This is a genomic window from Caballeronia sp. A2-2, assembly GCF_057612605.2.
This window is the reverse complement of record NZ_CM172588.1, coordinates 57,672-173,014: the sequence shown is the minus strand read 5'-3', so window position 1 is coordinate 173,014 and position 115,343 is coordinate 57,672. Positions and strand designations below refer to the sequence as shown.

Sequence of the window (115,343 nt, the reverse complement as noted above, 5' to 3'; positions counted from 1 at the left end):
GGCGGGCGAGTGGGTGCCGAATATGTATGGCGGGCGTGAGAATCTGGAGTCGATTGCGTTTCTCAAGCGCCTGAATCATGAGGTCAGGCATATTCCCGGTGCGATCACGATTGCCGAGGAATCCACGGCTTGGCCGGGGGTGACGGCGCCGGTCGATCAGGGCGGATTGGGCTTCGACTTCAAGTGGAACATGGGGTGGATGCACGACACGCTGCACTACATGGAAGAAGATCCGGTTTATCGGCAGTATCACCATCATCTCTATACGTTTGGGATGGTGTATGCCTATTCGGAGTGCTTCGTTCTTCCGTTGTCGCATGATGAAGTCGTGCACGGCAAGGGGTCTTTGATCGGCAAGATGCCGGGGGATCGGTGGCAGAAGTTTGCTAATTTGCGCGCTTATCTTGGGTTCATGTGGACGCATCCTGGCAAGAAGCTGCTCTTCATGGGCGGGGAATTCGGGCAGGTCGCCGAGTTCAATCACGATGAATCGCCGCATTGGCATCTGCTCGATGATGCGTTTCATGGCGGGTTGCAGAAGCTCGTGCGCGATCTTAATTTGCTTTATGTGGGTGAGCCGGCGTTGCATAAGCTCGATTCCGATCCTCGCGGCTTCGAGTGGATTGTGGGCGATGACAATGGGAATAGCGTTTATGCCTATCGGAGAACGGACGCCGAAGGGCGTGAGCTTGTTGTCGTGTGCAACATGACGCCGGTGCCTCGGTCGGGGTATCGGATTGGATTGCCCCGAGGCGGTCGCTGGAGCGAAGTCCTCAATTCTGATGCTGCCATTTATGGGGGGTCGAATATGGGGAACGGCGGTGTTATCTATGCTGAGGAGCATGGGAGTCATGGGAAGGGGTTTTCTGCTGCGCTTACTTTGCCTCCGTTGGCTACTATCGTTTTGAGAGGGGATTGAGTTTTTTGCGGGGAAGGGGCTGCTGGTTTTTGTTTGGCTTATTCAGTAGCCGCCTCCCCGGCGGGGGGGTAACTTTCTTTGCTGCTGCAAAGAAAGTCACCAAAGAAAGCAGCTTTTACCCCCATGCCCGCTGGCTGGAGAGGGTGGTCTGGTTTAACGATACAGTGGCCGCAATAGAACTTCACTCGTCTAGCAGAGCGCATAGGCAACCTAACGATTTCGCGCTCGAATCCTTTGGCCTTAGTGGACCGCATTCATTCTTTCGGCCATGCGCTTCGCGCGCCGAGAAAGTAATAACGGAATCCCGCAGCGTATTAGCGCCCAGCCTCATCAAGCCACATCGCACCCGCCCCATTGGGCCCTACCTCGGCAAGTGCTTCTACAAGCGTGCAAAGCGATGGCTCTAGGCTTTTTGTCGAAGTGCTTATCAACGTTGGGCCGAATAGCAATCTTGCGACGAGGCTTGAGGTGGCTGGGCACTGATACGCTGCGGGGTTCCGTTCTAAGGCTCTCGGCGCGCGCAGCGCATGGCCGAATGAATGAGCGCGGTCCACGAAGACCAAAGGATTCGAGCGTGCAATCGCTAGGTTGCCTAAACGACTCGGTAAGCGTGGCAAGTCCTATTGCGGCCACTGTATCGGTTAATCCAGACCAACCCTCTCCAGCCAGCGTGCATGGGGTAAAAAGCTGCTTTCTTTGGTGACTTTCTTTGCAGCAGCAAAGAAAGTTACCCCCCCGCCGGGGAGGCGGCTACTGCAATAAAAGCCCAACAAACAGCAGCCCCTTCCACGAAACAACACGACACACCACACACACCTCAAAAATCCAAACCGAATAAACTAAAAAAACCCCGCCCGTTTCCGGGCAGCAAAAAAACCCAAAACCAAAAGGCAAAGGGCAAATGGCAAACGCACTTCCAGAAAAGTTGCTCCCCGGCGCCCCCTACCCGCTCGGAGCCAACTGGGACGGTCTAGGCGTCAACTTCGCAGTCTTCTCATCGAATGCTCACCGCATCGAGGTATGCCTATTCGACAGCACCGGCAGAAAAGAACTCATGCGTTTCGACCTGCCCGAATGCACCGATGAAATATGGCACGGCTACCTGCCAGGCGCGCATCCCGGAACGGTCTACGGCTTCAGAGCCCACGGCCCCTACCAGCCGCAACAAGGCCACCGCTTCAACCCGCACAAACTCCTTCTCGACCCCTACGCCAAAAAACTGGTAGGCCCCTGGCGATGGTCCGACGCCCTGTTCGGCTACCGAGTCCACTCGAACAGACTCGATATGTCGATGGACCGCCGCGACTCCGCCCCCGCGATGCCCAAATGCATCGTCACGGACGACGCCTTCGACTGGTCGCGCGACGTGCGCCCGAACGTGCCGTGGGGCGAAACCATCGTCTACGAAACGCACGTGCGCGGTGCATCGATGATGCGCAACGACATCCGCCAGCACGAACGCGGCACGTTCGCCGCGCTGTCGTCGCCATGGTTCATCGAGCATCTCCAGAAACTCGGCATCACCGCCGTCGAATTCCTGCCGGTCCACGCGTTCCTCAACGACCGCTTTCTCGTCGAACGCGGACTGCGCAACTACTGGGGCTACAACACCGCCGCGTTCTTCGCACCGGAACCCACGTACCTCTCCACGCATCGCCTGAACGAAATGCGCATCGCCGTGAGGCAACTGCATGCCGCGGGCATCGAAGTGATTCTGGACGTGGTGTACAACCACACCTGCGAAGGTAACGAACTCGGGCCGACAGTTTCATGGCGCGGTCTGGACAACGCGAGTTACTACCGCCTCATTCCGGGCGACGAACGCCACTACATCAACGATACCGGTTGCGGCAACACGGTGAACCTCTCGCATCCGCGCGTCTTGCAGATGGTGATGGATTCCCTGCGCTACTGGTGCACGGCCTTCAATATCGATGGCTTCCGTTTCGATCTGGGCGTCACGCTCGGCCGCGAAGGCCACGGTTACGATCCCGGTTCCGGTTTCTTCGATGCCATTCGCCAGGACCCGATCCTCTCCACGCGCAAACTCATTTCCGAGCCGTGGGATATCGGCCCGGACGGTTATCAGGTCGGCAATCATCCGCCGGGCTTCGCGGAGTGGAACGACAAGTACCGCGATGGCGTGCGCCGCTTCTGGCGCGGCGATTCGGGCATGCGGCCGGACCTCGCCGCGCGTCTCACGGGATCGGCGGAACTGTTCAACCGGCGCTTCAGGAAACCGTGGGCATCGGTGAACTTCGTGGCATCGCACGATGGCTTCACGCTCGCGGATGTCACCGCCTACACGCACAAGCACAACGAGTTGAATCAGGAAGGGAATAATGACGGCCATAATGAAAATTGCAGCGCGAACTGGGGCGTGGAAGGCCCAAGCGACGACGCCGCGATCCTGAACCTGCGCACGCGTCTCGCACGCTCGATGATGGCAACCACGCTCCTTTCGCTCGGCACGCCCATGATGCTCGGCGGCGACGAATTCGGGCGCACGCAACGCGGCAACAACAACGCGTACTGTCAGGACAACGAGACCTCGTGGGTAGATTGGAACGACGCGCACACGCCCGCCGGCATCGAGATGACGCAGTTCGTTTCGCGCGTCATCGCACTGCGCAAAAAATTCCCTGTCCTGCGCGAAACGCGCTTCCTTTACGGTGATCGTGAAGTGCTGCCCGGCCTCTACGATGTGAGCTGGTTCGACGAACGCGGCAACGCCCTTGCCATCGAGGCATGGCAGGATCCCGAGGGACGCGCGCTGACGCTGCGGCGCGCGGGGCCGGGCATCGACGGCAAGATCGATGTGATCCTCCTCATGTTCAACGCTTCCGCGCAAAACCTCACTTTTGCGCCACCCGCGCCGCACTTGGAATGGAACGTGCTCTTGGATAGCGCGCAGCCGGATAGCGCAGAACGGCCGCTGGCCGGAGGCGAACTGGCGGTCGCCGCGCATAGCATCGTGGTGTTGCTCGCGCAGCCCACGGGCGATGCGGACTGGCAAGCGGTATGGATGGCGGGCGCGCATCACGGTCCTCGCCTTCTGACCGCGCTGCCGCCCGACCCCGGGACGATGACCTCGCAGCGCCCGCCCGGCATCGACCCGACGCAATGAAACTTCCGGGACGCTTTGGACGCGCTTCGAACCCGCATTGAAGACCAGCGACGCATCGCTCGAAACGCACGGAATCACGCTGCTCGCGCAGCCCATCAGGCAACCCATCATGTCAGAACGTCCGATCGACCCGCATCAGCATCATCACGCGTATTGCCTGCCGTTCGGGGCGACGCTCACCGGCGCCACCGGCGAAAGTCCGCGCACGCGTTACCGTTTTTGGGCGCCATCGCGCAAGAGCGTGCAGCTTGAAGTGCAGCGCGCGGGCGATGAATCGCCGCAGCGCGTGGACATGCAACCGGCCGGCGACGGCTGGTTCGAAGCCGAAGCGGATGGCGGCGCTGGCACGCTGTATCGCTATCGGCTGGATGAAACGCTTGCCGTGCCCGACCCCGCCTCGCGCTTTCAGCCGCAGGACGTGAATGGTCCAAGCGAAGTGATCGATCCGCGCGCGTATCGCTGGACCAACACGAACTGGCATGGCCGCCCGTGGGAAGAAACCGTGCTGTACGAACTGCACGTCGGCGCGATGGGCGGTTATGCGGGCGTCACCGCGCGCCTCGCCGAACTCGCGGAACTGGGCGTGACGGCCATCGAACTCATGCCGCTCAACGATTTTTCCGGCAAGCGCAACTGGGGTTATGACGGCGTGTTGCCCTACGCGCCGGATTCGTCGAATGGTCATCCCGACGAACTCAAGCATTTGATCGACACGGCGCACGGCCTCGGCCTGATGGTGTTCCTCGATGTCGTCTATAACCACTTCGGCCCGGACGGCAATTATTTGAGCGCGTATGCCAAGACGTTTTTCCGCGAAGGCGTGGAGACACCGTGGGGTCCGGCGATCGATTTCGAGCGGCCGCAAGTGCGCGATTTCTTCTTCGATAACGCCATCTACTGGCTCAACGAATATCGCTTCGACGGGCTGCGTCTGGACGCCGTGCATGCCATCGACGATGACGAATGGCTGCGCGAATTCGCGCATCGCGTGCGTGATTCGGTGGAAGCGGGACGTCATGTGCATCTGGTGCTGGAGAACGAAAACAACACGGCGAACCTGCTCGAAAGGCATTTCGACGCGCAATGGAGCGACGACTCACACAACACGCTGCACGTGCTGCTGACGGGCGAAAGCGAAAGCTACTACGGCGCATACAGCGACGAACCCATTCAAAAGCTCGCGCGCATTCTGGCCGAAGGCTTCGCGTATCAGGGCGATCCCTCGCCGATCCACGATGGCAAGCCGCGCGGCGAGCCGAGCGCGCATCTGCCGCCCACGCGCTTCGTCATGTTCCTGCAGAACCACGATCAGGTCGGCAACCGCGCGATGGGCGACCGCTTGCGTTCTCTGACCAACGGCGAAGCCTTGCGCGCCGCCACCGGCCTTTTGCTTCTCTCGCCGCAGATTCCCATGCTGTTCATGGAAGAACAATACGGCTCGAAACAGCCGTTCCTGTTCTTCACCGACTATCACGACGAACTCGCGGATGCCGTGCGCGAAGGCCGTCGCCGCGAATTTGCGAAATTCTCGGCGTTCACGGATGAAAAGCGCCGCGCGCAGATTCCCGATCCGAACGATCCGAGGACTTTCGAGCTGTCCTCGCCGCGCGCGGGTAACGAAACGAACGAAGCAGACCGTCTCGACTGGCTGCGTTTTTATCGCAAGGCGCTGGCGGTGCGCGCGAAGCTCGTCACGCCGCGTCTGCATGGCGCGAAGGCGCTGGGCGCGCGCGTGATCGGCGACAAGGCGGTGATCGCACGCTGGAAGCTCGGCGATGGCGAAACGCTGACCATCGCCCTCAATCTCGCGGATGCGCCGGTTCAACTTCCCGAGCCGCCTCTAGGCAAGCTCATATTCGAAACGCCCGACCGCGCGCAGGATCGCGCAGCCGAGGGCGAATTGCGCGCCCACGCGCTCCTTGCGTGGATCACCGGCGACGTGACGGAATACGCGCAAACGCATGACGCGCGCCGTATCGAAGAGGAACAACGTCCGTGAGCGCGTCCACTACTCCAACTCAAACCACTCCTATCGAAACGCTCGCGGAACGCGCGGGCTTCGAGATCGAATGGAAAGATGCGCACAAGCAAATGCGTCGCGTGCCCGAAACCACGCTGCGCGTCCTGCTGGAAAAGCTCGGCCTGCCGTGCGGCAACGCCACGCAGATCAAGCAAAGCATGGCCGCCATCGATGCGGAAACATCGGGACGCAAGCTGCCACCGCTGCTGACCGCCGAAGTGGATCGTGCGATCGCGTTGCCGGTGTCAGCGGCGAAGTCGGGCGCGCGCTATCGCATCGAAATGGAAAGCGGCGAAGTGATCGACGGGCGCTTCACGTCGCCCAAGGGCGAGGCGGCGTTGTTGTCGCCGATCTCGGAGCCGGGTTATCACACGCTCGTCATCAACGATCACCGCACGACGCTGGCCGTCGCGCCCGCGCGTTGCTACACCATCGACGATGCCTGGCGCGCGTTGCATGACGACGAAGCCGCGCAGACCGCGCCGCCGTTGTGGGGCGTGGCCGCGCAAGTCTACGGACTGCGCCGCGCGGACGATGGCGGCATCGGCGATTTCACGGCGCTCGCGACACTCGCCACCGAAACGGCGAAGCGCGGCGGCCATGCGCTCGCCATCAGCCCGATGCACGCCATGTTCAGCGCGGAGCCGAACAAGTTCAGTCCGTATTCGCCATCGTCGCGGCTGTTTCTGAATGTTGCGCATGTCGATCCGGCTGCCGTGCTCGGTGCCGCCGCCGCGCGCGCCGCCATCGAAAAAGCGGGCGTGGCCGACGAACTGAAAGCGCTGGAAGCACTGGATCTGATCGACTGGCCGCGTGTGATGAAAGCGCGGCTCGCGATTCTGCGCGTGATGTTCGAAACGTTTTCGCAGGACCGCGCATCGCCGGCTTACAACGACTTTGCGGCGTTCGTCGAGGAAGGCGGGCGCGCGTTGGAAGATCACGCGCGCTTCGAGGCTTTGCAGACCGAACAAATCGCGACGAACGGCGAAGGCCACTGGCGCAAGTGGCCGGACGAATTGCGCGATCCGCGCAGCGAAGCGGTGGCCGCGTTTGCGCAGGCGCACCGGGAGGAAGTGAATTTCTACCTCTTCACGCAATGGCTCGCCGCCAAGGGGCTGATGCACGCGCAGCACGCCGCGCGCGATGCCGGCATGGCCATCGGGCTGGTCGCCGATCTCGCCGTGGGCTGCGACAGCGCGGGCAGTCATGCGTGGTCGTATCGCGATGAAATGCTGACCGGCGTGTCGGTCGGTGCGCCGCCCGACCTGTTCAATCAGGCCGGTCAATCGTGGGGATTGACCACGTTCTCGCCGCGCGCGATGCGCACGCAGGGCTTCTCGGCGTTCATCGACATGCTGCGCAGCGCGTTTGCGCGGGCGGGCGGCATTCGCATCGATCATATTTTGGGTTTGCGGCGGCTGTGGCTCGTGCCGGAGGGCATGCCCGCAAAGGACGGCGCGTATCTGCGTTATCCGCTCGACGATCTGCTGCGGCTGATCGCGCTGGAATCGTGGCGGCATCGGGCGATCGTGGTCGGCGAAGATCTTGGTACAGTTCCGCCGGGCTTCACGGAACGCTTGCAGGAGCACGGCTTGCTAGGTATTCGCGTGTTGTGGTTCGAGGGCGCGCTGGACGGCGACGGCTTCAAGGCGCCGCAGGACTGGGACACCGGCGTGACGGCCACGACCACGACGCACGACCTGCCGACCGTCACCGGATGGTGGCGCGGCGAGGATATCGTGTGGCGCTCGAAGATAGGTCAGACGATGGCGCGCGAAGATGGCCGCGACGCGGTTGAAGTGGCGCAGGAAGAACGCGGCGAGGATCGCGCACTGTTGTGGCGCGCGTTTCAGGATGCCGGCATTGCGCCGGGCGACGTCGATGCTCCCGGCATCGACCAGGCGCCGGTGGATGAAGCGCTGGCGTTCGTCGCCGCGACGCCTGCGCCGCTCGTCACCTATCCGCTGGAAGATTTGCTGGCGCTCGCCGAACAGCCGAATTTGCCCGGCTCCATCGACGAACACCCGAACTGGCGCCGCCGTCTCGCCGAACCCGTCGAAGCGCTGTTTTTCGACGATGCATTTTGCGACCGCCTGCTGGCCGTGGACACGGCCCGCAAGCGATCCGATCAACCGAACATATCCGACTCCACGAAACGAGCCGACTCACCATGACAGTACCGCGCTCCACGCTCAGGCTCCAGCTTCACAAGGACTTCACGCTCGACGATGCCGCCGCTCAGGTGGACTACCTCGCATCGCTCGGCGTGAGTCACGCTTATGTGTCGCCGATCACGACCGCCACCGCAGGCTCTACGCACGGCTACGATGTAGTCGATTACGCGCAGATCAATCCGGAGCTGGGCGGGGAAGACGCGCTCAGGCGTTTCGTCGAAAAACTGCGCGCGCATGAGATGGGGCTGATCGTGGATATCGTGCCGAACCACATGGGCGTGGGCGGCTCGGAAAACGCGTGGTGGCAGGATATTCTCGAATGGGGCCGCCACGCGGCGCACGCGCGCTTTTTTGACGTGGACTGGCATTCGCCGGACCCGGCGTTGCGCGGCAAGGTGCTCGCGCCGTTTCTGGGCGCGGCTTATGGCGAGGAGATGAACGCGGGCAAGATCCGGCTCGTCTATCGCGCGGACACGGGCAGCTTCGTGATCGAGTATTACTCGAACACGTTTCCGGTATGTCCGGTCGATTACCCGTCGGTGTTGCAGGAAGCGCCGGAACTGGCGCAGCGTTTCACCGGCCTGACGACTCAGCCCGCTGATCAGCCGCGCGCCGCCGATGCGCGCACCGCGCTTGTCACCATCGCGCAGACGGAGGGCGGGAAAGCGGCCATCGAAGCCATTCTTGCCGCGCATTCGCCGGATACGCCTGCGGGGCGCGAGCGTTTGCATCGCTTGCTCGAACGTCAGCATTACCGGCTCGCATGGTGGCGCACGGCTGCGGACGAAGTGAACTGGCGGCGTTTCTTCGACGTGAGCTCGCTGGGCGGCGTGCGCGTCGAGCGGCCGGAAGTGTTCGAGGCATCGCATGCGCTGATTTTCCGGCTCTTCACCGAAGGCCTGATCGATGGCGTGCGCGTGGATCACGTCGATGGCCTCGCGGAACCGCGCGAGTATTGCCAGCGTTTGCGCGCGCGGCTCGAAGAGCTTTCGGTGCAGCGGCCGGAAGCGCTGCGGCATGGCAACGGGCGCACGTATTTCGTCGTCGAGAAGATTCTGGCGCGCGGCGAACCGCTACGGCGCGACTGGCAAGTGGACGGCACCACCGGCTACGACTTCATGAACGACGTGGGCGCGCTGCTGCACGACCCGGCGGGCGCGGAACCGCTTGCCGCCCTCTGGGCCGATCTCACGGGACGCAGCGCCAGTTTCGCGGATGAAGCGCTGATCGCGCGCCGCAAGATTCTCGCGGAGAATCTCGCCGCTGAACTGGACCGCGTGACGCGCGCGCTGCATCGTCTTGCACGCGATGCACAGACCACGCGCGATCTCACCTTCACGTCGATTCGACGCGTGGTGGCCGAACTCGTCGTGCAGTATCCGGTTTATCGAATCTATCCGGTCGGCGGCGTGCGCAGCGCGGAAGACGAACATTACTTCTCGCAAGCGCTGGAAGCCGCGCGCGCGACGTTGTCCCACGCCGATCATGTCGTGCTCGAACAGGTGGCGCAATGGCTCGGCGGCAAGCTGCCGGACGAAGCGCAGCCCGCCGCGCCCGAGCGTGGGCGAGAACGTGCGGCGGAACGGCATCGCGAACGGGATCGGGACCGGAATCAGGCACAGGCGGCTGGCAATCCGAATCAGCAGCCGTCGAGCGGATCGCAGCGGCGCGCGGCGCAGACTTTGTTCTCGCAACTCACTTCGCCGGTCGCGGCGAAAGCGGTCGAGGATACGGCGTGTTATCGCTACGGACGCCTTATTTCGCGTAACGAAGTCGGCGCGGACCCCGGCGAGTTTTCGCTCTCCGTCGAAGAATTTCACAAGGGCAACAGCGAACGTCTTGCCGCGTTTCCTCATGCGATGCTGTGTACCGCGACGCACGATCACAAGCGCGGCGAGGACATTCGCGCGCGGATCGCTTCCCTGAGCGAGATTCCCGACGAATGGGCGACCACGCTCAAACAATGGTCCACGCTCAACACGCCGCTGCGTCGCGGCGCGGCGGGCGATGACTGGGCGCCCGGTGCCGCCGCCGAAGCCATGCTGTATCAAACGCTCGTGGGCTGCTGGCCGCTCACGCTCGATGCCGACGACGAAGCCGGCGTGCATGAACTCGCCGAACGCGTGTGGCAATGGCAGTTGAAATCGCTTCGCGAAGCCAAGCTGCGCACGAGTTGGTTCGCGCCGGACGAAGCGTATGAGAACGCGTGCAAAGAATTCTTGTTCGATATCGTCGCGCCGCAGCGGCGCAACGGATTTCTGCGTGAGTTGTCGGCGTTTGTGGAGCGCATCGGGCCGCTCGGTGTGATCGACAGTTTGCAGCAGACGTTATTGCGCCTGACCGCGCCCGGCGTGCCCGATCTTTATCAGGGCACCGAACTATGGGATTTCAGTCTCGTCGATCCCGACAACCGGCGTCCGGTGGATTACGCTCTGCGCCGCAAGTGGCTCGAAGAAATCGATGCGAAAGGACCGCCTTCCGAACAGTTGGAAAACTGGCGCGATGGGCGGGTTAAGTTGGCGCTTGTGCATCGGGCGCTTGAATTGCGCAAGCATTGCGAGTCGTTGTTTGCGCAGGGTGAATATTTGCCGCTGGAAGTGCAAGGCGAACAGGCGAAGCATGTGATCGCGTATGCGCGGCATGCGGGTAGCGCGTTCGCTGTTGTGATCGCGACACGTCTTGCTGCACCGCTTCTCGATGCGGATGCCGATGTGCCGTTGGTGGCCCCTGAGCGTTGGGGCGATACGGCGATCGTGTTGCCTGAAGCGCTGCATTCGCGTGCGTTGTTCGACTGGTTTAGTCCGAATGCGCCGAAGGCTGATGGCGAGCGTGTTTTTGTGCGTGATGCGCTTGCGGTTTTGCCGGTGGCGTTGCTGGTGGAGGAAGGGGTGCCGAAGGTTTGAGGTGCTGGCAGCAGCACTCGACCTGACAGAATGTCTTTGTATTTGGTTTTGTTGTTCTTTCGTGCAAAGGGCTGCTGTTGCTTGGGCATTTATTGCAGTAGCCGCCTCCCCGGCGGGGGGGTAACTTTCTTTGCTGCTGCAAAGAAAGTCACCAAAGAAAGCAGCTTTTTACCCCATGCTCGATGGCTGGAAAGTGTGGCCTGAATTAACTATACAGTGGCCGCAATAGGACGTCCTTCGATTGGTTAAGCGTGTGGGCAACCTCGCGATTCCGCGCTCGAATCCTTGAAACTTAGTGGACCGCATTCATTTTTTCGGCCATGCGCTGCGCGCGCCGAGAACCTAAGAACGGAATCCCGCAGCGTATTAGCGCCCAGCCACATCACACCGTATCGCTATGTCGTCATTCGGCCCTACCTTGGTAAGTACTTCTGGGCAAAGCGCGCCCCCAACGCAAGTCATCTTTAGTCGGAGCACTAATCAAGGTTGGGCCGAATAGCAATCTTGCGGGGACGTTTGATGTGGCTGGGCGCTGATACGCTGCGGGATTCCGTTCTTACTTTCTCGGCGCGCGAAGCGCATGGCCGAAAGAATGAATGCGGTCCACTAAGACCGAAGTATTCGAGCGCGTAATCGCTAGGTTGCCCACACGCTTAACGAAACGAGGGACATCCTATTGCGGCCACTGCATCCATTAATCCAGACCAACCCTTTCCAGCCATCGTGCATGGTGTAAAAAGCTGCTTTCTTTGGTGACTTTCTTTGCAGCAGCAAAGAAAGTTACCCCCCCGCCGGGGAGGCGGCTACTGCATAAGCCAAACAACCAACAGCAGCCCCTTGCACGAAAAAAATCCAAGCATCAGCTAACAACTCAATCCGCTTCCTCAAGCGCCTCCTCCCGCGGATAAACCCGCACGAGAACGATACGCGGCCCGTTCATCTTCTTAACCACGATATCGAAGCGGTCAAAGGACACGCGCTGTCCCTCGCTCGGCAGATCACCAAGAGCATTGATGACAAGCCCGCCCACCGACTCCGCCCGCCCCTCATCAATATCAATCCCCAACGCACGTTCAAGCGACACCACCGGCAAACTGCCCTTACCCATCAACGTACCATCATCCATGCGCGACCAGTCCGCATCGCCCTGACGATATTCATCGTGAATCTGCCCGACAAGCGCGCCGAGCAAATTATCAAGCGTGATAAAGCCGATCGGCTTCGCACCCTTCCTGCCGACAATAGCGAAATGCGGCGCACCCTTGCGAAAGCGTCGGAACAATTCCAGCGCAGAAAGATTCGGCGCGACGTATTGCACCGCACGCGTATGACGCGAGAGCTTGTCGATCTTATCGGCATCCTTCGAAAGACTGAAGTTGAAGCCGCGTCCATGACCTTCGTTGGCAAGCAACAAATCCTTGAGATGGATCATGCCGATCACCCGTTCGCCCGATGCATCCGCATACAACGGATAACGCGAAAAGCGATGACGCGAGATGACTGCGAGGTTGTCGCGCATCGGCAAGTCATTGCGCAGGCCGACAAGTTCACGCGCGGGCCGCATCAGATCGGAAACCGTCATGCGGCTGAAGTCGAGCGAATGCGCGATGGTCTTCCACTCATCCTCGTTATACGACGATGCGCCGCCCAGATGACGTCCGCGCAGAATGAGCTTCAGTTCATCGGTCGAATAATGCGTGTCGTGGCCGTGCTCGCCCGACATGCCGAACAGCCGCAGCACGAAGTTCGCGCTGGTGTTCAGCACCCAGATGAACGGGTACATCGCCCAATAAAAACCGTAGAGCGGCATGGCGAGCCACAGGCCCACTTGTTCCGAACGGCGAATGGCCCATGACTTGGGCGCGAGTTCGCCCACCACGATATGCAGGAACGAGATGACCGTGAACGCGAAGAACAGCGAGATGGTTTCGATGAGCTTCTCAGAATGCACACCGAGCAATTCGAAAAGCGGATGAAGCAGCGTGGCGAACGCGGGCTCGCCAATCCAGCCGAGCCCGAGCGATGCCAGCGTGATGCCAAGCTGGCAAGCGGAGAGGTAAGCATCCAGTTGCCCGTGAACCTTCGCGAGCAAACGGCCCGGCAAGCCGTTCTTGCGCGCGATGGCCTGCACGCGCGTCGCCCTCAATTTGACGAGCCCAAACTCCGCCGCGACGAAGAAACCGTTGAGGGCCACGAGCAACAATGCGCCGACGAGCGCGACAACCTGAGCCAAAGCAACTCTCTCTGAAAATGGAAAGCGTCAGTATATGGGCGACAGGCAATCGAAAGTGAATTTACATCGCGCTACATGCCTGCGACGGGAACGCGCACCGACATCGTGACCTCGGCGCCATCGGCGATATCGGCTTGTTCGAACACGCCGCCATGCGCTTCCGCCACGCGCTTGCACAGCGCAAGACCCCACGCGATACGTCCGCCCTCGCGCGGCTCCAACGCCTGACGGCGTGCGAACGCTTCCAGTACATGCGGCGCGGCCGGGTCGCCGAGTGCTTGCGCGGAAGCGGTAAAACGCACTTCCGTGCGCCACATGCTCCCTTCGATATTCGACGATACCCGCACTTGCGCGCCGCTGGCGCTGGCTTCGCTTGCGAAAGCCTGCATGAGCCAGAGCGCTTGCAGCAGGCGTTCGGCATCGCCTTCGAACTGTTCTTCCGCAAGCGGCGAATCCACCGTGATGGTGACGCCGCGCTTGCTCGCGATGGCCGCACGCGCCAGCGCCGCGCTGCGCTCGACCAGCGGACGAATGGCGACGGGCGCCAACGCCAGCGCCACGGCTTTGGTTTCGGCGCGCGTGGTATCGACCGATTGTTCGATCAGCTTCACCTGCTGCTCGACGCCCGAACGAATGCCCGCCAAGGCGCGCTGCGCGGCGGGATCGTTCGCGTCGACCTTGCGTTCGAGCACATAGCCCCAGCTATGAATGGCGTTGAGCGGGCCGCGCAGATCGTGCGAGACGATGGACAGCACGTGATCGCGCATGAATAGCGCCGCTTCGGCGCGCAAATGAGCGATGCGTCCCGCGCTTTCGTCTTCTGCCGTGCCGGGCCTGCCGGGCGAGACGATCAGCGAGACGCAATCCGCGCCGGGCAGCGCAAGGATAGAGAACGAATGTGCGCTGCCGCCTTCGTCGAAGCTAACTTGCGCGCGGCGCGTGCCGTTACCGGCGAGCGCGGCGTCCGCAGCTTCGCCAAGCGCGGCGGCCAGTGGTGCGGGCAATGCAGTTTCGGCGAGGGTGCGGCCAGTGAGACGGGCCGGATCGAGGTCGAACAAATGGGCGAAGACGGCGTCGGCCGAGAGGCAGCGTTGCGCGGCATCCAGCACCAGCACGCCGTCGCTGGCCGCGATCGACGCATCACCTGAGTGAGCGTTCGCGGGTTCGACCGTACCGGAAAATGACGTTGTCACGGTTGAGTGTCCTTGCTTGTATCGTTGATGCGATGGGTATCGCCGAACTGAAAATCGATACGGCGGGCAGCGATGAAACGAGAAGCAATGGGCGCGGCTAAGGCTTGTGCAGACCATTATATGTGACGCTTCGAAGCACAAGCGGTAAGCGAAGATCCGCATGCCCGGCAAGCCGTGTGCAATCGCTATGCCATGCTTGGCGCGTAATTCATTATTGTTCTAAAGAATATACGCCAGCTTTCAATCATCTATTAAGCCGACGCCTAAGAATAGCAAGCAAATTTTTTAGAACTTCCGAAGAATGCATCGGTCTGCTAAAACACTATTCGGACGAATGAGCCAAAGACTTTGCGCGCTGTCATGAATTCATTAGAAAAGTCATGAAGAATACGGCGCAAGTCATTCAATTTGTAGTGCGCGCGACGGAGCATTCCGCGCTTGAGGGTCACCTCTGACTTTTCAGTCAGCGTCGCCCAGGTCCCACGCGGCCGCCGTTCCAGACACCAATACGACATGAGCTTAATGACACGCGACCCCAGCGACACACCCCGCACTTTGCTTTCCGTGATCATTCCGGCGTACAACGTCGAACATTACATCGCAGCCTCGCTTGAATCCGCGTTGTCCCAGCCGCGCTCGGACGAGATCGAACTGATCGTCATCGACGATGGTTCGACCGATCGCACGCTCGAGCGCATCCGTGACGTGCAGCGCACGGCGCGCGGCGCGAACATTCAGGTCATCCAGCAGGAAAATCGCGGCGTGTCCGCGGCACGCAACCGGGCGATTGCGCACGCGCGTTCGCCTTACATCGGCTTTCTCGATGCCGACGATGTGTGGTCCGCGGACTTCACGGCGAAAGTCATGCCGCTGCTCGACCGCCACGCGGCGGATATCGTCGAATTCAATGTCGGCGTCATCAATCTCGATGGCCGCGTGATCGATCGCGTGCAGCTCATCGAAAGCAATACCGTCGGGCCGCGTACTTGCGATCTGCCGGCGCTGCTCGATTTCGCCCATGTCTATCAAGTCTTCCCTGCTGCTCGCGTGTACAAGCGTGAGCTATGGGATGGCATCGAGTTTCCGGCGGGACGTGTCTATGAAGATGCATCCGCCATTCCGCTTGTTTATGCACGGGCGCGCACGCTGCACCGGTTGGCGGATGAACTTTATTTCTATCGGCGCCGCGCGGGCAGCATCACGACCAAGGCCACGCCTTTCACGGTACGAAGCCTGACCACGTGCGCGGAAGAAACGCTCGCGCGCTGCAATGGCGGCGCACACGATCCGTTCTGGCTCGCCATGTTCCATAAGGTCTTCTCGTACGCGTGCTTTCAGGCCGCGCGGGTGGAAACACGGGCCTACGCGGAATCGGTGCGGGCGGTTGAACTGACCGCCGACCGATACCGCGCCTTCGCGGAACACCGCGACGATACGCCAAGAGAATTGCGCTTCCACAAGCGCTTGATCGCGGATCGCCGCTGGTATCAGGCGAAGCAGCTCGTCAAGCGCGCGTTGGGTCGCGAGCTCCGCGCGCCCGCAGCGGGCACACAGGTGGCCAATGCGGGTAACATGGGGCAACGATGACGGTGTAATTGTCCAGAGAAAAAAATCGAACGCGGGCTCGCCGGTTATTTTTTTATCGCGCGTCAAGCGACTTTAAAAAAATTTCCGTGCGCGTTCCAACCGATGAATTCAATTTTTTCCGCTTAAATAGCTGTTGCAAACTGTCGGTGCGCCACGCGTTGCGAACGTTCATTCGTTCGCGGCAGTCACGCTTGGTTTTAACTAAGGTTCCATCCAATATCCGCGTGCGCCAGGCCAGGCCAAGGCCGAACGCACCGACTTCTTGAAGCCCCACGCCGCGACGACAGCGGACCTCGCCCAGCGAACCTAGTGCCTGAGTCGCGGTCATTCAAATGCCCGCCAAACCGGCGACACGCGAGGGCGCCACGCGCGGGGCCGCACTTTGCGTCATCCAGATCGGGCAGCGCTCAAGCCGGGGAAAAAACTGTTCAATGGCATCATTTAAAAAGAACTTCACGATTCTGATGACACTGCAGGTGTCGACGTATCTGGCACCGCTGCTCACGCTGCCATGGCTCGCGCGCGTGCTTGGCCCGAGCGAATACGGACGCCTGTCTTTCGCGCTCGCCTTCGCGCAGTATTTCGTCACACTGACAAACTTCAGCTTCGGACTCACGGCCACACCCAAAGTCTCGATCAATCGCGACGACCGGGCCAAGCGCTCGCAAGTGTTCTGGGAAACCATCCTCACTCAGTCGGTGATCTCGGCCGGCGGCTTTATCGTGTTGCTGGCGCTCACATTCATCGTGCCTTATCTCGGCGAGAACCGCGCGCTGTTGCTGGTGGGCTTCGGCATGGCGATCGGCTCGATGCTGATTCCCACGTGGTACTTTCAGGGCATCGAAGATCTCGCGCCGATCAGCGGTCTGGTCTTCGTGGGCCGCGCGCTCAGCATTCCCGCGATGTACCTCTTCGTGCGTCATCACGACGACGTGCTCATCGCGATGATGGTCAACACGCTCGTGCCGCTGTGCTCGGGCATCGCCATTTGCGCTTACCTTTACTTCAAGCGCGAGCTGGACTTCGTGCCCGTCTCGTTCAGGACGATCATCGAGCGCACGAAAGAAGGCTGGAGCGTGTTCATGGCGACATCGCTCGTCGATATCTTTGCGTCCAGCAATATCGTGCTGCTCACATTCATTTCCGGGAATGTGGCCGCAGGCTACTTCTCCGCCGGTGACAAACTCATTCGCGCCGCGCTCAACATGCTTCAGCCGCTCAAGACGGCCGCTTATCCGCGTGTCAGCTTTCTCATGCACAACGCACGCGAAGACGCTTTCGCCTTCCTGCGCAAAATGTTTTTTCTTCAGGGCACGATTGTCTCGCTCATCTCGCTGTGCATCTTTTTCGGCGCGCCGCTTGCCGTGAAGTTGCTCTATGGGCCGCAATTCCAGCCCACTGTCGATGTCTTGCGCTGGATGGCGTTCGTGCCGCTCATGTCGGGCCTGGCCGATCTCTTTGGCGTTCAGACCATGTTGCCGCTCGGCATGAAGTCCCACTTCACTCGCGTGCTGGTTGGATCGGTTGTGCTTAATTTCACGCTGCTGGCCATTCTTGCCAAGCTGTTCGGCGAACAAGGCGCCGCGGCAACCGTGCTCATCACGCAAACGACCATTGCTGTCGCCATGGCCAGCACCTTGTATTTGCAGGGGGTGCCGTTGCTCAAGCGCCCGATCACGAGCACCGAAGGCGTAGGTTCCTGAGCGGCGCGATGAGCGGGCGCGATTCGTGCAACTACCGATGAACAAGGGTTCTGCATTCTCACTCTCCCGCTAGCGAGCTATTTTTCACGGATCCCGTGAACTAAAGGTCGCTTTGGCCTATCTTTTCATTACGCATTGCCAAGGGCGCTGGACGTGCGGCTTAAACTTCCTGCAATGCTTTAAGCACAGGTGGCCGTGAATTTTTTAATGCGCTACGCTAAAGGCTAAGGCTCGTATGTTGGCTGACGCACGGACGGCGGCGTTTTGAGCAGATATCGTCTCGGTGGGAACCCTATCTAACCAAAGAGCCGCAGCATGAAATCAGATGTAAGGTCGATCGAGCGTGTTCAGAAGCTAGTGGACAGCGCCGAGCGCCTCAGGATGCAATCGGTCGCGGTTCCACTCAAGGAGCTTCAGGTGCTGCTCACGCTTTGCGAAGAAGCGAGCGAGCGCCTCAACGCCCCTTCTCACCAATCGGATGCTGCAGAGCGCTTGCTTCAACAGCCGCTGTAAAGCCGGTATCGTCGCCTTTCGCATGACCAATCGGCTTGCTTACGTCAGTCTTGATTTTTAGATTCGTGAGCCTGAATAAATTGGTTAATCAACTGGATTTACGTCCCGCAACAAGTTTTATTTTTAATCGGCAAGGCTGAAAGTGTGAGCATCCTTCGCGGGAATTAATTCTTTTATCTGCGAATCGGAATGCAAGGCGCTTGCGGCGAACGCCGATGCCGCCCGGAGCAATCAGTGCCGCTATTCGCGTTGTCGCGGTCTGTGCGCAGGGCTGAAGTATTTATCAGATGTACTTACAGGTGTCACACCTTTTACAAATAGACAATAGGCCTTTTTCCTTCTCATTGTGTTTGCCGCGGGGCACACGGTCATTCGCCAATCGAAGAGTTCAATATGAAAGAGATCGTCCATATCACCGAAGCTTTTGGCGGAGGTGTGCTATCGATGCTGACACAGCTCGCCAACCGCGCGGCGGCTGCGGGCGTCAGTGTCACGATCCTTCATTCCATCCGGCAAGAAACGCCCAATAATTTTTCTAAACTTTTCCATCCAGCGGTAAAACTGACATATGTGAACATGGTTCGCGAGGTCAGCGTGAAGGAAGATCTGACCGGCCTCTGGAATCTCGTGCGCAAGCTCAGAGAATGCAATCCGGCAGTCGTGCATCTTCATTCGTCGAAGGCGGGCGTGCTGGGTCGTGCGGCCGTCAGGATCGCGGCGCCGCGCGCGCGGGTGTTTTATTCGCCGCACGGACTCGCCTTTCTGCGCCGCGACGTCTCCGCCGCCAAGCAGTTCGCTTATCTGAGTTTCGAGCGCATTGCCGCGCGCATGGGCGGCACCATCGTCGCATGCTCGCCGGGCGAACTGAATGAGATTGCCACGAAAATGCGTGCGCGCAAGACCTCGATGATCGAGAACGGCGTGAACATCATGGAGATACCGCCGCGTGTCGAGAAGCCGTCCGGTCAAGTGCTGATCGGCATGAGCGGGCGCGCTTCCTTTCAGAAGAATCATGAGGGTTTCGTCGAGATCGCAGCGAAACTTCATGATGCGGCCACGCGCTTCGTCTGGATCGGCGGCAATGACGAAGAAGTGCCGCAAGGCACGCCTTCGGGATCGCTGACCTGCAGCGGCTGGGTCACGCGTCAACGCGCGCTCGAACTCACGTCGGAGCTGGATATCTATGTTCAGACCTCGCGCTGGGAAGGCATGCCGATCGCGCTCATCGAAGCGCAGGTCGCGGGCATTCCCGCCGTGGTCACGGATGTCGTCGGCAATCGCGATGTCGTGCAGCATGGCGTGACAGGCTTTGTCGCATCGAATGCGCAAGACATGATGCGCTATGTCACGCAACTGCGGGACGATCCTCAATTACGCGCTCGCATGGGCACGGCCGCGCGCAAATCGGCCAGCGCCCGCTTCTCGATGGATGCCATCTTTCAGCAATGGCTTTCGGTGTATGAGCTTGGTTCGGACCGCTATTCGCACGAATCACCGAACGAAAACGAACTCGCGTCTTACGAGACCACATCCGAATCTCAATACTGAACCGATACATGGATACTTCGATCGCACCGGGCAAGCTCGTTTATAACGGCCGCTTCACCAGTCAGAAAACCACTGGCGTGCAACGCGTCGCGCGCGAACTGGTCGCCGCGCTCGTCAAGCTGCCGCAAGGCTCGCATGTGAGGCTTGCCGTGCCGCCGCAGGACGGGCTCGATCCGGTCGCGGGCGTCGATACGGTCAGGCTCGGTTTCGGGCGCGGCGTGCTGTGGGAGCAAGTCGTGTTGCCGCTGTTCGCGGGTCGTTCACGCATCGTCAATCTGAGCAATTCAGGCTCGATTTTTCGCGCGAATCAAATCATCTACATGCACGATGCGGCGGTGTTCGATACCCCGGCGCATTTCTCGTGGAAGTTCCGCATGTGGTATCGCGTGATGTTCTGGATTCTCGCGCGCACATCGAGCTGCGTGCTGACGAATTCGGTCTTCTCGCGCGACCGGCTGGCGCATCACGTCGGCGTGAATCCGGAACGGATCGGCGTGGTGCCGCTCGCCGCGGATCATCTCGACATCGTGGTGCCGGATACGTCGGTGATCGAAGAGCTTTCCCTCACACCGCGCCGCTATGTGCTCGCCGTGAGCAGCATGAATCCGACAAAGAACTTTCAGCGTCTCGTTGAAGCATTCAAAAGACTTAACGATCCTTCCATCGACCTTGTGATCGTCGGCATGAAGAACGCGACGATATTTGGGCATGCAGAAGATTTGTCAGACGCACCGAATATCAAGCAAGCGGGTTACGTCAGCGACGAAAAACTCAAGGCTTTATATCAACACGCCGCTTGCTTCCTTTATCCTTCCATTTACGAAGGTTTCGGCATTCCTCCGCTGGAAGCAATGCGCAACGGGTGCCCCACGCTCGTTGGCCGCGCGGCGGCCTTGCCCGAAACCTGCGGCGATGCATCGATATATTGCGATCCTTTTTCAGTAGACGATATCGCATTGAGATTGCGAGAACTGCTTGCCTCGACCGAACTGAGCGAAGACCTTAGACGTCGTGGCCTGCTCCATGCTGAGAAGTATCGCTGGACGGAAAGCGCGCGCATGCTCATGCAGTTCATCGACAGGGCGTGACCGAACAAGCAAGGTCACGCCGACAAGGGGAAGGCTGGTGAGGTTGGGAATTTACTGCGACTCGGCGATCAACGGCGGGCATGAGGAAATGCTCAAGCGCTTCATGCGCGCGCTGGTCACGAGCGCTGGAATCGATACATTGCACATTCTCGTGCCGGTCGCGAATGAAGCCCTTCACGAGTACGTGACCGATCTCGCCCGCACGTTTCCGAAGGTGCAGGTCATTGGTCTCGAATACACGGCTGAGTCGATCGGCAACGACGTACTGGCGCTCACACGCGCCGCGCGCTCGACGACCGACACGCTGCGCTCGCTCAGGCTCGCCCGTTTGCTGATTGCTCAGGGCACCATTGCATCGGGGCTGGCCGGCCTGATCGCCGCGCGCCTGGCGGGCGTGACCGCCGTGAGCTACTTGCCGCTGGTCGACGATGGTCCTTCCCGGCCGGGCAGCGTCGCCGCGCTCAAGTGGATCGTCAAGCGCGTGCTGTATCGCATACCGCAGGAATACATCACGCTCAATGACCACTTGAGCGGCAAGCTCAAGAAGCTCGCACCCGGCGCCCGAAGAATGGTGCTCGACAATTACGTCGATGACCGCTTCAGCCGTTCGACCCTGAGCCGCGATGCCGCGCGCGGCACGCTCGGCTTGCCCGATGACGGCCGCACCATCGTCTCGCATATTGGCCGGCTCAACTGCAAGCAGAAGCGTCAGGATTTCCTGCTCGATGCGATCGAACGTCATGCGGCGAAGTTTGAAAAAACACTCGTGCTGATCGTGGGCGAAGGACCGGATTACGCACGCCTCAAGGCGCGTATCGACGCCAGCCCGCTTCTGAACGCGTGCGTGAGAATGGAAGGCCCGCAGGCGGACGTGCTGCCTTATATCATCGCAAGCGACGTGCTGGTGCTGCCTTCCGCTTACGAAGGCGTGCCGCTGGTGATGATCGAGGCGGTGCTGGCGGAGCGGCCCATCGTGGTGTCGCGCGTATCGGGTCTGGATGCCTATCTGCCGGATTCGCTGCTGTTTCCCGCGCACGATGCAGATGCTTTCGTGGAACGCGTGTTCGCCGCGCGCGATGTCCCGATGGCGGGCCTGAGCCGCGAGTTCCGCCGGCGTTTCTCGCGCGAGGCGTTCGATGCGCAGGCGCAAGCCACCGCGACCTGCATGGCAACGGAACGCGACGGGCAGAACCATGCCGCGCATGAACCGTCTGACGTTCTGGCCAAATAAAAAAGCTTTTACGAGGACCCCATCTTGAAGCGAAACCTGCTCGTTGCCGTCTCTGTCGCCGGGGCCGCGTTGGCTGCCTCGGTGCTTTTGTTCGCCTGCACGAGCAATGCGGGTTATAAGACCGGCAACGGTGGCGGCGGTGGCATGAACGGGAATCCGGTGGCATCGAACCAACCCACCATTCCTTGCGGCAATGGGACAAAGAGTGTGTTTTATGGCGTGGTTGGCCATCTCGAACATCGCGGCATCTATCGCATGATCGACTTCAACCAGCAGATCGCGCAGATGCGTGACCTCGGCATCACGATCAACGCGCAGGACGTGTCGAGCCCGGATTCCGCCGCACGCGTGGCGGATTTCGCGCGCATGGCGGCGAAGTCGTGCATCGGCGTGCTGGCGCTGGTCACGCCGTTCGAGCCGCAAAAACGCCTAAACGAGCAGGACGCGTTCGATCGGGGCTACGCACTCGGCAAGGTCGCGGGCAGCACGCTCAAGGGGCTGGTCAAGTATTACCAGGTGGGCAACGAATACGACAACTGGACCATTCTTCCCAATCGCAGCGGCGAGTCGCCGAAGGATTACGACAACGCCATGTACATGAAGGGCCGCGGGTCCATTCTCGGTCTCATCAAAGGCATTCGCGAGACCAACCCGGATGCCAAAATCCTGCTCACGTCATTTAGCTGGCTGCACTACGGCTATACCGACATGCTGTTCTCCGGCACACAGCCGGACGGCACGACGGGTCATCCCATCCCGCAATGGGACATCACCGCATGGCACTGGTATTCGAACATGGGATCGATTCTTGCTGCAGGTGACAAGAAAGTGAACGTGCTGGCGCGCCTCAAGAGCAGCTATGGCAAGCCTATCTGGATCACCGAATACGGCGTGAGGCCCAATTATTCCGACCCGGACGGCTATCTGGTGGGGCCGAATGCGCTTCGGGGGTTCGTGTCGATCGCGAAAACGTATGACGTGCAAAACGTCACGCTCTATGAACTTTATGACGACCAGAAGTACGGCGGAGATGGGAACTACGGACTGATTCAGGATGACGGCTCGACGCGCAAGCAACGTTTCGATGTCGTGCGCGACTTCATCAAGACCAATCCGATGCATTGAGTCCGAACGGTCAAGCGCGGGCGCAACCCGCGATTATCGCCTGAAATTTAATCGTCGAAAGTGGTACGCCCGGCGTTTCGAGCGTGTTTACGTTCGGTAGTCAACAGACGCATGCAACTTACGGCAGGAAGATACTCGGACGCTATTTTTTTTGGTTTTCTTAACCGTTAGCATTGAGCGGATGCCATGAGGTTCTGGACGCATGCGCCCGGCCTCCGGTGAATTTTTTGCTTTGATAAAAATTTCGGGCTCACGAGGAGTCGAACCTGCTGAAGACGCGCTCGACCAAAGCCGCTCTTTGCATTCGATTCAAAGCTCGCACAATCGACATAAAAGTCTGTTGAATTAGTCTAGCCGCTCGGACGAATCAAAGCATTCGGACCGACGAATCTCAGGCGTCTACGTCTTTTAAGCCTTGCCGGCCACAAACCGGAACACAACACCCTGACGCGCCGCGGAAGCACTGCGCGGTCGTTTTGTTTTTTCTGACGCTGACGCAACGCTATAACCATTGAACTGAGGATGCCGCCTTTGAACACGCTCTATGTCAACTCCGGATCTTCGCGCTCGGTCAAGGACGACGATGAATTCACCGCGAGCGACATGCTGAGGTTGCTCCGCGATCACATCGGCATGTTGCTGCTGTTCATCGCCGTGGCGGCCGGCCTTGCCTGTGCCTATGCTTTCCTTGCGACGCCGATCTACTCCGCGGATGTCGTCGTTCGCGTGGACCCGCCCGATCCCAACGCACTGGGCATCTCCTCGGCTCAGCAGGCTCAGGCGCCGCAGCAATTGCCGACCGTGCCGCAGCTCGCCCCGGCCGAAATCGACATCATGAAAAGCCGGTCAGTGCTCGAACCGGTGGTTCGCCGCTTTGGCTTCGATGTCGAAACGAAGCCGCGCGCCCTGCCCGTGATCGGCTCGATCGCCGAAGCCCTGAACAAGAAGGGGCACCTCTCCCCTGCATGGCTCGGCATGGATTCGTATGCATGGGGCGGCGAGGAACTGCAGCTTGGCCGTCTGGATGTCCCGGCCGATCTGGAGAACGAGAAGCTCGATCTCAAGCTCGTCGAAAACAACCAGTACGAGTTGAGCTATGACGGCGATGTGCTCGTGCGCGGCACGGTGGGAACGCCTGCTTCCGCGAACGGCGTGTCCATTCTCGTGAACGATATCGTGGGCCATCCCGGCGTGCATTTCGCTGTGAAGAAGCTGAACATGATCGATGCCATCGGCAAGATGCTCAAGTCGATCAAGGTGGCTGAATCCACCAAGGACACGGGCGTCGTGCAGATCAACTACATGTCCGACGATGCGCAGGAAACGGCGGACGTGGCCAACGCGCTCGGCGCGGCTTACCTTACCGCGTCGGTGCAAAGCCGTCAGGCCAACGACACCAAGACGCTCGAATTCATTCGTGGCGAATTGCCGCGACTCGAAGCCGATCTCAAGCAGGCCGAAGGTAATCTGAGTTCGTTCCGTTCGAAGTCGCAATCGGTGCAGCCGGTGCCCGAAGCGCAGGCTTATTTGCAAGGCAGCATCACGGCGATGCAACAGCTCGCCATGCTCAAGCTGCAACGCACGCAGGCCATGAAGCTGTTCCAGCCGAGCAGCATTCAGGTCACGAATCTGGATCAGCAGATCGCCGAACTCGAAGCGTCGAACAAGCAGATTCAGCAGCGCTTCGACAACATGCCGGCGGCGGATCGTCAGAACGCGGAGCTCACGCGTGATGCGCGCGTGGCCGAAACCATCTACATGGGCATGGTGAACAAGGCCGAGGAATTGTCGGTGCGTCGTGCGAGCACGAGCGGCGGTGCGCATATCGTCGATGCGGCACTGCGTCCGAAAGATCCGACCAAGCCGTACAAGCTCCTGGTGATCGCGGCGGGTACGGGCCTCGGCTTCTTCGTCGGCACGTTCTTCATCTTCCTGCGTCGCCATGCAATGATCGGCGTGACCGATCCGAGCTTCGTCGAACGTCGTCTGTCGGTGCCGGTGCTGGGCGAAGTGTTGTTCAGCCGCTCGCAGCAGATGCTCGATCACGAGATCGCCATGTCGCCGGTCGAGCGCGCGCCGCTGGGTTATTCGGGCAAGCAGCCGCACCAGCGTATCGAGCCGAAGGCTTTGGCCTACGCCCGGCCCCAGGAAAGCGACACGTACGCCATGCCGCAAGTCCCCGCCGATGCGCGCGTGCTGGCTTCGCGCTTCCCGCATGATCCGGCTGTCGAAGCACTGCGCGCCGTTCGCACGGAGCTGTATCGCGATCTGGTGAATGCGCCGAACAACATCGTCATGCTGACGGGTCCGATTCCTTCGGCTGGCAAGAGCTTCGTCGCGGCGAATCTCTCGGTGCTGCTCGCGGAAATCGGCCTGCGTGTGTTGTTGATCGACGGCGACATGCGCCGTGGTCATATCGCCTCGTTCTTCAAGCAGTCGAACCCCGGCGGTCTGGCGGAAGTGCTCAAGGGCGAAATTGAACTGGGCGACGCGATCCGCTATGTCGGCGTTCCGGGCCTGTCGTTCCTGTCGTGCGGTGCTTATCCGGAGAATCCTTCCGAACTCCTGATGATGCCGCGCTTCCGCGATCTGCTGGCGCGCATGAGCGATCAGTTCGATTTGGTGATGATCGACACGCCGCCGTTCCTCGTCGTGACCGACGCAGCGATCGTCACGAGCGATGCAGGCTCCACGGTCATGGTGCTGCGTTCGGGCATTCAGAGCGAAGAGGAAATCGAGGAAACCGTGAAGAAGGTGCAGCGTTCCGGTGGCCGTCTGGTGGGTTCGGTCTTCAATGCGATTCCGCGCCGGGCCAGCAACCGCAAGAATTATGGTTACGCGGCGGCTTACACCAGCACTTTCAAATCGGTGAACTGAAGAAAATTAATGCAATGCACGAGCGCCGCGTGAGTCTCACGCGGCGCTTTGTTTTTTGTTCATATCCTTACACATTAAGACGAGCTAATATCAATCGTGAAGATACCGACGCGCATCGTGCCGTCAAACGAACCGTGGATGAACCTTCATGAACGGACATCTCTTCGCTGGTCATCGGCTCGTGGTATGCAGACGCTGCGGCAGGTCCGTGGCGGCGGGGGCGCATGTATGCCCGCACTGCGATCATCGTCGCCTGTCGCGCTCGGCGCGCGCACGGCATGCAGGCACAACCTCGTTGCGTCATGCGCTCATCAGCATGCCGTTGCGCATATTGGTCGGCTGCGTGTTGCTGACCATGACGGCCAGCGTGTATCCGTAAATCGATACGGTGAACTGACCGAACGTCCGCGCTTCGGTCTGAGCATTGACAGTTGCGGCACGAAACCTGCTTGCCCAGCACGAGACGGCGAGGACGAGCGTCAGCGCACAGACTGCGCTGCGTCTTCGCGCGAGCATGGAACGTGGAAACGTGTTTTCCCCCACACGCCGCCCGAAAATTCCATTCGACGGAACTCACTCCATCCGCTTCCCATCGGCAAGCCCGTATTCGACGGGCGCCATGCAGGCCTTAGACGATGAAAGAAAAAGCGACGCTGCTCGACTACTACTTCCGCATCTGGGCGTTTGCGATGCCCATTACGTCGTTCCTTTTGATTCCATCGATTCAAGGTACGACGATTGGTTACGGCATGTGTTTCATGTCCGTACCCGTCGTGCTCATGTTCGGCGGCAATGGCCGCAAGAAGTGGTCGCACTTTCTGCTTGCCGCCATCATCGTGTGGCTGATGATGTTCTGCGCAACCCAGTTCGCCGATGTCGTCGCCCCGTTCGACGCCGACTTCAGCAAAGTCACCATGGTCGATGACACGGATCTCGTCACCTTCCTGCTGCGCAAGAGCATGTTCACGCAATCGATCTATGTATCGGCTGTCGTGTTGTGGGGCGCTTACGTCTATCACTTTTATAAGCCGTCGTGGGATCAATGGCTGCTTGCCGCCGTGACGCTGTTCGCGATCTACGGCATTTACGAAGTGGTGTTCTTCATTCTCACCGGCGGCCCCGGCGATTTCATTTCCAATCGCGCATTCGGCAATCAGTTCGGGCGCGGCATCGTGCGTTCGGACGGCACCGTGAACGGCAGTTCGTTTCAGACCATCAGCATAGGTGGACTGAATATTCAGCGTCTCAAGGCGCTGACCGGCGAACCGTCCATGTACGCCATGTCGATCTTCCCGTTCTGGATTTACTTCAACGCGACGTCGCGTCTGCGCTGGCCGGTGTGGATCATCGGTGCGTCGCTGTTGATGAGCACGTCGTCCACGGTGCTGATCGGCTACGCCGCGTATGCGGTCATCCGCATGCGCAAGATCGGTATCAATCCGCTCAAGGCGCTGGTCGTGCTCGCGGTGCTGTGCGTGATCGCGTTCGCCGCGCAAAGCTATCTCGGCGACCTGTTCCAGCAGATGGTGCTGGACAAGCTCGAAGGGAATAACGAATCCGGCTCGGATCGTCTCGCGACGTTCCTGGCATCGCTTGAGTTGTGGGCGCATGGCTCGCCGTTGAATCAACTCTTCGGCATCGGCTTCGGATACATACGATCGACCGACTTGTTCTCCACGCTGCTCGTCAACACCGGGCTGGTCGGCTTCCTGTTCATCAGCGGCCTGATGCTCTATCCCGCGTTCAAGCTCGACTGGGATGCGCGCGGCATGGCGTTGCGGCAATGCTGCGCGGCAACGTGGGCGATGATGATGATCTCCGTGCCCGAGTTCGCCTATCTCGCGCCGTGGACGTTCATCGCGGTGGCTTATGTGCGCGTGCGTGCGCTAAAGCAAGCGAAGAAGGAAGTGCACGTTCAGGCCGCGGCCGCCGTCATGGACGACATGAATATCGGCACCGACTTCGGCACGAACGGGAACACGCCTGCGAGCGGCCACGCGCATATCGGCACGGCATTCGGCAACCGCATTCAGCCGCCGCGCGGGCGTCATCTCTGATTCGTGCTGATTCGTTCTGCTGCACGAACGAAGCAGCCTCCCTGCCATCCCCTGGCGTTCTACAATGATGGTTTCGACCACCGGCGCTGTTTGCGGCGCCGGGCAACCAGGGAGCAACCATGGCGATTGTCACGACCGATTCCGGCCTCAAATACGAAGATGTCACCGTCGGTGACGGCGCAGAAGCCGTCGCGGGCAACACGGTCAGCGTGCATTACACGGGCTGGCTGACCGACGGCCAGAAGTTCGATTCCAGCAAGGACCGCAACGACCCGTTCGCCTTCGTGCTGGGCGGCGGCATGGTCATCAAGGGCTGGGACGAAGGCGTGCAGGGCATGAAAGTGGGCGGCGTGCGCCGTCTCACGATTCCGGCCGATCTCGGCTACGGCGCGCGCGGCGCGGGCGGCGTGATTCCGCCGAACGCCACGCTCGTGTTCGAAGTGGAATTGCTCGACGTTTAAGCTCCGTACGATGAGCACGCCCGTCCATCGTCCATTGGTGTCGCTGCGCCGTTATCAGGCGGTGCAGGCCACGCATCGTCACGACTTCCATCAGATCGTGCTTGGCTTCGACGGCGCGATGGGCATGGCCGTGGACGGGCGCGAGTGGTGCATCGACAGTCGTCGCGCGTGGATCATTCCGGCGAACGCGAGCCACGATTATTGGGCCGATGGCGAAAATACCCAACTCGTGCTGGATCTGCCGGCGGCGTCGGTCGCGGTGCCGCAGCGCTTCTTCGAAACCGCGCGCACCGTCGAACTCGATGACGGCATGACGCAACTCGTCGCGAATATTGCCCTGCGCGCGAACGATGAAGCCATCGCGCAGCCGGGCCGTTTTTCATGGCAAGCGGCCACGCATCTGTGCAGCGTCCTCATGGCCGATGCCGATCACGATCATGCGCTGGACCTCATGCGCGGGCTCGATTTCGCGCGCATCGACCGGTGGCTTCGGCGGCATTTGTCGGAGCCGCTGCGGATCGCCGATCTCGCCACGCATTGCGGCTTCGGCATGCGGCGCTTCCATCAGTTGTTCAATGAGGCATTCGGGGAAACGCCGCATCGGTATCTGCATCGGTTGAGGCTGGATGTGTCGCTCGGACTGCTTGCCGAACCGCGTGCGGCGCTGTCCGACATCGCGCTCGATGTCGGATTCGCGGATCAGAGCGCGTTCACGCATGCGTTTTCGAAGCGCTTCGGCGTGTCGCCGGGGCAATGGCGTAGTGGTGGACCGAAAGCGTCCGACGGCCATTAGGCATCGTCATCCGACTTCAATATCCGCGATTCGCGTATTCCTACTCCGCAACCTTGGGCGACGCAGCAGGCGAACTCGGCTCGGCGCTGGCGACCGGACTTTCCGCGTGCGCCGTATCATCGTGCCGAGCGGCGACAATGATGCCCGCCGGGTAATCGAAACCCGCGCCGGTCCCGATATCGACGCCGATACCGATCACACCGCCGAACAGAAGATTGCCGAAGAACCAGCCGCGTACCGTCGATTTTGCGATCATCGTGCCGAGTTCTGCACCGGACTTCGAGCAGGAAACATCCAGATCGCCGAACGAGCGGTGGATGGTCACGGAGCCGGGCGTCGTCGTGTACCACGTGCCCTTCGAATTATGGAGCTTGCAATCTGCGCCCGCGATTGCCTGGCCATCTGCCGACCGCGTTTCCACGGACAAGGGTTGATTAGTTCCCCCGACGATGGCGGCGCATCCCGAGGTGAGCAAAAGCACCGAGGAAAGTGCGCACAACATACCCAGTCTTGCCTTCTGTTTCATGGTCTTTTTTCTCGTTTAAGTTTCGACTTTTAGTCTTTTACGTCGCATGACATTCGCTCCGGCCGCTTCGAGACTGAAGCGCGCGACGCAATGCATTGACGGCGTGTTTTTTGGGTCGCTACTTTAACGGAAATCCTTAACCGACCTTGCAATCAGCCTGCTGATTTCTGTCAATATTGGTGCAAAAGAAAAAACCCGCTGGCCTTTCGGCACAGCGGGTTTTCTTTAACGCGATTAAGACGTCGGCTTATTCCACCGACAACTGCAAATGCAACTGCGAACGCGCGACACCGCCTTCCTGCGCTTCACTCGCGTCATCCCGATCCGATTGCGATTGCGGCGCAAGACGCGCCGTCTCGATGCGGTCGAGATAATCGGTCGTCACATCGCCCGTCACGTAATTGCCATCGAAGCACGACGCCTCGAATTCCTTGAGATTCGGGTTGATGTCACGAATCGCGTTCTTCAGATCTTCGACGTCCTGATAAACCAGATAATCCGCGCCGATCATGCGCGCGACTTCGTCGTCGCTGCGGCCATGCGCCACGAGTTCGCCACGCGTGGGCATGTCGATGCCATACACGTTCGGATACTTCACCGGCGGCGCGGCGGACGCAAAGATCACCTTGTTCGCGCCGGCATCGCGCGCCATCTGCACGATCTCGTGCGAAGTCGTGCCGCGCACGATCGAATCGTCCACAATCAGCACGTTCTTGCCCTTGAACTCGATGGCCATGGCGTTGAGCTTCTGGCGCACCGACTTCTTGCGCACCGCCTGCCCCGGCATGATGAAGGTGCGGCCTACGTAACGATTCTTGAAGAAGCCTTCGCGATATTCCACGCCGAGCTTCGCGGCGACCTGCATCGCGGCGGGGCGGGACGAATCGGGAATCGGCATGACCACGTCGATCGGCACATCGGGCAACACGCGCTTGATCTTCTCGGCGAGATAGTCGCCCATGCGCAGACGTGCGTTGTACACCGGCACGCCGTCCAGGCACGAATCCGGACGCGCGAGATAGACGAGTTCGAAGATGCACGGATTGAGCGTCGGCTTGTCCGCGCATTGATGACTGTGGAGATTGCCGTCGCTGTCGATGAAGATGGCCTCGCCCGGCTCGACATCGCGCACGAATTCGAAGCCCACGCCTTCCACCGCGACGGATTCCGATGCCACCATCCACTCGACGCCGGTTGCCGTTTCCTGCTTGCCGAGCACCAGCGGGCGAATGCCGAACGGGTCGCGGAACGCAACCAGCCCGTAGCCCGCGATCAGTGAAACGATCGCATACGAACCCTTCACCCGGCGATGCACGCCCGCCACGGCCTTGAAGAGCGCGGTGGCATCGAGCTGAAGTCCGGAGCTTGCCAGTTGCAGTTCGTGCGCGAAGACGTTCAGGAGCACTTCGGTATCGGACGCGGTGTTGATATGCCGCCGGTCGATGCGAAACATCTCGTCCTTGAGCTGCGTCCAGTTCGTCAGATTCCCGTTATGCGCGAGAATGATGCCGAACGGCGCGTTCACGTAGAACGGCTGCGCTTCTTCCTCGCTCGATGCGGAACCCGCCGTCGGATAGCGCACTTGCCCGATGCCCACGTTGCCCGGCAGGCTGCGCATGTTGCGCGTGCGGAACACGTCGCGCACCATGCCATTGGCCTTGTGCATGTGGAAGACATTGCCGTTGACCGTGGCGATGCCAGCCGCATCCTGACCGCGATGCTGCAACAGGAGCAGGCTGTCATAGATCAGCTGGTTCACGGGATTTTGCGAAACTACACCTACGATGCCGCACATGGCAGGTCCTTCAAAGAGTCGAAACGGGTAGACAGGACGGTGCAGACCCGGTGCCGCCTTTCTCGAAATTAGTTCGCAAGAACCAATTCGGAGCGGATGGCCGGACATCGCATGTTCCTCGCGTTGCCAGCCGTTCGCTATTGTGCGGCGTTTCGCGCCGCGCCGCCCGAATCTTCGGGGGCGACATGCACATACTTGGCGAGCGTCTCGGGGAGCAGCGGTCTCAATTGGCGAACGCCCTGCTCGGCCATGGGCCTGAGCAACGCATTGCGCCAGAAATCCATTTTCGGCAATTCAGTCAGGCCAGCCAGCGAGACCAGAATCACCACCAGCAACGCGCCTCGGACCAGACCGAATAGCAGTCCGAGCGAACGGTCCACGCCGCGCAGGCCGGTGACTTCGGTGACGCGCGTCAAAAGCGCCGACAGGACGCTCGACAGCAGCAGCACCGCACCCACCACCAGCACGAAAGCCACCAGCCATTGCGTAAGCTGACCGCCCGGCCACGTCGACGGAATATACGGCGCGACCACGCCGACAAACCGCCCGCCGATGACCAGCGCCACGCCCCAGCCGATCAGCCCGAACGCCTCGGCGACCAGACCGCGCCACATGCCGCGCAGCGCGGACAGGCCGATCACCGCCATCACGGCATAGTCGAAACTCGTGAACATCAGGCGCACGCCGGCTTCAGTTCGCGCGCCGTGGACCACCGCCCAGACCGGCCTGACGCACCTTCACGAGTGCCGCTTGCGCCGACGTGCGATCCGGGAACGGTCCTGCCTGCAACAGCGAGCGCGTGGAGCCGTCCGACTGCTTGCGATGTTCGAGATATGCGGGCACACCCGCCGCTTTCAACTTGCTCACCCAGTTCTGCGCGATGGTTTCATCGTCGAACTGGCCGATTTGCAGCACGAAGCGGCTGCCTGCGGACGATGCGGGCGTGGCTGGGGCTGCGGTTGTTTGTTCTTCGGCGGGTGGTGCTTTTGCGGCCGGTGCTTTTGCTTCCGGTGCTTTAGCAACAGGCGCGGGAGCGGATGCCGCAGGCTTGGCCGGCGCGGCTTGCGGCGTCGCGATACCCGCACTCACACCACCGGATGCAGCCGCCGGGCTATCCGGGGCGACGCCAGCTTGCGTGTCGGCATCGCGGGCTTCGCGTGACTGCTTCACGGCGGGCGCGGGGCGGCTCGGGATATCGATGGAGATGTCGTCGCTGACGGGCTTGGGACGCGAGTCCAGCACCATTGGCAAGATAATGACCGCCGCAAGCACCAGTGCGATGGCGCCGACCAGACGTCTGCGCGCGCGCTGCTTCTCGGGCAAGGTGGGGTCGAGCATCATTGCGTCGGCGTCGGTGCGCTCGGTGCGGCGCGTGCGACGTTCCGTGCGCACGGTGTGACGCATGCCGCGCGACGAATCGGAGTCGGAGTAGCCGTCACGACCGGAGTCGTCTTTTTTGCCGAACGAGAAAATTCCCATGTATCGCCTGGTGCGTGATGCGCTGACGGCCTGCCGTCCCTGCGATCTTGCTCAACTCAGTTGTGCTGCGATCTCCGGTAGGCCATGACGCCTGCTACCGTGTAGAAACTGCCGAAAACCAAAATTCTATCATTTTCAGACGCCCGGCTTAACGCATCTCGAAATGCTTCGGCGGGTGTCTCAAATTTAGCAACGCTGCTGTCGGGGCCGTCGTTGACACCGGCTTCACGCAAGGCGGCTTCGAGTTGGTCAGGCGTAGCACCGCGCGGCGTGGGTAGCGCGGTCACGTTCCAGTGATCGACTTCGCTCGTCAACTGGCGTACCACGCCGGCGATGTCCTTATCGCGCATGGCACCGAACACCGCGTAAGTGTAGGGAGAATAGCCCATATTGCCGAGATTTTGCCCCAACACCGCCGCCGCATGCGGGTTGTGCGCCACGTCGAGGATGATTTGCGGCTTGCCCGGCAACACCTGAAAACGCCCCGGAAGCTCGACATTGGCGAGTCCGAGCCGAATATCCTGCGCGGAAACCGGCACGCGATCCCGCAGCGATTCGAGCGCGGCCAGCGCCGCCGCCGTGTTGATGAGCTGATTCGCGCCGCGCAGCGCCGGATAAGCCAACGCGGGCCGACGCTGCTCGCGTCCCAGATAACTCCACTGCTGACGCTCGTTGCCCGGCTGCGCTTCGTAACGGAAATCGCGTCCGACCAGCCACAAATCCGCGCCGATCGCTTCCGCGTGATCGATCAAACTTTGCGGCGGCGAAGGATCCCCGCAAATCGCGGGCTTGCCCGAGCGGAAAATGCCCGCTTTCTCGAAACCGATCTTCTCGCGCGTGTCGCCCAGATATTCCGTGTGATCGATGTCGATGCTCGTCACCACCGCGCAATCCGTATCTACGATGTTCACCGCATCGAGCCGCCCGCCGAGACCGACTTCGAGAATTACCGCATCGAGCCCACGCGAGGCGAACAGGCGCAGGATCGCCAGCGTCGTGAATTCGAAGTACGTCAGCGAAACGGGTTCGGCAAGACTGACGCGCGCCTGCTCCACTGCTTCGAAATGTTCGAGCAGATCGGCATCGCTCGCCTCGTTGCCGTCGATGCGCGCGCGCTCGTTGAATTGCATCAGATGCGGCGACGTATGGCAGCCGACGCGATAACCCGCGCGCAGCAGAATGGTTTCGAGGATCGCGCAGGTCGAGCCCTTGCCGTTCGTGCCGCCGACGGTAATCACCGGACAGTCGAACTTCAGCCCTAGCGCGTCCTTCACCTTGCCGATGCGCGTCAGGCCCATGTCGATGCCGACCGGATGCGCCGCTTCCAGATGAGCAAGCCACGCGTCGAGAGTGGGAAATGTGGTCATTTTCGAGATAGTAAAAACAACAACGCCGCGCGGAACCTTAAGCGGGCTCTCGCGCGGCGCGGGCGCTGCGTCCGACGAATCAGGCGACGGCGTCGGCGGGTTGACGCGTCATCAGCGCCATCAACTGAGCGATTTCCTCGCGCATCTTGCGGCGATCCACGATCATATCGACCGCGCCCTTCTGCATCAGGAATTCCGCGCGTTGGAAGCCTTCCGGCAACTTCTCACGCACCGTTTGTTCGATCACGCGCGGCCCGGCGAAACCGATCAGCGCTTTCGGTTCGGCGATCACGACATCGCCCAAAAAGGCAAAGCTCGCGGAAACGCCGCCCATGGTCGGGTCGGTCAGCACGGAAATGAACGGCAATTTTGCATCGGACAGGCGCGTGAGCAAGGCAGTGGTTTTCGCCATCTGCATGAGCGAAAGCAGGCTTTCCTGCATGCGCGCGCCACCGGAAGCGGTAAAGCAGATGAACGGCACGTTCTGCTCCAGCGCATTGCGCGCGCCACGCACGAAGCGCTCGCCGACCACGGAGCCCATCGAGCCGCCCATGAAGGAGAACTCGAAGCACGCAACCACGCACGGAATGGTGTGGATCGCGCCGCCCATGACGACCATGGCGTCGGTTTCGCCGGTGTCGTCCATGGCTTCCTTGATACGGTCCGGATACTTGCGGCTGTCCTTGAACTTCAGCGCATCGACCGGCACCACTTCCTGACCGATTTCATAGCGGCCTTCCGGATCGAGCAGGCGGTCGAGCCGTTCGCGCGCGCCAATCCGCATGTGATGGCTGCACTTCGGGCAAACGTGCAGATTCGCCTCCACGTCGTTGCGATACAGCACGGCCTCGCACGACGGACACTTCACCCACAGCCCCTCGGGGATGCCCTTGCGGCTTTTGGGATCGGTTTGTTTGATCTTGGGCGGCAACAATTTGTCGAGCCAGCTCATCGTAATTCCTTCACTGATTCAGGGTGTCGGGGCGCGCTATCCTGGAGTGACGGCGCGCCCGCGGCGACGAATTTTACTCGGCGTGATCCAGCGCCTGTCGAATCTCGGCGATGAAGCTCGTCAGCGACGCGGCCGCCGTCGCGGGCGGTGCGTCTTCCAGCAATTGCACGAGCCGGCTGCCGATCACCACGGCATCCGCCACTTTCGATACGGCGCGCGCCGTTTGAGCATCGCGAATGCCGAAACCGACGCCGACCGGCAGCGGCACATGCGACTTGATGGCCGGGATTTTACTCGCGATGCTGGAAACGTCCAGATTCGCCGCGCCCGTCACGCCTTTCAGCGAGACGTAATAGACGTAGCCACTCGCGATTTTGCCGACTGCCGCGATGCGATCGTCCGTCGAGGTCGGCGCGAGCAGGAAGATCGGATCGATGCCCGCCGCGCGCATGGTCTGACCGAACGCTTCGGCTTCCTCGGGCGGGTAGTCGACCACCAGCACGCCATCCACACCGGCTTCTTTTGCTGCCTTCACGAAGGCATCGTTGCCCATGCGTTCGATCGGGTTCGCATAGCCCATCAGGACGACGGGCGTTTTGTCGTCGGTTTCCCGGAAGCGCGCGACGTCCGCCAGCACGCGCTTGAGCGTGACGCCACGCGCCAATGCGCGCTCGGACGAACGTTGAATGACGGGACCATCCGCCATCGGGTCGGAAAACGGCACGCCGAGCTCGATCACATCCGCGCCGCCCTTGGCGAGCGCGTGCATGAATTCGACGGTCTGTTCCGGGTTCGGATCGCCTGCGGTGATAAAGGGAATAAGGCCTTTCTTGCCCTGCGCGGCCAACGCCGCGAAAGTCTTTTCGATACGGGACATGAGATTTTCTCGAAGTCGTATTCATTGGCGTCGATGCTGCATGCATCTGACGCGATCAGCGACGAATTATTCGGCAGATTCCACGATGGCGGGAGCAGTTTGCGCGGGCAGGACGAGCCGCGTTTCGCGCGCTTCATCGATACGCCGCCGCGCAATCTCGCAGTAGTCGGCGTTGATCTCATAGCCGGTAAATAACCGTCCATGACGCGCACAGGCAACGGCAGTCGTGCCGCTTCCCATGAACGGATCGAGCACGCGACCACCGGGCGGACAACTTGCCAGCACCATCCGCTCGACGATTTCCAACGGCTTTTGCGTCGGATGATCCACCCGCTCCGCATGCTGGCGATGCAACCGCGAGATCGACCAGACATCCTTCGGGTTGTAGCCCATCTCCAGCCACTTGCTGCCTTCGAAAATCTTGCGCGAACGCGCTTTCTTCGTCACTGGATCGTAGGGGATGCGCACCGGATCGAGATCGAAGAAGTAATCCTTCGATACCGCGAAATAGCCGATGTTGTCATGCACTGAGGTAAATTTCCGCGTCGTGCCGCCCATGCTCGGAACGCGCCGGTCCCAGACGATCTCATTGATCATCAGCAGGTGACGCTTCAGAAACACAAACAACTCGGGCGAATATTGCCAGGTGCAGAAGATATACAGCGAACCACTGCGCTTGAGCTTCGGAATCGCCAGTTCCAACCAGCGAAAGGTCCACTCAAGAAACGCCTCGCCGGAAAGCATGTCGGAGTCGTTCCCGTAGTCCTTGCCCAATCCATAGGGCGGGTCCGCGACGATCAGATCGATCGACGCATCGGGAATGCTCGCGGCATCGGCGAGAAAATCGCAGTGGCGAATGTCGATATCGACGCCCCGCAGGGCGCCGACCGACAGCGGGTCTTCGATGACAGTGCGCATCGTCTCTTGGTTTTAGAACTGGATGCCCGAACGCTCGGCAACGGTGTGCATATCCTTGTCGCCACGGCCCGACAAGTTGACGAGCAGCACCTTGTCACGCGACAGCGTCCGCGCGAGCTTCGCGCCATACGCCAGCGCGTGACTCGATTCGAGCGCCGGAATGATGCCTTCGATGCGGCAGCAATCGTGGAAGGCCTGGAGCGCTTCGTCGTCCGTAATGCCGACGTACTCCGCGCGGCCGATATCCTTCAGCCACGCGTGCTCAGGCCCAACGCCGGGATAATCCAGCCCCGCCGACACCGAATGCGTCTCGATGATCTGACCGTTGTCGTCCTGAAGCAGATAAGTACGGTTGCCATGAAGCACGCCCGGACTGCCGACGATCAACGAAGCCGCATGGCGCCCCGTTTCGATGCCATCGCCCGCGGCCTCGACGCCGATCAGCCGAACATCTTTTTCTTCGATATACGGATAAAAGATGCCCATCGCATTCGAACCGCCGCCAACGCACGCGATCACGGCATCGGGCTGGCGACCGGTCATTTCGGGCATCTGCACGAGGCATTCGTCACCGATCACGCGTTGAAAGTCGCGGACCATCATCGGATAAGGATGCGGGCCGGCCACCGTGCCGATGATGTAGAACGTGTTTTCAACGTTGGTGACCCAGTCGCGCATGGCTTCGTTGAGCGCGTCTTTCAGCGTTTTCGAACCGGATTCGACCGGAACCACGGTCGCGCCCAGCAGCTTCATGCGATAGACATTGGCCGCCTGACGTTTCACGTCCTCCGAACCCATATACACGACGCATTCCATGCCGAAACGCGCGGCAATGGTTGCCGTCGCCACACCATGCTGACCTGCGCCCGTTTCCGCGATCACACGTGGCTTGCCCATCTTCCGCGCGAGCAACGCCTGTCCGATCACGTTGTTGACCTTGTGCGCGCCCGTGTGATTCAAATCTTCACGCTTCAGATAAAGCTGCGCACCGCCAAGCATTTCGCTCCAACGCTTGGCGTGATAAATAGGCGACGGACGGCCTACGTAGTGCTTGAGCTCGTAGTCGTACTCTTTTTGAAACTCGGGATCCTGGCGCGCGGTGTCATAGGCGACACGCAATTCGTCCAGTGCATGAATGAGCGTTTCCGACACGAAAACGCCGCCATATTGGCCGAAGTGGCCTCTTTCGTCAGGCAAGTTGTACATTGCATCACTCTCTTTCGACGACGCCCGCAAGACGGACGCCGCTAGATTCGTTCAGCGTCCGCCGCGCGCACCGCGCGAACGAACGCCGCCATTCGGGCGTGATCCTTCACGCCCCGTGCGCCGGCCGCTTCGATGCCGCTGGAGACATCGACCCCGTACGGGCGCACTCGCCGGATGGCATCACTGACGTTTTGCGCGTTCAACCCACCACTCAAAACGGCCAGATGCCCGAGATCTGTTGGGATAAGTGACCAATCGAATACCTTTCCGCCGCCGCCGAAGCCCTCGACCAGAGCATCCAGCAATATGCCGTTTGCGGCTGCATAGTTAAGTGACGATTCTAGCAAATCACTTGCGACTGCATCAGGCCCAACACGCATGGCACGCCAATAGGGCAAACCCGCAATGCCGGCGAGTTCGGCGCATTGTTCGGGTGTTTCGTCACCGTGAAACTGCAGGAGCGAGAGCGGCACGGCGGAGGTGACTTCCCGTATCCATTCGGGCGTCGCGTTGACGAACAATCCCACCGACGACACCAGCGAAGGCACGCGCCGCGCAAGGTCTGCCGCTTTTTCCACACCGACGTAGCGCGGGCTCGGCGGATAAAACACAAAGCCCACGGCATCCGCGCCGAGCGCGACGGCATGGTCCACGTCTTCCGGTTTCGACAAGCCGCACAGCTTGATTCTCGTGCGATGCAAATCGCGATCTTTCTCTTCGATCATTCCGTATCCGTCCAGATGGCGCTCCAAGGCGATGCCGCGACGCGCGCAGCAGGCACCTCGAAACGTTCAGGATAACCGACCTCGGCCAGATACAGCCCGTCCGGCATGAAGGTGGGCGCGGCGGCCCGGCGATCGCGTGCGGCCAGAACTTCGGCCATCCATGACGACGGATGACGGCCCCGCCCGATCGCGACGAAGCATCCCATCAGATTGCGCACCATGTGATGCAGGAACGCATTCGCGCGAAACCGAAAATGGACGAAATCTCCCTGCTCGCGCACATCGATCTGATAGAGATGTTTGATGGGCGTCTTGGATTGGCAATCGGCGGCGCGGAACGAGGAAAAATCGTGTTCGCCGATGAGATGCCGCACCGCTTCCCGCATCGCCTCGACATCGAGCGGCGTGTGCACCCAGCCCGCGCGTTTCGCGAGCATGGGCGAACGCACCGGATTCACGTACAACACGTAGTAATACGTGCGCTCGAAGGCCGCGAAACGCGCGTGGAAGTCGTCGGGCATCGGCTTCGCCCATTGCACGGCGACGGTTTCGGGAAGAAACGCATTCGTGCCGCGCACCCACGAAAACTCGGTGCGCGCGATGTCCGTATCGATATGAACGACCTGTCCGAGGCCGTGAACGCCCGTGTCCGTGCGCCCTGCGACCACGGTTTGCAGCGGCATCTGCGCGAACTCGGTGAGCGCGCGCTCCAGCGTGTCCTGCACTGTCTTACCGTGCGGCTGAGACTGCCAGCCGCAAAACGCCGACCCGTCGTACTGAACGCCCAAAGCAATGCGCATTTCAGGCGTGCGGGGCAAGCGTCGACAACAACGAAGCCGCGCGTTGACGTGTTGCCGGATCGTTCGCGGCAATCACTTCCTGAAGCAGCGTGCGCGCGCCCGGCAAATCGCCCAGTTCGATGTATTCGCCCGCGAGTTCGAGCTTGTTTCGCGCGATGGCTGCCAGTTGCGCGTTGGTCATCGCGGGCAACGGTTCGGTCTGGCTCTTGGGCAGGCCGGCGTTGAAGTCCATGCTCAACGGCGGAAACTGCGTCGCGCCCAGTCCGGCAACGGACGCGGCGCCCGCCGTCCCCGCTTCGATCTCCGATTCGACCGAAGGCGCGTGCAAAACCGCGCTCTCGCCCGCATGTTCGGCAACGGGTTGCGGCGTGAATGGCGCGGGATCGATGGGTGCGCGCTCGGGTTCGGGCGGTTGCATGCCGTGCGACGTCACCGTGCCGCTCGGCAAATTCAGCGTTAATTCCATGCGCGGCGGCAAGCCGAGTTCGAGCGAACCGAGCGCCTGAACAGCTTCCTGCGCGAATTTCGGCATCGGGAAACGCGGTGCGGGCGACCGCTCGTCGTCGCGATATTCGTCGTCCTCGGCGCTCTCGTCACGGTGTTCGGCCGCTTCGGCCTGAGCCGCGCGCAGTTCCGCACCGTGCGCGTTGATCTCGCGCGCTGCCGCATCGCGCGCCAGTTGCGCATGCACTTCTTCCTGCGATGCCTGACGGGCTTCGGCATCGCGCAACTGCATTTCGCGGGCGTGCAGATCGCGCGCCAGGGCTTCGCGGGCGGCGGTTTCGTCTGCGTGGACGGGCGGCGCTTCGGGCTTCGGCGCATCGACAGGCTGTGCGTGAGGAAGCGGCGGCACGAAAGCAGGATGATGCGCGGCAGGCGCGACCGGCTGGAACGCGTCGTCCTGCGGTGGAGCGGAAGGCACGGGGTCGGGCCTGGCGGGCGCGGGCGCCTCGGCGACCTTTGCCTGCGGTGCGGCCTTGTTGACACGCTCGAGCGCTGTTTCGTTGGCCCGCGCTTCGCGCTCGCGTTGCTCCTGAAGTGCGCGATTGCGCGCATCGGCATCGGCTTGTGCTTCTTCCAGCGTCGCGAATGTGCGCGGGGCAGCGGGGTCCATGGCAGCCGCACGGCTGGCCGCGACCTTGCGCGCCTGCTTTTCACTTCGCCACTTGAAGAAGATGGCCAGCGCGACCAACAAGGTTGCGGCTGCGCCGTAGATCGTCGGGTCCGGGCCCGTGTGTGCCGGTGTGGTTGCCGAAGCTGATTCGGGCGCACTTGCCACCGCTACCGGTGCAGGCTGAGACGCCGGTCCAGGCTGCGCCGACACGCTCGACGCCTCCTGCACAGCCGGTGCCGAAGCCACCGGCGCACTCTCCGATGCCGCCGCGCCTGGCGCAGGCGTCGATGCCGCCTCGGTCTGAGCAGGCGCCGACGCAACTTGCGGCACAGCAGGCGCCGAGGCAACGACCTCGGAGGCAGCCACGACCGGTTCCGCGCCCGGCACATTGAGCACCGCCCCGAGCTTCAGCTTGTTGATGTCGTGTCCCGCGAACGAGTTCGGATTGGCCTCGAAAAGCTGACGCGCCATTTTCTGACGCACATCGCGATCCTTCGAACCGGTGATATCGCCCGCGACGTCGTTGAGCGACTGCCCCGGTTTCACTGCATACGTCTGCCCGGAAGGTACGGCGGCCGCTGCTGCATCGCTTGCCTGGGCGAAGGCATCGGCGGGAGGCAGCCAGCATGCCGCGCTGACCGCGAAAATCGCTACGGCAAACACCGCATGCGCGGATGAGACGAGGGACCGGAGAGGTCGTTGAATCATTGAAGCTCCAGGGCGCGACGAAGAATGAACGATGAAAACTTCCAGCACGTGGCCGCACAAACAAAAAGCGCCGCGGGGAAGCGCGGCGCTCTCTGACATGCCCAGCGCTTCCGAAGCGCGTAGTTTACTTTACTTGTCCAACAGAATGCGAAGCATCCGGCGCAGCGGTTCGGCCGCGCCCCACAGCAACTGGTCGCCGACCGTGAACGCGGACAGGTATTCGCCGCCCATCGCGAGCTTGCGCAGACGGCCGACCGGCACCGTCAGCGTGCCCGTGACGACCGCGGGCGAGAGATCGCGCATGGAGGCATCGCGCTCGTTCGGCACGACCTTCACCCAATCGTTGGCCGATGCGAGGATGCCGTTCACTTCGTCCAGCGGCACATCCTTTTTCAGCTTGATGGTCAGCGCCTGCGAGTGGCAGCGCATCGCGCCGATGCGTACGCACAGACCATCGACGGGAATGGAACCCGGCTGGCCCATCGCCGGCTTGCCGAGAATCTTGTTGGTTTCCGCGCCGCCCTTCCATTCTTCCTTCGACATGCCGTTGCCGAGATCCTTGTCGATCCACGGAATCAGCGAGCCAGCGAGCGGCACGCCGAAGTTGTCGACAGGCATGCGTTCGCCGTTCATGGCAGCGAGCACGCGACGGTCGATGTCGAGAATCGCCGACGAAGGATCGGCCAGATCTTCCTTCGCCGCGCCGTAGAGCACGCCCATTTGCTGCAGCAGTTCACGCATGTTTTGCGCGCCCGCGCCGGATGCGGCCTGATAGGTCATCGCCGTCATCCAGTCGACGAGGTTCTCGCGGAACAGGCCGCCGAGCGCCATCAGCATGAGGCTGACCGTGCAATTGCCGCCGACGAAATCGCGGCCGCCCTTGACCAGCGAATCCTTGATGACGTCGAGGTTCACCGGATCGAGGATGATGACCGCATCGTCCTTCATGCGCAGCGCCGAGGCCGCGTCGATCCAGTAGCCCTTCCAGCCCGCCGCGCGCAGCTTCGGATACACCTCGTTGGTGTAATCGCCGCCCTGACACGTGATGATGGCATCGCACTTTTTCAGGTCGTCGATGCTTGTCGCATCTTTGAGCTTCGTCTCGTTTTTCGCGAACGACGGCGCGTTGCCGCCCGCATTGCTGGTGCTGAAGAACACCGGTTCGATCAGATCGAAGTCGCCTTCCTGCTGCATGCGTTGCATCAGGACGCTGCCGACCATGCCGCGCCAACCAACGAGACCTACGTTCATGACTCACTACCCTTGAAGTGGACGCTTCCCCGCACCTTTACCCGGCGTGGCCGCGCGGGGAAGACGCTCGGACACGAGGGACGATCAGCGAATCGTGATCGTTTTGATGGAGACTTTCGTAATGCGCGTTTGAGCGATGCCGCGAAGGGCACCGGTGCGCGTGCTGACGGCGAGTTTCGTCGAGACGGGTTTTGCGCCGCGTCCGATGGAAACCACAGAGAATTGAGAGTTCTTCGCCATAGCAAAGCAATATACACGATAACCGTGCGTTTTCATCGATGGAAGCCGATGAAGGCGCAAAAAACGCGCAGATCGTGCGAAAACACCGGTAAAACGAAACGATCGGCCGTTATTTCGCGCGGATTCGGCCGATCGTTATCGTGGCTTTTAGAGCGCCTTCAGCACTGCATCGCCCATTTCCTTCGTGCCGACGATCTTGCCGTCCGGCGTGGCGATATCGCCCGTGCGGTAGCCCTGCTCCAGCACCTTCTTCACCGCGCTTTCGATGCGGTCCGCCTGCTCCGTCAAAGCGAGCGAGTAACGCAGCATCATCGCGGCGGACAGGATGGTCGCGAGCGGATTGGCCACGCCCTTGCCCGCGATATCCGGCGCGGAACCGTGCGACGGCTCGTAAAGTCCCTTGTTCGCCTTATCGAGCGACGCCGATGGCAGCATGCCGATGGAACCTGTCAGCATCGCTGCTTCGTCGGAGAGAATGTCGCCGAACATATTGCCGGTCACCACGACGTCGAACGCCTTGGGCGCTTTGACCAGTTGCATCGCGGCGTTGTCCACGTACATATGCGACAGTTCGACGTCCGGATATTCCTTCGAAACATCGATCATCACATCGCGCCAGAACTGCGACGTTTCCAGCACGTTCGCCTTGTCGACGCTCGTGAGCTTCTTCTGGCGCTTCTGCGCCGCCTGAAACGCCACATGCGCGATACGCCGCACTTCAGGCTCGGAATAGCGCATGGTGTCGAAACCTTCCTGCGCGCCTTCGAACAAACCGTCCGGCGAAGGCCGCACGCCGCGCGGCTGGCCGAAATAGATATCGCCGTTGAGTTCGCGCACGATCAGGATATCGAGCCCTGACACGATCTCGGCCTTCAGCGACGACGCACCCGTCAACTGCGGATAGCAAATTGCCGGACGGAAGTTCGCGAACAGTTGCAGATGCTTGCGCAGACCGAGAATTGCCTGCTCGGGACGCAGCGCGCGTTCGAGCTTGTCGTACTTCCAGTCGCCGACCGCGCCGAACAGGATTGCATCGGATTCCTTTGCAAGCTTGAGCGTGGATTCCGGCAGCGGATGACCCTGCGCCTCGTAGCCCGCGCCACCGACCGGCGCTTCTTCCAGTTCGAACTTCTCGCCGAGCGCATTGAGCACCTTGACGGCTTCGGCAGTGATTTCCGGACCGATGCCGTCGCCGGGGAGGACTGCGATTTTCATGTGTCGATTCCTTGTCGTATTAGCCGTCTTTTCAACCAACGAGCCGGTTATTCAACCACGGCTGCTTCGTCAACCTTTCCGCTTCGTACTGACGAATCTTGTCCGCGTGACGCAGCGTGAGGCCGATATCGTCGAAGCCGTTCAGCAGGCAATACTTGCGAAAGCCCGGCACTTCGAACGCGTATTCGGTGCCATCGCCGGTGCGCACGACTTGCGCTTCCAGATCGATCGTCAATTCGAAGCCCACGAACGCATACGTTTCGTTGAACAGCTTATCGACCTGTTGCTCCGTCAGCACGACCGGCAGCAAGCCGTTCTTGAAGCAGTTGTTATAGAAAATATCCGCGAAACTCGGCGCGATGATTGCCCGAAAGCCGTATTGATCCAACGCCCACGGCGCATGCTCGCGCGAACTGCCGCAGCCGAAATTCTTGCGCGTGAGCAGAATCGACGCACCTTTATAACGCGGCTGATTCAGGACGAAATCCGGGTTCAGCGGACGTTGGCTGTTGTCCTGACCGGGCTGGCCGACATCGAGATAACGCCATTCGTCGAACGCGTTCGGGCCGAAACCCGTGCGCTTGATCGACTTGAGAAACTGTTTCGGGATGATCGCGTCCGTATCGACGTTTTCGCGATCCAGCGGCGCGACCAGCCCGCTATGCACAGTGAATTTTTCCATGATCTTCGGACCTTGAGCGATTAGTAAGGCGCGTTAGGCGAGCTTGCGCACATCGACGAAGTGGCCTTCGATCGCGGCGGCGGCGGCCATCGCGGGGCTCACGAGGTGCGTGCGTCCGCCCGCGCCCTGACGACCTTCGAAGTTGCGGTTCGACGTGGATGCACAGCGTTCGCCCGGATCGAGCCGGTCGGCGTTCATCGCGAGGCACATGGAGCAGCCCGGTTCGCGCCATTCGAAGCCCGCGTTCGTGAAAATCTTGTCGAGTCCTTCGCGTTCGGCCTGCGCCTTCACCAGACCGGAGCCCGGCACGACCATCGCCAGCCGAATATTCGATGCCACGCGCTTGCCCAGCGACTTCACGACATACGCGGCCGCGCGCAAATCTTCGATACGCGCATTCGTGCACGAGCCGATGAAAATCTTGTCCGGCTTGATGGATTCGATCGGCGTGTTCGGTTGCAGCGCCATGTAGGTCAGCGCGCGCTCGATGGCGTCGCGCTTGACCGGATCTTTTTCGCGCTCGGGATCGGGCACGCGGCCATCGATCGACGTGACCATTTCCGGCGACGTGCCCCACGTGACTTGCGGCACGATCTCGGCGGCATTCAGTTCCACCACGCGGTCGAACTTCGCGTCCGGGTCCGACTTGAACTGACGCCAGTATTCGACCGCCTGATTCCACTCGACGCCCTGCGGCGAATACGGCCGGTCCTTCAGATAGCTGATGGTCGTGTCGTCCACGGCGACCATGCCGGCGCGCGCGCCTGCTTCGATCGCCATGTTGCAGACGGTCATGCGGCCTTCCATGGTGAGCGCGCGCATGGTCGAGCCGCCGAATTCGATGGCGTAGCCCGTGCCGCCCGCAGTCCCGATCTTGCCGATGATCGCCAGCACGATGTCCTTCGCGGTACAGCCGCGCGGCAACTGGCCTTCGACCTTCACGAGCATGTTCTTGCTCTTCTTCTGCAAGAGCGTTTGCGTGGCCAGCACATGTTCCACTTCCGACGTGCCGATGCCATGCGCCAGCGCGCCGAACGCGCCGTGCGTGGACGTATGCGAATCCCCGCACACGATGGTCATGCCCGGCAACGTCGCGCCCTGTTCCGGCCCGATGATATGCACGATGCCCTGACGCAGATCGTTCATCTTGAACTGCGTGATGCCGTAGGCGTCGCAGTTGTCATCGAGCGTGTCGACTTGCAGCTTCGAGATCGGGTCCGCGATGCCGTGCGTGCGGTCGGTGGTCGGCACGTTGTGGTCGGACACCGCCAGATTCGCGCTGATGCGCCACACCGGACGCTTTTCCAGCTTCAGCCCTTCGAACGCCTGCGGGCTCGTCACTTCATGCAGCAGGTGACGGTCGATATAGAGGATCGAGGTTCCGTCCTCTTCCGTGTGGATCACATGCGTGTTCCACAATTTGTCGTAGAGAGTCTGTGCCATGGTGAGCGCTTTTTTGGATGACTGCGGGGAATGTTCGACGATTATGCCACTTCCGAGCGTGCGACGGGTACTAGGATGAGGGTAAAAACCTAATAAAAACAGGTAGTTATGGTAGTGGTTGCAGTACCCGGATGAGGAATACCCGGGTGAGCGTCCTTTTAGCCTAGTCCATTTGGACGAGTTTTCTTGCGATGCGGCCTTCGCTTACTCTTTGACTTAGCGGCTCAGGCAGCGCGCGATTGACGGATGACCGTCGAAATTATAACCTCGTAATAACATTGGTCACCGCTATGGAACTCATGAGAACCACTATCAGAAGGATCGGCAACTCGCAGGGCGTGCTTATTCCCAAGGTCTTCCTCGTTCAGCTTGGACTGGAGAACGAGGTCGAAATGGATGTCGAAAACGATTCGATCGTGCTGCGCCGGCCGCGTGACAACCCGCGACAAGGTTGGGCGGAGGCAAGCCGCGCGGTGGCCGAAAGCGGCGACGATGCGTTGGTCTTGGGCGAGTTCGGCAACGATGACGACGCGGAGCTCGAATGGTAGCGCGCGGCGATATCTGGCTGGTCGCGCTCGATCCGACGCGCGGAAGCGAAGTGCAGAAAACGCGCCCATGCGTGGTGGTGTCGCCGGATGAACTGCATGCTCATTTGCGTACGGTGATGATCGCGCCGATGACGTCGCAAGGTAGGCCCGCGCCGTTCCGTGTTCCGGTGACGTTCAAACGCAAGCACGGGCTGATTTTGCTGGATCAGATTCGAACGGTGGATAAGGTGCGGCTGGTCAGGAAGGAAGGTGTTGTTCGTGAGGAGACGCTTGCGGATACGTTGCGGGTGTTAAGGGAAGTGTTTGCGGATTGAAAAAAACCCCGGCAATCACTTACCGGGGTTTCTCTCAAACCAAACCTACCAAACCACTCACCGCTTATCAATCGCCTTCGCATCGCGCGGCGTCTGCCCAACAAACAACTGACGCGGACGCCCAATCTTCTGCTCCGGATCAGCAATCATCTCGTTCCATTGCGCGATCCAGCCCACCGTGCGCGCCATCGCGAAGATACACGTGAACATGGACGTCGGAATGCCGAGCGCGCGCTGCACGATGCCCGAATAGAAATCGACGTTCGGATACAGCTTGCGCGACACGAAGTATTCGTCCTCGAGCGCGATCTTTTCCAGTTCCATCGCGAGCTTGAAGAGCGGGTCGTCGTGCAGGCCCAGTTCTTCCAGCACTTCGTGGCACGTCTCGCGCATGAGCTTGGCGCGCGGGTCGTAGTTCTTGTAGACGCGGTGGCCGAAGCCCATCAGCTTCACGCCCGAATTCTTGTCCTTCACCTGCTTGATGAACTCGGGAATGTTATCGACCGAGCCGATTTCTTCCAGCATGTTCAGCGCAGCTTCGTTCGCGCCGCCGTGCGCCGGGCCCCACAGACAAGCGATACCGGCCGCGATACACGCAAACGGATTTGCACCCGACGAACCCGCCAGACGCACCGTGGAAGTCGACGCGTTCTGCTCGTGATCCGCGTGCAGGATCAGGATACGGTCGAGCGCGCGCACCAGCACGTCGTTGACCTTGTACTCCTCGCACGGGTTCGAGAACATCATGTACATGAAGTTCGCGCTGTACGACAGATCGTTCTTCGGATAAACGAACGGCTGGCCGATGCTGAACTTGTAAGCCATGGCCACCAGCGTCGGCAGCTTGGCGATCATGCGGATGGCCGACACTTCGCGATGACGCGGATCGTTGATGTTCAGCGAGTCGTGATAGAACGCCGACAGCGCGCCCACGGCGGCGACCAGCACCGCCATCGGATGCGCATCGCGGCGGAAGCCGCGGAAGAAGAAGTGCATCTGCTCATGCACCATCGTGTGGTGCGTGACCGTGTCCACGAATTCCTTGTTCTGCGCGGCGGTGGGCAGTTCGCCCTTCAGCAGCAGATAGCAGGTTTCGAGGAAGTCGGCGTTCACCGCCAGTTCTTCGATCGGGTAACCGCGATAGAGCAGTTCGCCCTTGTCGCCATCGATATACGTGATCGCGGAATTACACGCGGCCGTCGACATGAAGCCCGGGTCATACGTGAACTTGCCGGTCTGACCATACAGCTTGCGGATGTCGATCACGTCCGGGCCCATGGTGCCCTTGTAAATCGGCATTTCGACGCTCGGCGAATTGTCGCTGAACGATAGCGTGGCTTTAACATCTGACGGGGTCATAGCACATCCTCAATCGAAGTGTGGATACAGGTTTTCGATAATTTGCACGACGGAAGCTGCGCGGCACAAACTGTACTGTCAGCCGGTGTGTTCTCGGCTTATTGTTTGACTGATCAAGCTTTGATCGGCCTATTTTGCAGAATTTCGGGAATTCCTGCTGAAATCACACGGTTCGCAGGTGGCCGAGCACACGCACCACGTCCGCCGTCGCCAACGCCCCTTCCGGCTCCGTCCGCGCAAGCAGCAGGTCCATCAGTTCGTTGTCGCTCAACTCCAGCAGTTGCGTGAGCGCGCCGACATCGGCATCGCTCAGATCGTGTTCGTAGCGCGCGAAGAACTGCTCGAAGATCAGATCGTTTTCGAGCAGCCCGCGCCGCGCCCGCCAGCGCAATCGCGCGCGGCGGGCCGGGTCGGACTGGTGTGAAGTTTCAGTTATTTCAGGCGAATCGTTCATCGTCAGACCGCGCGACGCACCATCAATTCCTTGATCTTGCCGATCGCCTTCGTCGGGTTCAGCCCCTTCGGGCAGACATCGACGCAGTTCATGATCGTGTGGCAACGGAACAGACGGTACGGATCTTCCAGATTGTCCAGACGCTCGCCGGTGGCCTCATCCCGGCTATCGGCGATGAACCGATACGCCTGCAACAAGCCCGCCGGACCCACGAACTTGTCCGGGTTCCACCAGAAGCTCGGACACGACGTCGAGCAACTCGCGCACAGAATGCACTCGTAGAGCCCGTCGAGTTCGTCGCGCTCTTCCGGCGTCTGCAGCCGTTCCTTCTCGGGCGGCGGCGTGTCGTTGATCAGATACGGCTTGATCGAATGATACTGATTAAAAAATTGCGTGAAGTCGCAGATCAGGTCCCGCACCACCGGCAGTCCGGGCAGCGGACGCAGCACGATCTTTTGCGGCAAATCGTTCATGTTCTGCAGGCACGCGAGCCCATTCTTGCCGTTGATGTTCATCGCATCCGACCCGCACACGCCTTCACGGCACGAGCGACGGAACGACAAGGTTTCATCGACCGACTTCAGCTTGAGCAATGCATCGAGCAACATGCGTTCGTGCGAATCGATCTCGATCTCGTACGTCTGCATGCGCGGCGCCGCGTCCTTGTCCGGATCGTAGCGATAGATTTCAAAGGTTCTCTTAGCCATTTCGTATTCCTCTCGCGCCTTAGAACGTGCGTGCCTTGGGCGGCACCGAGTCGACCGTCAGCGGTTTCATCTGCACCGGCTTGTAGTCGAGGCGGTCGCCCTCGCTGAACCACAGCGTATGGCGCATCCAGTTCTCGTCATCGCGATGCTCGTAGTCGCTGTGCGCGTGCGCACCACGGCTTTCCTTGCGCGCTTCGGCGGAGATCATCGTCGCGCGCGCGACTTCGATCAGGTTCGCCAACTCCAGCGCTTCGACCTTCGCGGTGTTGAACACCTTCGATTTGTCTTTCAGATGCACGTGCTTCACGCGCTCGCTGAGTTCCTTGACCTTATCGACGCCCTCTTCCAGCAGCTTCGACGTACGGAACACGCCCGCGTGCGCCTGCATGGTCGCGCGGATGTCGCCCGCGATGTGCTGCGTGTATTCGCCTGACGTGGAACGCTCCAGCATCGCGAGGCGTTCGAGCGCGAAGTCGGCGGCATCGGCCGGCAGCGGCTTGTGCTCCTTCAATTCCTTCGCATGCTTGATGATGTGATTGCCCGCCGCGCGCCCGAACACGACCAGATCCAGCAGCGAGTTCGTGCCCAGACGATTCGCGCCATGCACCGAGACGCACGAGCATTCGCCGACCGCGTAGAAGCCGTTGACCGGATCGCTGTAACCGTTCGCCGTACCGACGACTTGACCGTGCATATTCGTCGGTATGCCACCCATCTGATAGTGGATGGTCGGCACCACCGGAATCGGCTCCTTGATGCAATCGACGTTCGCGAACTTCAGCGCGATCTCGCGAATCGACGGCAGGCGCTTCATGATCGTCTCCGCACCGATATGCGACAGATCGAGCAAGACGTGGTCCTTGTTCGGACCGACGCCGCGTCCTTCCTTGATTTCCTGATCCATCGAACGCGAGACGAAATCGCGCGGCGCGAGATCCTTCAGCGTCGGCGCATAGCGTTCCATGAAGCGATCGCCATTCGAATTGCGCAGAATGCCGCCTTCGCCGCGCACGCCTTCGGTAATCAGCACGCCTGCGCCTGCGACACCGGTCGGGTGGAATTGCCAGAACTCCATGTCCTGCAACGCGATGCCCGAACGCGCCGCCATGCCGAGTCCATCGCCCGTATTAATAAACGCATTCGTCGATGCCGCGAAGATGCGGCCCGCGCCGCCCGTGGCGAACAACGTGGTCTTGCCTTCGAGGATATGGACTTCGCCCGTTTCCATTTCGAGCGCGGTTACGCCGAGCACATCGCCTTCGGCGTCGCGGATCAGATCCAGCGCCATCCATTCGACGAAGAAATGCGTCTTAGCGGCGACGTTCTGCTGATACAGCGTATGCAGGAGCGCATGCCCTGTACGGTCAGCAGCCGCACACGCGCGTTGCACCGGCTTCTCACCATAATTCGCCGTATGCCCGCCAAACGGACGCTGATAGATCGTGCCATCGGGATTCCGGTCGAACGGCATGCCCATGTGTTCGAGTTCATACACCGCATTGGGCGCTTCACGACACATGAATTCGATCGCATCCTGGTCGCCGAGCCAGTCGGAGCCCTTGATCGTGTCGTAGAAGTGATAGTGCCAGTTGTCCTCGCTCATGTTGCCAAGCGACGCACCGATGCCGCCTTGCGCGGCCACCGTATGCGAGCGCGTCGGGAACACCTTCGACAAAACCGCGACGGACAGGCCCGCGCGCGCCAGTTGCAGCGAGGCGCGCATGCCCGAGCCGCCCGCACCCACGATCACTACGTCAAAGCGCCGACGCGGCAGGGAAGTCTTGATTGCAGCCATGTTCTTACACTCTCCAGAGAATCTGTGCGGCGTAGCCGGCGCATCCCACGAGCCACAGGATGGTCAGCACTTGCAGGAAGAGGCGCACGCCCATGGGCTTCACGTAATCCATCCAGATATCGCGAATGCCTACCCACGCGTGATAGAACAGGCACAGCAAGGCCACGAACGTGGCGAGCTTCATCCACTGCATCGAGAAGATGCCCGCCCAGCCTTCGTACGAGAAAGCATGCGCGGCGAAGAACCAGAACAGCAGCACGAGCGTGTAGACGGCCATGACCACGGCCGTGATGCGTTGCGCGAGCCAGTCGCGCAAACCATAGTGCGCGCCGACCACCAGGCGCTTGGGGCCGACTCTATTGGGGGATGTCATGTTTTTAAAAGAGTCCAAAGAGTTTGAGGGCCATCGCAAGCGTCAATAGCAGCGACACGACGAGCACGATCAGCGCGGTCTGCTTGCCGCCTTCCTTGTTCACCGCGACATGCGTATCGAGCAAGAGAAAGCGAATGCCCGCGCAGAAGTGGTGCAGATAGGCCCACGACAACACCAGCGTGACGATCTTGATGAGGGGATTGGCCAGAAAGCCCTTGAACGCGTCGAAGCTCAGTTCGGACGTCAGGCTCTGATCGAGCAGATACAGAATGAAGGGCAGCGAGATGAACAACAACAAGCCACTCACCCGATGCAGGATCGAGACCTTGCCCGCGAGCGGCAGGCGGTACTTCGATAATTGACCGATCCCGATGTTCCGGAATTCGGGCCGTGGTTTTTTTACGGCTTCAGCCATGCTAGACCCCAACTCGTTATTACACTAACCCGCAATTTTAGCGCCTTTTGATTCCGCAATGCAGCGAAAGGTCGCACTATTAAACGCATTCTTATTCGTGCATCGCGCGTGCTCACATGCATCTCTCGCCACGCGCCGATGTTTCGTTCAACTCAAGTCGTTCTGATAGTAGTAGCCGGTCGTGACATACCATCCGCGCCTCACCTCGACGGGGCGATCGCCGTACGTATAGGACACGCGCTCGACCGACAGCAGCGGATAACCCGGCGCGACATCGAGAAACTGCGCGACGGTTTCATCGGCGGCGAGTGCGCGAATCTTTTCCGTGGCGCGGATCATGCGCGTGCCGAACTCGGTTTCGAACATCGCGTAGAGCGGGCCTTTGTAATCCGCGAGCCGCTCGGCCGTCAGCCCGCGAAAGATCGCGCCCGGCAGCCAGATTTCATCGAATACGGTCGTCACGCCATCAAACTGCAACAAGCGCTTGATAAGAACGACGGGGTCGGCGGGCTTGAGATCGAGTTGACGCGCGATTTCGGCGGGCGCGCGCAGGCGGCGGCATTCGAGCAGGCGGCTCACGTGGGGATGCGCATCGCCGTCATCGGGGAGAAGACGCAGGAAGCGGAACTGGACGCGGTCTTCGTTGTGCGTGGCGACGAAGGTGCCCTTGCCCTGACGGCGCACGAGCAGATTGTCCGCCGCGAGTTCGTCGATGGCCTTGCGCACCGTGCCCTGACTGACCTTGTAGCGGGCGGCCAGTTCGACCTCGCTCGGGATGATCTCGCCGGGCTTCCATTCGCCCGATTCGAGCCCTTGCGTGATGAGCGCCTTGATTTGCTGATACAACGGGCTGAACGTCGGCGATGGCGTGCCCGCCGGCTCAGCCGCAGGTGCGCCGCCGTTCGGGTTCGTCGTGCTCGCCGGGTTGGAATTCATGCCGCGCATTTCAACACAAAGCCGCGTCGCGCGTCCAGATGTTTCCCGGAGATTCCTATGTCTTATATAAGACATAAGATAGTGTTGACATTGGCTCGGAGCACTCCTACACTCCTTGTCGAGCAAGGGTTTGCGGGTCATTGCACGGCCGGACCCGTTGCCGGTCAGCGCGTTTTCTTGAGCCTTTTTCGTTCGAATCCGCACCGCCGGCACAGGCCGACGAGTCATCCACCGTTCGTCTTCCAGCCGCGCAATTCACCGCCAGGCACGCCCTTTCGCTCGTGCCTCACGCCGATCGTCCCTTCGATTCGCGCGCCGCTGCCTAGCCCTTCGCCTCGCAACGTCCTGCGCCGTCCCGAATGGACGTTTGCCGTCAGACCCGGGCGGAACACGCGCCTTCTCCGGTTTTCCTGTACACCTCTCGCTCGAAGAGAAAATTCTTGGCATGAACGGCCTCGCGCCGTCGGGCGCTCGATCGCGCGCAAGCCCTTTGGCGCTTGGGCTTCGGGCGTTTCGCGCGCGGCACGGCTGGCATGTCTTCATCAACGCTTGGCGTATCGCGCATAAAATGGCGTTTTCCCTAGCGTTCCACGCTTCGTCCAGGAGAGTTATCAATGGCTAAGTCCGCAAAGCGCGTTGCCGTCACCGGCGCCGCAGGTCAAATCGGCTACTCGCTGCTGTTCCGCATCGCCAATGGCGATCTTCTCGGCAAAGACCAGCCCGTGATTCTGCAATTGCTCGATCTGCCGCAAGCGCAAGGCGCCGTCAAGGGCGTCGTGATGGAACTGGAAGATTGCGCGTTCCCGCTGCTCGCGGGCGTCGTGGTCACGGACGATCCCAAGGTCGCGTTCAAGGATGCCGACGTCGCGCTGCTGGTCGGTGCACGTCCGCGCTCGAAGGGCATGGAGCGCAAGGACCTGCTCTCGGCCAACGCGGAAATTTTCACGGTGCAGGGCAAGGCACTGAACGATGTCGCCAGCCGCGACGTCAAGGTGCTGGTGGTCGGCAACCCGGCCAACACGAATGCGTACATCGCCATGAAGTCGGCGCCGGACCTGCCGAAGAAGAACTTCACGGCCATGCTGCGTCTGGACCACAACCGCGCGCTGTCGCAACTGGCGGCCAAGTCGGGCAAGCCGGTCGCATCGATCGAAAAGCTCGCGGTGTGGGGCAATCACTCGCCGACCATGTACCCGGACTTCCGTTTCGCGAAGGCCGAAGGTCAGGATCTGACCAAGCTCATCAACGACGACGAATGGAACCGCAACACGTTCATTCCGACCGTTGGCAAGCGCGGTGCGGCGATCATCGAGGCGCGTGGTTTGTCGTCGGCGGCGTCCGCGGCGAATGCGGCCATCGATCACGTGCGTGACTGGGTGCTCGGCACGAACGGCAAGTGGGTGACCATGGGTATTCCGTCGGATGGCTCGTACGGCATTCCGGAAGACATCATCTACGGCGTGCCCGTGACTTGCGAAAACGGCGAGTACAAGCGCGTCGAAGGGCTCGAAATCGATGCCTTCTCGCGCGAAAAGATGGACGGCACGCTGAACGAACTGCTCGAAGAACGCGACGGCGTTTCGCATCTGCTGGGCAAGTAAAGCGAGGAAAGCTCCCACGCTTTACCCATGCGCGAATGCCTTCAAAAGCGTTCGCGCCTGATCCGATCGCGCTTGAGAAGTTCGCCGAAACTGTCGAGCGCGGCCGAATCAGAAGTTTTGAGCAGGATCGACTCCCCATTTCACAAAATCGGACCCAAAGCCGACGATGCGCGCTCTCACTCCCGCCGACGTGCTGTTTGACGGCGAACCGCAGCCCGCGGTCCCGCCGCCCTGCGATCACTACGCCGGCAGCGAAAAGCTGATGAAGAAATCGCTCGCGTTGCAGGCGCAACTCGGGCCGGTTTTCGATATCACGCTGGATTGCGAGGACGGCGCGCAAGTCGGGCGCGAGGCGGAACACGCGGAACTCGTCGCGTCGTTTGTGGGCGGCGAGGAAGACCGCTTCGGGCGCGTGGGCGTGCGCATCCACGATTTCGATCATCGCGCGTGGCGTGAGGACGTGCGCATCATCCTGCGGCATGCGAAGCACGCGCCCGCCTTCATCATGCTGCCGAAGGTTCGTAGCGCGTCGAATGCCGCCGAGATGGTCGCGTTCATCGACGATACGCGTCGTGAATTCGGCATCGCGCAAAGTATTCCTTGTCATCTGCTGATCGAAACGCATGGCGCGCTGGCGCAGGCGTTCGAACTGGCCGCGTTGCCGGGCGTCGAATCGCTCAGTTTCGGGCTGATGGACTTCGTTTCCGCGCACAACGGCGCGATTCCCGATTCCGCCATGCGCTCGCCCGGCCAGTTCGATCATCCGCTCGTGCGGCGCGCGAAGCTGGAGATCGCGGCGGCGTGTCACGCGCACGGCAAGGTGCCTTCGCACAACGTATCGACGGAAGTGCGCGATATGAGCATCGTCGCGAACGATGCCGCGCGCGCCCGCAACGAGTTCGGCTACACGCGCATGTGGAGCATCCATCCCGAGCAGATTCGGCCGATTATCGAGGCGTTCTCGCCGCTTGAGGACGAGATCGCGCTCGCCGCCGGGATTCTGCTGGCCGCACAGCACGCACAATGGGGACCGACGCGTCATGGCGACACGCTGCATGATCGCGCAAGTTATCGCTATTACTGGTCGGTTTTGCGCCGCGCGCAGGCAACCGGGCATGCGGTGCCGGACGAATGTGCGCCCTGGTTTGTGGAACACGTATAAAGAACGCTTTACATCCGAAGCACGAGAAGTAACGCCGCATCACGAGCGTAGTCAAGGAGACGCGAGAGAATGAGCGATACCGCATCGACCGAAGCACCCGCCGCATCCGGCGGTTTCAAGCCGAAGAAATCCGTCGCGCTGTCGGGCGTGACAGCGGGCAATACCGCGCTGTGCACCGTGGGCCGCACGGGCAACGATCTGCACTATCGCGGCTACGACATTCTCGATATCGCGACGACGAGCGAGTTCGAGGAGATTGCGTATTTGCTGGTGCATGGCAAGTTGCCGAATGTCGCTGAATTGAAGGCGTATAAAGCCAAGCTCAAGGCGTTGCGCGGTCTGCCCGCGAATCTCAAAGCCGCGCTCGAATGGATTCCGGCATCCGCTCATCCGATGGACGTGATGCGCACCGGCGTTTCCGTACTTGGCACCTTGCTGCCCGAGAAGGACGATCACAACATTCCGGGCGCGAAAGACATCGCCGATAAGTTGATGGCTTCGCTCGGCTCGATGCTTCTCTACTGGTATCACTATTCGCACAATGGCAAGCGCATTGAAGTGGAAACCGATGACGATTCCATCGGCGGCCACTTTCTGCATTTGTTACATGGCGTGGAACCGTCGAAGTCCTGGGTCGATGCCATGCACGTCTCGCTCAACCTCTACGCCGAACACGAGTTCAACGCATCGACGTTCACGACGCGCGTGATTGCAGGGACCGGCTCCGATATGTATTCCGCGCTCACGGGCGGCATCGGCGCTTTGCGCGGTCCGAAGCATGGCGGCGCAAACGAAGTCGCGTTCGAAATTCAGTCGCGCTATTTGAACGCGGACGAAGCGGAAACGGATATCAAACGCCGCGTCGAAAACAAGGAAGTGGTGATCGGCTTCGGCCATCCCGTCTATACCATTTCCGATCCGCGCAACAAAGTCATCAAGGACGTCGCGAAAAAGCTCTCCAAGGAAGCAGGCGATACGAAACTTTTCGATATCGCCGAACGTCTTGAAACAGTCATGTGGAATGCGAAGAAAATGTTCCCCAATCTCGACTGGTTCAGCGCGGTGTCGTATCACATGATGGGCGTGCCCACGGCCATGTTCACGCCGCTGTTCGTGATCTCGCGCACGGCGGGCTGGAGCGCGCACATCATCGAGCAGCGAATCGACAACAAGATCATCCGGCCGAGCGCGAATTACACAGGACCGGAAAATTTGAAGTTCACGTCATTAAATAAGCGAAAATAGCGGGCTGTGCGATCGGAGTGTCCGTTGGGGGATATTCCATTCCGCGCAGCAAACGCCATTCAACCCAAAGTTTTCGAAAAGGTTTCATCGATGAACAAACTCTTGATCGCTGCAATCATCGGCACGCTGGCCACCGCCAGCACGTTCGTCAGTGCCGATGCCTTCGCGGCGGCGACAGCAACAGGCGCCAGCGCGGCCAAGGCCAAGCGTCCCGCTCCGGCGCGCCGACTCGTCAAGCGCTCGTCCAAGGCCGAAGCGGCTGCGGCAGCGAAGACCGATCCGATTCCCGAAGGGTCGGTCAAGTGGTCGTGCAAGGACGGCACGGCTTTCTACCTGAAAGGCGACATGAAGCGTGATGCCATCGTCACGGTGAACTGGGCCAAGAAGGACTACAAACTGCCGCGTCAGGACACGACGACCGGCGCGGACCGCTTCCACGATGTGGCGTCCGGCATGGATCTGGTCGTGATCCCGAGCAAGGCGATGCTTTTCTCCGACAAGGACGAATCGCGCCTCGCCGACGAGTGCGTGACGCCCGAGATGGCCGCGGGCGCCACGGCACCCACGCAAGCGGAAGCGCTGAAGCAGAACCCGCTGATCAAGCCCGAGCAATAAGCCCGGGCTGTCATTCCGATCGGCACATATAAAACAGGAATCCTCGATGTCCGCACCGATCTCAAACGTCCGGCCTGACCCGGACCGAGTTCTTATCGACATAGTCGACTATGTTCTCAACTTTTCCGTCGACAGCACCCTTGCGCTCGAAACGGCGCGCAATTGTTTGATCGACACGCTCGGCTGCGGACTCGAAGCCCTCTCCTATCCCGCCTGCACCAAGCTGATGGGACCGATCGTGCCCGGCACGATCGTCCCCAACGGCGCGAAGGTGCCCGGCACCCAGTTTCAGCTCGACCCGGTTCAGGCCGCCTTCAACATCGGCGCGATGATCCGCTGGCTCGATTTCAACGATACGTGGCTGGCTGCGGAATGGGGTCATCCGTCGGATAACCTCGGTGGCATTTTGGCCACTGCGGACTGGCTTTCGCGTAATGCCATCGCGTCCGGCAAGCAGCCGTTGAGCATGAAGGACGTGCTTGTCGCGATGGTCAAGGCGCATGAGATTCAAGGCTGCATCGCGCTGGAGAATTCGTTCAACAAGGTTGGGCTCGATCACGTTTTGCTCGTGAAGCTGGCTTCTACCGCTGTGGTCGGGCAGATGATCGGCTTGACGCGCGACGAACTCATCAACGCGGTGTCGCTTGCGTTCGTGGATGGTCATTCGCTGCGCACGTATCGTCATGCACCGAATACCGGCTCGCGCAAGTCGTGGGCGGCGGGCGATGCCACTTCCCGCGCCGTGCGTCTCGCATTGATCGCGAAGACCGGCGAGATGGGCTATCCGTCTGTGTTGAGCGCCAAAACGTGGGGCTTTTACGATGTCCTTTTCAAGGGCAACGAGTTCAAGTTCCAGCGCCCGTATGGCTCGTATGTGATGGAGAACGTGCTGTTCAAGATTTCGTTCCCCGCTGAGTTTCACTCGCAAACCGCCGTCGAAGCGGCGATGACGATTCACGACAAGCTGAAAGATGCTGGCAAGCGCGTCGAAGACATCAAGAAGATCACGATTCGCACGCACGAAGCGGCGATTCGCATCATCGATAAGAAGGGGCCATTGAATAACCCGGCGGACCGCGATCACTGCATTCAGTACATGATCGCCGTGCCGCTGATTCACGGCCGTCTCACCGCCGCCGATTACGAAGATTCGATTGCGCAAGACCCGCGCATCGATACCTTGCGCGCGAAGATGGAATGCGTGGAAGACACGCAGTACACCCACGATTATCACGACCCGGATAAACGCTCGATTGCCAACGCGCTCACCGTCGAATTCAACGATGGCACCAAGCTCGATGAAATCGCGGTCGAATATCCGATCGGTCACAAGCGCCGCCGTGAAGACGGCATTCCGCTGCTCGTCGAAAAGTTCAAGACGAATTTGGCGCGGCGCTTCCCGCAGAAGCAACAGCAAGCGATCCTCGCGGTATCGCTGGATCAGGCACGGCTCGAAGCCATGCCGGTCAATGAATACGTCGATCTGTACGTGATTTAGTGATTTAGTCATTTCCTCGTCTTAGCCCTAGGAAAATAACCATGGCCCACAATCTCCACAAAACGCTCAAGGAATTCGACAGCGGCTCCGGCAAAGGCAAGTTTTATTCGCTGCCCCAGCTTGGCGACGCCCTGAAGGTCAAGATCGACCGTCTGCCGGTCTCGATTCGGCTGGTGCTCGAATCGGTGCTGCGCAATTACGACGGCAAGAAGATCTCCGAGGAGCATATCGAGCAACTCGCGAACTGGAAGCCCACGGCCGCTCGCGTCGATGAAATCCCGTTCGTCGTCGCGCGCGTCGTGCTGCAGGATTTCACCGGCGTGCCGCTGCTCGCCGATATCGCCGCGATGCGTGGCGTCGCCGAACGCGCAGGCAAGGACCCGAAGGCCATCGAGCCGCTCGTGCCGGTGGACCTCGTGGTCGATCACTCGGTGCAGATCGATCACTTCCGCGAGCCGAACGCGCTCGACCTGAACATGAAGCTGGAATTCCAGCGCAATAACGAGCGCTACCAGTTCATGAAGTGGGGCATGCAGGCGTTCGATACGTTCAAGGTCGTGCCGCCGGGCATCGGTATCGTTCACCAGGTGAATCTGGAATATCTCGCGCGCGGCGTGCACAAGAAGCAGGAAGGCGCGGATACGGTCTATTACCCGGACACGCTGGTCGGCACTGACTCGCACACCACGATGATCAACGGCATCGGCGTGGTGGGCTGGGGCGTGGGCGGCATCGAGGCGGAAGCGGGCATGCTCGGCCAGCCGGTGTACTTCCTCACGCCGGACGTGGTCGGCGTCGAGTTGAAGGGCAAGCTGCGCGAAGGCTGCACGGCCACCGACCTCGTGCTGACCATCACGGAAATGCTGCGTAAAGAGAAGGTCGTCGGCAAGTTCGTCGAGTTCTTCGGCGAAGGCACGGCCTCGATCGGCGTGCCGGACCGCGCGACCATCGGCAACATGGCACCGGAATACGGCGCGACCATGGGCTTCTTCCCGGTCGATGAAAAAACCATCGACTACTTCAAGGGCACGGGCCGCACGGACGCGGAAATCGCCGCGTTCGAGAAGTATTTCAAGGCGCAAAAGCTGTGGGGCGTGCCGAAGGCGGGCGATATCGACTACACCAAGACGCTCACGCTCGATCTGTCGAGCGTCGCGCCGTCGCTGGCGGGTCCGAAGCGTCCGCAGGACCGCATCGAGATCGGCAATGTAAAGAGCACGTTCGAAGACCTGTTCTCGAAGCCGGTCGGCGAAAACGGCTTCAACAAGAAGGCGGCCGAACTCGACACGCAATACAAGACAACCGATGGCGTCAACGTGAAGAACGGCGACGTGCTGATCGCCGCGATCACGTCGTGCACGAACACGTCGAATCCGAGCGTGCTGCTGGCCGCCGGGCTGCTGGCGAAGAAGGCGGTCGAAGCGGGTTTGACGGTTGCGCCGCACATCAAGACGTCACTGGCGCCGGGGTCGCGCATCGTCACGGAATATCTGACGAAGACGGGCCTTCTGACCTATCTCGACCAACTCGGTTTCACGCTCGCGGCGTATGGCTGCACGACGTGTATCGGCAATGCGGGCGACCTGACGCCGGAACTGAACGACGCCATCGTGAAGAACGATATCGTCGCGGCAGCGGTGCTCTCGGGCAACCGTAACTTCGAAGCGCGTATTCACCCGAACATCCGCGCGAACTTCCTGGCTTCGCCGCCGCTGGTCGTGGCCTATGCCATCGCGGGCAATATCACGCGCGATCTGATGACCGAGCCGGTCGGCAAGGGCAAGGACGGCCGCGACATCTACCTCGGCGACATCTGGCCGACGAGCGACGAAGTGCACGCGCTGCTCAAGTTCGCGCTGGATGCGAAGGCGTTCCGCGAGAACTACTCGCAGCTCACGAAAGACGGCGATCTGTGGAGCAAGATCGAAGGCGAAAGCGGTCAGGTCTACGACTGGCCGAAGTCGACGTATATCGCCGAGCCGCCGTTCTTCGGCCACGATTTCTCGATGCAACCGGCCGATTCGATTCCGCAGGTCAAGGGCGCGCGCGCGCTCGGCGTGTTCGGCGACTCCGTGACGACCGACCACATCAGCCCGGCGGGTTCGATCAAGGAAACGTCGCCGGCAGGCGTGTGGCTGAAGGCGAACGGCGTGCAGAAGGCCGACTTCAACAGCTACGGTTCGCGTCGCGGCAACCATGACGTGATGATGCGCGGCACCTTCGCGAACGTGCGGATCAAGAACCTGATGATCCCGGCGAAGGCCGACGGCACGCGCATCGAAGGCGGCCTGACGATTCACCAGCCGAGCGGCGAACAGTTGTCCATTTACGATGCCGCGATGAAGTATATCGACGCCGGCACGCCGACCATCGTGTTCGCCGGCGAAGAGTACGGCACGGGTTCGTCACGCGACTGGGCGGCGAAGGGCACGCAACTGCTCGGCGTGAAGGCCGTGGTGGCGCGCAGCTTCGAGCGGATCCATCGCTCGAATCTGGTCGGCATGGGCGTGTTGCCGCTGCAGTTCAAGGGCACCGACAGCGTGCAATCGCTCAATATCACGGGCGAAGAAACGTTCGATGTCGAAGACCTCGGCGACGAATTCAAGCCGCAACAGGAAGTCACGCTGGTGATCCATCGCAAGGACGGCAAGGAAGACCGCGTGCCGGTGCTTCTGCGTATCGATACGCCGATCGAAGTGGATTACTACAAGCACGGCGGGATTCTGCCGTTCGTGCTGCGCTCGCTGCTCGCAGCGTAAGCGCACGTAGCACCTTTGCAGGTGACCGCGCTCGAAAGGGCGCGGGAACATTGGACCCGGCGAAAGCCGGGTTTTTTTTCGCCTACGCTTCGTAGCTCGCAACGTTCATCGGATGCGCGCGGCGCGCAAACCACGCACGCACCATCTGGCTGAGGCTGCGCGCCGAATGTGAGGCCAGTGAGAACCAGCTTGCGTCCGCGGTGCCGCTGACCCAGATCGTCGTGTACGCCTGAAGTTCGACGGACGCGCCCGCGTCCAACCAGAAATCGTCGGCCTGCCCTTCGATGGTCAGCCAGATTTGTCCGCGCGTGACGCGCAGCGTTTGCGGACGGTCGATCACCCAGCGCGTGGGCGCATCGCGCCGGTCGAGTTCGAAAGTACGGATTTCACGCATGATGCCGCTCCTTTGATTCGTGTGGCCAGTTGTCTCATTATTAGGCCGATCCCGAACAGCTTGAATGAACAGTTCCGCACAGTTGCGTCGGAACTGTTCAGCCAAAATGAACGAACAGTTCGGTGGTGACTGACGCACCAAAATAGTCTCCTATACCGTTCAGCCAGTATTGACGGGGCTTTTCGGATGCGTTCGAATGAGAGCACGACACCGGTGAACAGCACAACCCAACTGTTCACCCAAACTGACTGAACACTTCGACCGACCATGAACGCCCTTCCCCTTACCATCGATGGCGCCACCGGCGTGCCGCTGACCGAGCAGATCGTCGGCCAGATCGAGGCGATGATCCGCTCGCGCCGTGTGCTGGCGGGCGCGAAACTGCCGTCCATCCGCCAGCTTGCCGCCGAGCAGCGCATCAGCCGGTTTCCGGTGATCGAGGCATACGACCGTCTCGCGTCGCGCGGACTGATTCAGCCGAGGCACGGCTCGGGCTTTTACGTGGCGAATCACATCGAGGAACGCGAAGGCGATGCGGGCAACTGCAATCCGCGTCTCGCGGAAGAAGAATCGAACCAGATTCTTCAGCAGTTCAACTACCCCGGCGAGACGCTCAAACTGTCGAGCGGGTTTATTCCCGAAGCATGGCGCGATCTCGACGGCCTCACGCAAGCCATCCGGCAGGCCACGCGCGAGGACGTATCGAGCGTGATCGATTACGCCATTCCGCACGGCGACATGGCGCTGCGCCAGCAAGTGCTCATGCGCATCAACACGCTCGGCATCGACGCCGATCTGCCGAACGTGATGATCACCAACGGCGCGAGTCAGGCGCTCGATCTGATCGTGCGGACCATGCTCAAGCCCGGCGACACGGTGTTCGTGGAAGACCCCGGTTACTACAATTTGTTCGGCCTCCTGAAGCTGCAGGGCGTGCGACTGGTCGGCGTGCCGCGTCTGGCGAACGGGCCGGATATCGATGTGGCCGAGGCGTTGCTCAAGGAGCACAAGCCGAAGCTGTTCTTCGTCAATACCGTTTTCCAGAACCCGACCGCGACCAACATTGCGCCGCAAGTCGCGTTCAGGCTGCTGCAACTGGCGACGCAATACGGTTTCTCGATTGTCGAGGACGATATCTATGCCGATTTTCAGGCCGTGCCGACGCAGCGCTTAGCCACGCTCGATCAACTCGATCGCGTGATCTATGTAGGCGGGTTGTCCAAGACGCTGTCGTCGTCGCTGCGGATTGGCTATCTTGCGGCGAATCGCGCGCTGGTGAAAAGTCTTGTGGATGTGAAGGTGCTGACGTCGCTTGGTGGCACGCGGTTCGCGGAAGCCGTTGCGGCGAGTTTGCTGGAACGTGGCACGTATCGGAAGTATTTGGAACGTCTGCGCAAGCGCGTGCGCGATTCGCTCTCGAGTGCGGTGCAGACGCTCGAAAGTCATGGCTGGGAAGTGTTCGATGAACCCGGTGGCGGGAATTTCATTTGGGCGAAGGTGCCGGGAGTCGAGGATTCGAACGTGCTCGTTCGGGAAGCGGTCAAGTTCGGCGTGACGCTCGCGCCGGGGAGTTACTATCGGCCGAATGGGGAAGCGTGCGCGTGGGTGCGGGTTAATTCGGCCTATGCAGGTGATCGGCGTGCGACGCGGTTTTTTGAAGCGATGAGTGAGTTGGTGGCGGGGCGGGTTTGATGTTTAGGCAGGGTTTGCTTTCATGGTCGTTGACGGGTTGGTTTTGTTGGTTTGTCGTGCGAGGGGCTTGTCTTGTTTGTGCTGCTTTTTCAGTAGCCGCCTCCCCGGCGGGGGGGTAACTTTCTTTGCTGCTGCAAAGAAAGTCACCAAAGAAAGCAGCTTTTTACCCCATGCACGATGGCGGGAAAGGGTTGGTCTGGATTAACGGATACTGTGGCCGCAATAGGACCTTTCACGTATGCAACCGCTTAGGCAACCTAGCGATTACGCGCTCTAACTCTCCAGTCTAAGTGGTCCGCAGTCATTCAATCGGCCATGCGCTTCGCACGCCGAGAGCTTTAGAACGGAATCCCGCAGCGTATCGGCGCCCAGCCACATCACGCCACATCGCACCTCTCCCATTGGGCCCAACCTTGGTAAGCGCTTCTGGGCAAAGCGCACACACCAACGCAAGTCATCTTTTAGTCGGAGCACTAACCAAGGTAGGGCCGAATAGCAATCTTGCGGAGACGCGTGATGTTGCTGGGCGCTAATAGGCTGCGGGATTCCGTTCTAAAGCTCTCGGCGCGCGCAGCGCATGGCCGAAGGAATGAATGCGGACCACAGACCTTTGGCTATTCGAGCGCGAAATCGCTAGGTTGCCTAAGCGGCTCGTTATACGTGGAACGTCCTATTGCGGCCACTGCATCCGTTAATCCAGACCAACCCTCTCCAGCCAGCGTGCATGGGGTAAAAAGCTGCTTTCTTTGGTGACTTTCTTTGCAGCAGCAAAGAAAGTTACCCCCCCGCCGGGGAGGCGGCTACTGCATAAACAACACAAACAACAGCAGCCCCTTGCAAGACAAAACGTGTCGAATGACTCAAAGCCTACGCAAAGGCGTCACACGGCGCCCGACCGTCCAAACCCCGCAAGCCGCCGCAACACATCCTGCCCCTTGTCCGTAAGCGAAGGAAAAACCTGCCCAGTCGGCAGACTACGAATCTCGACGAGTTCTTCTTGACGCAACCGCGCCGCAAGCTGCCCGAAAACTTCGACTTGATTCGGCGAGTACTGAACAAGCATCAACGTGGAAATTTCGTGAGGACTGAGCATGGGTTCTCCAGATCCGGCGGAGCAGGCCGCGTTCAATGCATCGTAGAGACCGAAGCTGGCAATTAGGCTACGCGAATTTTTCCACTCGTTACGCGGTTACACGTTCGCAACGCGGCAGCCGCGTGGGCAAGGCTCGCGGCGCGCTGCGTGTAACACGCCGTCAGCGGCGGCAAGTCAACGCAATCACGCAGGGCCGTTCAGACCGCGCCGGGAGCGATCACCATCGCGAGATAGCGCTCCAATGCAACGATGTCGTCATCCTTGCCGCGCAATGCGATCACCATATCGGGCCGAATCAGCACCCAGCCCGCGCCATCGAAGCCATAGCGCTTGAGCGCCGCATCGTGCGTATCCGGCGATGCATTCAGCATGACGGTGGCGACCGCATCCTCGTAAGCGGCCACGCACTCGGCGGCGCGCGGCGTGTTGCCGAAGGTGAGCAACGTGTGGCGCTCGCTCAGGAGCGGCCAGAGCGTGTGCGTGTCGCCCGAACGATCCGTCCACGCGATGTCGAGCGCACGCGTGCCCGCCGCGCCGCGTTCTACATGGCGCGATGCCTCGCCCAGCGCGACCAACGGACCGTCGTGATACGTCACGTCCGTCTCCGACATCTCCGTGCGCAGCTTATTCTGCAGCGCAGGCATGTGATCGAGCACGCGCACGGCGGCATCGCGCACCATGCGCGCGAGCGGATGCGGTGCCATGCCCACATGCAAGAGCCGCGTCGCATTCTTGATGACCTCGCGCGCCACGGGCCGGCGCTCCGCTTCGTAACTATCGAGCAGCGTCGCCGCATGCCCGCGTCCCTGCAAGACATACGCGAGCTTCCAGCCGAGATTGGCGGCATCCTGAATGCCGGTGTTCATGCCTTGGCCGCCAGCGGGACTGTGGATATGCGCGGCATCGCCCGCGAGGAAAGCGCGCGCGCCGCGATAACGCGTCGCCAATCGTTCGTTGATGTGAAACGTCGAGAGCCAGCCCGGTTCGGACAACTGCGCGCCCGGCGGGCCGTGTTGCGTGATGCTCTGCTGAAGCCGTTCGAGCGCGGGCGGTGCATCGCCCTGATCTTCCGCGTCATGCGGACGCCGGCAGATCACGCGCCAGATGCCCTGCTCGAACGGAAACAGCGCGATGGTGCCGCCGTCGTGCCACCAGATATGGATGCTGTGCGCATCGAGTTGCGCGCCGTCGATGCGCACATCGCCGAGCCAGTACGCGTAGTGCTCCGTGTCGCCCTCGAAGTCGATGCCGAGCGCATGACGCACCGCGCTTTTCGCGCCGTCCGCGCCGATCACCCAAGCGGCGCGCGTGGTTTCCTCGCGGCCATCGGCGTGACGCAGCGTGACGGTCACGCCATCGGCTTCTTCCGTGAGACCGGTCAGTTCGACGCCGCGCTGCACGGTGCCACCCATCTGCGTGAGACGTTCGGCAAGAATTGCTTCGGTCTGCGATTGAGGCAAGAGAATCGGCTGCGGATGCGCGCTGTCGATGCCGTCTTCCATCGAAATGCGCGTCAGGCGTTGCGCGCCGTCACCGAACACGACCGCCTGCAACGGCACGCCCGCATGCGCGAATTCCGCGCCCACGCCCAGACCGCTCAGCACTTCGAGACTCGCGGGCCACACGACCAGCGCCTTGGACAAATCGGCCGCTTTGCTCAGTTTGTCGATGACACGCGCCGCGATACCATGACGCCGCAGCGTCAGCGCGAGCGTGAGGCCGGTCGGCCCGGCGCCGACGATCAGAACGGAAGGTTGTGGGCCCATGGCCTTCTCCTCGGACAACTCGACTTTCGATCGATGTCGGCGGAGAGACAGAGCATGCGAAAACGCGGGGCCGACTCATCTAGTCTGATTGTCGTATCGCGCGGCTGCAAGGAAAATCGCACGCCTTCGTTTTTATTCGCCTGAACAAATTGCTCAGGGCAGGTAACGATGCCCGGTATATTCGCGCCAGCCACCCATTTCGGTGATTTCCTTTTGCCCTTCCAGCAGCCACGATTCGGCCAGCACGCCGAGCACTTCGCTGTCATCGGCAAGCACAACCTTGCCGATGGCAAGCCCCGCCGGTTCGCTCATCAACAATCCGCCGAGACCGTGCATGGGCAGACGCCATATTTCGAGCGATACCGCCGCGCCGCCGCTTCTCACGCGGATCATGCCCGGATGCCGGTCGCCGATGCTCCAGATGAGATAGCACGCCGCCGTGCGATCCTCGCGCACGAATTCGCCGCCCGCCGCGATCATGTTGTGATTGAGTTCGAGGCCGCGCATCAGCGTGCCGTTCACGGCGAGCAAGGTCGTGTCGCTCATGGGTTCGTTGCTCCTTTGGCTCGTTGATACGTATTCCGAATCGCTAGAGCATTAATTCTCGCAGATTACGTGGGATGAATGTTCACGCGCCACATGCGAACGCAAAAAAGCCCGCAAATGCGGGCTCTTTTCTCAGACGAAGAAGCCTAAATTACATCGGCGGCTTCACGCCATCCTTCTCCACCACGATACGTTGCGCCGCGTAATCGCCGCCATTCGGGCTCGCGACAACAAACACCTGCTTGCCCGCCTGCAAATCATCGTGCGATGCAGGCGCGAACGTCACCACCGGCACCGTCGGCGGCACCGTGACCGAATTCGTGCCGCCCTTGTACGACAGCTTCAGATCGCGGCCGCTCGTGCCCTGCACGACCTGATCGACGTTGGCATTGGTCATCGAGCTTTTCGGGCCGAGATCCCATGCGTAGTGACCTTCGCCCGTGCCGCGCGCCGCTTCCGGGAACACCAGCACTTCGGTCGCCGTGAGCTTGCCGTCCGTGCCGGTCATCGCTGCCGTGCCGACGAACGAACCCGGCTTGATGTCTTCGAGCTTGATGTTCTTGAGCGCGCTGACCGGCGTGTCCGCCTTCATGGCGATCTTCACCGTGTCGCCGCTCTTGCGATGCACCGTGAGCGTATCGCCCGTGGCGGAAACGATATCGCCGCGAATGCGCACCGGCTTGGCGGCGGGCGTATCGGCGAAGGCGGCGGATGTGATCGATGCGAGCGCAAGCGCTGCAATTCCGAGTTTCATGCGATTGGACATGCAAGCTCCTTTAAGTGTCGAGCGAAGAGAATTGAGCGGTAAATCAGGAACCACCGAACCAGTTGTAGCCCTGGTTCTCCCAATAGCCGCCGGGATAATCGTTGGTCACGGTAATCGCGACGATATGCTTAGGGTTCTTGTAGCCGAGCTTGGTCGGCATGCGCAGCTTCATCGGAAAGCCGTATTTCGGCGGCAAGATCTGGCCGTCGTAAGTCAGCGTGAGCAGCGTTTGCGCGTGCAGCGCGGTCGGCATGTCGATGCTCGTCGAATAGTTGTCCGCGCAGTGGAACGCCACGTATTTCGCGCTCGTATCCGCGCCCGCCTGCGCCAGAAAACGAGCAAAGCGCACGCCGCCCCACTTGCCAATGGCACTCCATCCTTCGATGCAAATATGCCGCGTCACCTGGCTTTCCTGCGGCATGGCGTGAAGCTCGTCGAGCGTCCACACACGCTTGCCTTTGACGAGGCCGCCCACTTCGAGCTTATAGGCGGACGCATCCACCTCGGGCACTTCGTCGATGTCATAGAACGCGTTGAACGGAAACGGCCGCGTAATCATTGATTCGGGATACGTGGGCGCGAGTTTGTTCGGATCGAATAGCAAAGCTTGTGCATCGTCGTTGAAGGACGAGATCTTGCGCAGCATCGCATTGATGGATTTGTCGTCGCTGATATTGCAGCCGGACAGCATTGCAAGACCTCCGAGCGAGAGCATGCGTTTGCCGAATAAACGGCGCGCGGGGGCCTTTAATTCCTTCGCCGCATCCCTGATGATGAGATCGGCATCCGGCCTCGATCCAAAGAGTTTGAATGACATGATCAACGTCCCCTGACCATCAGCACGAGCGAGCGCGGCACCAGCGCGACCATCGCCACATGAACGACGAAGAACACCACCAGAAAGCTCATGCAGAAGAAATGCACGACGCGCGCGTTGTCATAACCGCCCATCAGCGTGCGAAGAAACGGAAACTGTACCGACTTCCATACAACGAGCCCGGACAGAATTATGACCACGATGTCCACGATCACCGCTAAATAAGCGAACTTTTGGACCGCGTTGTAATGCGTGAGATCGTCGTGACCGAGCTTGCCGCGCACGGCGGCGAAGGCATCGCTAAAGATGCTTTTTATGCTCAAGGGAAACATGCGCGCCTTGAGTCGGCCGGTGACGATATTCATCACCACATAGACGATAAAGTTCGCCACCAGCAACCACATGGCCGCGAAATGCCATTGCAGCGCGCCGCCGAGCCAACCGCCTAGCGCTACCGATGACGGAAAGGTCAGCGACTTGAACACGGGCGAGGCGTTATAAATCTGCCAGCCGCTCGTCACCATGATGAGAATGGCAAACGCATTGAGCCAGTGCGTGATGCGCAGCCACAGCGGCTGCACGGTCTGAAGCGTTCGTTTCGGCACGATCACCTCGCGTTGGATGGAGCTTGAACGATTCGCATGGTAGCGATGCCGCACTGAATGATCGATGACCTCTCGATGACTTTTTTGTCATGATCGGCAAGACCCGTACGCGCGCTCGCTAGAATGTCGGCAAGGCAATTCAGCGCGCAGGGCGAGCATGACCATACTGGTGATCGAAGACGACCGCAAGACGGGCGACTACCTGAAAAAAGGGCTCACGGAGTCAGGCTATCAGGTGGAACTCGTGCGCAACGGCACGGACGGGCTGCATCAGGCGCTCGCGAATCCTTATGAACTGATCGTGCTCGATGTCATGCTGCCCGGCATCGACGGATGGCAGGTGATGGCCGCGTTGCGCGCCAAGCGTGACTTGCCTGTCATCTTTCTCACGGCGCGCGATCATGTGACCGACCGCATTCACGGACTCGAACTCGGCGCGGACGATTATCTCGTCAAGCCGTTCTCGTTCACCGAACTCGTGCTGCGCATTCGCACGCTGCTCAGGCGTGGTGTGATGCGCGAATCGGATACGTTTCAGATCGCCGATCTTCACGTCGATGTGCTTCGCCGCAAGGTCACGCGCCGCGGCACGGACATCACGCTGACGAACAAGGAGTTTGCGTTGCTGCATCTGTTTTGCAGGCGACAGGGTGAAGCGCTTTCGCGCACGCTGATCGCATCCGAAGTGTGGGACATGAATTTCGACAGCGATACCAACGTAGTCGATGTCGCCGTCAAGCGGCTGCGCGCGAAGATGGACAATGCGTTCGAACCCAAGCTCATTCACACGGTGCGCAGCATCGGCTATTCGTTCGGGGAAAACCTTTGAGCCGGCCTGTTCGTTCGCTTGCGGTACGCATTGCGCTTTCGTTCGCGGTCATCGTGTGCGTGGTGGTCGGCATGGTCGGCATGGCGCTGTATGCCGCGACGAATTCGGCGCTTTCCACGCGCGCGGATTATCAGGTGATCGGCCGCGTCGAACATTTTCGTTCGCTGTTGCGCGACCTTTACACGATCAACGAACTCGAAGCGCGGCCACGGCTGTTCGAAACCATGCTCGGCGATAGTCAGGACGTCATCATGTTTCGGCGCGCGGGGTCGGCCGAGCCGTTCATCAATGTGAATCCCGAACATCTGGCCGTGCCGCCGCTGCATATCGTGCCGGTGACGGAGCATGTCGGGCTGAACGCGCTATACGAAGGCACGCGCGCGGATGGCGTGCGCATGCGCTGGGTCGGCGCGCAGGCGCGCATCGGCGAGAACGGAGAGGTGGTGGAGATCATCGCCGCGCATGTGATGACGCAGGAAGCGCGTGTGTTGTCCGCGTATCTCGTTCGCGTGTGGGTCAATCTGATCGGCGCGACGCTCATTACACTCGCGCTGGCGTATTGGGTGACGCGGCGCGGGCTCAAGCCGCTCAGGCTCATGGCCGACAAGGCTGCGGAGATTACGCCTAATCGCTTGTCTGCGCGGCTCGATGTCGCGCATGCGCCGACGGAGTTGCAGAGTCTTGCGGCATCGTTCAATGCCATGCTGGACCGGCTCGAAAACGGTTATGAACGTCTGCTGCAATTTTCGGCGGATCTGGCGCATGAACTGCGCACGCCGATTGGCGTGTTGATCGGAGAGACGCAGGTGGCGCTCGCGCATGAACGCAATGCGTCGGAATATCGTCAGGTGTTCGAATCGAATCTGGAAGAACTGGAACGCATTGCGCGGATTGCGCAGAACATTTTGTTTATTGCGCAGGCGGATCACGGGCAGCAGAAGATCGCGCGTGAGCGGATCGATATTCGCGCGGAGTTGGAGAATATCGCGGAGTATTTCGAGGGTATCGCGGACGAGCGGAACATCACGTTCGAGATCGACGCGCAAGGCGAGATGGAAGCGAACGCGATCATGTGCCGGCGCGCGATTGGGAATGTCGTGGTCAATGCGGTGCGTTATGCGAAGCCGGGGACGGTCGTGCGTTTGAAGGGTTATATCGATGATGACGGCGCTTGCATCGTTGTGGGGAATCGTGGCGAGGTCATCGCGGAGGAAGAGCTTGCGAAGCTGTTCGACCGTTTTTATCGCGGGGATGCGGCGCGCAGTGAGTTTACGGAATCGAGTGGGTTGGGGTTGTCGATTGTGCAGGCGATTATGCGGATGCATGAGGGGAGCGCGTCTGCTTCTTGCACGGGGGATGGGTGGGTTGAGTTTATGTTGCGGTTTCCAACCGTTTGCGTTGAGGCTGGCGCGAAGGTGATGGGGTAGGTTGCCGTTTTTTGTGCAAGGGGCTGCTCTTTATTGGGCTTTTATTGCAGTAGCCGCCTCCCCGGCGGGGGGGTAACTTTCTTTGCTGCTGCAAAGAAAGTCACCAAAGAAAGCAGCTTTTTACCCCATGCACGATGGCTGGAAAGGGTTGGTCTGGATTAATCGATGCAGTGGCCGCAATAGGACTTGCCACGCATGACGAATTGCTTAGGCAACCTGGCGATTACACGCTCGAATCCTTAAGCCTTAGTGGACCACATTCATGCTTTCGGCCATGCGCTGCGCGCGCCGAGAACTTTAGAACGGAACCCCGCAGCGTATTAGCGCCCAGCCACCTCACACCGCATCGCACCTCTCCCATTGGGCCCTACCTTGGTGAGTGCTTCTGGGCAAAGCACGCACACCCACGCAACTCACCTTTTAGTCGGAGCACTAACCAAGGTAGGACCAAATAGCAATCTTGCGGGGAAGCGTGATGTGGCTGGGCGCTGATAGGCTGCGGGATTCCGTTCTTACGTTCTCGGCGCGCGCAGCGCATGGCCGAAAGCATGAGCGCGGTCCACTAAGCGTTGATTACTCAAGCGCGAAATCGCGAGGTTGCCTAAGCGGCTCGTGATGCGTTGAACGTCCTATTGCGGCCACTGCATCGTTAATCCAGACCAACCCTTTCCAGCCATCGTGCATGGGGTAAAAAGCTGCTTTCTTTGGTGACTTTCTTTGCAGCAGCAAAGAAAGTTACCCCCCCCGCCGGGGAGGCGGCTACTGAATAAACCAAACAAACAACAGCAGCCCCTTGCACGAAAAAACGGCAACACATAACCCCACACATCAAGCACCAGCTAACAACCCCTGCCGCGCAGCCAACAACCCATGAATCTGCGAAACCACCGCCGCGCCCTCGCCCACCGCCGCGGCAACACGCTTGGTCGAGCTCGACCGCACATCCCCGATGGCAAAAACCCCCGGCACGCTGGTTTCAAGCGCCATCACCCCTTCCGTGCGCCCTTCGTGCGCTTCCGGTCCCGTCAGCACAAAACCCTTGGCATCCACATTCACGTTGCAGTTGCGCAACCACGTAGTATTCGGCTCCGCTCCAGTGAACAGAAACAGATGCCGCGATTCGATCGTGATCGGCCCATCCGGCGTCTTGCAGTGAATCGAAGTGAAGGCGCGCTCATCGCCATCAAGACAGGTGATTTCAGAATGCGTGCGCACCGTCACATTCGGCAACGACGCAATGCGCTCGACCAGATAGTGCGACATGCTCGCCGCCAGTCCCGCGCCGCGCACCAGCACATGCACGTGCTTCGCATGCGAGGCGAGATAAACCACCGCCTGTCCCGCCGAATTCCCCGCACCGACCAGCACGACTTCCGAGTTCTTGCAGAGCTTCGCCTCCACCGGCGACGCCCAGTAATACGTGCCGTGCCCTTCGTACTTTTCGAGGCCCTTGATCGCAGGCCGACGATACGCCGCACCCGACGCGATTACCACCGTCTGCGTGGTCACGAGCGTGCCGTTCGCCAGTTCGATCTGAATCGGCGAGCGGTCGCAGCGCAATGCTTCGATGCGCGTCGGAATGGCGATATGCGCACCGAACTTCTGCGCCTGCACGAACGCACGACCCGCCAACGCCTGCCCCGAGATGCCCGTCGGAAAGCCCAGATAATTTTCGATGCGCGAACTCGCGCCCGCCTGCCCGCCCGGCGCACGGCAATCGAACACGGCGACCGACAAACCTTCGGACGCCGCATAAACCGCCGTCGCCAATCCAGCAGGCCCCGCGCCGACGATGGCGACATCGTAGATATGCGTCTTGTCGAACTCCGGCAGCCAGCCAAGCTGCGTGGCGACCTGATTCTCGTCGGGCGCGCGCAACACGGTGCCATCCGGGCAAATGACGAGCGGAAAATCCGCCTTCGACGCGGAAATGCGCTCCAGCAAAGCAATCGCATCCGGGTCCGTGCAGGCGTCGATGACGGTATGCGGATAACCATTGCGCCGGAAAAAACCTTGCAGCGACACGAGCCGCGCGTCGTCCGACTGGCCAAGCAGCACCGGGCCGCTGCCCTTCTCGATCAACCCCACGCGCCGCAGAATCAGCGCACGCATGATGCGCTCGCCCAGTTCCGCCTCGGCCACCAGCAACGCGCGCAGCCGTTCCGGCGAGATCAGAATGCCTTCGACATCATCGACCGCCATGCCATCGACGAGACACGGCTTGCCCGATAACTGCGCCACTTCCGCCAGAAAATTGCCCGGCCCGTGCTCGCGCACGAGATGCCCGGAGCCGAGCGCATCGCGGCGCGTCACGCGCACCATGCCCTTGAGCACGATCACCATGCCGCGCCCGGTTTCGCCGACGCGGAACATATACTCGCCGCCACGATACTTCGCGGGCGTGCCGAACCGGCTCATGCGCTCGATTTCCTGATCCGTCAGGCGCGGGAACATCTGATGGTCGCGCGTCTGAAGCGGCGAAAACGGCGCGGTTTCTTCCGACACGGCGGGCGCGGGCATCGCGCTCGGCACCACGTTCGGATCGTCGCCGGTGGCGCGCGGACTCCACGCCATCGCGTTCGGCATGCCGGAACCCTGCTCGATATGTTCCCCGTTCGGGAATGTGCTCATGCGCGATCTCCATGTGGAAAGCCTGCTTCATGCAAGGACGCGCCGCCCGCCGCCGCCGGATTCATCGGCATCGAACAAGTCGCCGCCATCTGCTCGACTTCTTCGGGCGTGGCGGCCATCAGTTCGCCGAATTCGGTGAGATTGGCCACGCGAAAACCCGCGAGCCGCCAGGCATCCAAACCGCCCGTGAGCGGCAGCACGTCCTTGAAACCCGCGTTGCGCATGGTCTTGGCCATCCACGCCGCCGACACCTCGTTCGGGCACGAGCAATAGATGATGACCTTGCGCGACTTGTCGTAACTTTCGATGATCCGCGCCAGATCGCGCTCATCCGCGAACATCGAGCCGGGGATCGCGAACGGGTCGAGCATGCGCTTTTCGGGCGAGCGGATATCGAAGATCACCGGCACCGGCTGATCGTTCATCAGCGCATACAACTGATCCACGTCGATGCGCGCCTTCTCCAGCGTCGCCATGAGCGCACGGCGACGCCACCAGCGATACGCCACGTAGATCGCCAACAGCGCGGCCACGACGATCAGCGCCTGGCGGCCGAGTTGCGACATCATCGCGAAGAACATTTCGAGCTGCGCCGCGAAGATCACGCCGAGCGACAGGCCGACTGCGCCCCACAGCGCGATGCCCAGCCCGTCATGCACGATGAAACTGCGCAGGCGCACGCCCATCGCGCCCGCGAGCGGCACCGACACGAGCGACAAACCGGGGATGAACTTCGCCACCAGCAGCACGCGCACGCCCCATTTGCCGAAGAAGCGCTCGGTTTTCTTCACGCACGTATCGCGCGAGAGCGAGAGCTTGCAGATGGTCTTGAGCGTCTTGTCGCCGTACTTGCGCCCGCCCTGAAACCAGACGAGATCGCCCAGCACGCCGCCCGCCACCGCGACGCACAGCACGCCGAGCAGCGGTGGCCAAAACGCGCCGCCGTTCACCGCCATGAGGGCGATGGAGGCGCCGACGACGATCATCGTCGGCATGGCGGGCACGGGCAGCCCGAGCGCCGCGCCCATTACGTTCACGAATACGATCGCCGGGCCGAATCGATCGACTAGCTGATGGAGCAACATGGGAATCTCCCGCACAGACGGCGTGCTGACAGGACGGACGGGACGACGAAGCCAGCGCGCTTTAGATAGCACTGCATGGTTGAGAGACGAGCGTCAAATGCTCGCGGTTCACGGCGAGCCGACCGCGCCGTGCTTCGTTCGTCCTATTTTAGAGATGAGTTTAGCGCGGAAATGCGTTCGTAAGGGCTGGACGTGCACGATCGGACGCGTGCTGCGCCTGTGCGTGGCGTCGGTTTTGAAGCGGATGTTGAGGAGGTTCAGGCAACCACGCGCGCCATGACGGGCGTGGTTGCGCTGTGTCAGTGCAGATCGTCGGAGATATAGGCACGGATGACATCGGCGAAAGACCGGTCGCCGGTAAGCCCGAGTTCTTCCGCGCGCGCCGTGTTCCATGCGCCCGGCCACGTGCTGACGATCTTTTCGATACGCTCGGCGCGCTGAAAATCGATGCGCGCGACCGCTTCTTCGCCCGCCACTTCGCGCAGCGCCGCGACCATTTCGTTGACGCTGACCGACAGCCCCGGCAGGTTGATGACCGGCCGGTGTCCAAGTTTCGCGCGGTCGAGTTCGCATCCGGCGATGAGCGAATCGATGGCGCTGCGGGGCGAGGAAACCCAGACGCGCGTTTCGACATCGACCGGGCACACCGAGCGTTCGCCATTCAGCGGTTCGCGAATGATGCCGCTCGCGAACGACGACGCCGCCGCGTTCGGTTTGCCCGGACGCACGCTGATGGTTGGCAGGCGCAGCACGCGGCCATCGACGAAACCGCGCCTCGAATAATCGCAGAGCAGCAGTTCGCCGATGGCTTTTTCCGTTCCGTACGACGATTGCGGGTTCAGCGCGGTGTCGTCCTGCACGACGGGCGGCAGCGTGCCGCCGTACACCGCGACCGAACTCGTGAACACCACGCGCGGCGCGTGGCCTGCGGCGCGACAGACTTCGAGCAGGGCGCGCGAGGCATCGAGGTTGATCTTCATGCCGAGGTCGAAATCCGCTTCCGCCTGACCGCTCACGATGGCCGCGAGATGGAAGATGGCTTGCGTGTTTTGATCGACGTAGCGTTCGAGCACTGCGCGGTCGGAGATATCGCCGGTTTCGGCGCGGATGCGGGGGTCGTTCAGGAGCGTTTCGTCGCCGGGCCGCGCGATGTCGAGCAGCGTGATGCCCGCGATTTTCTGGCCGTTCAGTTCGCCGCGTTCGAGAAGGCGCTTGGCCAGACGCTGGCCCAGAAAACCCGCGCCGCCTGTAATCAGGATGTTCATGTGCTTTGTTCCCGTTGTTTTCAGAGATACGGCTTGAGCCAGCCGAGGCCTTCTGACGTGCCTGCTTTCGGGCGGTATTCGCAGCCGATCCAGCCGTCGTAGCCGAGTGCGTCGATCTTTTCGAACAGATACGGATAGTTCAGTTCGCCGATGTCGGGTTCATGGCGCTCCGGCACGCCCGCGATCTGAATATGGCCGATGCCCGCGTTCGGGCGCTTCATGTCGCGTTCCAGTTTCTTCGCGATGTCGCCTTCGACGATCTGGCAGTGGTAGATGTCGAACTGCACTTGCAGGTTCGGGGCGGCGATTTCATCGCAGATGGATTGGGCATCGTCCTGGCGGTTCAGGAAGAATCCTGGGATGTCGCGGGTGTTGATCGGTTCTATCACGATCGTGATGTTCGATTTTTTTGCTTCTGTTGCGGCGTATTCGAGGTTTTTTAGGTAGGTGGCGCGGTGTTTGTCTCTGGGGTCGTTTTTGCCTATCAGGCCGGCCATGACGTGCAGTTTTTTGTTGCCTAGTTCGGCGGTGTAGTCCAAGGCTTTTTTTATGCTGTCTTTTAGATCTTGCTCGCGGCCTGGGATGGAGGCTAGGCCTCTTTCGCCGTTGGCCCAGTCGCCGGGGGGCGCGTTGAATAGGGCTTGGGTTAGGTTGTTGTCGTCTAGCCGTGTCTTGATTTCTTTGGCTTCGTAGTCGTAAGGGAAAAGGAATTCAACTGCGTTGAAGCCGTCTTTGGCCGCTGCTGCGAAGCGGTCTAGGAAGGGGTGTTCTGTGTACATCATGGTTAGGTTTGCTGCGAATTTGGGCATTTGCTCTATCTCCTATGTTTGGGTTTTTCGTGCAAGGGGCTGCTGGTGTTTGTGTCTTTATTGCAGTAGCCGCCTCCCCGGCGGGGGGGTAACTTTCTTTGCTGCTGCAAAGAAAGTCACCAAAGAAAGCAGCTTTTTACACCATGCACGATGGCTGGAAAGGGTTGGTCTGGATTAACGATACAGTGGCCGCAATAGGACGTCCCTCAGTTGGTCAAGCGCGTGGGCAACCTCGCGATTTCGCGCTCGAATCCATAAGCCTTCGTGGACCGCATTCATCCTTTCGGCCATGCGCTGCGCGCGCCGAGAACGTAAGAACGGAACCCCGCAGCGTATGAGTGCCCAGCCACATCAAACCACATCGCACCCATCCCATTGGGCCCTACCACGGTTAGCACTTCCGTGAAACGGCGCACGCCAACTTTAGCCTTTGCCTCAAGTGCTAACCGGGGTAGGGCCGAATAACAACATTGCGACAAGGTTTGAGGTAGCTGGGCGCTCATACGCTGCGGGATTCCGTTCTTAAGTTCTCGGCGCGCGAAGCGCATGGCCGAAAGAATGAGCGCGGTCCACGATGAGTTGCATATTCGAGCACATAATCGTCAGGTTGCCTAAGCGATGGTTAAGCGTGGAAAGTCCTATTGCGGCCACTGCATCCGTTAATCCAGACCACACATTCCAGCCATCGTGCATGGGGTAAAAAGCTGCTTTCTTTGGTGACTTTCTTTGCAGCAGCAAAGAAAGTTACCCCCCCGCCGGGGAGGCGGCTACTGCAATAAAACCCCAAAAACCAGCAGCCCTTTGCACGAACACGAACAAAAACCCACTCAATACTCAAACCCAAAAACCTCTTTAAGCTCCCGGATAGCCTCATCCGACAACCCCTCCGCTCGCGGCAAAGAAGAGAGAAAGAGACGCGCAGTCTCCTCAAGCTCCTCAAGCGCATAGCTGGCATGCGAAACGCTCTTGTCCCAAACCACAGGCCCAAGACGCTCAAGCAAAACCGCCCGCACGCGCGAAGCGAGCAGAGCCACCTCATCGGCAACAGCAGGATCGCCCGGCCGCCGATAGCGGACCAGAGGCACATGCCCCACCTTCATCACGTAGTAAGGCGTAATCGGCGGCAACACATCATCCGGCTTCCACACACCTGCAAGCGTCAACGCAACAAGATAAGTCGAATGCGTATGCACCACACCCCGCGCCGCCGCATTATTCTCATAAATCCGCCGATGCAACGCCAACGTCTTCGAAGGTCGCCCACCCGACACATGCGCTCCTTGCGCATCCACCTTGGCGATATCGTTCGGATCGAGCCGCCCAAGACAGGCATCCGTCGGCGTGATGAGCCAACCATCATCGAGACGCGCGCTGATATTGCCCGCCGTCCCCACGGTATAACGACGCTCATAAAGACTACGCCCCGTCACACAAATCTCTTCGCGAATGCGATTCTCGTCGGTAGAAGTCATCAGAGCGCCTTCAAAGCCTTGACAAAGAAATCAGTCGTACCAAAGTTCCCGGACTTGAGCGCGAGCCCCAACTCGTCATCAAGCCCGATGGATTGCGTAGCCGGCACACCCGGATCGATCTGCGGCCCGATGCGCAATGACCGCACATCCAGCGCCTGCACGACCGCGCCCGAAGTCTCACCACCCGCGACGACAAACTTCCTCACGCCCGCATCGCGCAATTGCCGCGCAATGGAAGCGAGCGCATCTTCGACGAGATGACCCGCCTTCTCAACGCCAAGCTCCTTCTGCACGGCCTTCACTTCATCCGGCGATGACGTCGCGTAAATCAACACTGTTTCATCGCCATGAGCATGGAAGAACTCGACCGCCTGAGCGACAACCGGCTCACCCCGCGACAACGCCATCGGATCGATACGAAACGCCGGCTTCGATGCGCGCCACTCCGCGACCTGCGCGTTGGTCGCCTTCGATGCACTCCCCGCCAGCACCACCGCCCGGCCTTCGATCTTCGGCAGATCGGCCGCATGCTCGGCATGCTCAAGCAAGTTCGCCGCGCGGAAATTCTTCGGTAGTCCCAACGCAATACCCGACCCGCCCGTGATGAGCGCAAGATCGCGGCACGCATCGCCGAGCACGTAGAGATCGGCATCGGACACAGCATCGGCAATTGCCAGACGCACGCCGTCCTTCTTCAATTCGTCGATGCGCGCACGCACCGCCTCCGCGCCCTTCGCAATCGTGTCGTAACGAATCAGCCCGACCTTCGATTTCGTCTGACGCTGCAACACACGCACGAGGTTGGGATCGGTCATCGGCGTGAGCGGATGATTCTCCATGCCCGATTCATTGAGCAGCACGTCGCCGACAAACAGATTGCCGCGAAAGATCGTGCGTCCGTTCTCGGGAAACGCGGGACAGGCAATGGTGAAATCGTCCTTCAATGCATCGAGCAACGCGTCCGCAACGGGACCAATATTGCCCTCATCGGTCGAATCGAACGTCGAGCAATACTTGAAGATGAACTGACGGCAACCGCGCGCACGCAGCCATTCGAGCGCGTCCAGCGACTGACGCACGGCATCGGCGGCGGGAATGGTGCGCGACTTGAGCGCGACGAGCAGCGCATCCGCCTCGATGCGCGCATCCGCGGGCGGCACGCCGATGGTCTGAACCGTGCGCATGCCACCGCGCACGAGCATGTTGGCGAGATCGGTCGCGCCGGTGAAATCGTCGGCGATACAGCCGAGCAGTGCGTGCGCCTCGTGCGCCATTACTTCGCTCCCTTCGGGACATCGATGCCCGGAAAAATCTTGATGACCGCGGAATCGTCCTCGCCGCCGTGACCGGCCGTCGACGCCATCATGAACATCTGATGCGCCGCCGCCGACAGCGGCAACGGGAATTTGGTGGCGCGCGCCGTGTCCAGCACGAGGCCGAGATCCTTCACGAAGATATCCACGGCGGACAGCGGCGTGTAATCGCCCGACAGAATATGCGGCACGCGGTTCTCGAACATCCACGAATTGCCCGCGCTGTGGGTGATGACGTCGTAGAGCGCGTCGGGGTCCACGCCTTCGCGCAAGCCCAGCGCCATCGCTTCCGCCGACGCCGCGATATGCACGCCCGCCAGCAATTGATTGATGATCTTCACCTTCGAACCCGCGCCGTGCGCATCGCCCAGACGGTAGACCTTGCCCGCGATGGCATCGAGCACGTCTTCGCAGGCGGCATAGGCGTCGGCGGGGCCGGAGGTCATCATCGTCATTTCGCCGGAACCGGCCTTGGCCGCGCCGCCGGAAAGCGGGGCATCCAGCATGAGGAGGCCGAGTTCGGACAGGCGCTTGCCGAGTTGCACGGCGAAGTCCGGTGCGACGGTTGCGCAGGCGAGCACCACGCCGCCTTTTTTCATCGCGGATGCCGCGCCGTTTTCGCCGAGCAGCACCGCATCCGTCTGCGCGGCGTTGACGACGACCGTCAGCACCACGTCGCACTTGCCGCCCAGTTCCGCAGGCGACACGCACGCGATGCCGCCTTCCTTCGCGAAGGCATCGAGCACATTCGGGCGTACATCGCACGCATGCACCGCGAAGCCCGCGCGCAGCAGCGAGCGCGCGACGCCCATGCCCATCGCGCCCAATCCGATCACACCGACGTTTCTCGCCATGACGTGTCTCTTCCCGATGATTTAGCAGATGCCCGCTTCCGCCAGACGGCGCGCGGCGTTGATGAGATGCGTCTGCGCGGCACTGCGCGCGGCATGCGAATCCTGCGCGCGGATGGCCTCCGCGATGGCCGCGTGTTCTTCGCGCACCTGACGCATGAAGTCCTCACGCAGCGCCTCGTTGCCGCGCGTGACGACGGTGCCCGCTTCGAGATACTGATTCAGAAAGGTGAGCGTTTTCAGGAAGTACGGATTGCCCGTCGCGTTCGCGATCTCGCGATGGAACGCGACGTCTTCCGCCACGCCATCGCGGCCTGCGCGCACGGCTTCGTCGATACGAACGAGCGCGTGATCGATGGCGGCCATCTGCGCATCGCTGCGGCGCTGGGCGGCTTCGGATGCGACCTCCGCTTCGATCGCGCGTCGCAGCGCGAGGATATGCAGCACCGCGCCCGGCTCGCCCACCTGCGCGTAATCGATGCGCAATGGCCGAATGCCCGCCCGCTCGACAATGAACACGCCGCTGCCCTGCCTCGGCTCGACCATGCCTTCGTTCTTCAGCCGCGACACCGCCTCGCGGATCACCGTGCGGCTCACGCCGAATTCCTGCGCGAGCACGGCTTCCGTCGGCAGCTTGCCGGTGCTCGTGAAGCTGCCCGCCTCGATCTGCTTCTGCAACTGCTGCGCGACCGTGTCGGCGAGCGCGCGCGGCGGAATCTTCTCGAACATGCGGATGGGCGTGAGTGGTAAGGTCATCGGGTCATCATACAAGTTTTTGAGATGAGCGTGGACCGGGGGAAATCCCTGAGCGCGTGCGCTTATTGCGCGAGCGGTTCGTCGATCAGGGCGAGCGCGTCGCGGATTTCGCTTGCATCGCCGGGGCGCACGAGGCGCGCCACTTCGCGGCCATCGAGCATGAAGATGAGCGTCGGCCACAGCTTCACGCGGAACGAGCGGCCGAGCGGGCGACCGGGTCCATCCTCGATCTTCAGATGCCTGATGCCCGCGCGGCCCTGAAACGCCTGCGCGATCAACGGCTGCGCGGCGCGGCAGAAGCCGCACCAGTCGGTGCCGAACTCGATGACGACGGGGCCGGAGAAGGCATCGACCTCGGCGCGCTCGGGCGCGGTCTTGGCATATTCGGTGTTCATGGACATCGTTCAAATCTCCGCGAGTGCTCGTTCTTCTGGACAGCGAATTTGTAGCACCGTTCAACCGCTACTGCCCAAACCCCGTCAATCCGATCAGCGCCCCCACCGCCAGCAACCACAGCGGATGCACCTTCGTCCGGTACGACACGAGCGCCACCGCGACCGTGATCCCCACCAGCACCGCCGCGCCATCCGACGCTTCCGCGATCAGCAACGCGCTCGCCGCCACCAGTCCCGCCGTGATCGGCACGAGCCCGACCTGCACGTAACGCCGCCACGGACGGTCCTTGAAGCGCTCCCACGCGTGCAGCGCGAGCATCGTCACGAAGGAGGACGGGCCGAACTTCGCCAGCGACGTGACCAGCACGCCCGGCCATCCGGCAACGTGCCAGCCGATCAGCGTGACCACCATCATGTTCGGTCCGGGCGCGGCCTGCGCGAGCGCGAACAGCGCGGAGAAATCGGCTTTCGACATCCATTGATGCACCTCGACGACTTGTCGCTGCATCTCCGGAAGAATGGTGTTGCCGCCGCCGAACGCGAGCAGCGAAAGCTGGCTGAAAATGCCGGCGAGCGCGAGCAAGGTGTCTTTCATCGGCGCACCTTGCGGGCGATCAGCACGGAAATGGGCGTGAGCACGAGCATCGACGGAAGCAAGGGTGTGCGAAGGAATGCGATGGCGACGAACATCACGAGCGCGATGGCCGCCGCTTCCGGTTTCTTGCGCAACGGCCAGAGGACCTTGACCGACATCGCCACGAGCAAACCGGCCGCCGCGGCCGCGAGTCCTGCGAACAAATGCGCGATGCGCGGGTCCTGATGCGTGCGCTGATAGATCACGCCCAGCGCGATCACGACAAGCGACGGCCCGCCGATCAGCCCGAGCAGGCCAGCCAGCGCGCCCCGCACGCCGCGAAACTTCATCCCGATGGCAACCGACAAATTGATGACATTGCCACCGGGAAGGAATTGGCACAGTCCGAGCAGATCGGTGAATTCATCGGCATCGAGCCATTTCCGACGTTCGACGATCTCGCGCCGGGCGAGCGGCAACGCGCCGCCGAACGCGATCAGTCCGAGCGAGAGAAAGCCGGTGAAGATTTGCGCGGTGGTGGGCGGCGGGGCGTGATGAGCAGGTTGTTCGTGAGCCATGAGCGCGGTTGATGACGTCAGCGGTCTGTAAGCGTTTGATCCGCCGTGCGTTTGCGCTTCGCTTCGTACGCCTTGAGATGCGCATACGCGACTTCGAGCATCGACAAACGCTCAAGCGCCGAACGCCGCCGCGCGATCAGATCGCCGACGATGTGGTCCGCCTCGATCGCCGCGCCGTTCTCGATATCGCGCAGCATCGATGCGGTCATCAGCGAACCGCGCTCCGAATAGAAGGCGCTGGCGCGTTCGTGCATCGGCGGGCTCATCGGATGGCCGTTGTCCGCCGCGATGCCCTGACATTCTTCGAACAGCCGGCGCAGTACGTCATCGCCGCCGGGCGCGGCCAGGATATCGCCTACCGGCGCGCGCATGAGCGAGGTCGCGGTTGCGAGCGTGGCGAGGAAGACCCATTTGTCCCACATCGACTGGAGCACGTTGTCGCTCACGCTCAAGTCGAAACCCGCGTTGTCGAGTTGCGCGGCAATGGCCTCCACGCGCGGCGAACGACCGCCCGCGCGTTCACCGAAAGCCATCGAATGCATGTTGCTCATCTGCACGATTTCGCCTTGCGGATTGAGCGTCGCGGCGATCGCGCACTGGCCGCCGAGCACGCGGTCCGCGCCGAAGCGGGCGTCGAGTGCATCGAGATGGGCCATGCCGTTCAGCAGCGGCAGGATGGCCGTATTCGGACCGACGGCGGGCGCGAACGAGTCCATCGCGTTCTGAAGGTCGTAGGCCTTGCAGCTCAGAAGGACGAGATCGAACGGCCCGGCGATGTCTTCCGCGAGCACGAGCGGCGGATCGCCGATCTCGATGCCGCCCAGCGGACTGTTGACCTTGAGCCCCGTCTCGCGCAAGCGCGCCGCGCGCCGTTCGCGCACGAGAAACGTGACATCCCTGCCCGCCGCGAGCAGTCGCGCGCCGAAATAACCGCCGATCGCGCCCGCACCCACCACCAGAATCCGCATGTCTCACTCCGTATTCAATCGATTGAATCACGCTTGCCAGACACCGTAGCCGGCCTCCCGCAAGCCGATGGCCAATTCCACTTCCATGTCGCGCGCGCCGTCGTAGGGCATCGGGTTGTACATCTCATAAAGATGCGGCAGCAGGCGCAGCCCGAACTCGCGCACGTAGCGATTCGACTGGATGCCCGCCTTGTGCTTGTCGAAGCGCACGTCCGGATCGACGCCCGTCATGCCCACGTAGACGAACGGCATGCCCAGCCGGTAGTCGGGATTGGCGCGGCGAAAGCGTGCGTCGTTCCAGACCTGATCCGACAATTCAACGACATAGACGTGATGATGATGACGTCGCCTGCGCCTTCCGAGCGGCATGAAACCCGAAGCCTCGCCTGTGCATGAGCCTGACCGGCCCGTATTTTATGCCGCCGATGCAGATGCCGCCCGAACCGGCCGCTGCTCGAAGTTGCTCAAAGTGGTAAATTCGCTCGGTCCGCGTTCGCGCGACGAATCCGCTGCTGGTAGAGTTCCGGCCCGCGCATTTGCGTGGTCCGTCGAGCCGCGGGCGGCGGCGGTCGGCACGACGACCGCCTGTCGCGCGATGCGTCCATCGACATGTTTTCACCCCGGAGCCGCGTGCCACGAGCCGCCCGGCGTCCGGACATTCGGAGATCAAGCATGAGCAAACAAGCTATCGGCGTAGTGGGTCTCGCCGTCATGGGCCGCAACCTGGCCTTGAACATCGAGAGCCGCGGTCACGCCGTTTCGGTCTACAACCGCAGCCGCGCCAAAACCGACGAACTGATTGCCGAAAACCCCGACAAGAAGCTCGTGCCCGCTTTCACGCTGGAAGAATTCGTCGATTCGCTGGAAAAGCCGCGCCGCATCCTGCTGATGGTCAAGGCAGGCGCGGGCACGGATGAAACCATCGATCAGTTGCGTCCGCTGCTGGAAAAGGGCGACATTCTCATCGATGGCGGCAACACGCACTTCACCGACACCATTCGCCGCAATCAGGATCTGGCGAAGTCGGGGCTGCATTTCATCGGCACGGGCGTGTCGGGTGGCGAAGAAGGCGCGCTCAAGGGTCCGTCGATCATGCCGGGCGGACAGAAGGAAGCGTATGAACTCGTCGCCCCGATTCTGACCGAGATCGCCGCGAAGGCGCCGGACGGCGAACCGTGCGTCGCGTACATGGGCCCGGATGGCGCGGGCCATTTCGTGAAGATGGTGCATAACGGCATCGAGTATGGCGACATGCAGTTGATCGCCGAAAGTTATGACGTGCTCAAGCGCGTGGCCGGTCTGTCCAACGAGGAACTCGGCAAGGTTTATGTCGAGTGGAATCAAGGTGAACTGGACAGCTATCTGATCGAGATCACCTCGAAGATTTTCTCGAAGAAGGACGAGGAAAGCGGCAAGGATCTCGTCGATGTCATTCTTGATCGCGCCGCGCAGAAGGGCACGGGCAAGTGGACGAGTCAGAACGCGCTGGATCTGGGTGCGCCGCTGCCTTTGATTACCGAGGCCGTGTTTGCGCGCGTGTTGTCGTCGCTCAAGACGCAGCGCGTGGCGGCGAGCAAGGTGTTGACCGGGCCGAAGCCTGCTTATGACGGCGATCGTGCGGAGTTCGTGGAATCGGTGCGGCGCGCGTTGTATCTGTCGAAGATAGTGTCGTATGCGCAGGGCTTTGCGCAGTTGCGCGCGGCATCGGAAGAGTATGACTGGGGTCTTCACTTCGGCGAGATCGCGAAGATTTTCCGGGCGGGGTGCATCATCCGCGCGCGCTTCCTGCAGAAGATCACCGATGCTTATGACGCGAAGCCGGACCTCGCGAATCTGCTGCTCGACCCGTACTTCAGCGATATCGCGACGAAGTATCAGGAAGCCTTGCGCGATGTCGTGGTCGCGGCGGTGAAGGCGGGCATTCCGGTGCCGGCGTTTTCATCGGCGATTGCTTATTTCGATGCGTATCGGTCGGAGCGGTTGCCGGCTAATTTGGTGCAGGCGCAGCGGGATTTCTTTGGTGCGCATACGTTTGAAAGAGTGGATAAGGAAGGGAGTTTTCACGCAAATTGGGCGTGAGGATAGGTAGGATTTGTGTGGTGAAAGACGGCTCCTTCGGGGGCCGTTTTTTTATGGTTTGTTTGTTTTGCTGCTTTTGAACAAGGGTTGAATCGTTAGTTAGGTATCGCTATTATTTGGGCCTTTTATTCAAGGCTTTGATAGACGTGAGCAATGATACCTGTCGAGCGCCAGAGTGGTACGCCCTTGTCGAATACATACTCCCTTTAGTCGGTCGGAACGATTTCAAGCGAGAAACCGACCTCTACCACGATTTGGATCTCAACCTGCGTCAGATCGAAAAGCTGCTGAATGAATGGTGTGTTCTTTTTGATGTCGATATGAGCGGGTTCGATATTGGTCGCTACTATCCGTTCAGTCGACTGAGCATGCGTCGCTTATTGCTCGCCGTGCTTCGGGTGCCATTCAGCCGCCGAACCCGCGAGACGCTCGGCGGCTGGCAACTCACGCTTGGCATGCTGGAACAGGCAATGATTCGAGGAAAGTGGATCGACGCAAGCTCAAGCTGCTCGCTCCCAAGCGAATGACACACGCAGTTCCCGGAGCATGTCGAACGTCGTGCGAGTCGTCACGCCGAAGTTTCGACAGACGTTCGGGATTTTCACCTTAGTCGAATTTTCGCGAAATTCTTCATGTGTCGTGACGCTCCAGCCAATGGTTCGGGCTTTCGCGATCAACCAAGGATCAGCGCCACCGGCGAATTTGCTTCGGTTCGGTGGCGTGTACCGCTCTACTGATTCGATATGCTGAATATATCCGCAAATGAAGATTGCGTTTCGTCATCCGTGACATCGAGAAACCAGCTACTGTCGTGCCGAGCCTTGATCCAGTCAGCAAGCGCATCGTTTCCGCAGGCGAGTTCCTCGTAGACCTCACTGATACTTGCCACCAGGCCGCGTCGGTTGGCATCGTCAAGCCATTGCCAGAAGCCCGGGCAAATGTCGTTCGCGTAATACCAGTTCTGTGCTTCGATGAAAACATTACTGTCAAGCAGATACATCTTTCACTTGTCTCCGTTAATGCTATTCGCAAGCCTGCGCAAATTTCCCGGCGCGACGCCGAGCAAGCTGCCCGCATCGCGCAACAGCATGCGTCTCTCGAGCGCGGCTTCCAACACGGCTCGCGTCAAAAGTTTGCTGTTTCTGACCGCCGATGTTCTATAGGCGTTTCCGCCGCCCGATCGCCGCGCGGCAGCCGCTTCCCACGCTGCACGCTCTGCCTGATAGAAACGACCAAATGTGTCCCAGTTGGCGAGTCCGAGTTCGACGGCTCGCCGCCCGATCACGACGCTACTCACTTTGAAATCCCGCGCGAGTTCCTTGACCTGCGAGGCAAATTCGCTTTTGCTGTTCCATCGATTGCGTAGCGCTTGCGCAGGGACGAGAAATTCGGCCGCAACGGAGTTACAGAACTTTTCGACGGCAGCGCTCCGAGCCGATGCAGCACCGAGTGCTTCATTGGAAACGCCGCTCACCCCGATCCAGATATGTGCAAGCTCATGAATCAACGTGAAGATTTGCGCAGCTTTCGCATCTCTTCCGTTTAAGAAAACAACCGGTGCAAGCGTGTCCGACACAACGAAGCCGCGAAACTCATCGACCGAGAGCGGCCGATGAGAATTGTTTCCCACGACGCCCGAACGCATCACGAGAATGCCCACCTCTTCGATTCGATCGATCAAGGCTCGCAGATAATCTTCCCAATTTCGGCTATCGAGGCGACTTTGCTGGGTGACGCCCAGCGTGAGCATCATGTCCTCTGCGACTTCCGCCGGGGCGCATGCGTCCGAACGGAAACGGGCGACATAGGAGAGAGGCGGGGCGTCCTGTTGCTGGCGGTACTCCCTGAACCATGCCTGCTTGCGTAGGACTTCGTTGAGCAGTTCACGAAAGTCCGCGCCGAGCGGCTTGACCGGTTCATCGCCGACCGTTCGGAAATCCGCAATGGGCAACTGTTCGTTGGGAGGCGAAGCAAGATACAGATAGCCGAATGGAATATGGGTAATGTCGGCGATCCGCTTCGCTTGTCGGAAAGTCGGTTTGCGCTCGCCGTTTTCCCAGGACATAACCCGATCGAAATCGGTTCCTAGTTTGTCGGCCAAAGCACGCACGTCGATCCCCGAACGCTCACGCGCCCAAGTCAGAATCGCCGGATTGATTTGCGCTTCGGCCACGATAGAAGAGTTGCAAGTGAGAAAGCTCGTAGCCTAGCATCGCACGCCGGAAAAGTCGTTGACTCGCGGCAGAGTTCGGCTGAAGTTCAGCCATGCAGAAGGTCAATTCAGCGCGACCCACTCCCCATCCTTATCACCGCTCTCCAAAACCGCCCGAACAAACCTCAACCCCTCCACCCCATCCTCCACCGTCGTCAACCATTCATCCCCTTGCGTGGTCCCACGCGCGATACATTCCGCCGCATCCGTATAAACCTGCGCGAACGCTTCCACATAACCTTCCGGATGCCCCGCCGGCACACGCGTCGCGTGCAGCGCTTCGGGACTCTGCACACGCCCGCGCGTGATGCGTTGCGACGCACCACCAATCGGCGTGAACCACAACTCATTCGGCGTCTGCTGATCGAACGACAGCCCCGCCTTCGTCCCATACACACGCAAACGCAGCGCGTTTTCCTCGCCCGCCGCAACCTGACTCGCCCACAACATCCCCCGCGCACCGTTGGCATACCGAAGCATCGCCTGAACGTGATCGTCCACGCGCCGGTTAGGAACGAACGTCGTGACATCGGCCGATAGCGAAACGGGCCGCATCCCCGTGACATATTCGGCAAGCTGATACGCATGCGTACCGATATCGCCGAGACAACCCGCCGGACCCGCCAGCGCAGGATCGGTGCGCCATACCGCCTGACGGTTCGCCTGTTCTTCCACCGGCAGCGAAAGCCAGTCTTGTGCATATTCGACCTGCACGACGCGAATATCGCCCAGCAAGCCCTGCTTCACCATGCCGCGCGCATGCCGCACGAGCGGATAACCGGTGTACGTATACGTCACCGCGAACACGCGATCCTTCTCGCGTGCGAGCTTGGCCAGCGCCTCGCCTTCTTCCAGCGACACGGCAAGCGGCTTGTCGCAGATCACATGAATACCGGCTTCGAGAAACGCGGTGGCAATCGGCGCATGCAGATGATTCGGCGTGACGATCGCCACCGCCTCGATACCATCCGCCAATCCCGCCTCGATGCGCGCCATCTCTCGATAATCGTCGTAGCTACGCGCAAGACCGACCGCTTCCGCACTCGCCTTCGCGCGTTGCGGATCGGACGACAACGCGCCCGCAAGCAACTCATAACGATCATCCAGCCTTGCAGCCATGCGATGCACCGCGCCAATGAACGCGCCTTCGCCACCGCCGACCATGCCGAGCCGCACGCGTTTCATCGCGAATCTCCGAGTCCGAGAAGACCGCGCATCTGCTCGCGGCTCGCGCCGCTGTCCGCGAAATCATCGAACGCACGCTCGCCCACGCGGATGATGTGATCGCGGATAAAGATTGCGCCTTCACGCGCGCCATCCTCGGGATGCTTCAGCGCGCATTCCCATTCGAGCACGGCCCAGCCCGCGAAATCGTATTGCGCCATCTTCGAGAAAACGGCCTTGAAATCGATTTGCCCGTCGCCGAGCGAACGGAAGCGTCCGGCGCGATCGACCCATCCGGAATAACCGCCATACACGCCTTGCCTGCCATTCGGACGAAACTCCGCGTCCTTCACATGAAACGCCTTGATACGTGCGTGATAAATATCGATGAACGCCAGATAATCGAGTTGCTGCAAGACGAAATGACTCGGATCGAACAGGATATTCGCGCGCGGATGATCGTCCACGGCTTCGAGAAAGCGTTCGAACGTCACGCCATCGTGCAGATCTTCGCCGGGATGAAGCTCATAACAAACGTCCACCCCCGCACGATCGAACTCATCCAGCACGGGCCGCCAGCGCGCAGCGAGTTCCTCGAACGCAGCCTCGACGAGTCCCGCCGGACGCTGCGGCCACGGATAAACATAAGGCCACGCCAACGCGCCCGAAAACGTCACATGCGCATTCAATCCCAATCTTTTCGATGCCGCCGCCGCCTGCTTCAACTGCGCAATCGCCCATTCCGTGCGCGCAGCGGGATTGCCGCGAACATGCGGTGCGGCGAAGCCATCGAACAGCGTGTCGTAAGCGGGATGCACGGCAATCAGTTGCCCTTGCAAATGCGTCGACAACTCGGTGATCGCCACGCCCGCATCTTCCGCCGTGCGGCGAATATCGTCGCAATAGGCATCGCTCGTCGCGGCTTTCTCCAGATCGATCAGACGCGGATCGCACGGCACCTGAATGCCTTCGTAACCCAGTCCTTTGGCCCACGACGCCAGATTGCCGAGCGTATCGAACGGCGCGGCGTCGCCCATGAATTGCGCGAGAAAGATCGCGGGGCCCTTGATGGTCTTCATCGTTCGCCTCGAAAATAAAAAGCCGGTCATGCGTGATGCTTCACATGACCGGCTGCCTTGAACATCAGAACGGCGAGTTCGGGAAATAGAACTGCTTCGCGTTGTCCTTGGTGATGAGCACCGAAGGAATGATCGTCGTCGCGGGCAGTTTCTCGCCCTTCAGGCGCGCTTCGGCGGTCAGCTTGATCGCGTCGTAGATGAACTTCGGCGAATACGAGACATCGGCAGGCGTGCGCGCGTCGCCATCCATGATGCGCTTGACGGCGTCCTTCGAACCCGCGCCGCCGAACACGATCTTCACGTCGGTGCGCTTGGCCTGATCGATCGCCTTGAGCACGCCGATCATCATGTCGTCATCCGCGGCCCACACGGCGTCGATATGCTTGAAGCGCGTGAGATAGTCCTGCATCGTCTTGAAGGCGTCGTCGCGATTCCAGTTCGCATACTTCGCATCCAGAATCTTGATGTCGGGATAGCCCTTCAGCACGCCTTCGAAAGCGGTCCAGCGTTCGTTATCCAGCGTGGTCGGAATGCCGCGCAGCGCGACGATATCGCCCTTGCCGTTGAGCGCTTTCGCCAGATATTCGGCGGGAATCTTGCCGAACGCGGTGTTGTCGCCGGCCACATACGCATCCTGCGCGCTGGTGTCGGTCAAACCGCGATCCACCACCGTCACATACACGCCTTTCTTGTGAACCTGCATGACCGGCTGCGTGAGCGAGGCCGATTCCTGCGGGAAAATAACCAGCGCGTTGATCTTGTTGACCGTCACCAGATCCTGAATCTGATTGGCCTGTTCGGACGCGCTCGCCGCCGTCTTCACGATCACCTTGAGATCGGGATTGGCCTTCTCCAGTTCCTTCTTCGCTTCATTGGCCCACCACACAATGCCGCCCGTGAAGCCATGATCCGCCGTCGGAATGGCGACGCCGAGCACCACCTTGTCCGCAGCGGATGCAGACGGCGTGACAGCAAACGCACTCGCCGCCAGCGTGAGCGCGCCGAGCGCGCGTACCAGTTGTTTCATGATGTTGTCTCCTGTTTATAAGCCTTCCTGATTAACGACGCCCACGCTGCAGGAGTGCCACGACAATGATCACGGCGCCCTGCACCGCCGCGTTCAGATACACGCTGATGATGCTCGTCAGGTTCAGAATATTGTTGATGACCGAAAGCAGGATCGCGCCGATGATCGTGCCGATCACGCGCCCTTCGCCGCCCTTGAGCGCGGTGCCGCCCACGACCACGGCCGCGATGGCTTCGAGTTCCCAGAGAATGCCGGTGGTCGGCGTCGCGGAACCGAGACGCGGCACGTAGAGCACGGTCGCGACCGCCACGCACAATCCGAGCAGAACGTACGTGACGATCTTCACGCGATCCACGTTGATCGCGGCATAGCGCGCGACCTGTTCGTTCGAGCCGATCGCCTGCACATGCCGCCCGAACACCGTGCGGTTCAGGACGAGCGCGCCGCCGAGCGCCACGATCAGAAACACCCAGATCGGCACGGGAATACCCAGAATGCTCGCGTAATAGACCGGCCCGTAAAGATCGACGAGCGAATTGTCCAGCGTGAGCGCGCCGCCATCCGCGAGCCATGTGAGCAGCGCGCGAAAGATGCCGAGCGTGCCCAGCGTGACGATGAACGGCTCGATCCGCCCTTTCGTGATGAGCACGCCATGCGCGAAGCCGAACAACGCGCCGAGCACGAGCGCCAGCACGATGCCCAACGCGATGATGAGCAACGGCGGCACCGCATGCCCATGAAAGCCCTGCAACAGCGCGTTCATCATGTAGATCATGCTGCCCGCGATGAGCGCGGCCATCGACCCGACCGACAGATCGATGCCGCCCGAGATGATGACGAAGGTCATCCCCACCGCGATGATGCCGATGAACGACGTCCGCTGAAGCACGTTCATCGCGTTGTCGAAGGTGGCGAAATCGCCGTTGAGCAGCGTGCCCGCGACGCACAACGCGATCAAACCGAGCAGCGGCCCGATGCCGAACAGCACGCGCGCAAAGGCGGAGAGCCGGCTCTCGCTTTCGATGTCTTCAGTGTGTGCCGGTCGCATGCGCGATCAACCTCTCTTCGGTCAGAAGGTCCATGCCGAGCGTGGCGACCAGTTCGCCCGCGCGCATCACCGCGACGCGATGGCACAGGCCGATCAGCTCGATCAGTTCGGAGGAAATGACGATCACCGCGCGGCCTTCGGCGGCCAGGCGGTGAATCAAAAAATAGATGTCGCGCTTGGCGCCGACATCGACGCCGCGCGTGGGTTCGTCGAGCACGACAACGCGCGGATCGGGATGCAGGAACTTGGCGAGCGCGAGCTTTTGCTGATTGCCGCCGGAGAGCATGCGCGCGCGGTTCGCCGCGTTGCCGGTGCGAATCCCGAATTCTTGCATGGCGATGCCAAGCGCATACCGTTCCGCCCGAAAATCCAACAGCGGATGCGCGTAGCGTTCGGGCGTCATCATCGTGAGATTGTCTTTGAGCGCCATGTCCACATGCAGGCCGCGTCCCTTGCGATCCTCGCTCAGATACGTGATGCCGTGACGCATGGCATCGCGCGGCGTTTTGAGCTTCACGGTTTCACCATCGATCACGATGCTGCCCGCGCCCATCTTGCGCAAACCGACGAGCGCCTCGAACAATTCCGTGCGGCCCGCGCCGACCAGGCCCGCGAAGCCGAACACTTCACCGCGGCGCACGGAAAAGCTGATCCCTTCCGCCCAACCCGGCACCGACGCCTGTTCGACCTTGAGCGCGACGGGCGCGTCATCGGCGAGCGGCGGTTTCTCGGGGAACATGTCGGAGACTTCGCGGCCGACCATCATGTTGGCCATTTGCTGACGCGTGAGCGTGTCCGTCGGCGCGCGCGCGACGAAGCGGCCATCGCGCATGACGACGACTTCATCCGTCACGCGCTCCACTTCGTCGAGCTTGTGCGAGATATAAACGATGGTCGTGCCCGCTTCCTTCAAGCGCGCCATCAAAGCAAACAAACGCTGCGTTTCGGCGGGCGTGAGCGTGGCCGTCGGTTCGTCCATGATGAGCAGACGCGCGCGCCGCAACATGGCCTTCGCGATCTCGACGAGCTGCTTTTCCGCGACGATCAGATCGCGCACGCGCGTGTCCGGGTTCTTGTACAAGCCAACTTCGTTCAACTGCGCGCGGGCGGATTCGCGCATCGAAGGTTCATCGAGAAAATAGCCTTTGCGCAGTTCATGCCCGAGAAACATGTTCTGCGTGATGCTCAAATGATCCGCGAGATTCAATTCCTGATGAATCAGCACGATGCCGGATTGCTCGGCATCGCGCGAATTCGAGAACGTGCGCGGCGTGCCGTCGATGAACAAGGTGCCCGCGTTCGCGCGTTCGTAGCCCGCGAGAATCTTCATGAGCGTGGACTTGCCCGCGCCGTTCTCGCCAAGCAATCCGACGATACGCCCCGGCGCGAGATCGAAGCTCACGCCATGCAGCACGCGCACCGGCCCGAACTGTTTTTCGATTCCTTCGAAACGCACGGCAAGACTCATCCTCACGCGCTCCTTCGTTCGATCAGCCGATGCGGCAGCAGCACGCCGGGCACATCCGCGTCCGGTTCGCGCAGACGCCGCAGCAGGAGATTGGCGGCGGTTTCGCCGAGCAGTTGCATCGGCTGCGAGACGGTGGTGAGCGGCGGATCGACGTGCGCCGCGACCGCGATGTCATCGAAGCCGACCACGGCGACGTCTTCCGGCACGCGCAGGCCCGTGCCGCGCAGACCGTTCATCACGCCGATGGCAAGCGTATCCGATACCGCGAAGATCGCGGTGGGACGCGCCGCGCCGAGCATGGTCAGTTGCGCGGCGGCGTGGCCGCCTGCATCGTAATCTAGGCTGTTGAGTTCGATCTGCCAGGCGGCATGCGCGTGCAGGCCGGCGTCTTTCATGGCATCGAGATAACCGGCAAGACGCGCACGTCCGTACAGATAACCTTGCCCCGAGTTGATGAGCGCGATGCGCGTATGTCCGCGCGCGATGAGATAGCGCACCACGTCCCCCGCCGCACGATGATTATCGATGCCGACATACGGCACGCCTCCCGCCGGATCGAACTCGCAGCACGCGACCCACGGCAGGCGCGAGGCTTCTTCGGCGAGCGCCTTTTGCACGGCGGCGGGATCGAGACAGATGGCGCCATCGGCGCGGCGTCCGCGTAGGAGATCGAAATAACTGCGTTCGCGCATGAGGTCCGCGCCGGTATCGCACAGCAGCATGTAGTAGCCGTTTTGCCGCGCGACCAGATCGATGCCGCGCACGATGGCGGCGTAAAACGGATTGCCGAAGTCCGGCACCATCGTCAGCAAGAGACGGCTTTCGGCGGTGCGCAGATTGCGCGCGAGTTCGTTGATGCGATATCCGCTCGCGGCCACGGCGGCCAGCACGCGGTCACGCGTTGGCTGACGCACGTTCGTATGTCCGTTGAGCACGCGCGATACCGTGGCGACGGAGACGCCCGCGCGCTCGGCGACGTCGGCAATCGATACTTCCTCGCGTGGACGAACGGTATCGGACATGCTTCGCGCCGGGTCGGGCGTGGGAGATGTAATGGATTACATTATTTGTGTTTGTGGGGAGGGAAGGCAACTGGAAAAGGATAGGGATAAACGCCTAAGACTCATAGCGTGGGAACGTGTCGAACTCGTGCCATCTTGCTCGTCGTAAGGTCGAAGCGGTGCGATTACCGCTTTCCAATCGATGACATCCTCAAGGAGAACCCCATGCGCTTCATGATGCTGATGATCCCCCACGGCTACGAGTCCGCCGCTCCCGGCACGATGCCCGAAGCCGACGCCATCGTCGCGATGGGCAAGTACAACGAAGAATTGCAGAAGGCGGGCGTCCTGCTCGCGCTCGATGGTTTGCATCCGCCGTCGATGGGTGCGCGCGTGAGCTTTCAGGACGGCAAGCCGCGCGTGGTCGATGGCCCGTTTGCCGAAGCCAAGGAAGTGCTCGGCGGTTACTGGATGATCGATGTGAAATCGCGCGAGGAAGCCATCGAATGGGCGCGGCGCTGTCCGGGATCGAACAACGAGACCATCGAGATTCGGCAGGTGATGGAGTTCAGCGACTTCCCGCCGGACGTGCAGGAAGCGGCGTCCGGCGTCGGGAAGAAGTCGTGAAACTTCGGAGGCATTCGCTCAACCGGGAATGCCGGTGATGTAAATCGGCTTGTCCGTGGAGAGCGATTGCTTGATGGCGCGGCCGGTGTCATCGACGAAGACTTCTTCCTGATCCTTCGCGACGGCGGCCAGCACTTCGTTCACCACGTGCTCGGTCGTCACCTTCGGCGCGTCGATCTTCGCGGTCATGTCGGTATCGATCAAACCGGGATGCACGGCCACCACGAGCGTGCCCTGCCCGCGCAATTCGGTGCGCAACACGTTGGTCGCGGCCCACGCCGCGGCCTTCGAGATGTGATACGCGCCGCCATCGGGCAATGCAGCCCACGTCAGCACCGACAGCACGTTGATGACCGCGCCGCCGCCGTTGCGCTTGAGCACGGGCGCGAATGCCTGCGTCACGTTGAGCACGCCGAAGGTGTTGATCTCCATCACGCCGCGCACGTCGGCGGTGGTGGCGGGATCGGTCAGCGGGCTGCGCGTGGACACGCCCGCGTTGTTCACGATCACTTGCACATCGCCATACGCGGCGGCGGCTTCGGCGATATCCACGGCATTCGTCACATCCAGCCGCACGGGCACCACGCCGGGAATGTTCACGCTGCCCGGATCGCGCGCCGCTGCATAAACTTTCGCCGCGCCCGCTTCCAGAAGCGACTTCGCGAATTGCTTGCCGAGCCCGCGATTGGCGCCGGTGACGAGTACGACCTTTCCTTTGATCTGCATGATGGCTCCGTTAAATTTAAAAAGTGCATATACACTGTCGATGACATGAAAAAGGCCCGCGTCGCGCAGGCCCGATCAGGCTCGACTCATTCCGTCGCGGTCAGTTCGAACAGCGATTTACGCAACGCCTTCGCGCGTTTATCGCCGAATTTCTGTTCGAATTCCGCCTGCGCCGCGCGCCATTGCACGGCCGCTTTCGCATATATGTCCTTGCCTGCCGCCGTTAGACGCAAACCGACGGCACGCGAATTCGCCAGTTCCTGCGCGGCTTCGACGAAACCATCGCGCTGCAACGGCTTCAAGGCGCGGACGAGCGTGGTGCGGTCCATGACCATGGTATCGGCGAGTTCGGCCATGAGCACGCCGGGCCTGCGCCCGATCGACGCCATGAGCGTGAACTGCGCCGACGTCAGCCCGATTTCGCTCAAATGCCGCTCGTACATTTGCGACACGTAGCGGGCGGCCTGACGAATGGCAAAGCAATGGCAATCGAGAGGAGATGAGTCGGAAGTCATGCGTTACATGCTATTAGTGCATATGCACTTTGTCAAGCACCATCGAAATGACCGGTCAGATAAATGGGCGTGAATCGTCGCGTGCCCGCGCGGCACGAAACGCGCTCAGCCGCGCCGAGTCTGCGATCCCGCCGGATAAGGGCTGTGCCGAAATCCGCATCGCGCGCGCGACTTAACCACAAGACGCGGCCAATTTGGCTCCCTAAATTGCGCATGTCCGCTGCCGGACCGATGAGGTTCCATTCGATGGCCGTGCAGTTCCTTGAAAGGCCACCGCGAATCAACAGATCAATAAGGAGAGGAAACCATGCGTATCCCCATGAAAGCATCGGCGTGGCTGGTGGCGTGCGCCACGGCGACGTTCGCTGCCGTGCCGCTCGCCGCTCATGCCGAAGATATGACCGTCAAGGTCGGTTTCGCCGCGCCGCTGACGGGCGCGAACGCAGGCTATGGCAAGGATCTCCAGAACGGCGTGCAACTCGCGCTCGATGAAGCCAACGCGAAGAAAATCAGCATCGGCGGCAAGACGGCCAACTTCCAGATTCAGGCGGAAGACGATCAGGCCGACCCGCGCGTCGGCGTGCAGGTCGCGCAAAAGTTGGTCGATGACGGCGTAGCCGTGGTGGTCGGCCACTTCAACTCCGGCACGACGTTGCCCGCCTCGCCGGTCTACAACAGCGCGGGCATTCCGGTGATCGATCCGGCCGCGACCAATCCGACCATCACCACGCGCGGTCTGGAAAACGTCTTCACCGTGATTTCGAGCGATGCCCAGAACGCCGGCAACGCAGGCGTCTACGCGGTGACGACGACCAAGGCGAAGCGCATCGGCATCATCGATGACCGGACGGCGTTCGGGCAAGGTGAAGCCGACGAGTTCGAGAAAGCGGTGAAGGCGAAGGGCGGCAACATCGTCGCGCGCGAATTCAGCGATAACCAGACCGTGGATTTCAGCGCGCAGCTCACACGCCTGAAATCGGCCAACGTGGACCTGATCTTTTTCGGCGGCCTCGACCGCCAAGCCGCGGCGGTGGTCAAGCGCATGAAGCAACTGGGCATGACCGCGCAGTTCGTGGGCGGCGGCGGCGTGATGGACACCGACTTCCTCAAGCTCGCGGGCGATGCCGCCGACGGCGCGCAAGCGTGGGAATACGGCAGCCCGCTCGACAAACTGCCGCAGGGCAAGGCCTTCGCCGACAAGTTCCAGAAGCGCTTCGGCGTGGCGATTCTTTCTTACGCGCCGTTCGGTTACGACGCCGCGTGGGCCGCCATCAACGCGATGCAAAAAGCCGGTTCCAGCGATCCGAAAGTCTATCGCCCGGTGCTCAAGGCCATTTCCTTCGATGGCATCACGGGACCGATCGCGTTCGACAGCAACGGCGCGCTGAAGAACGCGTCATCCACGCTGTATCAGGTCAAGAACGGACAGTGGGAATCCGTCGAGACCAAGCACGGCATGTAAGCGCGGCACTTTGCAGACGACCGCGCTGTTCAGGCCTCCGGCGCGGTCGTGCGCAGCACCGAATCCACCATCTCCTTCAGGCGTTCGTTGCATTGCACGAACGCCGCCAGATGCACTTCACGCAATTGCCGGTCGTGTTCGTTCACCACCGAGATGAGACGTGACAGCCCTTCCAAAGGAAACTGCCACACGCCCGTCTTGCCGCCACGTTCCAGCATGGTAAGCACATCTTCTTCGGCTTCACGGATGACGTTCTTGTCCAGCTTGCCGTAACCCATCACGGTCAGCATGTTGGCGAGCAGCACCGCCTGCGCGAGACATTGCGCCTCCAGTTTGCCCGCGCGGCCATGACGCACGTTCTCTATCGCGATGCGATATTGCAGCACGATCATCTCGGCATCGCGGCGTGGTATCGGTAGCCAGTACACCTTGGCATTGCGTTGACGCGCGGGTTTCACGGACATGGCTTTCCTGGTGTTTTGCATGATGGGATCGGAAGAGTGAAATGGCCGAAATGATTCAGAGACAAACGATCAGACCAAGTAACGCAAACAGACACAGCAAGGCGTCGAAAAAGAAGAACCAGTTGGACGTGAACAGCGAACCGCGTGCATCGTGCGAGCGGTCCTCGTCGGCTACGTGCCATGCGCCGACATATCGAGCCAGCACGCAGTACGACAGCCCGATCGACGCGAGCACGACCACGCCCAGCAAGACGAACGACATCACGTCTTCCGGAAAGCCCAGAAAGCAGACCGATGCTTCCACACACACACCGCCTCGAATGCCCCGTTGCCGTCTTTGATCGATTTTGGAAACGACGATTCATGCTAAACAGTCGAATCCTTCAACGCGCTATCGCACGATCCAACATGTCATAGGGATGTCTACCGAGCGCGGTGCACGATCGTCGCGGATCGTTTCAGAATTCACGCGTGCGCAGGATATAGCCCAGCCCGCGCAAGGTCATGATCTGCGCGCTCGATTCCGCGAGCCGCTTGCGCAGACGGTGAATGTAGATATCGATGGCATCCGCGCTCGGGATATCGTCGAGCGAGAACACGCTTTCGATCAGCGTCGCCTTCGAGACAGTCTTGCCCTGACGGAACATCAGCGCTTCAAGAACGGCGTGCTCGCGGCGGCGCAAAGCGAACGGTTCGTCCTTATAGAGAAACTCGCGCGTATCGAACAGATATTGAAGATCGCCGCAGATAAGCAGCACGTTATCGGTCGCGTACTTGCGCCGCGTCACCGCTTTGATGCGCGCGACCAGTTCGCGCCCGTCGAACGGCTTGACGACGAAATCGTCCGCGCCGGCGGCGAAGCAGTGCACCTTGTCATCGATGGAACCGTGCGCGGTGAGCATCAGCACGGGCACGCCATCGCCACGGCGGCGCAGGCGCGTGAGCAGTTCCTTGCCGCTCATGGCGGGCAGACGCATGTCGAGCAGCAGCACGTCGTAGCTTTGCCGCTTGAGGATCGCATCGGCAATTTCGGCGGCCGTCACATGATCGACGACGAAGGCATCCGCGCGCAGCAAGTTCACGATCCAGTGTGCCAGTTCGGCGTTGTCTTCAACGAGCAGGAGTTTCATCGCGAGGTTCTTGTCTCTGGTTCGTTGCAGACAGGCAGACGCACGGCGACGGTGAGCCCCGCACCATGTCGGCCCGGCCCGAGTTCGACTGTGCCGCCATGCCGTTGCGCGATTTCGCGGACGATGGGCAAGCCCAGCCCGCTGCCTTCCACCGTGCTCGCGCCGCGCCAGAAGCGCTCGAACGCGCGCGCGTGCCATTCGGCGGCGATGCCCGGTCCGTTGTCGATCACTTCGAGCACGACGAACGCGCCCGCGCGACGCACCACCGCCGTCACGCATCCGCCTGCTTGCGTGTAGCGGATGGCGTTATCGACGAGATTCGACACGAGCGCGGTGAACAACGCGGCATCGCCCGCGACGCAGGTGTGCGGCTCGAATTCCGCGCCGAGATCGATATCGCGCGCCTGCGCCGCGACGATCAGTTCTTCCAGCACGGAGGCCGTCACGGCGGCAAGATCGGTGCGCGCACCGCTGCGCACAGGCGCGGATTCCGCCTGCGCAAGCAGCAATAGCTGGCTGGTCATTGCCTTCATCGTGTGGATGCTGCGTCGCGCGCCGTCGAGCGCCTTGCCGGACGCGGCGCAGTCGGTCGTGCGGTGCGCGAACTGAATCTGCGTGTCGATGAGCGCGAGCGGCGTGCACAGTTGGTGCGCGGCATCCGCGACGAACTGGCGTTGCGTCTGCGTGTGCGTTTCGATTTCCGCGATGCAACGGTTGATCGCATCGACGATCGGCCCGAGTTCGCGTGGCAAGCCGGTTGCGCGGATCGGCTCGATCTGCATGGGCTTGCGGCCGGCGACATCGTCCTTGAGACGAATGAGCGGCGTGAGTTCGACGGCCAGGCCCAGTGGCACGAGAACCGTCACGAGCACGAGCATCAACAATTCGCCGAGCAATTGCGGACGCCACAGATGGCCGAGCGTCGCGCGGCGCGCGTTCTGCGTTCGCGCGACGACCACCGTCACCGGTTCCTGCAAGCCGTCGTTGTAAAGCTCGCGCGCGAAGGCGACCGCGCGCACGGGCGCGTTGTCGTAATGGCAGTTGTAGAAAACCGGTTGTCTGAGATCGCGCTCGGGCACCGTGAGGCCGGGCGCGCCGACCAGAAGCGCGTTGTCCGCGGTGACAACCTTGTAATAGAGCCGGTCCTGTCCCGGCGAGTCGGCCAGCTCGTCGAACGCAGGAAGCACGGTGACGGCGGGCCGGCCATCCACCCATTGAACGGATTCGAGAATGGTGCGCGCGGAGGACAGCAGCGACGCATCCTGCATGATGTCCGCAGTCTGCCGCGCGACTTCGTGCGACACCATCAAGGTCACCGCGACGAACGGCGCGAGCGGAACGAGCAGCCACAACAGCAAGCGCGCGCGCAGGCTGAACGTGAAGCCGCCGATAAACTGCCGCCACGATGACAACAAATGGGCGAAGGATCTGAGCCGCACTCAGGAATCTCCGTCGATGAACCGAACGGCCTGTTCGCATGACAGGCATCGTCCGATCACGAAGATTCTAGTGTGGGTAACCCTTCTGGATGCCTTCGGGAAAACCGATTCCGTCTACGGGATTTCCACACTATACGGCGCGTATTTTCATTAGTTCGTAGTGCGCATATTCGCGGATGCCCTCAACCGTTCCTGCGTCGATGCACCCTCTTCCGTCAGCCATCGCGCGAATTGTTCGAGCGCAGGCGTGGGCGCGGGACGTTCGGGATAAACGAGAAAGTATTTCGCGCCGCTCGTCACGCGCAATTCGAACGGCGCGATCACGCGTTTCGCGTTCAGATCTTCTTCGATGAGCGAAACATCGCCGATAGTCACGCCCAAGCCTTGCATGGCGGACGACATCGCGAGATCGAGCGTGTCGAAATGCTGCGCTTTCGATGACGGCAAACCCGGATAGCCGTACGCCTTCAGCCACAGCAGCCAGTCGCGCCGGTCGCGCGTGGGATGAAGCAGCGTCTTGCCCGCGAGATCGCCGGGCGTCGGCGCGTGGCCGCGTCGTGACTTCCAGAGTTGCGGCGCGCACACCGGCGTGAGCACTTCATCGAACAGAGGCTGCACGACCAGTCCTTTGGACTCCGGCATGTCGCCCGTGCTGAAGACGATGGCAGCATCGAACTGTTCGCCGCTGAAATCGACGCCGTGCGACACGGAGGCCGTCACTTCGATCACCAGTTCGGGCCGCTCGTTCTGCAACTGGATGACACGCGGCAAGGTCCAGCGCATGGCGCAGGTCGGACACTTCACGCGCAAGGTGCCGGACTGTGCCTGCCCTTTCGCCAGCGCCTCGCCGATCTGCGCGAACGCCTGCTGCAACGGCGCGACGAGCAGCGCGCCCTGCTGCGTGAGCGCGAGACCGCGCGCCTGCCGCACGAACAGCGCATAACCCAGATGCGCTTCGAGTCCCGCGATCTGACGGCTCACCGCGCCTTGCGTGAGATTGAGCGTTTCCGCCGCGCGCGTGAAATTGAGCTTGCGGGCGACGACAAGAAAAGTGTCGAGCAGGTCGAGCGGAGGCAATGGTTTCATCGTAATTAAGCCATGTTCTGCGTGCATGGCTAGTATGACAAAGTTTCGATTGTCCGCGTGTTTTTGAAGCGCTGGAATGGTCGACTGTCATCATGGATCAAGCCACCGGAGACGCCGCCGTGCGAAGCGCCTGCATTCCCGTATCGAAGCTGCCGAGCGTCGGCACGACCATTTTCACCGTGATCGGCCAACTGGCCGACGAACATCACGCGCTCAATCTCTCGCAAGGCGCGCCGAATTTTGCGTGCGACACGCGGCTCATCGATGGCGTCGAGCGAGCCATGCGGGCCGGACATAACCAGTATTCGCCGATGTCCGGCGTGCTCGCGTTGCGCGAGGCCATCGCCGAAAAAACGCGCAAGCTTTACGGCGCGCACTACGATCCGGGCACCGAAGTGACGGTCGTCGCGAGCGCGAGCGAAGGGCTGTATGCGAGCATCAGCGCGCTCGTGCATCCCGGCGACGAGGTGATCTACTTCGAGCCGTCGTTCGACAGCTATGCGCCGATCGTGCAACTGCAAGGCGCGACGCCCGTGGCGATCAAGCTCTCGGCGGAAAACTTCGGCATCGACTGGGACGAAGTAGCTGCCGCCATCACGCCGCGCACGCGCATGATCCTCATCAACTCGCCGCACAATCCCACGGGCAGCGCTTTTAACGACGCCGACATCGCGCGGCTCACGGCGCTCACGCGCGGCACGAAGATCGTCGTGCTGTCGGACGAAGTGTACGAACACGTGGTGTTCGACGGCGCGCTGCATCACGGCATGGCGCGTTATCCCGAACTCGCGGAAAGAAGCGTGATCGTGTCGTCGTTCGGCAAGTCCTATCACGTGACGGGCTGGCGCGTGGGCTATTGCCTCGCGCCCGCCGAACTGATGACGGAGATCCGCAAGATCCATCAGTTCATGACTTTTTCCGCCGATACGCCGATGCAAATGGCCTTCGCCGAAGCACTTGCCGATGAATCCAGTTACCTCAATCTCGGTCCGTTCTATCAGCACAAGCGCGATCTGCTCGCGCAATCGCTCGCCGGTTCGCGTTTCGAACTGATGCCGAGCGCGGGCAGCTTTTTCATGCTGGCGCGTTACCACGCGATCTCCGACGAACCCGACAGCGATTTCGTGCTGCGGCTGATTCGCGAGGCGCGCGTCGCGACCATTCCGCTGTCCGCCTTCTATACCGACGGCACCGACAACCGCGTGATCCGCCTTTCCTTCGCCAAGGACGACGACACGCTGATCGAAGGCGCGCGCCGCCTTTGCGCGATTTGATACTTATTCGGAGACCACGACGATGAAACAGCAATCCGTTTTGATCGCTCTATTTGCCGCTTGTTCCTTCGCGCATGCTGCCGACACGCTGCGTTACGGGCTGGAAGCGCAGTATCCGCCGTTCGAATCGAAAGCGGCGAGCGGCGAGTTGCAAGGGCTCGATATCGATGTCGGCAATGCCGTGTGCGCCGCCGCGAAGATGCAGTGCAAGTGGGTCGAAACCTCGTTCGATGGTCTGATTCCCGCGCTGCAAGGCCGCAAGTTCGACGCGATCAATTCCGCGATGAACGCCACCGCGCAGCGCCGTCAGGCGATCGATTTCACGACGGTGGTGTATCGCGTGCCGACGCAGCTTATTGCCAGGACGGGCAGCGGGATCGAGCCGACGTCTGCATCGCTCAAGGGCAAGAGCGTGGGCGTGCTGCAAGGCTCGATTCAGGAGACGTTCGCCAAGGCGCATTGGGAGAACGAGGGCGTGAAGGTCGTGCCGTATCAGGACCAGAATCAGGTTTATGCGGATTTGAAGTCGGGGCGATTAGATTCGACGTTGGTGCTTGCGCCTGCGGGTCAGAGTGGGTTTCTTTCTAAGCCGGATGGCGCGGGGTTTTCGTTCGTCGGCGCGCCGGTGAGGGATGACAAGATTCTGGGGAGCGGTATTGCTTATGGCATCCGTAAAGGCGACGACGCGCTGAAGGCGAAGCTCAACGCGGCGATCGAGAAGGTCAAGGCGGATGGGACCATCGATAAGTTCGCTAAGAAGTATTTGGGGGATATTGATATTTCGGCGAAGTGAGAGCCAAGGGCGGCTGTTCAGCAACTTTTCCCAACCACAGGCAAACTGACAACTCAACCCCTTGCCAGCGAGCCGCATGAGCACACCGACACCGCCCAAAGCCGCGCCCGCCTCGCCACCGCCGCTCGAAGGCGGCAAGCTCGTGCTCGCCACCTTCGCGGTAGCGCTTGCCACCTTCATGAACGTGCTGGATTCGTCCATCGCCAACGTGGCGATTCCGACCATTTCCGGCAATCTCGGCGTGTCGGTCAACGAGGGCACGTGGGTCATCACGGTGTTCGCGGCATCGAATGCGGTTTCGATTCCGCTCACCGGCTGGCTGACGCAGCGGCTCGGGCAAATTCGCTTGTTCGTCGGCGCGATTCTCATGTTCGTGCTGTCTTCGTGGCTGTGCGGGCTTGCGCCCAATCTGCCGGTGTTGCTCGTCGCGCGCGTGCTGCAAGGCGCGGTCGCCGGGCCGCTGATTCCGCTCTCCCAAGCCATCCTGCTCGGCTCGTATCCGAAAGAGAAGGCGTCGATGGCGCTCTCCCTCTGGGCGATGACCGCGACCGTCGGCCCGATTGCCGGCCCCGCACTCGGCGGCTGGATCACCGACAGCTATTCGTGGTCGTGGATCTTCTACATCAACATTCCGGTGGGCATTTTCGCGGCGGGCGTCACGTGGATGATCTACCGCGATCGCGAATCGCAGACGCGGCGCGCGCCGATCGATGTCGTCGGCCTGTTTTTGCTGGTTTCGTGGGTGGCGTCGCTGCAGATCATGCTGGACAAGGGGCGCGACCTCGACTGGTTTTCATCGCCGGTGATCGTGGTGCTGGGGATCGTCGCGGCCATTTCGTTCGCGTTCTTCGTCGTGTGGGAGTTGACGGAGCAGAATCCGGTGGTCGATCTGCGGCTATTCATGGGGCGCAACTTCTTCGGCGGGACGGTAGCGATTTCCGTCGCATACGGCGTGTTCTTCGGTAATCTCGTGCTCTTGCCGCAATGGATGCAGCAGTACCTGAACTACCGTTCCGTCGATGCCGGTCTCGTCACCGCGCCGCTCGGCATTTTCGCGGTGATGCTTGCGCCGGTGATGGGCAAGGTCCTGCCGCGCAGCGATGCGCGCATCATCGCGACGATGGCGTTCATCGGCTTCGCGTTCGTGTTTTGGCTGCGCTCGAAATACGTGATCGAGATCGATACGTGGCATCTCGTGCTGCCCACGCTTCTCCAAGGCATCCCGATGGCGATGTTCTTCGTGCCGCTCACGGCCATCGTGCTGTCCGGTCTGCCGCCTTCGCGCATTCCGGCGGCGGCGGGCTTGTCCAATTTCGCGCGCGTGTTTTGTGGCGCGGTGGGGACATCGCTTGCGGGCAATGCTTGGGATGACCGCATCGCGCTTCATCACGAGCGGTTGACCGAGCAGGCGAATATCTACAATCCGACGTTCATGCAGTCGCTCGGGATGTCGCAATCCACGCTCGATGTGAGTACGGCGCAGGCGCGCGGCATGTTCAACTTCACCGTGAATACACAGGCCGCGATGATGGGCTTGAATGATATTTTTCTGATCTCGGCGGTGATTTTTATACTGATCATTCCGTTGATCTGGATTACTAAGGTGGCGAAGGGTGGGGGTGGTGGGGCGGCTTCGGGGGCGCATTGAGGGGGGTGCGGCTTTATGAGCCGCTTGGGGGCGGGTGCGGGTCGGGTGAGTTGTATTGGTTAGCGGCGGTGTCGGCTTCTCTGTTTTGTCTGGTCTTGCGCTGCGGTCTATATGTCGTGCAAAGGGCTGCTGTTGTTTGTGTTGTTTATTGCAGTAGCCGCCTCCCCGGCGGGGGGGTAACTTTCTTTGCTGCTGCAAAGAAAGTCACCAAAGAAAGCAGCTTTTTACCCCATGCACGCTGGCTGGAGGGGGTTGGTCTGGATTAACGGATACATTGGCCGCAATAGGACTTGCCACGCATAACTTGCCGCTTAGGCAACCTCGCGATTGCGCGCTCGATTCGTCTTGGTTCTGTGGTCCGCGCTCATTCATTCGGCCATGCGCTGCGCGCGCCGAGAGCTTTAGAAAGGAATCCCGCAGCCTATTAGCGCCCAGCCACATCACGCTTCCCCGCAAGATTGCTATTCAGTCCTACCTTGGTTAGTGCTCCGACTAAAAGGTGACTTGCGTTGGTGTGTGCGCTTTGCCCGGAGGCACTTACCAAGGTAGGGCCGAATAACGACATAGCGGCAAGGTGTGAGGTAGCTGGGCGCTAATACGCTGCGGGGTTCCGTTCTAAGGCTCTCGGCGCGCGCAGCGCATGGCCGAAAGAATGAGCGCGGACCACTAAGCGTTGAGACTTCGAGCGCGTAATCGCAAGGTTGCCTAAGCGGCTCGTGATGCGTGTGAAGTCCTATTGCGGCCACTGCATCGTTTAATCCAGACCAACCCTCTCCAGCCATCGTGCATGGGGTAAAAAGCTGCTTTCTTTGGTGACTTTCTTTGCAGCAGCAAAGAAAGTTACCCCCCCGCCGGGAAGGCGGCTACTGAATAAACAACACAAACACCAGCAGCCCCTTGCACAAGAGAACAACAAAACCCTCACTTCGTAAAGCTAAAATCAAGCCGACAACGGCAGCAAAACCGAACACTGTCTGTTATGTTAAGACGAGTGCTGCTGTCTACAAATAAACGGCTCGAAAAGGCGCAAGTAGCGCCTCTAGTCACTCGGGTAAAAACTCAGGATTCAAGACCGAATCCATCGGCCACGGGCACATTTCCGGGAACTCATCGAAGTCGATGGACGTTTCCGCCTCCGCCTGATTGCGTGCTTTCGACCAGACGAGATCGAGCCATTGGGCATCGTCGAATCTGCGCTTGAGGCTTGGCGCCTCGCCCAGCACATAGGTGACTTCCTTGCGTTGTGTTTTAATCGTGCTTATCCAGCTCTTGCTTCGTCGCCCCGGCTGAAACTGCCATTTAAGCAAATGGGCGAGCAGCACGGACATCCGGCTCCCCAACTCGCGTAATTGACTCTTGCCCACGTCCTCGATTTCCTCCGCGATATGTTCGATATCGATGGACGCAAGCTTCCCCGCACGTAGCAACGCGACCTGTTCTTCGGCCCACGCCACTACATCCCTGTCATAAGGTGTTCCCATCGGCTGATTCCCGTCTTCGTTTGAATTGTCGGTATCGCCCATGTTAGTTTGCATTCCTGGTTTCAAATAGATCGTCCAAATGGCCTAAGCCCCTTCATCACTTCAACCCCAAATCCACCCGCGTCGTCGCACCTTTATCCTTGATATCGTCCGCACTCACCTTCGGCGCAACCGTGTAAATCCGCTTACTATCGATCTTCCCATCAAAATACTCCTGCACCGCCTGCGCGCGCTGTTGCGCCAACGCCCGCAGCGCGCCTTCATCCACCGGCGCGTTCTTCGTGAGCGCCTCTTTCATATCGGCATCAGGCACAGACTTAGTCATGCCGATGAAATTCGTCGGCTTCTTGAAGTCCGCCGATTTATAGACCTTGCTCAGATACTTGTCGTAATCCGCATCCGATACCTTGACCGAAGCCCAATCGACATTCTCGCCATTGCCCGACATATCGCGCACCTTCGCGCGCTTGACCTGCTGATCGAGCCACGCCGTGCGCAATGCGGGCTCATCGACCTTGGGATCGGCGCGGCCCGTCACATCGACGTTGACGGAGGGCTTGTCCGCCAACGCCTTCGCGATGGTCTCCAGCTTCTTCTGCGCGGCATCGTTGAGCCTGGCCGAACCTGCATCGAATTCGATGTAGTTCAGATCCTCGCCGCCGCCACCGCCGAACGCGTGCGCAAGCAAGGTGAACGGCGCCGTCACCGCCTTCTGCACGAGATTCAGAATGGCCTGCCACACCAGCCCGCCAATCGAAAACTCCGGATTGTTCAGCGACCCGGAAATGGGAATGTTCACGTCGATTTCACCGCGCGAATTCTTCAGCAACGAAATGGCGAGCCGCACCGGCAGCTTCGTCGCGGTTGTGTTGTCGACGTGATCGCCGAACGTGAGTTGATCGATGAACAAGTGATTGTTCGCGGAGAGCTTGTCGTCGGCGAGCGAGTAATGCAGATCGACGTTGAGCTTGCCCTTGGTGATCGGATACCCCGCATACTTGGACGAATACGGCGTGAGATTGGTGAGTTCGATATCGTGCGCGGTCGCCGTGAGATCGAGCGCCGGCTTCGCGATCAGCGGATTCACCTGCCCTTTGATCGCCACCGGCCCGTTCGCCGCGAGCTTCGCCGATACATCGACAGGCGCGGGCGAAGTCGAATGTGTGCCGAACGCACCGATGGTCCCGTTGATCGCGACCAGATTCGCCGTGTAATTCGGCTTGATGAAGTTATCGGTATAAGTAACGCGCCCGTTCTGCAAGACGAGTTCGCCGAAGCGCATGTTGAGCGGCGGGCCGGTTTTTTCAGCAGCCTGAGCGGGTGCGCTCGTTTTTTCATGCGTCAACGGCTGCGTTGGCGCGTTATCACCCGCGACCACGCCCTTGAGATTGAGCTTGCCCTGCGCATCGAGCAGCACGCGGCCATAGAAATTCGAGAACGTGATGCGCGCCGCGTCCACGTCCGTCCCGCGCTCGCTGTAACTCGCCTTCAGGTTGGTCAAGCCAAGCAGCTTCCAGCCCGCGAAACGATCGTTGCTCGCCTTGTCGAGCATGCGCACATCGGTGAGCGATACATCGCCCTTGTAGGTCGCGGCGAGCGATTTGCCGGTGCCGGAAAGCGTGGCATCGCCATTGGCGTTGAGGTTCGCGCTGGCGATATCGACGTTGAGCTTGTCGCCAAAGTAAGGCTCGAACGCGGAGACATCGACCTGATCGCCTTTCACATGCAGCGCGAGCTTGAGCGGATTCACCGTGACATTGCCGCTCACGCCGAGCGAACCGCGACCGTTGAGCGTGAGCTTGCCGTCGATGTCGAGCGGCTTGCTCAGATCGTCGCTGAACTGTTTGACGTGGACGGCGAGCGGCGCGACGCGCAGCTTCATCGGCCGTGCGGGCGTTTCGTCGGTGAAGTTGGCCGAAGAATCGGAGAGCGCGATATCGGCGATCTTGTAGTGCCACGCCGGTCCCGCTTCCTGCGCCTTCTGAATCTTGCGCGTGGCGCTCGGCTCCGGCGCGGCTTCGTGCGGCCCGGCGAGCGCGGCCAGATCGATGCTGCCATCCTTGCGGCGCGTGGCATCGAGCGCGAGGCCGGACACCTGCACGCTCGAAAGCGACGCCTGCCGCGCGGCGACATCGACCTTATCGATCTTCGCGACCGCTGAAGCAAGCTTGACGGGCGCGGCAGCCTCGGCATTGGGCACCAGCGTGAGCGATTCGAGCTTCACGTCGCCCGCGCCGACCTGCACGGCGGCATCCGGTTTCGACCAGTCCACGGAAATGGGCAAATCCGCGCCGAGCGTGCCGCTCGTCACCTTCGCCGCCACCGAATTCGCGATGTACGGCTGCAACGGCGGCAGCGCCAGCGCATTCAGCGCGATCTTCGCGTCAGCGGTTTTGGCGGCGAGCGCGACGTTGCCCGATACATCGAGCGCGCCGCCCTGATCGACCTTCGTCTTCAGCGTGTATCGCGCGGGCGTTTTCGCAAGCGTCGAGAAACCGTCGAGCGTCACGCCGAGGTCCGTCAGCGCGAGTTGCGCGCGCGTTTTCATCAAACGATCGTCGAAGGCGATCTTGCCGCCGTCGATGCCGACGTGCTTGATCGACAGATCGAGCGGTGCGGATTCTTTTTCGTCAGCCGGTTTCTGCGCAGGCGACGGCGCAGGCGCGAGCTTCTGCACATTCAACACACCTGAAGAATCCCGCGAAAGCCGCACATCCGGATTCGACACCGTGATGTCATCGAGCCGATAAACGCTGCGCAACGGCTCCGCATCCGCGATCTTCACATGCAGCTTGCCCGCCGAGACGAGCGGCGCATTCGCGCGATCCGTGACGGCGAGATCGGCGAGATCCGCGCTGCCGTCGATATGGATGGTCGGCGTATCGCCCGCCAGCGCGAAGCGCACGTTGAGGTCGGTGGAGAGCTTGCCGCTCTTCACCGCGACGGGCACGGAATCCGGCGCGTAGGAAGCGATCTGCGGCACGTCGAGATCGTCGAGCGACAGCGCCACTTCCGACTCGCGCGACTCCGAGAACGGCTTGGTGCGCCCTTTCACGAGCAACGGCGAGCCGTCGATCCGCGCCTGCAACAGCGGCGTCACGAAGATATCGGTAGCCGAAGGCAGCGTCGCAATGAACGGAATGCCGAGCGCCACGCGATCGACGACATGCTTCGCTTTCTTCACGCGATCGTCGAACGTGATGCTGCCGTTTTCCACGCGAATGTTCGACACGGAGAAACGCGCGGGCTTGGAAGAAGGCGGCGAAGACGGCCTGGAAAACTTCTCGATCAGATCGGAGAAATTGAAATGCCCGGCGTCATAGCGAACGAGACTGAAGCGCGGCGAATCGATCTTCAGTTCGCCTACGACCGGCGCGAGCCTGAACAGCGACGACCACGATGTCCGCACGACCAGCCGCGACACATCCGCGAAATCCGGCGAACTGCCGGGCGCTTTCGCGAGATTGGCCTGCGATTCGCCGATATGCACGCCATCGGCTTCAAAATCCAGCGTGTACGGATTCAAGCCGATACGCCGGATGCTCACCGGCCGGTCGAGCAGCTTCGTCAACTGCTGTTCGGCGACATGCCGGATGATGGGCGGCGCGGCGAAAAAGCCGAGCAGGCCGATCACCAGAAAGGCAATGATCAGCCCAATGAAAATGCGCCGTGTGCGCCGCGCGTGAACCACGCCGCGCAACGTTTGTCCCGCCGTGGCGAGTGAAGACTTGGTGACGCTTGCCATTCGATGCGTGCGGCGACGCTTGAGCGGCGCATCGACCCGCACGCCGCGTCACGCCGCAGTCCTGAGAGCGGTGATGCGGTGAAGTATACGACGCGGTTTGCGGCACACGTTCGTCAATTGCGCATCGGCAATCGCAATTAGGACAAAACGTTGCAAGCTTTCATTGACGTGCGATGACGGGCGGCGCCCACGTGCCGTCGCTGGCCTCCGGACGTGGCGCGTAAAGGCGCATCGTCAGAAGAAAATCGCCGCCGGGCGCGGGCAGCCAGTTCGCCGCATGCGCGCGTCCGGGTGACGCCGAGGACACATACACGTCGATGGAACCATCGCGGTTTTTCTTCAGACGGTCGCGGTCGGTGAGCGCCACGCGCGCGCGCTTGTTGTCGACGAGCGCGCCATCCTTCGTGTACGCCGTGATCGACCAGAAGCCGCGCACCGGCGGAAGCTGATTCGCCGGGAAATGCATCACGTAGCTGTTCGCGCCGTTGAGCGCGTGGCCTTCGCTGTCCACGTTCGCGACCGGCTTGAGTTCGCCTTCCTTGGTCGTCGTGCCCAACTGACGGCGCGCCAGATACGCGCGCAGCATGTAGTCGGTTCCGTAGATGCCGACGCCATCGCCGAACCAGGTCCAGCCGTTCTTCGCAATCGCGTTCGATGGCGGCGTGGCGAGCCGCTCGCGTCCATCGGCGAGACCGGAGACGAGCACGGGCGCGTCAGCGGTTTTGAACTGCACCGGCTCGCCGGGCTTCACGCCCAGATCGGCCAGACGGTTCATGGCGGGCTGGTCGTCGGTGGCGGGCGGATTGTCGTCGAGCGAACGGGCGAGGCGTGCGAAGAAAGCATTCGCATCGAGCGATTCGGCCTGCACGCCGGGCGTCGCGGTCGGCGGCGCGGCGGGCAGCGACGGCACTGGCGGCGTCTGCGCCGATGCACTGCCCCACGCGCTCGCGACCACCGGCGTCGGATCGGCGACCGAACCTTTCGCGGGCGTCAGCGTGTCGATGCGCATGGCGGTTTGCAGCTTGCGCGCCTCGCGCACGTCGCGCTGACCGTTCACGCGCACGCGCACGGACAGTCGCACATAGCGCGTGCGCGTCTCCACGCGCGTGGCGTTGGCGGGCACCGTGCCCGTGAAACCGGCCGGCACGAACGCGATCAACTGCATCTTCGGATAGGGCGTGGTGTCGGCGCTGGAATACAGCACGTTGGTCCAGGCATCGAAGGCGCGCGTGTCGAGATAGCGGCCACGCGGCGCGGCGGGCAGCGCGACGATCACCGGATCGGCGGAAATATCGAGCCACGCGGACGATTCCAGCGTATCGACGCTCGGCCAGCCGGCCGCGCCGACCGGCGGCAAGGCAATCGAATGCCGGAACGTGTTGACGGGCACCTGTCCCGGTTGCGCGCCGTTGCCGCTGGCGCGTTCGCGCGCGATATCCGAGGCGACGAGCGGAAAGCCGAACGTGTAGGCATCCGCGACCTGATCCTTGACCCAGCCGACGCTTGCCTGCGCTTCCGGCGGCTTCTGGGTGGCGCATCCCGCCAGCAATCCCAGACCTGTGACACTGACGCTCATCCAGACAGCGGCATTAAGCGGAAACGCCCAGCTTCGTTTGTTTTTCATTCGAGTCGGAGTCCGATTTTCTGGTCGCGATGTTTCGTTGAGATGGCACGCATGCGGTCCCTGCGCCGCATCCCTCGTCTTGCTGCGCGTGCCTTCGTTTTTTATCTTGGAATTCGGGTTTTAACTTATCCGCTGACGATAGGCAAGATACGATAAATCCGCACGGGGCAATTTCCGCAGAACCGGCCCCGTTTGCGAGGCTGCAAGCGCCGTGCCCTTCTGTTTTGTCTTGAAATTGCTTTTGCAGCAGCCGAATAATTTTCTTGACCTTCCAATCATTGGAACGTCGATACTGGATTCGTGGGGATTTTTTATCGTCCCGGTCAGAGCATCGTCACCATGTCGAACATAGCCACCGAAAACGCGAGAACGGCGGAATTTTCCGTCGGCGGGATGACGTGCGCGTCCTGCGTCGCGCGCGTCGAGAAAATGCTGCGCAGAGTGCCCGGCGTCGATGACGTCGCGGTGAATCTCGCCACCGAGAAAGCGACCGTGCATGCGCGCGGCGCCGTCAGCGATGAACAGCTCGTCGCGGCCATCGTCAAGGCGGGGTATGAAGCCGCGCGTGTCGTGCCGGATGCACCGCCCGCCGCCGCGCCCGCCGGATGGGACCGCGAACTCATGACGGTCGCGGCGAGCGCCGTCATCACATTGCCGCTCCTCGCGCCGATGTTCGGCTTGAGCGTGTCGCCGTGGCTGCAACTCGTGCTCGCCAGCATCGTGCAATTCGGTTTCGGGGCGCGGTTTTACATCGGCGGATATCGCGCGGTGCGGGCGTTCGCGGGGAACATGGACTTGCTCGTCGCGCTCGGCACGTCAGCCGCGTGGGGTGTGAGCGTTTATCAGATGTTCGCGCATGGCGGCATGGCGCATTTGTTCTTCGAGGCGTCGGCGGTGGTGATTACGCTCGTGCGCTTCGGCAAATGGCTGGAGGCGCGCGCGAAGCGGCAAACCACGGACGCGATTCGCGCGCTGAACGCGCTGCGTC

Annotated in this window: 102 protein-coding genes (2 of these 102 cut by a window edge); 36 read left to right on the top strand and 66 right to left on the bottom strand. The window is 61.0% G+C overall.

Annotation, left to right across the window (positions count from 1 at the left end):
• The 5 genes from glgB to treY form a co-directional block, all read left to right on the top strand.
• Positions 1 to 919, top strand: partial view of a 1,4-alpha-glucan branching protein GlgB gene (gene glgB, locus ACZCWR_RS17030; RefSeq protein ID WP_487304166.1) — the end only. Its footprint begins 1,310 nt before the window's first position; only the last 919 of its 2,229 coding nucleotides appear in the window; its start codon lies off the left edge, out of view; it ends in the stop codon at positions 917 to 919.
• Between the two features lie 901 nt (positions 920 to 1,820).
• On the top strand, positions 1,821 to 4,046 hold the full coding sequence (glgX, locus tag ACZCWR_RS17025; protein ID WP_487304165.1) for a glycogen debranching protein GlgX: 2,226 nt from the start codon (positions 1,821 to 1,823) through the stop codon (positions 4,044 to 4,046).
• A 109-nt stretch (positions 4,047 to 4,155) separates the two neighbouring features.
• A complete protein-coding gene (gene treZ, locus ACZCWR_RS17020) occupies positions 4,156 to 6,045 on the top strand; it encodes a malto-oligosyltrehalose trehalohydrolase (protein ID WP_487304724.1) in 1,890 nt (629 codons plus the stop codon).
• Positions 6,042 to 8,240 (top strand): 4-alpha-glucanotransferase, encoded by a 2,199-nt coding sequence (malQ, locus tag ACZCWR_RS17015; RefSeq protein WP_487304164.1) that lies wholly within the window; start codon positions 6,042 to 6,044, stop codon positions 8,238 to 8,240. The genes treZ and malQ overlap by 4 nt, the downstream gene beginning before the upstream one ends.
• Positions 8,237 to 11,143, top strand: coding sequence for a malto-oligosyltrehalose synthase (treY, locus tag ACZCWR_RS17010; RefSeq protein ID WP_487304163.1), 2,907 nt, complete (start codon positions 8,237 to 8,239; stop codon positions 11,141 to 11,143). Before malQ ends, treY begins: the two co-directional genes overlap by 4 nt.
• Positions 11,144 to 12,014: 871 nt before the next feature.
• On the opposite strand, the gene ACZCWR_RS17005 is transcribed toward treY, so the two are convergent.
• On the bottom strand, positions 12,015 to 13,376 hold the full coding sequence (locus ACZCWR_RS17005) for a hemolysin family protein (protein ID WP_487304162.1): 1,362 nt from the start codon (positions 13,374 to 13,376) through the stop codon (positions 12,015 to 12,017).
• Positions 13,377 to 13,447: 71 nt separating this feature from the next.
• On the bottom strand, positions 13,448 to 14,569 hold the full coding sequence (locus tag ACZCWR_RS17000) for a sensor histidine kinase (protein WP_487304161.1): 1,122 nt from the start codon (positions 14,567 to 14,569) through the stop codon (positions 13,448 to 13,450).
• A 513-nt stretch (positions 14,570 to 15,082) separates the two neighbouring features.
• Here ACZCWR_RS17000 and ACZCWR_RS16995 point away from each other — a divergent pair.
• Positions 15,083 to 16,156, top strand: a complete 1,074-nt coding sequence (locus ACZCWR_RS16995; RefSeq protein ID WP_488876493.1) for a glycosyltransferase family 2 protein — start codon at positions 15,083 to 15,085, stop codon at positions 16,154 to 16,156.
• 52 nt (positions 16,157 to 16,208) lie between these two features.
• Here ACZCWR_RS16995 and ACZCWR_RS16990 read toward each other — a convergent pair whose 3' ends face one another.
• Complete coding sequence (locus tag ACZCWR_RS16990) at positions 16,209 to 16,484, bottom strand: hypothetical protein (RefSeq protein WP_487304159.1); 276 nt, start codon at positions 16,482 to 16,484, stop codon at positions 16,209 to 16,211.
• Between the two features lie 103 nt (positions 16,485 to 16,587).
• On the opposite strand from ACZCWR_RS16990, the gene ACZCWR_RS16985 reads away from it, so the two are divergent.
• From ACZCWR_RS16985 to ACZCWR_RS16935, 11 genes are all read left to right on the top strand, one after another.
• Positions 16,588 to 17,859, top strand: a complete 1,272-nt coding sequence (locus ACZCWR_RS16985; RefSeq protein ID WP_487304158.1) for a flippase — start codon at positions 16,588 to 16,590, stop codon at positions 17,857 to 17,859.
• Positions 17,860 to 18,174: 315 nt separating this feature from the next.
• Complete coding sequence (locus ACZCWR_RS16980) at positions 18,175 to 18,372, top strand: hypothetical protein (protein WP_487304157.1); 198 nt, start codon at positions 18,175 to 18,177, stop codon at positions 18,370 to 18,372.
• Positions 18,373 to 18,765: 393 nt separating this feature from the next.
• Complete coding sequence (locus tag ACZCWR_RS16975; protein ID WP_487304156.1) at positions 18,766 to 19,920, top strand: glycosyltransferase; 1,155 nt, start codon at positions 18,766 to 18,768, stop codon at positions 19,918 to 19,920.
• Between the two features lie 8 nt (positions 19,921 to 19,928).
• Positions 19,929 to 21,008 carry a glycosyltransferase family 4 protein gene (locus tag ACZCWR_RS16970; protein WP_487304155.1) on the top strand — a complete coding sequence of 360 codons (1,080 nt, stop codon included), beginning with the start codon at positions 19,929 to 19,931 and terminating at the stop codon, positions 21,006 to 21,008.
• A gap of 37 nt (positions 21,009 to 21,045) precedes the next feature.
• Positions 21,046 to 22,239: a glycosyltransferase gene (locus ACZCWR_RS16965; protein ID WP_487304154.1), complete on the top strand. Its 1,194-nt coding sequence runs from the start codon at positions 21,046 to 21,048 to the stop codon at positions 22,237 to 22,239.
• 24 nt (positions 22,240 to 22,263) lie between these two features.
• Entirely contained in the window at positions 22,264 to 23,364 is a 1,101-nt protein-coding gene (locus tag ACZCWR_RS16960) for a glycosyl hydrolase (RefSeq protein ID WP_487304153.1), read from the top strand.
• A gap of 522 nt (positions 23,365 to 23,886) precedes the next feature.
• Entirely contained in the window at positions 23,887 to 26,241 is a 2,355-nt protein-coding gene (locus tag ACZCWR_RS16955; protein ID WP_487304152.1) for a polysaccharide biosynthesis tyrosine autokinase, read from the top strand.
• Between the two features lie 148 nt (positions 26,242 to 26,389).
• On the top strand, positions 26,390 to 26,620 hold the full coding sequence (locus ACZCWR_RS16950; RefSeq protein ID WP_487304151.1) for a hypothetical protein: 231 nt from the start codon (positions 26,390 to 26,392) through the stop codon (positions 26,618 to 26,620).
• Positions 26,621 to 26,876: 256 nt separating this feature from the next.
• Entirely contained in the window at positions 26,877 to 28,298 is a 1,422-nt protein-coding gene (locus ACZCWR_RS16945; RefSeq protein ID WP_487304150.1) for a hypothetical protein, read from the top strand.
• Between the two features lie 119 nt (positions 28,299 to 28,417).
• Positions 28,418 to 28,759 (top strand): FKBP-type peptidyl-prolyl cis-trans isomerase, encoded by a 342-nt coding sequence (locus ACZCWR_RS16940; RefSeq protein ID WP_487304149.1) that lies wholly within the window; start codon positions 28,418 to 28,420, stop codon positions 28,757 to 28,759.
• A gap of 10 nt (positions 28,760 to 28,769) precedes the next feature.
• Positions 28,770 to 29,552 carry a helix-turn-helix domain-containing protein gene (locus tag ACZCWR_RS16935; protein WP_487304148.1) on the top strand — a complete coding sequence of 261 codons (783 nt, stop codon included), beginning with the start codon at positions 28,770 to 28,772 and terminating at the stop codon, positions 29,550 to 29,552.
• A 40-nt stretch (positions 29,553 to 29,592) separates the two neighbouring features.
• On the opposite strand, the gene ACZCWR_RS16930 is transcribed toward ACZCWR_RS16935, so the two are convergent.
• The 17 genes from ACZCWR_RS16930 to leuC all read right to left on the bottom strand — a co-directional run bounded on the left by ACZCWR_RS16930 (position 29,593) and on the right by leuC (position 46,850).
• Positions 29,593 to 30,078, bottom strand: a complete 486-nt coding sequence (locus ACZCWR_RS16930; protein WP_487304147.1) for a hypothetical protein — start codon at positions 30,076 to 30,078, stop codon at positions 29,593 to 29,595.
• 247 nt (positions 30,079 to 30,325) lie between these two features.
• The gene (purF, locus tag ACZCWR_RS16925; protein ID WP_487304146.1) at positions 30,326 to 31,873 is read right to left on the bottom strand and encodes an amidophosphoribosyltransferase; all 1,548 of its coding nucleotides are present in this window, start codon (positions 31,871 to 31,873) and stop codon (positions 30,326 to 30,328) included.
• 137 nt (positions 31,874 to 32,010) lie between these two features.
• Positions 32,011 to 32,547, bottom strand: a complete 537-nt coding sequence (locus tag ACZCWR_RS16920; protein ID WP_487304145.1) for a CvpA family protein — start codon at positions 32,545 to 32,547, stop codon at positions 32,011 to 32,013.
• Between the two features lie 16 nt (positions 32,548 to 32,563).
• Positions 32,564 to 33,352 (bottom strand): SPOR domain-containing protein, encoded by a 789-nt coding sequence (locus tag ACZCWR_RS16915; RefSeq protein WP_487304144.1) that lies wholly within the window; start codon positions 33,350 to 33,352, stop codon positions 32,564 to 32,566.
• A gap of 56 nt (positions 33,353 to 33,408) precedes the next feature.
• Positions 33,409 to 34,719 carry a bifunctional tetrahydrofolate synthase/dihydrofolate synthase gene (gene folC / locus ACZCWR_RS16910; RefSeq protein WP_487304143.1) on the bottom strand — a complete coding sequence of 437 codons (1,311 nt, stop codon included), beginning with the start codon at positions 34,717 to 34,719 and terminating at the stop codon, positions 33,409 to 33,411.
• A 79-nt stretch (positions 34,720 to 34,798) separates the two neighbouring features.
• Positions 34,799 to 35,671 (bottom strand): acetyl-CoA carboxylase, carboxyltransferase subunit beta, encoded by an 873-nt coding sequence (gene accD, locus ACZCWR_RS16905; RefSeq protein ID WP_487304142.1) that lies wholly within the window; start codon positions 35,669 to 35,671, stop codon positions 34,799 to 34,801.
• 73 nt (positions 35,672 to 35,744) lie between these two features.
• Entirely contained in the window at positions 35,745 to 36,548 is an 804-nt protein-coding gene (gene trpA / locus ACZCWR_RS16900) for a tryptophan synthase subunit alpha (RefSeq protein ID WP_487304141.1), read from the bottom strand.
• A gap of 66 nt (positions 36,549 to 36,614) precedes the next feature.
• Positions 36,615 to 37,466 (bottom strand): DNA-methyltransferase, encoded by an 852-nt coding sequence (locus tag ACZCWR_RS16895; RefSeq protein WP_487304140.1) that lies wholly within the window; start codon positions 37,464 to 37,466, stop codon positions 36,615 to 36,617.
• Between the two features lie 12 nt (positions 37,467 to 37,478).
• Entirely contained in the window at positions 37,479 to 38,672 is a 1,194-nt protein-coding gene (gene trpB / locus ACZCWR_RS16890) for a tryptophan synthase subunit beta (RefSeq protein ID WP_487304139.1), read from the bottom strand.
• Between the two features lie 41 nt (positions 38,673 to 38,713).
• Entirely contained in the window at positions 38,714 to 39,397 is a 684-nt protein-coding gene (locus ACZCWR_RS16885; protein WP_487304138.1) for a phosphoribosylanthranilate isomerase, read from the bottom strand.
• Positions 39,394 to 40,197, bottom strand: a complete 804-nt coding sequence (gene truA, locus ACZCWR_RS16880) for a tRNA pseudouridine(38-40) synthase TruA (RefSeq protein WP_487304137.1) — start codon at positions 40,195 to 40,197, stop codon at positions 39,394 to 39,396. The genes ACZCWR_RS16885 and truA overlap by 4 nt, the downstream gene beginning before the upstream one ends.
• Position 40,198: 1 nt before the next feature.
• Positions 40,199 to 42,019 (bottom strand): FimV/HubP family polar landmark protein, encoded by a 1,821-nt coding sequence (locus ACZCWR_RS16875; RefSeq protein ID WP_487304136.1) that lies wholly within the window; start codon positions 42,017 to 42,019, stop codon positions 40,199 to 40,201.
• A gap of 129 nt (positions 42,020 to 42,148) precedes the next feature.
• Positions 42,149 to 43,270 carry an aspartate-semialdehyde dehydrogenase gene (gene asd / locus ACZCWR_RS16870; protein WP_487304135.1) on the bottom strand — a complete coding sequence of 374 codons (1,122 nt, stop codon included), beginning with the start codon at positions 43,268 to 43,270 and terminating at the stop codon, positions 42,149 to 42,151.
• 84 nt (positions 43,271 to 43,354) lie between these two features.
• Entirely contained in the window at positions 43,355 to 43,546 is a 192-nt protein-coding gene (locus tag ACZCWR_RS16865) for a hypothetical protein (protein WP_487304134.1), read from the bottom strand.
• Between the two features lie 111 nt (positions 43,547 to 43,657).
• On the bottom strand, positions 43,658 to 44,725 hold the full coding sequence (gene leuB, locus ACZCWR_RS16860) for a 3-isopropylmalate dehydrogenase (RefSeq protein ID WP_487304133.1): 1,068 nt from the start codon (positions 44,723 to 44,725) through the stop codon (positions 43,658 to 43,660).
• A gap of 31 nt (positions 44,726 to 44,756) precedes the next feature.
• On the bottom strand, positions 44,757 to 45,407 hold the full coding sequence (gene leuD / locus ACZCWR_RS16855; protein ID WP_487304132.1) for a 3-isopropylmalate dehydratase small subunit: 651 nt from the start codon (positions 45,405 to 45,407) through the stop codon (positions 44,757 to 44,759).
• Positions 45,408 to 45,440: 33 nt separating this feature from the next.
• The gene (gene leuC, locus ACZCWR_RS16850) at positions 45,441 to 46,850 is read right to left on the bottom strand and encodes a 3-isopropylmalate dehydratase large subunit (RefSeq protein ID WP_487304131.1); all 1,410 of its coding nucleotides are present in this window, start codon (positions 46,848 to 46,850) and stop codon (positions 45,441 to 45,443) included.
• Between the two features lie 299 nt (positions 46,851 to 47,149).
• On the opposite strand from leuC, the gene ACZCWR_RS16845 reads away from it, so the two are divergent.
• Together ACZCWR_RS16845 and ACZCWR_RS16840 are read left to right on the top strand one after the other, a co-directional pair.
• Positions 47,150 to 47,398 carry an AbrB/MazE/SpoVT family DNA-binding domain-containing protein gene (locus tag ACZCWR_RS16845; protein ID WP_487304130.1) on the top strand — a complete coding sequence of 83 codons (249 nt, stop codon included), beginning with the start codon at positions 47,150 to 47,152 and terminating at the stop codon, positions 47,396 to 47,398.
• Positions 47,392 to 47,712, top strand: a complete 321-nt coding sequence (locus ACZCWR_RS16840; RefSeq protein ID WP_487304129.1) for a type II toxin-antitoxin system PemK/MazF family toxin — start codon at positions 47,392 to 47,394, stop codon at positions 47,710 to 47,712. Before ACZCWR_RS16845 ends, ACZCWR_RS16840 begins: the two co-directional genes overlap by 7 nt.
• A 57-nt stretch (positions 47,713 to 47,769) precedes the next feature.
• Here ACZCWR_RS16840 and gltA read toward each other — a convergent pair whose 3' ends face one another.
• The 7 genes from gltA to ACZCWR_RS16805 all read right to left on the bottom strand — a co-directional run bounded on the left by gltA (position 47,770) and on the right by ACZCWR_RS16805 (position 53,760).
• The gene (gene gltA / locus ACZCWR_RS16835) at positions 47,770 to 49,071 is read right to left on the bottom strand and encodes a citrate synthase (protein ID WP_487304128.1); all 1,302 of its coding nucleotides are present in this window, start codon (positions 49,069 to 49,071) and stop codon (positions 47,770 to 47,772) included.
• A gap of 163 nt (positions 49,072 to 49,234) precedes the next feature.
• On the bottom strand, positions 49,235 to 49,507 hold the full coding sequence (locus tag ACZCWR_RS16830) for an FAD assembly factor SdhE (protein WP_487304723.1): 273 nt from the start codon (positions 49,505 to 49,507) through the stop codon (positions 49,235 to 49,237).
• Positions 49,508 to 49,527: 20 nt separating this feature from the next.
• Positions 49,528 to 50,232 (bottom strand): succinate dehydrogenase iron-sulfur subunit, encoded by a 705-nt coding sequence (locus ACZCWR_RS16825; RefSeq protein ID WP_031362534.1) that lies wholly within the window; start codon positions 50,230 to 50,232, stop codon positions 49,528 to 49,530.
• Between the two features lie 19 nt (positions 50,233 to 50,251).
• Positions 50,252 to 52,027, bottom strand: coding sequence for a succinate dehydrogenase flavoprotein subunit (gene sdhA / locus ACZCWR_RS16820; protein WP_487304127.1), 1,776 nt, complete (start codon positions 52,025 to 52,027; stop codon positions 50,252 to 50,254).
• 4 nt (positions 52,028 to 52,031) lie between these two features.
• The gene (gene sdhD / locus ACZCWR_RS16815) at positions 52,032 to 52,400 is read right to left on the bottom strand and encodes a succinate dehydrogenase, hydrophobic membrane anchor protein (protein WP_487304126.1); all 369 of its coding nucleotides are present in this window, start codon (positions 52,398 to 52,400) and stop codon (positions 52,032 to 52,034) included.
• A gap of 4 nt (positions 52,401 to 52,404) precedes the next feature.
• On the bottom strand, positions 52,405 to 52,815 hold the full coding sequence (gene sdhC, locus ACZCWR_RS16810) for a succinate dehydrogenase, cytochrome b556 subunit (protein WP_487304125.1): 411 nt from the start codon (positions 52,813 to 52,815) through the stop codon (positions 52,405 to 52,407).
• 147 nt (positions 52,816 to 52,962) lie between these two features.
• Positions 52,963 to 53,760, bottom strand: a complete 798-nt coding sequence (locus tag ACZCWR_RS16805; protein ID WP_487304124.1) for a GntR family transcriptional regulator — start codon at positions 53,758 to 53,760, stop codon at positions 52,963 to 52,965.
• A 605-nt stretch (positions 53,761 to 54,365) separates the two neighbouring features.
• Here ACZCWR_RS16805 and ACZCWR_RS16800 point away from each other — a divergent pair.
• The 6 genes from ACZCWR_RS16800 to acnA all read left to right on the top strand — a co-directional run bounded on the left by ACZCWR_RS16800 (position 54,366) and on the right by acnA (position 62,631).
• Positions 54,366 to 55,352, top strand: a complete 987-nt coding sequence (locus ACZCWR_RS16800) for a malate dehydrogenase (RefSeq protein WP_487304123.1) — start codon at positions 54,366 to 54,368, stop codon at positions 55,350 to 55,352.
• A 166-nt stretch (positions 55,353 to 55,518) separates the two neighbouring features.
• Positions 55,519 to 56,514: an HpcH/HpaI aldolase/citrate lyase family protein gene (locus ACZCWR_RS16795; RefSeq protein WP_487304122.1), complete on the top strand. Its 996-nt coding sequence runs from the start codon at positions 55,519 to 55,521 to the stop codon at positions 56,512 to 56,514.
• Between the two features lie 69 nt (positions 56,515 to 56,583).
• Positions 56,584 to 57,759, top strand: a complete 1,176-nt coding sequence (gene prpC, locus ACZCWR_RS16790) for a bifunctional 2-methylcitrate synthase/citrate synthase (protein ID WP_487304121.1) — start codon at positions 56,584 to 56,586, stop codon at positions 57,757 to 57,759.
• Between the two features lie 90 nt (positions 57,760 to 57,849).
• Positions 57,850 to 58,374: a hypothetical protein gene (locus ACZCWR_RS16785; RefSeq protein WP_487304120.1), complete on the top strand. Its 525-nt coding sequence runs from the start codon at positions 57,850 to 57,852 to the stop codon at positions 58,372 to 58,374.
• 46 nt (positions 58,375 to 58,420) lie between these two features.
• On the top strand, positions 58,421 to 59,872 hold the full coding sequence (locus tag ACZCWR_RS16780) for a bifunctional 2-methylcitrate dehydratase/aconitate hydratase (RefSeq protein ID WP_487304119.1): 1,452 nt from the start codon (positions 58,421 to 58,423) through the stop codon (positions 59,870 to 59,872).
• A 41-nt stretch (positions 59,873 to 59,913) separates the two neighbouring features.
• Entirely contained in the window at positions 59,914 to 62,631 is a 2,718-nt protein-coding gene (gene acnA / locus ACZCWR_RS16775) for an aconitate hydratase AcnA (protein ID WP_487304118.1), read from the top strand.
• 82 nt (positions 62,632 to 62,713) lie between these two features.
• On the opposite strand, the gene ACZCWR_RS16770 is transcribed toward acnA, so the two are convergent.
• Complete coding sequence (locus ACZCWR_RS16770) at positions 62,714 to 63,025, bottom strand: DUF2917 domain-containing protein (protein ID WP_487304117.1); 312 nt, start codon at positions 63,023 to 63,025, stop codon at positions 62,714 to 62,716.
• A gap of 267 nt (positions 63,026 to 63,292) precedes the next feature.
• Here ACZCWR_RS16770 and ACZCWR_RS16765 point away from each other — a divergent pair, with 267 nt between their 5' ends.
• The gene (locus tag ACZCWR_RS16765; RefSeq protein WP_487304116.1) at positions 63,293 to 64,717 is read left to right on the top strand and encodes an aminotransferase-like domain-containing protein; all 1,425 of its coding nucleotides are present in this window, start codon (positions 63,293 to 63,295) and stop codon (positions 64,715 to 64,717) included.
• Between the two features lie 880 nt (positions 64,718 to 65,597).
• Here ACZCWR_RS16765 and ACZCWR_RS16760 read toward each other — a convergent pair.
• From ACZCWR_RS16760 to ACZCWR_RS16735, 6 genes are all read right to left on the bottom strand, one after another.
• On the bottom strand, positions 65,598 to 65,810 hold the full coding sequence (locus tag ACZCWR_RS16760; RefSeq protein WP_487304115.1) for a hypothetical protein: 213 nt from the start codon (positions 65,808 to 65,810) through the stop codon (positions 65,598 to 65,600).
• Between the two features lie 197 nt (positions 65,811 to 66,007).
• Entirely contained in the window at positions 66,008 to 67,576 is a 1,569-nt protein-coding gene (locus ACZCWR_RS16755; RefSeq protein WP_487304114.1) for an FAD-dependent monooxygenase, read from the bottom strand.
• A gap of 153 nt (positions 67,577 to 67,729) precedes the next feature.
• Positions 67,730 to 68,122, bottom strand: coding sequence for an allophanate hydrolase-related protein (locus ACZCWR_RS16750; protein WP_487304113.1), 393 nt, complete (start codon positions 68,120 to 68,122; stop codon positions 67,730 to 67,732).
• A gap of 151 nt (positions 68,123 to 68,273) precedes the next feature.
• Positions 68,274 to 68,888: a hypothetical protein gene (locus ACZCWR_RS16745; RefSeq protein WP_487304112.1), complete on the bottom strand. Its 615-nt coding sequence runs from the start codon at positions 68,886 to 68,888 to the stop codon at positions 68,274 to 68,276.
• A 43-nt stretch (positions 68,889 to 68,931) separates the two neighbouring features.
• A complete protein-coding gene (locus ACZCWR_RS16740) occupies positions 68,932 to 69,705 on the bottom strand; it encodes a molybdopterin-dependent oxidoreductase (protein ID WP_487304111.1) in 774 nt (257 codons plus the stop codon).
• Between the two features lie 2 nt (positions 69,706 to 69,707).
• Positions 69,708 to 70,229, bottom strand: a complete 522-nt coding sequence (locus ACZCWR_RS16735) for a cytochrome b/b6 domain-containing protein (protein WP_487304722.1) — start codon at positions 70,227 to 70,229, stop codon at positions 69,708 to 69,710.
• Positions 70,230 to 70,467: 238 nt separating this feature from the next.
• Between ACZCWR_RS16735 and ACZCWR_RS16730 the strand changes: the two genes are divergently transcribed.
• Both ACZCWR_RS16730 and ACZCWR_RS16725 read left to right on the top strand, forming a co-directional pair.
• Positions 70,468 to 71,139, top strand: a complete 672-nt coding sequence (locus ACZCWR_RS16730; protein ID WP_487304110.1) for a heavy metal response regulator transcription factor — start codon at positions 70,468 to 70,470, stop codon at positions 71,137 to 71,139.
• Positions 71,136 to 72,566 (top strand): heavy metal sensor histidine kinase, encoded by a 1,431-nt coding sequence (locus ACZCWR_RS16725; protein ID WP_487304109.1) that lies wholly within the window; start codon positions 71,136 to 71,138, stop codon positions 72,564 to 72,566. The genes ACZCWR_RS16730 and ACZCWR_RS16725 overlap by 4 nt, the downstream gene beginning before the upstream one ends.
• An 828-nt stretch (positions 72,567 to 73,394) precedes the next feature.
• On the opposite strand, the gene ACZCWR_RS16720 is transcribed toward ACZCWR_RS16725, so the two are convergent.
• The 13 genes from ACZCWR_RS16720 to ACZCWR_RS16660 form a co-directional block, all read right to left on the bottom strand.
• Positions 73,395 to 75,197 (bottom strand): FAD-dependent oxidoreductase, encoded by a 1,803-nt coding sequence (locus tag ACZCWR_RS16720; protein WP_487304108.1) that lies wholly within the window; start codon positions 75,195 to 75,197, stop codon positions 73,395 to 73,397.
• Positions 75,194 to 76,279: a DedA family protein/thiosulfate sulfurtransferase GlpE gene (locus ACZCWR_RS16715; RefSeq protein ID WP_487304721.1), complete on the bottom strand. Its 1,086-nt coding sequence runs from the start codon at positions 76,277 to 76,279 to the stop codon at positions 75,194 to 75,196. The genes ACZCWR_RS16720 and ACZCWR_RS16715 overlap by 4 nt, the downstream gene beginning before the upstream one ends.
• 302 nt (positions 76,280 to 76,581) lie before the next feature.
• The gene (gene denD / locus ACZCWR_RS16710) at positions 76,582 to 77,547 is read right to left on the bottom strand and encodes a D-erythronate dehydrogenase (RefSeq protein WP_487304107.1); all 966 of its coding nucleotides are present in this window, start codon (positions 77,545 to 77,547) and stop codon (positions 76,582 to 76,584) included.
• A 20-nt stretch (positions 77,548 to 77,567) separates the two neighbouring features.
• On the bottom strand, positions 77,568 to 78,356 hold the full coding sequence (gene otnI, locus ACZCWR_RS16705) for a 2-oxo-tetronate isomerase (protein ID WP_487304106.1): 789 nt from the start codon (positions 78,354 to 78,356) through the stop codon (positions 77,568 to 77,570).
• An 827-nt stretch (positions 78,357 to 79,183) separates the two neighbouring features.
• A complete protein-coding gene (gene otnC, locus ACZCWR_RS16700; protein WP_487304105.1) occupies positions 79,184 to 79,828 on the bottom strand; it encodes a 3-oxo-tetronate 4-phosphate decarboxylase in 645 nt (214 codons plus the stop codon).
• Positions 79,828 to 81,102, bottom strand: coding sequence for a 3-oxo-tetronate kinase (gene otnK / locus ACZCWR_RS16695; protein WP_487304104.1), 1,275 nt, complete (start codon positions 81,100 to 81,102; stop codon positions 79,828 to 79,830). The genes otnC and otnK overlap by 1 nt, the downstream gene beginning before the upstream one ends.
• Complete coding sequence (ltnD, locus tag ACZCWR_RS16690) at positions 81,102 to 81,995, bottom strand: L-threonate dehydrogenase (RefSeq protein WP_487304103.1); 894 nt, start codon at positions 81,993 to 81,995, stop codon at positions 81,102 to 81,104. Before ltnD ends, otnK begins: the two co-directional genes overlap by 1 nt.
• 21 nt (positions 81,996 to 82,016) lie before the next feature.
• The gene (locus ACZCWR_RS16685) at positions 82,017 to 82,721 is read right to left on the bottom strand and encodes a FadR/GntR family transcriptional regulator (RefSeq protein ID WP_487304720.1); all 705 of its coding nucleotides are present in this window, start codon (positions 82,719 to 82,721) and stop codon (positions 82,017 to 82,019) included.
• Between the two features lie 89 nt (positions 82,722 to 82,810).
• Positions 82,811 to 83,149 (bottom strand): thioredoxin family protein, encoded by a 339-nt coding sequence (locus tag ACZCWR_RS16680; RefSeq protein ID WP_487304102.1) that lies wholly within the window; start codon positions 83,147 to 83,149, stop codon positions 82,811 to 82,813.
• 61 nt (positions 83,150 to 83,210) lie between these two features.
• Complete coding sequence (locus ACZCWR_RS16675; RefSeq protein WP_487304101.1) at positions 83,211 to 83,738, bottom strand: chromate transporter; 528 nt, start codon at positions 83,736 to 83,738, stop codon at positions 83,211 to 83,213.
• Positions 83,735 to 84,295 carry a chromate transporter gene (locus ACZCWR_RS16670; RefSeq protein ID WP_487304100.1) on the bottom strand — a complete coding sequence of 187 codons (561 nt, stop codon included), beginning with the start codon at positions 84,293 to 84,295 and terminating at the stop codon, positions 83,735 to 83,737. Before ACZCWR_RS16670 ends, ACZCWR_RS16675 begins: the two co-directional genes overlap by 4 nt.
• A 17-nt stretch (positions 84,296 to 84,312) precedes the next feature.
• The gene (gene panE, locus ACZCWR_RS16665; protein WP_487304099.1) at positions 84,313 to 85,263 is read right to left on the bottom strand and encodes a 2-dehydropantoate 2-reductase; all 951 of its coding nucleotides are present in this window, start codon (positions 85,261 to 85,263) and stop codon (positions 84,313 to 84,315) included.
• A gap of 27 nt (positions 85,264 to 85,290) precedes the next feature.
• The gene (locus tag ACZCWR_RS16660; RefSeq protein ID WP_487304098.1) at positions 85,291 to 85,632 is read right to left on the bottom strand and encodes a hypothetical protein; all 342 of its coding nucleotides are present in this window, start codon (positions 85,630 to 85,632) and stop codon (positions 85,291 to 85,293) included.
• Positions 85,633 to 85,935: 303 nt separating this feature from the next.
• On the opposite strand from ACZCWR_RS16660, the gene gndA reads away from it, so the two are divergent.
• Together gndA and ACZCWR_RS16650 are read left to right on the top strand one after the other, a co-directional pair.
• The gene (gndA, locus tag ACZCWR_RS16655) at positions 85,936 to 87,342 is read left to right on the top strand and encodes an NADP-dependent phosphogluconate dehydrogenase (protein WP_487304097.1); all 1,407 of its coding nucleotides are present in this window, start codon (positions 85,936 to 85,938) and stop codon (positions 87,340 to 87,342) included.
• Positions 87,343 to 87,488: 146 nt separating this feature from the next.
• Positions 87,489 to 87,869 (top strand): DUF1493 family protein, encoded by a 381-nt coding sequence (locus tag ACZCWR_RS16650; protein WP_487304096.1) that lies wholly within the window; start codon positions 87,489 to 87,491, stop codon positions 87,867 to 87,869.
• Here the strand turns inward: ACZCWR_RS16650 and ACZCWR_RS16645 are convergent.
• The 9 genes from ACZCWR_RS16645 to ACZCWR_RS16605 all read right to left on the bottom strand — a co-directional run bounded on the left by ACZCWR_RS16645 (position 87,843) and on the right by ACZCWR_RS16605 (position 96,362).
• Positions 87,843 to 88,085: a DUF4411 family protein gene (locus ACZCWR_RS16645; protein ID WP_487304719.1), complete on the bottom strand. Its 243-nt coding sequence runs from the start codon at positions 88,083 to 88,085 to the stop codon at positions 87,843 to 87,845. The genes ACZCWR_RS16650 and ACZCWR_RS16645 overlap by 27 nt on opposite strands.
• Positions 88,073 to 88,342 carry a DUF4411 family protein gene (locus tag ACZCWR_RS16640; RefSeq protein ID WP_487304095.1) on the bottom strand — a complete coding sequence of 90 codons (270 nt, stop codon included), beginning with the start codon at positions 88,340 to 88,342 and terminating at the stop codon, positions 88,073 to 88,075. The genes ACZCWR_RS16645 and ACZCWR_RS16640 overlap by 13 nt, the downstream gene beginning before the upstream one ends.
• Positions 88,343 to 88,345: 3 nt before the next feature.
• Positions 88,346 to 89,515, bottom strand: a complete 1,170-nt coding sequence (locus ACZCWR_RS16635) for an ImmA/IrrE family metallo-endopeptidase (protein WP_487304094.1) — start codon at positions 89,513 to 89,515, stop codon at positions 88,346 to 88,348.
• 102 nt (positions 89,516 to 89,617) lie between these two features.
• Positions 89,618 to 90,739 carry a Gfo/Idh/MocA family protein gene (locus tag ACZCWR_RS16630; protein WP_487304093.1) on the bottom strand — a complete coding sequence of 374 codons (1,122 nt, stop codon included), beginning with the start codon at positions 90,737 to 90,739 and terminating at the stop codon, positions 89,618 to 89,620.
• Positions 90,736 to 91,797: a sugar phosphate isomerase/epimerase family protein gene (locus tag ACZCWR_RS16625; protein WP_487304092.1), complete on the bottom strand. Its 1,062-nt coding sequence runs from the start codon at positions 91,795 to 91,797 to the stop codon at positions 90,736 to 90,738. The genes ACZCWR_RS16630 and ACZCWR_RS16625 overlap by 4 nt, the downstream gene beginning before the upstream one ends.
• 64 nt (positions 91,798 to 91,861) lie before the next feature.
• On the bottom strand, positions 91,862 to 92,824 hold the full coding sequence (locus ACZCWR_RS16620; RefSeq protein ID WP_487304091.1) for a substrate-binding domain-containing protein: 963 nt from the start codon (positions 92,822 to 92,824) through the stop codon (positions 91,862 to 91,864).
• Between the two features lie 31 nt (positions 92,825 to 92,855).
• Positions 92,856 to 93,872, bottom strand: coding sequence for an ABC transporter permease (locus ACZCWR_RS16615; protein ID WP_487304090.1), 1,017 nt, complete (start codon positions 93,870 to 93,872; stop codon positions 92,856 to 92,858).
• Positions 93,853 to 95,340, bottom strand: a complete 1,488-nt coding sequence (locus ACZCWR_RS16610; protein ID WP_487304089.1) for a sugar ABC transporter ATP-binding protein — start codon at positions 95,338 to 95,340, stop codon at positions 93,853 to 93,855. The genes ACZCWR_RS16615 and ACZCWR_RS16610 overlap by 20 nt, the downstream gene beginning before the upstream one ends.
• A gap of 2 nt (positions 95,341 to 95,342) precedes the next feature.
• Entirely contained in the window at positions 95,343 to 96,362 is a 1,020-nt protein-coding gene (locus ACZCWR_RS16605) for a LacI family DNA-binding transcriptional regulator (protein WP_487304088.1), read from the bottom strand.
• A 204-nt stretch (positions 96,363 to 96,566) separates the two neighbouring features.
• Here ACZCWR_RS16605 and ACZCWR_RS16600 point away from each other — a divergent pair, with 204 nt between their 5' ends.
• Positions 96,567 to 96,968, top strand: a complete 402-nt coding sequence (locus tag ACZCWR_RS16600; RefSeq protein WP_487304087.1) for a YciI family protein — start codon at positions 96,567 to 96,569, stop codon at positions 96,966 to 96,968.
• Between the two features lie 18 nt (positions 96,969 to 96,986).
• Here ACZCWR_RS16600 and ACZCWR_RS16595 read toward each other — a convergent pair whose 3' ends face one another.
• Positions 96,987 to 97,694: an SDR family oxidoreductase gene (locus ACZCWR_RS16595; protein WP_487304086.1), complete on the bottom strand. Its 708-nt coding sequence runs from the start codon at positions 97,692 to 97,694 to the stop codon at positions 96,987 to 96,989.
• Between the two features lie 86 nt (positions 97,695 to 97,780).
• Positions 97,781 to 98,209: a MarR family winged helix-turn-helix transcriptional regulator gene (locus tag ACZCWR_RS16590; protein WP_487304085.1), complete on the bottom strand. Its 429-nt coding sequence runs from the start codon at positions 98,207 to 98,209 to the stop codon at positions 97,781 to 97,783.
• 307 nt (positions 98,210 to 98,516) lie between these two features.
• Here ACZCWR_RS16590 and ACZCWR_RS16585 point away from each other — a divergent pair, with 307 nt between their 5' ends.
• Positions 98,517 to 99,671, top strand: coding sequence for a branched-chain amino acid ABC transporter substrate-binding protein (locus ACZCWR_RS16585; RefSeq protein ID WP_487304084.1), 1,155 nt, complete (start codon positions 98,517 to 98,519; stop codon positions 99,669 to 99,671).
• A 29-nt stretch (positions 99,672 to 99,700) separates the two neighbouring features.
• Here ACZCWR_RS16585 and ACZCWR_RS16580 read toward each other — a convergent pair whose 3' ends face one another.
• The 5 genes from ACZCWR_RS16580 to ACZCWR_RS16560 all read right to left on the bottom strand — a co-directional run bounded on the left by ACZCWR_RS16580 (position 99,701) and on the right by ACZCWR_RS16560 (position 103,790).
• Positions 99,701 to 100,135: a Fis family transcriptional regulator gene (locus tag ACZCWR_RS16580; protein ID WP_487304083.1), complete on the bottom strand. Its 435-nt coding sequence runs from the start codon at positions 100,133 to 100,135 to the stop codon at positions 99,701 to 99,703.
• 55 nt (positions 100,136 to 100,190) lie between these two features.
• A complete protein-coding gene (locus ACZCWR_RS16575) occupies positions 100,191 to 100,439 on the bottom strand; it encodes a hypothetical protein (RefSeq protein ID WP_487304082.1) in 249 nt (82 codons plus the stop codon).
• Positions 100,440 to 100,593: 154 nt separating this feature from the next.
• Positions 100,594 to 101,265 (bottom strand): response regulator, encoded by a 672-nt coding sequence (locus ACZCWR_RS16570; protein WP_487304081.1) that lies wholly within the window; start codon positions 101,263 to 101,265, stop codon positions 100,594 to 100,596.
• Positions 101,262 to 102,656 (bottom strand): sensor histidine kinase, encoded by a 1,395-nt coding sequence (locus ACZCWR_RS16565; RefSeq protein WP_487304718.1) that lies wholly within the window; start codon positions 102,654 to 102,656, stop codon positions 101,262 to 101,264. Before ACZCWR_RS16565 ends, ACZCWR_RS16570 begins: the two co-directional genes overlap by 4 nt.
• A 198-nt stretch (positions 102,657 to 102,854) precedes the next feature.
• A complete protein-coding gene (locus ACZCWR_RS16560; RefSeq protein WP_487304080.1) occupies positions 102,855 to 103,790 on the bottom strand; it encodes a LysR substrate-binding domain-containing protein in 936 nt (311 codons plus the stop codon).
• 119 nt (positions 103,791 to 103,909) lie between these two features.
• Between ACZCWR_RS16560 and ACZCWR_RS16555 the strand changes: the two genes are divergently transcribed.
• From ACZCWR_RS16555 to ACZCWR_RS16545, 3 genes are all read left to right on the top strand, one after another.
• Complete coding sequence (locus ACZCWR_RS16555) at positions 103,910 to 105,064, top strand: methionine aminotransferase (RefSeq protein WP_487304717.1); 1,155 nt, start codon at positions 103,910 to 103,912, stop codon at positions 105,062 to 105,064.
• Between the two features lie 22 nt (positions 105,065 to 105,086).
• Positions 105,087 to 105,857: an ABC transporter substrate-binding protein gene (locus ACZCWR_RS16550; RefSeq protein ID WP_487304079.1), complete on the top strand. Its 771-nt coding sequence runs from the start codon at positions 105,087 to 105,089 to the stop codon at positions 105,855 to 105,857.
• Positions 105,858 to 105,933: 76 nt separating this feature from the next.
• On the top strand, positions 105,934 to 107,505 hold the full coding sequence (locus ACZCWR_RS16545; RefSeq protein WP_487304078.1) for a DHA2 family efflux MFS transporter permease subunit: 1,572 nt from the start codon (positions 105,934 to 105,936) through the stop codon (positions 107,503 to 107,505).
• Positions 107,506 to 108,548: 1,043 nt separating this feature from the next.
• On the opposite strand, the gene ACZCWR_RS16540 is transcribed toward ACZCWR_RS16545, so the two are convergent.
• The 3 genes from ACZCWR_RS16540 to ACZCWR_RS16530 form a co-directional block, all read right to left on the bottom strand.
• The gene (locus tag ACZCWR_RS16540) at positions 108,549 to 108,986 is read right to left on the bottom strand and encodes a DUF29 domain-containing protein (RefSeq protein ID WP_487304716.1); all 438 of its coding nucleotides are present in this window, start codon (positions 108,984 to 108,986) and stop codon (positions 108,549 to 108,551) included.
• A gap of 97 nt (positions 108,987 to 109,083) precedes the next feature.
• On the bottom strand, positions 109,084 to 112,731 hold the full coding sequence (locus ACZCWR_RS16535; RefSeq protein WP_487304077.1) for a DUF748 domain-containing protein: 3,648 nt from the start codon (positions 112,729 to 112,731) through the stop codon (positions 109,084 to 109,086).
• 160 nt (positions 112,732 to 112,891) lie between these two features.
• A complete protein-coding gene (locus ACZCWR_RS16530; RefSeq protein ID WP_487304076.1) occupies positions 112,892 to 114,355 on the bottom strand; it encodes a DUF1254 domain-containing protein in 1,464 nt (487 codons plus the stop codon).
• A 339-nt stretch (positions 114,356 to 114,694) separates the two neighbouring features.
• Between ACZCWR_RS16530 and ACZCWR_RS16525 the strand changes: the two genes are divergently transcribed.
• On the top strand, positions 114,695 to 115,343 hold the beginning of the coding sequence (locus ACZCWR_RS16525; protein WP_487304075.1) for a heavy metal translocating P-type ATPase. It continues 1,589 nt past the right edge of the window; 649 of the gene's 2,238 nt are visible here — the first part of the coding sequence; it begins with the start codon at positions 114,695 to 114,697; its stop codon lies beyond the right edge, outside the window.

What these genes read in the sequence shown, in the direction of transcription:
- ACZCWR_RS16985 (WP_487304158.1), top strand. Translation starts at nt 16,588, where the DNA reads ATGGCATCATTTAAAAAGAACTTCACGATTCTGATGACACTGCAGGTG.
- ACZCWR_RS16760 (WP_487304115.1), bottom strand. Translation starts at nt 65,810, where the DNA reads ATGCTCAGTCCTCACGAAATTTCCACGTTGATGCTTGTTCAGTACTCG.
- ACZCWR_RS16545 (WP_487304078.1), top strand. Translation starts at nt 105,934, where the DNA reads ATGAGCACACCGACACCGCCCAAAGCCGCGCCCGCCTCGCCACCGCCG.
- folC (WP_487304143.1), bottom strand. Translation starts at nt 34,719, where the DNA reads ATGACCACATTTCCCACTCTCGACGCGTGGCTTGCTCATCTGGAAGCG.
- ACZCWR_RS16980 (WP_487304157.1), top strand. Translation starts at nt 18,175, where the DNA reads ATGAAATCAGATGTAAGGTCGATCGAGCGTGTTCAGAAGCTAGTGGAC.
- gltA (WP_487304128.1), bottom strand. Translation starts at nt 49,071, where the DNA reads ATGACCCCGTCAGATGTTAAAGCCACGCTATCGTTCAGCGACAATTCG.
- ACZCWR_RS16670 (WP_487304100.1), bottom strand. Translation starts at nt 84,295, where the DNA reads ATGGCTCACGAACAACCTGCTCATCACGCCCCGCCGCCCACCACCGCG.
- ACZCWR_RS16930 (WP_487304147.1), bottom strand. Translation starts at nt 30,078, where the DNA reads ATGAAACAGAAGGCAAGACTGGGTATGTTGTGCGCACTTTCCTCGGTG.
- ACZCWR_RS16675 (WP_487304101.1), bottom strand. Translation starts at nt 83,738, where the DNA reads ATGAAAGACACCTTGCTCGCGCTCGCCGGCATTTTCAGCCAGCTTTCG.
- otnC (WP_487304105.1), bottom strand. Translation starts at nt 79,828, where the DNA reads ATGACTTCTACCGACGAGAATCGCATTCGCGAAGAGATTTGTGTGACG.
- ACZCWR_RS16685 (WP_487304720.1), bottom strand. Translation starts at nt 82,721, where the DNA reads ATGTTCGAGAAGATTCCGCCGCGCGCGCTCGCCGACACGGTCGCGCAG.
- ACZCWR_RS16865 (WP_487304134.1), bottom strand. Translation starts at nt 43,546, where the DNA reads ATGAAAACGCACGGTTATCGTGTATATTGCTTTGCTATGGCGAAGAAC.
- sdhC (WP_487304125.1), bottom strand. Translation starts at nt 52,815, where the DNA reads ATGGCTGAAGCCGTAAAAAAACCACGGCCCGAATTCCGGAACATCGGG.
- ACZCWR_RS16895 (WP_487304140.1), bottom strand. Translation starts at nt 37,466, where the DNA reads ATGCGCACTGTCATCGAAGACCCGCTGTCGGTCGGCGCCCTGCGGGGC.
- ACZCWR_RS16840 (WP_487304129.1), top strand. Translation starts at nt 47,392, where the DNA reads ATGGTAGCGCGCGGCGATATCTGGCTGGTCGCGCTCGATCCGACGCGC.
- sdhA (WP_487304127.1), bottom strand. Translation starts at nt 52,027, where the DNA reads ATGGCTGCAATCAAGACTTCCCTGCCGCGTCGGCGCTTTGACGTAGTG.
- purF (WP_487304146.1), bottom strand. Translation starts at nt 31,873, where the DNA reads ATGTGCGGCATCGTAGGTGTAGTTTCGCAAAATCCCGTGAACCAGCTG.
- trpB (WP_487304139.1), bottom strand. Translation starts at nt 38,672, where the DNA reads ATGTACAACTTGCCTGACGAAAGAGGCCACTTCGGCCAATATGGCGGC.
- ACZCWR_RS16800 (WP_487304123.1), top strand. Translation starts at nt 54,366, where the DNA reads ATGGCTAAGTCCGCAAAGCGCGTTGCCGTCACCGGCGCCGCAGGTCAA.
- ACZCWR_RS16630 (WP_487304093.1), bottom strand. Translation starts at nt 90,739, where the DNA reads ATGAAACGCGTGCGGCTCGGCATGGTCGGCGGTGGCGAAGGCGCGTTC.
- ACZCWR_RS16550 (WP_487304079.1), top strand. Translation starts at nt 105,087, where the DNA reads ATGAAACAGCAATCCGTTTTGATCGCTCTATTTGCCGCTTGTTCCTTC.
- ACZCWR_RS16640 (WP_487304095.1), bottom strand. Translation starts at nt 88,342, where the DNA reads ATGTATCTGCTTGACAGTAATGTTTTCATCGAAGCACAGAACTGGTAT.
- ACZCWR_RS16990 (WP_487304159.1), bottom strand. Translation starts at nt 16,484, where the DNA reads ATGACCGCGACTCAGGCACTAGGTTCGCTGGGCGAGGTCCGCTGTCGT.
- ACZCWR_RS16935 (WP_487304148.1), top strand. Translation starts at nt 28,770, where the DNA reads ATGAGCACGCCCGTCCATCGTCCATTGGTGTCGCTGCGCCGTTATCAG.
- ACZCWR_RS16570 (WP_487304081.1), bottom strand. Translation starts at nt 101,265, where the DNA reads ATGAAACTCCTGCTCGTTGAAGACAACGCCGAACTGGCACACTGGATC.
- ACZCWR_RS16765 (WP_487304116.1), top strand. Translation starts at nt 63,293, where the DNA reads ATGAACGCCCTTCCCCTTACCATCGATGGCGCCACCGGCGTGCCGCTG.
- ACZCWR_RS16995 (WP_488876493.1), top strand. Translation starts at nt 15,083, where the DNA reads ATGAGCTTAATGACACGCGACCCCAGCGACACACCCCGCACTTTGCTT.
- ACZCWR_RS16750 (WP_487304113.1), bottom strand. Translation starts at nt 68,122, where the DNA reads ATGAGCGACACGACCTTGCTCGCCGTGAACGGCACGCTGATGCGCGGC.
- ACZCWR_RS16720 (WP_487304108.1), bottom strand. Translation starts at nt 75,197, where the DNA reads ATGAGCACATTCCCGAACGGGGAACATATCGAGCAGGGTTCCGGCATG.
- ACZCWR_RS16920 (WP_487304145.1), bottom strand. Translation starts at nt 32,547, where the DNA reads ATGTTCACGAGTTTCGACTATGCCGTGATGGCGGTGATCGGCCTGTCC.
- ACZCWR_RS16785 (WP_487304120.1), top strand. Translation starts at nt 57,850, where the DNA reads ATGAACAAACTCTTGATCGCTGCAATCATCGGCACGCTGGCCACCGCC.
- ACZCWR_RS16535 (WP_487304077.1), bottom strand. Translation starts at nt 112,731, where the DNA reads ATGGCAAGCGTCACCAAGTCTTCACTCGCCACGGCGGGACAAACGTTG.
- ACZCWR_RS16955 (WP_487304152.1), top strand. Translation starts at nt 23,887, where the DNA reads ATGCCGCCTTTGAACACGCTCTATGTCAACTCCGGATCTTCGCGCTCG.
- ACZCWR_RS16610 (WP_487304089.1), bottom strand. Translation starts at nt 95,340, where the DNA reads ATGAGTCTTGCCGTGCGTTTCGAAGGAATCGAAAAACAGTTCGGGCCG.
- ACZCWR_RS16585 (WP_487304084.1), top strand. Translation starts at nt 98,517, where the DNA reads ATGCGTATCCCCATGAAAGCATCGGCGTGGCTGGTGGCGTGCGCCACG.
- otnI (WP_487304106.1), bottom strand. Translation starts at nt 78,356, where the DNA reads ATGCCCAAATTCGCAGCAAACCTAACCATGATGTACACAGAACACCCC.
- ACZCWR_RS16755 (WP_487304114.1), bottom strand. Translation starts at nt 67,576, where the DNA reads ATGGGCCCACAACCTTCCGTTCTGATCGTCGGCGCCGGGCCGACCGGC.
- truA (WP_487304137.1), bottom strand. Translation starts at nt 40,197, where the DNA reads ATGCGCATTGCTTTGGGCGTTCAGTACGACGGGTCGGCGTTTTGCGGC.
- ltnD (WP_487304103.1), bottom strand. Translation starts at nt 81,995, where the DNA reads ATGGCGAGAAACGTCGGTGTGATCGGATTGGGCGCGATGGGCATGGGC.
- acnA (WP_487304118.1), top strand. Translation starts at nt 59,914, where the DNA reads ATGGCCCACAATCTCCACAAAACGCTCAAGGAATTCGACAGCGGCTCC.
- panE (WP_487304099.1), bottom strand. Translation starts at nt 85,263, where the DNA reads ATGCGGATTCTGGTGGTGGGTGCGGGCGCGATCGGCGGTTATTTCGGC.
- prpC (WP_487304121.1), top strand. Translation starts at nt 56,584, where the DNA reads ATGAGCGATACCGCATCGACCGAAGCACCCGCCGCATCCGGCGGTTTC.
- ACZCWR_RS16885 (WP_487304138.1), bottom strand. Translation starts at nt 39,397, where the DNA reads ATGATCGAAGAGAAAGATCGCGATTTGCATCGCACGAGAATCAAGCTG.
- treZ (WP_487304724.1), top strand. Translation starts at nt 4,156, where the DNA reads ATGTCAGAACGTCCGATCGACCCGCATCAGCATCATCACGCGTATTGC.
- ACZCWR_RS16590 (WP_487304085.1), bottom strand. Translation starts at nt 98,209, where the DNA reads ATGACTTCCGACTCATCTCCTCTCGATTGCCATTGCTTTGCCATTCGT.
- leuC (WP_487304131.1), bottom strand. Translation starts at nt 46,850, where the DNA reads ATGGCACAGACTCTCTACGACAAATTGTGGAACACGCATGTGATCCAC.
- ACZCWR_RS16740 (WP_487304111.1), bottom strand. Translation starts at nt 69,705, where the DNA reads ATGTCATTCAAACTCTTTGGATCGAGGCCGGATGCCGATCTCATCATC.
- ACZCWR_RS16735 (WP_487304722.1), bottom strand. Translation starts at nt 70,229, where the DNA reads ATGGTGACGAGCGGCTGGCAGATTTATAACGCCTCGCCCGTGTTCAAG.
- ACZCWR_RS16795 (WP_487304122.1), top strand. Translation starts at nt 55,519, where the DNA reads ATGCGCGCTCTCACTCCCGCCGACGTGCTGTTTGACGGCGAACCGCAG.
- ACZCWR_RS16875 (WP_487304136.1), bottom strand. Translation starts at nt 42,019, where the DNA reads ATGATTCAACGACCTCTCCGGTCCCTCGTCTCATCCGCGCATGCGGTG.
- ACZCWR_RS16615 (WP_487304090.1), bottom strand. Translation starts at nt 93,872, where the DNA reads ATGCGACCGGCACACACTGAAGACATCGAAAGCGAGAGCCGGCTCTCC.
- ACZCWR_RS16945 (WP_487304150.1), top strand. Translation starts at nt 26,877, where the DNA reads ATGAAAGAAAAAGCGACGCTGCTCGACTACTACTTCCGCATCTGGGCG.
- glgX (WP_487304165.1), top strand. Translation starts at nt 1,821, where the DNA reads ATGGCAAACGCACTTCCAGAAAAGTTGCTCCCCGGCGCCCCCTACCCG.
- trpA (WP_487304141.1), bottom strand. Translation starts at nt 36,548, where the DNA reads ATGTCCCGTATCGAAAAGACTTTCGCGGCGTTGGCCGCGCAGGGCAAG.
- ACZCWR_RS16805 (WP_487304124.1), bottom strand. Translation starts at nt 53,760, where the DNA reads ATGCGCGGCATGAATTCCAACCCGGCGAGCACGACGAACCCGAACGGC.
- ACZCWR_RS16915 (WP_487304144.1), bottom strand. Translation starts at nt 33,352, where the DNA reads ATGGGAATTTTCTCGTTCGGCAAAAAAGACGACTCCGGTCGTGACGGC.
- ACZCWR_RS16950 (WP_487304151.1), top strand. Translation starts at nt 26,390, where the DNA reads ATGAACGGACATCTCTTCGCTGGTCATCGGCTCGTGGTATGCAGACGC.
- gndA (WP_487304097.1), top strand. Translation starts at nt 85,936, where the DNA reads ATGAGCAAACAAGCTATCGGCGTAGTGGGTCTCGCCGTCATGGGCCGC.
- ACZCWR_RS16975 (WP_487304156.1), top strand. Translation starts at nt 18,766, where the DNA reads ATGAAAGAGATCGTCCATATCACCGAAGCTTTTGGCGGAGGTGTGCTA.
- ACZCWR_RS16595 (WP_487304086.1), bottom strand. Translation starts at nt 97,694, where the DNA reads ATGCAGATCAAAGGAAAGGTCGTACTCGTCACCGGCGCCAATCGCGGG.
- ACZCWR_RS16530 (WP_487304076.1), bottom strand. Translation starts at nt 114,355, where the DNA reads ATGAAAAACAAACGAAGCTGGGCGTTTCCGCTTAATGCCGCTGTCTGG.
- ACZCWR_RS16970 (WP_487304155.1), top strand. Translation starts at nt 19,929, where the DNA reads ATGGATACTTCGATCGCACCGGGCAAGCTCGTTTATAACGGCCGCTTC.
- ACZCWR_RS16605 (WP_487304088.1), bottom strand. Translation starts at nt 96,362, where the DNA reads ATGTCCGATACCGTTCGTCCACGCGAGGAAGTATCGATTGCCGACGTC.
- ACZCWR_RS16600 (WP_487304087.1), top strand. Translation starts at nt 96,567, where the DNA reads ATGCGCTTCATGATGCTGATGATCCCCCACGGCTACGAGTCCGCCGCT.
- ACZCWR_RS16770 (WP_487304117.1), bottom strand. Translation starts at nt 63,025, where the DNA reads ATGCGTGAAATCCGTACTTTCGAACTCGACCGGCGCGATGCGCCCACG.
- leuD (WP_487304132.1), bottom strand. Translation starts at nt 45,407, where the DNA reads ATGGAAAAATTCACTGTGCATAGCGGGCTGGTCGCGCCGCTGGATCGC.
- accD (WP_487304142.1), bottom strand. Translation starts at nt 35,671, where the DNA reads ATGAGCTGGCTCGACAAATTGTTGCCGCCCAAGATCAAACAAACCGAT.
- leuB (WP_487304133.1), bottom strand. Translation starts at nt 44,725, where the DNA reads ATGAAAATCGCAGTCCTCCCCGGCGACGGCATCGGTCCGGAAATCACT.
- asd (WP_487304135.1), bottom strand. Translation starts at nt 43,270, where the DNA reads ATGAACGTAGGTCTCGTTGGTTGGCGCGGCATGGTCGGCAGCGTCCTG.
- treY (WP_487304163.1), top strand. Translation starts at nt 8,237, where the DNA reads ATGACAGTACCGCGCTCCACGCTCAGGCTCCAGCTTCACAAGGACTTC.
- ACZCWR_RS16745 (WP_487304112.1), bottom strand. Translation starts at nt 68,888, where the DNA reads ATGTCCAATCGCATGAAACTCGGAATTGCAGCGCTTGCGCTCGCATCG.
- ACZCWR_RS16625 (WP_487304092.1), bottom strand. Translation starts at nt 91,797, where the DNA reads ATGAAGACCATCAAGGGCCCCGCGATCTTTCTCGCGCAATTCATGGGC.
- otnK (WP_487304104.1), bottom strand. Translation starts at nt 81,102, where the DNA reads ATGGCGCACGAGGCGCACGCACTGCTCGGCTGTATCGCCGACGATTTC.
- ACZCWR_RS16620 (WP_487304091.1), bottom strand. Translation starts at nt 92,824, where the DNA reads ATGAAACAACTGGTACGCGCGCTCGGCGCGCTCACGCTGGCGGCGAGT.
- ACZCWR_RS16680 (WP_487304102.1), bottom strand. Translation starts at nt 83,149, where the DNA reads ATGTCCATGAACACCGAATATGCCAAGACCGCGCCCGAGCGCGCCGAG.
- ACZCWR_RS16730 (WP_487304110.1), top strand. Translation starts at nt 70,468, where the DNA reads ATGACCATACTGGTGATCGAAGACGACCGCAAGACGGGCGACTACCTG.
- sdhD (WP_487304126.1), bottom strand. Translation starts at nt 52,400, where the DNA reads ATGACATCCCCCAATAGAGTCGGCCCCAAGCGCCTGGTGGTCGGCGCG.
- ACZCWR_RS16845 (WP_487304130.1), top strand. Translation starts at nt 47,150, where the DNA reads ATGAGAACCACTATCAGAAGGATCGGCAACTCGCAGGGCGTGCTTATT.
- ACZCWR_RS16540 (WP_487304716.1), bottom strand. Translation starts at nt 108,986, where the DNA reads ATGGGAACACCTTATGACAGGGATGTAGTGGCGTGGGCCGAAGAACAG.
- denD (WP_487304107.1), bottom strand. Translation starts at nt 77,547, where the DNA reads ATGAACATCCTGATTACAGGCGGCGCGGGTTTTCTGGGCCAGCGTCTG.
- ACZCWR_RS16580 (WP_487304083.1), bottom strand. Translation starts at nt 100,135, where the DNA reads ATGTCCGTGAAACCCGCGCGTCAACGCAATGCCAAGGTGTACTGGCTA.
- ACZCWR_RS16825 (WP_031362534.1), bottom strand. Translation starts at nt 50,232, where the DNA reads ATGGCTAAGAGAACCTTTGAAATCTATCGCTACGATCCGGACAAGGAC.
- ACZCWR_RS16660 (WP_487304098.1), bottom strand. Translation starts at nt 85,632, where the DNA reads ATGCCGCTCGGAAGGCGCAGGCGACGTCATCATCATCACGTCTATGTC.
- ACZCWR_RS16940 (WP_487304149.1), top strand. Translation starts at nt 28,418, where the DNA reads ATGGCGATTGTCACGACCGATTCCGGCCTCAAATACGAAGATGTCACC.
- ACZCWR_RS16560 (WP_487304080.1), bottom strand. Translation starts at nt 103,790, where the DNA reads ATGAAACCATTGCCTCCGCTCGACCTGCTCGACACTTTTCTTGTCGTC.
- ACZCWR_RS16780 (WP_487304119.1), top strand. Translation starts at nt 58,421, where the DNA reads ATGTCCGCACCGATCTCAAACGTCCGGCCTGACCCGGACCGAGTTCTT.